Below are 86,582 nucleotides of genomic sequence, written 5' to 3'. Positions count from 1 at the left end.
AAGAGTTAAGTGTGATTCCAAAAGATAGCCCTTATCCGCTGCTTTTTAAAACCAGCTACCGAAGGTTTAGTGCAACAAAGAACAGGCCTCATATTCGGCTAACGCCTTACCCGTTGCCTGCACCAGCACGTTCACTTTTAATAGCCTTACCCAACATATTACAACACCTCCAACCTATGCGAAAAGTAATTTTAGATCTGGCTATAACCCTCGACGGATACATTGAAGGATCGAATGGTGAAGTCGATTGGTGTGTCATGGACGATGACATGAACTTCCAGGGCTTTCTGTCAGGTATAGACACTATCCTCTATGGCCGGGTAAGCTATGAGATGTGGGGCAACTTTGAGCCAGAACCCAACGCAAGCGAAACGGAGAGGGCCATCTGGACGGCTGTTCACTCTAAGAAGAAGATTGTTTTCACTAGCAAAGCGCAACAGGACGGAAATGTCACTTTTATTTCCTCAGGAATACCCGAAAAGATTGCCGAGATCAAAAAGCAGGACGGCAAAGACATCTGGCTGTATGGTGGCGCAAAACTTATAACAACTTTTATACAGCATGGGTTGATCGATATTTACCGGATTTCCGTGCACCCTACCGCTTTAGGGGCAGGCAAACCACTTTTTCAAGACTTGAAAGAAAGAATAAACCTTGATCTGATAGAGGTAAATAGGTTTAGATCCGGGGTGGTACAGCTTATCTACAGTCATGTAAGTTGAGTTTAGATTCGTCAGGTATAAGTAATAAGCTGCCATGATCACACATGGTACCTTATGCAGGCGTTAGTCAAAACCTATCCCTGTACAGTAATCCATATTTATTGTTATCTCCAATGAAGAGCCTCGGCATAATCCGGGGCCTTTTTTCGTTTTAGGCAATCTGTCTCATGCTCCTAATAGTTAAATTACTATATTTAATACCGTGCAGTTAGGTCGAGGGATCGCAAATGATCTTCTCAACCATACAGCAGGCAGATTTTAAAAGATCAGATCGAGAAAACAGGCTATGGTAATCACAATCAAAGATGAAACATTCACAGGCAAGGTTTTGAATGAACTAAGTCTGGAGTTTGGCAATGACAGGATGTCGGTTAAAGACATTATTATGGCACGGGTGATTTGGGAGGTAGAGGACTATAACACCAGATTTCCGGAGTTTTATCAGGGTCTGGTGGAGCCAACCGATGCTGAAAAAACGCTGAACGGGTACAAACTGAGGTCCAGAAAGCTGATTGATGCCGAGGAGCAAGCCTATGTGGCCTTAGATGCATTTCAGAAAAATGGCTTTTTTGTGTTGGTTGATGACGTGCAGGCTGAGTCGCTTGAGCAGGAAGTCATCCTTCGTAGCGACACCAAGATCAGCTTTTTGAAACTTACCCCTTTAGTAGGAGGCTGATTATGGGCATATTAGACAAACTGAAAGATACGCTGACCAAGGTGAACTCTATCGCGAACGGTTATAGCGAATACGATAAACTCATCGAAGATACCCTCAAGGAACATGAACAAACGAGGGACTACTCCTGGGGGATAAAGTTGAGTGACAACTCTGTCTATAAAGATAAGGTTGCCAAGTGGCCTGATAAGGAGAAGATGGATTTTGCCCTTTACTGTGCAAGCAAAATAAGCGACTATCACAATAACAGAAGCAGCTATTTCTCACAGGATGCGACGTATCAAAATAATATTGTAAGAGAAGCATACCTTGCACAGCTATTCAGAACAAAGCTTGCTTTAGGTGATGAGGATGTAGAGAAACTGGTTGGTGCCTTCGGGAAGAGCAAAAAATGGCATTGGGGAGTAGTTAATGCCTGGCCTATTGCTCCTTTGCTGACCCAGGTGGATCGGCAGTATAAGGGAAAAGAGGTTTCTGAAAGGATGGAAGCGTCATTGAATACCTTAAAGGATCAAATTCAGAAGATAGATGACAGCTTTTATGAGAAGCAGAAGCTAAAACTGACGGAAAGAATAGATACCCTTTTATTTAAATCGCAGGATTGCAAAAGCATCAAACCTACTTGCTTTCTTGGGCAGGATGGGTTCTCTGAATACGCCAATACAACCATCCAATCGCTGCTGGAGCAAGAGCGGCAGATCTGGTACCAGCTGCTTACCAAAGCGCAGAAAGCGACAGGATCTAAGCCATCAAACAAATACTTAGCCGATACCAAAGCCTTGTTCAAAGAACTGGGACCGGATAAGTTTAAGCGAATGGTAAACGACTGGTTTAGCTTCCTGACTCAGCTGAAAGAGAAGACGACCGAACATACCAGCAGTTATGGCGGCCGAACCTATACCTACACCAACTCGGAATACCTGAGTTCGGTTAACATCGAAGCCATCAAAGGCTTTATCTGGATGTGTGCACATTTTCATGATAATGCCACACTACAAAATCTGGCACAATTGGCCGAAAGGTGTTACAGAAAGATTCCAGGCAAAGGACCTGCCGCTGCCGCAGTAGGAAATGCCTGTCTGTTTACGCTGTATAAGTCAAAGGGGCTGGACGGGGTAGGCCACCTCTCCAGACTGAAGCTTCGAATTAAGCAAAGCAGCACCCAACAAGCCATCGGCAAATACATAGATGCTGCTGCGCTGGAGCAGGGAGTATCGACACACGAGATAGAAGACCTGGCAGTAGAGAACTTTGGCTTGGCGGAAGGTGCAAGAACCTACCAGTTTGACGACTATACCTGCACAGTACGAATAACTGGTGTTGGAAAATCAGAATTGAACTGGTTTAAGCCAGATGGCATGCCGCAAAAATCAGTGCCTGCTTTTGTGAAGGAGAGGCATAAAGTAAAGCTGAAAAAAGTAAAAGATACCCAAAAGCAAATCGACCAGACGACTTCTGCCCAGCGGGACAGGCTAGATCGCATGCTCCGTTCAGAAAGAAAGTGGCATTTTGGAAATTTCAGAAAGCTATACCTGGAGCACGGCTTGATGGCTTATCTGACTAAAAAGCTTATCTGGAATTTCACTTTTGATGATAGCGTCGTTTCGGCCATCTTCTTGAATGACCAGTGGATAACAAAGGAGAATGAAGTAATTATACCTAACGAGAATGTCCAGGTATCCATGTGGCACCCTGCTGTGCATACTGTGGAGGACATCAGGCAGTGGCGTGACTTTCTGATTGAGAACCGTTTGCAGCAGCCCCTGAAGCAGGCTTTTCGGGAGGTATACCTGCTCACCGAGGCAGAGGTGCGAACCAAGACTTACAGCTATCGGATGGCAGCGCATGTGCTCAAGCAGCACCAGTTTAACATGCTGGCCAAAACCCGTGGCTGGAAGTACTCCCTCATGGGGGCCTATGATGACGGGCGCTTTAATGAGGCAGCAGAGTTACAGCTACCGGAATATGGGCTGAAGGCAGAGTATTGGGTGAATGAACTGAATGCCGAGGATGCTTTCAATGATACTGGCATTTGGAACTTCATTACCACAGACCAGATACGGTTTACTGACACCGCTACGAATCAAACCAAAGACCTGATTGACATTCCATCGGTACCTTTCTCGGAAGTGCTCCGTGATGTCGATCTGTTTGTTGGGGTAGCGAGTGTCGGGAATGATCCTACCTGGAATGACTCAGGAGGCGTGCCAGCTTACCGTGACTACTGGACATCCTATTCATTCGGTGACCTCTCCGAAGTAGCCAAAAACCGCAAGGAAATACTGACCGGCTTGGTTCCTCGCCTGAAGATAAGCAAGGTGGCAACCATTCAGGACAAATTCCTGGTGGTGAAAGGGAAGCTGAGAACCTATAAAATACACATTGGCAGCACCAATATCCTGATGGAGCCGAATGACCAGTACCTGTGCATAGTGCCGGATAGGAGTCAGAAGATTGTGACAGAGAATGTGTTCCTGCCTTTTGAGGGAGATAATGGCTTATCTATTATTTTATCCAAGGCATTCCTTTTGGCAGAGGACGACAAGATTACCGACTCCACCATTACTTCACAAATCAGCCGGAAGTAGTATAGGTGTAACAGTTTTTGAAGGACAAGCTGCATGGACCTATTCGTTGTCATCTGGGACGATGGGTAGCGAGACATGGTTATGGGAAAGTTAGATACAAGATTAGCAAGTACCATTATCATACATGAAGATAATCCTCAAAGAGCAAACAGGCGGCACTGCCTGAAGCTAATCAATATTTATATTGTAGTTCTTTTGTTATGGAAGTCCCCGGAACAACCCAGAGCTTTGTGACACTCTCTGATTGCCCAATCTTATTTCATTGGAATTTTATATCTTAGACTTATCTTAAAGTATTGACTTTAGGAAATCAACCCGCAATACCATACTCAGCACATGGCACAGTTGGGGTAGCTAATATTCCTTTAATCATTTAGCAAAAAATCAATTACGTGATATAATCTATGAAGAGGCAAACACTGATTCTGATCAACATGATGTTGGTTCTTTTCCTTCTGAGTTCATGTGCAGACGATGATGAAAACGCACCTGCCAACCTGCTGGTATCAAAAACCTGGAAGAGAGGAGTAGTTGATAGGAATATGAATTCAAACCCTCCTGGAAGGATTTTTTACAACCCTTGGCCAGATTGCTCAAAAGATGATTTGATTACGTTTGACTCAAATGGCAAGTTAACGGTGGACCAAGGCAAAGTGAAATGTGAAAGTAAAGAGCCAGTCATCAGAACTATGTCATATACCTATGATAAGGATACCAAACAGTTTACCATTGATGGCGCCTTATTCACTGTCGCGGAAGAATCTAAAGATCAGTTTAAGTATTATTCACATTTGCCTTCGCATACAGGGTACGATTACATAGTATACCTGCTTCAATAGTACGACTAAATACGGGTGGCGCCCCAACAATTTTCCTGAATACTGGCAATTTGGGACAACCAACTGCTTTCACGGTACTGGATGTGCTCGGGCTGCTGGCTTAGCATACCTGCACAAAATCAAAGAAGCAACACCGGACACCAATCATTCCATGAACCCTTACCTCCAAATACTCCCCGAAGTGCAGCAGGCCCTGGCTCAAGGCAAAGCTGTCGTGGCCCTCGAGTCTACGATCATCGCCCACGGCATGCCTTACCCGCAAAATGTGCAGACGGCCCTGGAGGTTGAGGAGGTGGTTCGGGGAGCGGGTGCTATACCTGCTACCATTGCTATACTGGACGGCAAGTGCTGCATAGGTCTTACGAAGCAGCAGATCGAGCACCTGGGCCAGGCGAAGGATGTCTGGAAGGTGAGCCTGGTGGATATGCCTTACGTCATCAGTCAGAAAATTGATGGCGCTACAACGGTCGCTGCCACCATGCGCATTGCCGCTATGGCAGGTATACGGGTGTTCGTTACAGGCGGGATCGGGGGTGTGCATAGGGGAGCAGAGACCACCATGGATATCTCGGCAGACCTGACTGAAATGGGGCAGACCTCCGTAGCGGTGGTATCAGCGGGCGTGAAGTCGATCCTAGATATAGGGCTGACCCTGGAATATCTTGAGACGAAAGGGATACCAGTTGTTACTTTCGGCCAGGATGCCTTCCCCAGCTTTTATTCCCGTCAGAGTGGTTTTGCCTCTCCACTGCGACTGGACTCTGCCCGGGAAATTGCGGGCCTGCTACGCACCAAATGGGAGTTGGGGCTGGATGGAGCTGCACTGATAGCGAATCCCATACCTAAAAAGTTTGAAGTGCCTGCGCCCGAAATGGAATGGTATATCACCCAGGCCTTGCACTCCGCCGCACAGCAGCACATCAAGGGCAAGGCCGTTACTCCTTTTCTATTAAAGTATATCGCTGAGCATAGCCAGGGCGAAAGCCTCGAAGCCAATATCGCGCTGATCAGGCACAATTCCCGGTTGGGAGCAGAAATAGCGGTAGCTTATAGCGAGCCTGGAGTTTAGCTCTGACCGGCTATACCTATTTAGTAGGGGCAGTTTCGGGCTTTGCAAATCCACTGACGGGTACTTTCTTCTCCTGTGGCAAGGTATGGCCTGACCGTTGTTTGTACCATGTTTTGAGTCTGCTTACGACCGGCTTTTCAACATAGGCTGTAATCAGCCAGGCCGCTGTAAGTGTGATGGCTAGTGGTGGCACGATCACCAGCAGGCTATCGCCGAATAAGTGCTTCGTCTCATTGATGATCACATAACCTACAAACTGGTGGATCAGGTAGAGTGCATAGGAGATACTGCCCAGGAAAAGCAGCACCTTGTTCACCAGGAAGTCCATTTTGCCAATCAACCCCAGGTAAAATACCCCGAAGAAGGAAATAACCACGAGCGTATGCGGAAGTCCTTCCGGCAGGTATAACGCCACTATCACGGCGATGCAGAAGAGCAGGTGAGCAAGCACAATGTTTCGTTTTTCGGGCTGCTTCATAAGCAGGTAAAAGAGGATGCCCGCATAGAAGAACACGCCATGGTATAGGTTCAGGATGGCACCGACCGGACCAAAGCTAACGCCATACTTATGCACCAGGCTCAGCAGCACCCATACCGGACCCACCCACAAAATACGCTTCAGGTTATTGGTCATGAACAGGCCAAGCATCATCAGGTAGAACATCCATTCCGAAAACAGCGACCAGTATACACCGTCCACGTCTGGTACGCGGGCCAGCTTCTGGAACATGGTCAGGTTAACGAGCATGTCGGTGAAGGTAGTCTCTAAGCCGGGCAGGCCAAATGTCTGCACCACCACGAAAGTTGTGATCATGCTGAACCAGTAAGTCGGGTAAAGCCGGATGCCGCGGTTAAAGAGAAACTCGCTTCCGCTCTTGATCCTGTCGAAACTGAAGAAGATCACAAAGCCTGAGATCATAAAGAAGAGTTCCACCCCAAACAAACCGTAGTCGAAGTCGAAAGCAGGGGAGAAGCTGTGGCCGTAAAGGCTGCGGTAAACGGAAGTATAGTGGAAAAGGGCCACTGAGAGTGCGGCAATGCCCCTTAAAGCGTCTAAGAATAGAAGTCTGTTCATAACGATAATCAAATACGGCTCTGAAGGCCTAAGGACATTACCTGTTTCCTTCTGCACCGCTGCCTGGCTGATACGGCCTGGATTTATAATGTGTTATTGTAATGGATAAGTGCTATGCGTGCAGCCTTAACAAGTCCGGGTACGGCAGTCAGGCAGCATGTGTTCCGGACAAAGGCGGAAGCGCATAGAGGTTTTCCTGAATATACCCGGAAAGGAGTGATAAAGTTATGGTACGCGGAAGGAGTTTTTAGACAGGCAGAATTGACCGTATGTCGGAAGGATTTTGGTTTTGCGGCACCTTTTTGGTAGCTTGTCGGTTGTAACAAAAGCGCCCTGGTCTGCCAAATGGATGGCAGGTGCAGAAGGCCGCACACCTTATTAAATCATTGCATGAAAACCACCGTTAACGTACTGCTGGCTGCTGCCCTGATCGGTTTTAGCGCTTGCTCAGAAGACAATAAAAAAGCTGAAACAGCTACAACCCAGCCAACTACCGCGCCAGCTAACACGAACGCTGCAACAGCTACTCCAGCGGGCACTGTTGCCTTGAATCCTGCGCATGGCCAGCCTGGTCACCGCTGCGACATCGAAGTGGGCGCTCCACTTGATTTGCCGGCACAGCCTAAATTGACTGCACCGCAGCCTGCATTCCAGCCGCAAGTGTCTGGTTCTGTTGCTGCCGGTACCAACCCGCCGCACGGTCAGCCAGGTCACGATTGCGCTATACCTGTAGGAGCACCGCTTCCAAAATAGAAATCGCAACAGTTGTATTGAAAAATAAGGGGCTTATTATGAACGCTATACCTATTGGCGTTTAAAAAATATGACCTGATTGTTTGACAAGCATACTTCTCTGCTTATATTTGCACTCCAATCAGGGTAACGTGGCCGAGTGGCTAGGCTCAGCTCTGCAAAAGCTGCTACAGCGGTTCGAATCCGCTCGTTACCTCTTCTTGATCGCCCGGTCGGTATACCTGACCGGGCGATTTTTTTTTGTCCTCTCCCTTCTTGAGGAAGTTTGCTTTTTTGCAAAGCGGCGGCTGAAGGTATAGCAGTGTTGTTTCATAGCTTCGCCTGTGCGGCGGGCACTGTTTGCCCTGGCCGGGCGGGCCTTACTTTTTTCCTTGATGAAAAAAGTAAGCAAAAAAATCAAGACGATTTTGAACTCGCTGACCGCTCAAACAAAAAATCTTCGTTTGCGCACATGGCGCTGTGGTTTGTTTCATTGTGAGCGTGCGAGTTAGTCTTGCTATACCTGCCAGTGTTACGTGACAGATGCTACAAGGCTTATACCTGTAATGTGGCAGTAGCAGAAGCTCCCCTCCTTGGATAAGGAGGGGTAGGGGTGGTTGGACCCGGTATAGTAAAATGCAAGCTACAGCGCTATACCTGCTGTGTGACAGAAACAGCAAGAGTCCCCTTCGAAGGGGGCAGGGGGATGACAATCGTTCCCAATTCCCCTTTTGGGTGTAGTGCTTTTCATTCTTCTTTTTTGTCATCCCGTAGGGATCTTGGTGAAGAGGGCCCCTATCCCCGCAACTAGCAGCGGCTTATCACCCATACAACCAAGTTTCTTAACAGAATGGCAGTGATCTTGGAACAAGTTTTTGTGGAATGAAACGATCCTACTCTCAAGAGGGGCAGGGGAATCATATTCATTCCCGAAGCACTCAACTAAGCTTTCCAACCTGTCTGAACGCTTTCCTGTACCTAAGTAGCTAATTCCGAATAGCTTCCTTTCAAGCGTACTAAATTTTCAAAAGCGGCTATATCCTTTGTCAACGTATAACGTATTGCAAGCAGGCAATTCTACTATTGCTGTATCTCTCAACACCTACAACATAGCTGACAGGCAAAACAAGCTGCTTACCCATTCCCATGAAGATTACAGACTTGCGCATCATGCGCGGACCAAATTTCTGGTCTGTTGAGCATCCCAAAATTATCGTACTCAAGCTAGACCTGGAAGAACTGGCTGATACCCTTACCCAAGAAGTGCCCGGCTTCGCTAACCGACTCAATCGACTGCTCCCCGAAATGTATGCCCACCGGGCTGCTGCGGGCGTGGAAGGCGGTTTCTTTAAATCGGTGGAGGAAGGCACTACCTTCGCTCACGTCGTGCAGCACATCGCGCTGGAGCTACAAACTCAGGCCGGTATGGAGAGCGGCTACGGGCGCTGTTACATGGCCCACGAGCAGGGTACGCATTTCGTTATTTTCTCATACCAGGAAGAGCGCGCCGGTGAGTACGCGGCCCATGCTGCCTTGCGCATTACGGAAGCGCTCATTAAAGGAGAGAAGTATAAACTTGACGAAGACATCGACAGGCTGCACCAGATCCGGGAAGACGAGTATTTCGGACCGAGCACTTACTCAATTGTATCAGAGGCGCAGAGCCGTGGCATACCTTATATCCGCCTCAACCGTCACTCGCTCATACAGCTGGGGTATGGCGTAAACCAGAAGCGCATACAGGCCACCATGACCTGCGGCACTGCCTGCTTTGCCGTGGAGATAGCCGGTGACAAGAACGCCACCAAAGAACTGCTCGAGGAAGCGGGTATACCTGTTCCCAATGGCACTACTGTGTATGATCAGGAGGAGCTGAAGCGAGCCGTTGACAGGCTGGGGTACCCACTGGTGCTTAAGCCGCTGGACGGCAACCATGGCAAAGGCGCTACCATCAACATCACGAACTGGAAAGACGCGGTCAAAGGATTGGCAGCCGCTCAGAAATACTCGGAGGCCGTGCTGGTAGAGCGCTACATTCAGGGTTTTGACTTCCGCCTGCTGGTCATAAACAAAAAGTTTGTGGCAGCCGCTAAGCGCACTCCGGCTATGATAACCGGTGACGGCGTCTCCACGATCAAGCAGCTGGTCGACCTGGAGAACAAAGACCCGCGTAGGGGAGTAGGGCACGAAAAGGCCCTGACCCGCATAAAAATTGATCAGCACACCAAAAATATTTTAAAGGCTAAAGACCTTACTACTCAGTCTGTTCTGCCCGAAGGGGAGGTGCTATACCTGAAAAGTACGGCGAACATAAGTACTGGAGGCACTGCAACTGACGTTACTGACTTAGTAGATCCTTACAACATCCTGATGGCCGAGCGAATTGCCGGTCTGGTGGGGCTGGATATCTGCGGCATCGACGTGATGACAACTGACATTGCTATCCCGCTTAACGAAGCAGGAGGTGCTGTACTGGAGGTAAATGCAGCCCCTGGTTTCAGGATGCACATTTCGCCAACGTACGGTTTGCCACGTAACGTGGCCGAGCCAGTGATCGATATGCTGTTTCCGCATGGCAAGCCCGCCCGCATCCCGATTGTGGCTGTGACGGGTACCAACGGCAAGACTACCACCACACGCCTGATTGCGCATATGGTCAAGAGCAAGGGTTATCAGGTTGGGTATACCACTACTGAGGGGATCTACATACAGGACAAGCTGCTCGAGAAGGGCGATACGACAGGGGCTTACAGTGCACAGTTTGTGCTCAAGGACCCGACCGTGAACTTTGCAGTGCTGGAATGCGCCCGGGGAGGCTTACTGCGCTCAGGTATGGGATTCGATCAGTGCGATATTGGCATTGTGACGAACGTAAGCTCCGACCACCTGGGCCTGCGTGACATCCATACGCTGGAGGACCTTGCGAAGGTGAAGTCGGTGATCCCGAAGAGCGTGAGCAAAGATGGTTACGCCATTCTGAACGCGGATGATGACCTGGTGTATGCGATGGCGGAGGAGCTGAAATGTAAGGTAGCTTTCTTTAGTATGGACGAGAGCAATCCGCGCATACTCAAGCACATTGCCAAAGGGGGACTGGCGGCGGTTTTTGAAAACGGGTATATCTCGATCTTCAAAAACAGCTACAAGATCCGGATAGATCGAGTGGCTGACGTGCCACTGACTTTTGGAGGAAAAGCGAAATTTAACATAGAGAACATACTGGCTGCTGCGTTGGCTGGCTATGTATCGCACTTTGACATAGAAGACATTAAGCGTGCCCTGCGCACCTTCATACCTTCACCGGACAAAACGCCGGGCCGCATGAACCTGTTCCAGTTCCCGAACTTCGAGGTGCTCGTGGACTACGCGCACAACGTGGGCGGTCTGAAAGCCATCGGCGGCTTTATGGAAGATCTGGACGTGACGCGCAAGGTTGGTGTCATCGCTGGCGTTGGCGACCGCAGGACAGAAGATTTCTACGAGATAGGGCGAGTGGCAGGCGAGATCTTTGACGAGATCATCATTCGCCTCGACACCGACCTGCGCGGGAAGACGCCTGAGGAGATCACTTTACCGATGATGCAAGGTATAGAAGACGTGGCGCCACATAAGCAAGTGAAGGTGATTCCGGAAGAGATGCGTGCCATCGCCTATGCGCTGGAAAATGCCGAGCCAGAGTCCTTTGTAGCGATTTTCACGGAAGACGTCCACGAATCGGTGAAAATGGTGGAGAGCTTTAAAGTAATACAGCACCGCAGCAGTATGCTGGTGGAGTAAAAATTTTCTTGTTGATTAAATTCTAACGCCTGCGTTAGAGAATTTCATGTGAACGATGGACTAAAACCCTTTCCTCAGGATAGGGTTTTTTTTATGGATTTACATGTTGATTGTTAAATTGTTGATGACTGAATTGTTAGATTCTTGATGCGATTGTGCAGACGGGTCGCGACCTGTCCGCACGGAGGCTGTACTTTGAAACGAATGACTTAGCCGTCATACGCGCTACATCACTTTCTGGAAATTCGCTGTATCAAGTCCTAGGTGATAGTTTTCATGCATGAAACAAACCTACTCCCAAAACGGCGACGTTGTTTACAAAAAAAGCCCCGGCCTAAGGGCAGGGGCTTTCAGACTTTAGGGTTTAAGTGTTATTTCAGCACAAAGTTAGTTGATCCGATCAGGAAGCCGTCAGCATACAGCTCAATGGTATGCTGGCCTTTCTTATACTCTGCGTTCTTGTTGTAAACAAAGCTCACCTGCTGCTGCGTGTTATCAAACACTATGTCGCGCTTAGCGGTGTAGTACATGTCCTCACCGTCAATCTCAAACGAGCCTGAACCAGTAGAAAGATTATACAGGGCGGCGCCATCCGGCTCGATCAGACGCATGTAAATCGTCTTTGGTTCACGTGGTGCTACATCGTTCTTGCCCAGGTTAAACGTCACGCGGATCTTCTCCACGTTTCTCATTCTGAATTCATTGTTCTTGTCATCCAGCTCTTTGCCGCGCTTATTTACCGCAAAAACATTCATGCGCTGTGCTTCGAGTCTCGAGGCCACTTTTACCTTCTCTACCAGCGTTTCGTTGGTGGTCTTCATGGTGGTGAGGCTATCGCTCAGTCGGTTCTGCGTGGTTTTCAGCGATGTATTTTCTGTGAAGAGCACTTCATTATCCTGCTTAAGCGTAGCGATTTCCTGGTCTTTCTGTTTCAGTTGCTGCTCAAAAGCCTGCGCACGGTCGCGGAAGCGGCGCTGGTCAGCCAGGCTGTAGCTGCTCTTGCGGAAACCTCGCAGCTCATTCAGGTCGGAAGAAATAGACGCGATCTGTGCCTCCAGCGAATCGTTCTCGAGACCCATCGCCTGCAGTTCCTGGCTCTGGCGCTCAAAATCAGCCTTCAGGGCTTCGTAAACTTTTATCTGGTTCTCCAGTTCTTTATCTTTCACACGGATCACCTCGGCCTGCTCCTCGTTTTTCTCTTTTTTCTGATAATTCATGTAAAGCAGGATGCCGTTAATGCTGATCAGGATGACAAGGAGGCCACTAATCAGGAGTTTGCGGTTGCTTCTTTTTTCAGAAGGGTTCATGGGCTGATGTTCTTTTTGGGTGTCTTTTTTTTCCAGCGTACTCATATTTTAAGCTTTTGCTGCCTGGAATGGTGCGTATGCAAGTTTCAAATTTAAGACTTTTGAGCTATTATCATACAAGATGAAACAAGAATTTAATGCCGACTACTGGCAAAACCGCTACCAACTGGGCCAGACGGGTTGGGATGTTGGGGCTATAACGCCGCCACTCCGCGAATATTTCAATCAGATGCCTAACACAGGGCAACGCATACTGGTTCCGGGATGCGGCAACGCATACGAAGCGGAATATTTGTTCCGTAAAGGTTTTATACATACCTGTATAGTTGATGTTGCCGAGGCGCCACTACAGCACTTCTCCGAACGGGTGCCGGACTTCCCCAAGGATCAATTGCTGCTTCAGGACTTCTTTGAGCTCGGGGGCAAATATGATCTGATCGTAGAGCAAACCTTTTTCTGCGCCATCGACCCAAAGCTACGTACCGACTATGCCCGCCAATGCGCTAATTTACTTGTGCCTGGCGGGAAACTGGTCGGCCTCCTTTTCGACACTACCTTCGAGCACTCTGGTCCACCCTTCGGCGGCAGTCGCGAAGAGTACCGAACATACTTTGAGCCATATTTCGAGTTTCTCCACTTCGAAACAGCCTACAACTCCATTCCGCCAAGGCAGGGGAGGGAACTGTTTATTGAGTTGAGGAGGTTGGGAGTTTGAGAGTTAGAAGGGGATTTGTTTGATTTCGTTGGGACAGGTCGTGACCTGTCCGAATCGTGCACAGGTATAATTTGTCTGAATCTTTATATAGGGCCCCTACCCCAAGGATTTACAGGATTAATGGATTTTCAGGATTGATCTAGTAGAACAATTGATTTCGTAATGTTCAGGATTAATTTAACGTACAATCAACAGAGAGAATCCTGTGAATCCTTAAATGCTGTAAATCCTGATTCAGATAAACACCAACTCACTCAATCACTAATTCGCTCACTCACTCATTTCCTAATTCCCCTGCATCTGACTAAATTTGCAGACCGAAAGGTATAAACCAAGCAATTGACTATGTTCGAAATACCGAAATTAAAGCATACAGACTCTGGCAACTTCTTTTTGATGGCTGGCCCATGCGCTATTGAAGGCGAGGAAATGGCCCTGCAGATAGCCGAGCGACTTGTTACCATTACCGACAAGCTGGAGATTCCCTTGATCTTCAAAGGCTCTTACCGCAAAGCCAACCGATCCCGCCTGGACTCATTTACAGGTATAGGCGACGAGAAGGCGCTGCGCATCCTGCAGAAGGTAAGCCAGACTTTTGATATACCAACCGTAACGGATATTCACGAGAGCAATGAGGCGGCTATGGCTGCTGAGTATGTGGATGTGCTCCAGATTCCTGCTTTCCTGTGCCGTCAGACCGACCTGCTCGTGGCAGCCGCTAAAACAGGCAAGGTAGTAAACATCAAAAAAGGACAGTTTTTGTCAGGCGAGGCCATGCGCTTTGCAGTGGATAAGGTACGCGAGTCCGGTAACGACAAAGTGATCCTAACCGACCGCGGCAACAGCTTTGGCTACTCAGATATGGTGGTGGACTTCCGCAACCTGCCTGAAATGCAGACGAACGGTGTACCAGTGGTGATGGACGTGACGCACTCGCTGCAGCAGCCGAACCAAAGCTCCGGTGTGACGGGTGGCAAACCAGCCCTGATCGAGACGATTGCCAAAGCAGCTATTGCGGTGGGAGCCGATGGCCTGTTCATCGAAACGCACCCGCAGCCATCGATAGCGAAATCGGACGGAGCCAACATGCTGCCACTTGACCAGCTCGAAGGCTTGCTCCAGAAATTAGTGCGTATTCGCCAGGCTATTCGCTAAGCAGCCTTTTAACGTATCAAAGGAGAGCATTGACCGTGGTTGATGCTCTCCTTATTTCTTTCAGATTATACCTATGACCGTACCTGCCCATACCCCCGAGTGGGAAGTTTATTTCTGCGACATCAACGACCGCCCTGCCTGTGTGAGCGTCGATCTGGCTTTTGAAAACCTGGCTCCTATACCTGAACAGCACCGCGCTTTTGAACTTGTCGTGGCGCTGCAGCAGCCCGATGCCGATGGTTTTCCGGCTGACGAAGCTGAGTGGGAGCAGCTCGAGGCGATAGAGGAAGCACTGGTGGAGGCGTTTCAGAACTCCCTGCAAGCAGCCTTTGTAGGCAAACTGCTGCACGACGGCAAACGCAGCTTTTACTTCTACAGCGGACAGGAAGCATTGCCGGAGGTAATTGCTACCAACGTCATGCAGCAGTTTCCGAATTATACCTTTGCAGCGAATAACCTACTTGATAGCGACTGGGGCCTATACCTGGACTTCCTGTTTCCGGAGCCTGCTGATATGCAAAGCATCCGAAACAGCCGTATTCTGCGCATGATGGAAGAGCAGGGAGACGAGCATCATATTCCCCGTTCTGTATCACACTTCGTTAGTTTCGCGACTGAGGAAGACCGCACCGCCTTCAAAAGTGAATCAGAGGGAGCCGGCTATACCTTGGTGCAGGAGGGGGAGAACCAAAACGAGTCAGATGTCCCTTTTAGCATCATCATTGCGAAAGTGCAGGGTGTTACCGAGGAGGAGATCCATACCACTACCTTAGGACTGTGGCAGTTAGCTGAGGCGTTTAACGGGGTGTATGGCGGTTGGCAGGCGCAGGTGGTGAAAGAAAACGCTTAATACAGCAGCGTAAAATGCTCTTTCGGTTGGGATTTGCGGAAGAACACCAAACCAATATAAAACAGGTCAACCGTTTGGCATACCTGTGGGTGTAGCTTGATCGCCTGCCAGGCCCGCTTCATTTCCGCCGACCAATACAAGTCATCCACTACGAACACGCTGTGTTCATGCTGCTTGCTGAGGCAGGCTTCGAAATAACGCATGGTAGGCTCGTAGCGATGGTTTCCGTCGAAGAACGCAAAGTCCAACTGCTCTACTTTCTGCAATTGCTGTGGCAGTGTATCATCTAAATTTCCGATGACCTGCTGCACGTGCCGTAGTCCCAGCTTCTCAAAGTTCATTCTCGCTTCTGAAGCGATAGACGGACATCCTTCGAAGGTATAAAGCTTGGCCTGTTTATGTCCCATGGCCAGGTATGAGGTAGTGATGCCCAGGGAGGTGCCTAGGTCAAAGATGGTCTTAGGTTGGAAATGTGCTACCAACCGGAAAAGCAGTTGGGCATATTTGGCTGGTTTGGCTGAGGTACGGGCAATGTAGCTGATTTTGCGGTCTTTCTTCAGTCCGGCCTTGGGCCCCGCTCCAAAATCGGTGACAGGTATAGTCCGATCCTCAACTAGCAGCGAAGCACGCAAATCTTCAATCAGCGGATAGGCATAGTAGTCCCCATCGTGCAGGATCACATGGTGGTACAGATCAAATACGAAAGGGGAGTGGACTCCGTGCAGCTTAAAAGCCCTGAGGCGGTAAAGCAGGTAATTAGCCGCAAGGTGGAAGGGGAGCAAAACTTAATTGTTAAATTGTTGATGGTTAAATTGTTGTTTCACAATGTGAGCAATCTTTCAGTGATTACCACAGATTGTTAGAAACTACAAATTTAAAGGTATAAGCGAATTAACAATGAAACAATTATTTCAGGTATAGATAAGTCACTAAGTATGCTGGTATTGCTGAATCAACAATTAAATAGGTATAGCGAAATCAACAATTTAGCAAATCAAAAATCAATTCAACTTATAAGGCACAATGAGTGAAAACTCAGGTATAGTTACATGGAATTGCTTGCCGTCGACCATGCGCTCCATCAGGTAAGTACCGCGCATTTTGCCCATACCTGTCTTCAGGTTGCAGCCTGACACGTACTCATGCGACTCGCCGGGCTCCAGTACAGGTTGCTGTCCTACTACACCTTCGCCTTCCACTTCACGCATGGTGCCAGTGGCGTCGTGTATGTACCAGTGGCGGCGTAAAAGCTTGACTGTGAACTCACTGTTATTTTCTATACTGATCTTGTAAGCAAATACGAAGTGCTGCTGTACCGGACTGGAGTAATCGGGCAGGTAGTTGGTCGTAACCGTTACTTTTACTCCTTCTGTAGTTTTTGTATCCATGTTACAGAGTTTTTTGTATAATTAGAATCTGTTTCAGGTATAGCCTTCCGGGCTCCTGATACCTGTTACCAAGCAAACCCGATACCCCTACTGACTCTCATGAACGTAAAGATAGAAGAAAGCTGGCAAAATATCTTGCAAGAAGAATTTGAAAAACCCTATTTCAAAGACCTCGTGTCTTTTGTTAAAGACGAGTACACCTCTCAAAAAGTTTACCCGCCCGGTAACCAGATTTTCAATGCTTTCGAGCGATGTCCCTTCGATCAGGTAAAAGTAGTTATTTTAGGGCAGGACCCCTATCATGGTCCTAATCAGGCGAATGGATTGGCTTTTTCGGTGAAAGATGGTATTCGTATCCCGCCTTCGCTCGTCAACATCTTCAAAGAAATCAGAAGCGACCTCGGCAAGGACCTGCCAGCTACCGGTAATTTGGAGCGTTGGGCCGAGCAGGGCGTTTTATTACTAAACGCCACCCTCACAGTGCGTGCCGGCGATGCGGGATCTCACCAGAAAAAAGGCTGGGAAGAGTTCACTGATGCCGTCGTACGCAAAGTAAATAATCTGAAAGAAGGGGTGGTGTTTATGCTCTGGGGGGCCTATGCCCAGAAAAAGGGAGCTTTCATTGATGAACGCAAACACCTGGTACTCAAAGCAGCCCATCCGTCACCTTTCGCCGCTGACCGCGGTTTCTTCGGTACCCGCCACTTCAGCAAAGCCAACGAGTACCTGAAGCAACAGGGCAAAGAGCCGATTGATTGGTAGTTGTCTTTAATTCCCGGTGCGCTTCATTAAGACATCCAACCACACGTTGTCATCTCGACGATAGGAGAGATCTGGATGGACTCTAACGCTCATACACCAGATTTCTCCCTAGGGTCGAAATGCCATTAAAGTATAAATAAAATAGGGGCCTAAAGCCCCTATTTACTTGATCACGAACGTGTACGTCCTATATCTTCGAACTGCTGCATGAATGTTATTGCTTCCAATTCGTCGTTGTGAATTGTGCCGGATCAAACCAGCTCGGGTCTATTTTTTCAGGAAAGGAAATATTAAAATATTCTTCACGCAGAAACAGCTGGCCATTGTTTTTAAAGACGATCTCCGTCGCGACCATATTTCCCTCGATCTCCTGGTAGTTGTTCATCTCCACATCGCGTGCTACGCCTTTGCTGTTTGTTAATACGCGCACTACATACAGGTTCTCCTTGTCTACCCAAAACTGATTGCGGCTCTGGTTATTCGGATCAGAGGTGCCTACCACATAGGCAGAACGGCCCTGCCAGTCGGCTTCTGTAACCTGACTTAGATCGAAGTTCAGCTCCTGTGCCTTACTGCTAGTGGTGGCAGGATCGTAGAAGTAGACATCAAAGCTCAGCAGCACGAGCGGGTGTATGGAGTACTGCTTACTCACCATCTGTCCTTCTTTAAAGGTATAAACAGTGTCTTGGTTATAGACCACGCCGTTGCCAGTCTCAAAGCCATCGAAGCGGATGTGCAGATTTGCCGGATAACTGTAGATTTCCTGCCAGATTTCCTCACGGCTCACTTGGTCATCTTTGTAGAAAATGGCCCGCTGGTCGAAGGCAAAGTTCGGGTACCATTTGTTTTCCCAGTGGCGGTACATGGCTTCAATCACTTGCTGACCGGTTTGGGGCTTACTGGCGGTGATGTTCATCTTTTGAGTACAGGCTAGAGTGAGGAAGGGGAGGAGTAGGTAAAGGATGCGGGGGAGTTGGTTTTTTTTCACGGTTTTATTTATAGTTAGGTTATTAGGGATTCACTCTTTCAGGCGGTTCGCAGGATTTTCTCCATTTTTTTACCTTTCGCCAGTTCGTCTACCAGCTTGTCTAAATACCGCACTTGTCTGGTAACAGGATTTTCAATTTCTTCGATGCGATAGCCGCAAATGGTGCCTGTTATAAGCTGCGCATTCGGGTTTAAGTTAACGCGATTGAAAAATATTTCAAAGCTTACTTTCTCGTCAATAAGTTCTTGCAGTTCCTGGTCGCCAAAACCCGTTAGCCAGGTTATCACTTGATGCAGTTCCTCTTTCGTTCTGCCCTTCTTCTCTACTTTTGTGATGTAATGGGGATATACCGATGCAAATGTCAATTTTGCCATGCGCTCATCGTGCTCTGGTGTAGGCTTCATATCTCGTATTCTGATCGCTTGTTGTATATGTAGTCTCTGGTTTTTTATGCTGCTTGTTTTCTGCAGGTTATCAGCCAGAATTTCTGTGAAGGCTTGTTTTCCGTATACTTTGCGGGTTCTTCTACCTCCGTGGCCTCAAACAATCCAAATGGACCAAACTCCTGCTCTACTGAAGTCTGATCATAATAGAAAAGGTTGACACCATGCTTGGTTTCAAACCTGTCCCTACTCAATTTCTTGCCTTCCCCGTAAGTAGGGGTATTTTTGGATATAGCTACAAAAACCATATAGCCGTTTGGACTGAGCTGGCTATAACAATCACGGATCAGCTTCTCCCTTTCTTTTGCATCCAGCAGATGGATTAAAGCATAGCAGAAGATACCATCATAGAACTTCTGGTCGAACGGCATATCGCTGACAGAGCCGTGGTATACCTGCATGCTTTCTCCAAAATGGCTTTTGGCTATACCTATAGCAGTTTCTGATATTTCGATACCGGTTACGTTTAAACCATGGTCAATAAAAAGCTTCGCATTTCTACCATAGCCGAATCCTGGAATTAAGATGTCTTTTAAGCCGTGTTTCTGAAACAGTGCCAGGGTTGAAACAGCAGAATCAGCAGGCTCAAATCCCCACATAGTCTGTTTGTCCCGAAAACTCGATTCCCAGAATTCTGTCATATTAGTAGAGTAAATGGATATGCAGATGTTTAGTTATGGTTGTTGTAACGGACTTGGCCATAAGGCGGCGTAGCTGGCTTATGGGTGTGGTGTGCGCCCAGTATGGGCACCTGATACTAAAGGTATCATATTATTCCAGAGGGTGCAAGTCCCTTACAGGCGAGTTGGTGAAGCCTGTTAGCAAGCCGCAAGCTGGCTGGCCGTGAGGCGGCAGTGAAGAAAGCGGGACTGCAAAATCCGGTACTGACGGACAGAAACTGCATAAGAGGCAGGAAGTCGTGGGTAAACAAGCACCTCTTTGCAACGCCCCTGACCAACAAACGACTTTGTGTAGATGCAGCAGGAATCGGAGGAAGGAAGGTGCTCTTACCTGGGGAGGTCTCCCGGTGTCGTGAACATAGGGAGAAGTCAGCAGCGGTCGTAGTAGGTAGCGGCAACGAGCCGGGAAGAACCCGGAGGCCTCACAGGCTACTCAAGGACCAAACGTTAAGTTTTCCCAAATTCGGCAGGGAGGCTTTAGCCAGCCCTGCCTTAAGCGGGAGAAGAGATTATAAGTACTGTAGTACAAGCAGAGATGATAGAGAAGATACTCCACCGGGGCAACATGCTTAAAGCATACACACACGTTGTGGCCAACAAAGGTTCGGCGGGCGTGGACGGTATGCCCGTGGAGCAGCTGGCTGCGCACCTGAAACAAAACAGGGACGCCATCGCCACTGATATTTGCAACGGCAGGTACCTGCCTTCTCCTATCCTAGGAGTGGAAATACCCAAGGGCAACGGTAAGATTCGCCTGCTGGGCGTTCCCACCGTCACCGACCGGGTACTGCAACAAGCCGTGAATCAGGTGCTCACTCCGCTCTTTGAACTGGAGTTCAAAGAGCGCAGCTACGGCTTCCGCCCTAACCGCAGCGCCCACCAGGCCCTGCAGCAGGCGCACGGCTACATCCACGAAGGCTATCAGCACATCGTGGACATCGACCTTGCCAACTTCTTTGACGAGGTGGACCACTGCCTCTTGCTGCAACTGCTCTACCGGAAGGTAAAGTGCCCGCTGACCCTGCGCCTGATCCGCAAGTGGCTCCGGGCTCCCATTCTTATCAAAGGGAGACTGGTCAAGCGCCGGAAGGGCGTGCCGCAGGGAAGCCCGCTCTCGCCACTGCTCTCCAACATCACGCTCCACGAGCTGGACAAGGAGCTGGAGCGGCAACAGCTGCGCTACGTGCGCTATGCCGATGACTTCAGCGTCTACACCGAAAGTGAAGACACTGCCCGAAAGGTAGGCAACGCCGTGTTCCTGTTCCTGCGGGACAGGCTCAGGCTGCCTATCAACATGGAGAAGTCGGGTATCCGCAGGCCTGTGGATTTCCAAATGCTGGGCCACGGCTTTGTGCCCACCTACAGGAAAGGCGACAAGGGCCGCTACCAGCTGGTGGTGGCAAAGAAAGGGTGGGACAGGCTCAAGCAGAAGCTGAAGGCCATCACCCGCAAAACCACGCCTTGCTCTTTTGAGGAGCGTATCCGGGAACTGAAGGAGGCCCAAAGAGGCTGGGTCCACTACTTCCGCATGGCCAGTATCCAGGGCAAGCTCAAAGAAGTGGACAGCTGGATACGAAATCGGCTCCGGCACTGCATCTGGCACGACTGGAAAAAGCCCGAACGGAAAAGGAAGAACCTAATTCGGCTGGGTGTCCCGAAGGGTCAGGCTTATGCCTGGAGCAGAACCAGGAAAGGAGGCTGGGCGGTGGCTCAAAGCCCGATGCTGATCACAACGGTAACGGTGAAAAGGCTGGCTAAGAGAGGGTATGAATCATTGCTTGACTACTACAGGAAAGTAGCTCCACAACTTAACGAACCGCTGTATGCGAGACCCGCTTGTACAGTGGTGTGAGAGGCGCACCCCGTCAATTAATACTGGCGGGGCCGTCTACTCGATTAGGGAGCGTTTTGTTTTAGTTGTATCCTATCCAAGCTGCATATCCAATGAAAGTCACAACAGATGCTAGCATATAAATTATAGCTATTAAATAGAGACTATTTTTCTGTGTTTCCTTTAGAGAATTTAATCTGCTATAAATTTCATCGTATCCTGTTACCTTAAAATATCTGAGATAAAATAAAACAGCAAAAACTAGAATAGTCCCAACAATAATGTAGTATCGGTTTTCATAAAGTTGATTCTTAGCGAAAATCTGGCTGTTTTCCTGAATTATAAATAGTATCAAAGTTAAGTTACAGAGAACTATAAGAGTTAATAAGATTAAACCACTGATTCTATAATCATTTGGTTCTCTTCTCTTGTAAAAATTACAACAAGCAAGATAAAGAGTATCTAAAAATATCATTCTAGTTTATAATTTAATCGAAATACACCCTAACTACCTGCTATAAGGAGTACCTACTCCTACTAGCTGCACTATGTGTAGAGCTAGTCAGGCCTGAATGCAGAAGCTCCTTTATCACTATATCAAATATACAATATTTGCGTCCTCTCACTATACCCTAAAACAAAAAAACGCCAGCTCTGAGAAGAGCTGGCGGTTTCATTATTATAACTCTCTATACCTTACTCGATCGTCTTAAACAATCGGCTCCATCTGATTTTATTGAGGAAGCTGCCATATGGGTCGGTGGACATCCAGATCATCACAGCCTTGCCCACAATGTGGTCAGCGGGTACAAAGCCCCAGTAGCGGGAGTCGAGGGAGTTGTGGCGGTTATCGCCCATCATGAAGTAGTAATCCTGCTTGAAGGTATAGCTTGTGGCTTCAGCACCGTCCAAGTATAGCTTGCCGTCACGTACCTCAGCGTTTTCGTTACGCTCATAACCCAGAATCACCTTTTCATAAAAAGGAAGCGTTTCAGGTGTAATAGCTACGGTTACGCCTTCTTTCGGGATGTATAGCGGACCGAAGTTGTCTTTGTTCCATTCGTATTTGCTCGGCACATGCGGGAATACCTCTGCATCGCCTTTACCTGCTTCGTCCATCAGGAGCGTTGCTTCTTTGATGAAATCAAGCTGAGCAAGAGCTTTGGCTTTCTCAGGAGAGGTATCTACGATGTAGCCACCCTGCCACTGGATCACATCGGTAATGTCACGCTCCAGAAAGAACTTCTCTGCCAGGCGCTGCTCTGTAGAAAGGAAGTACTTATACTGCATTTTGTCCGGGTTCTCTGCCATCTGTCCGTTGATGTATACCTGCATGTCGCGGATCTCGATGGAGTCGCCGGCTATACCGATGCAACGCTTGATGTAATTGGTGCGCAGGTCAGCCGGGTGATGCTCTTCCGGAGGATAGTTGAATACCACTACGTCGTTTCGCTGTACCTCAGAAAAGCCTGGCAAGCGGTATGACTTCAACTGAATCGCATCGGAGTAGGAGGGGATGTTCGTTCCCCAAATGGTCTGGTGCGTCAGTGGCACCTGCAGTGGGGTGATCGGGGTGCGCGGACCGTAGTGCAGTTTGCTCACGAACAGGAAGTCTCCTACCAGCAGCGACTTCTCCATGGATGGTGTCGGGATGGTATAAGCCTCAAAAGTAGCCCAGCGGATTAAACTGGCCGCGATAACAGCAAATAAAATGGCATCGCCCCACTCACGCGCAAAGCTCTTTTTCTTTTTAGGCGCCTTGTTAGCGGGCTTCTTCTCCCAAAACTTAACTTTCATCTATAAAGCGTTTTGTTTCTACAGGTTGAGCATGTCCTTCATGCCGTACACACCCTGGCGGTCTTTGAGCCACTCGGCTGCCATCAAGGCGCCTTCGGCAAATCCGGCACGGCTATGGGCAATGTGGCCCAGTTCTATTTTGTCTACTTCCGATTCGTAGGTCACGATGTGGGTACCTACCACATCCGGCTCACGCTCCGAAATAATATTCAGCTTCGACTTATCCGAATCATCGTCAGCGGCCCAGCCTTGCAGGTCAGGGAAGCTGGACAGTATACCTTCGGCTGTGGTTATACCGGTGCCACTTGGCTTGTCGACCTTCTGGAGGTGGTGAATCTCGCGGATAGAGACGCTGTACTCCTTATAAACCTGCATTTTACTGGCAATATATTCGTTAAAATGGAAAAACAAATTAACGCCCACGCTATAATTCGAAGCATAGAAGAAAGCGCCTTTGTTTTCGTTGCACAGCTGCACGGCTTCGCTATACCTGTCCAGCCAGCCTGTAGAGCCTGAAACCACCGGTATACCTTGAGTGAGGCAGTAAGAAATATTGCCAAAGGCTGCTTCCGGATGGGTAAATTCAATGGCTACATCCGTGTTCTCAGCGGTATAGCTGCTTAGTGTTTCGGCGTTGGTATGGTCAATGGTGCCAGCTATCTGGTAACCTTTGGCAAGGGCCATCTGCTCAATGGTTTTCCCCATCTTGCCATAGCCTATCAATAGGATTCTCATTTAGTTCGGGTATATAAAGTAAGGGTAAGACCGGGCGTAACGCCGTTGGTGGCAGGTGTGCGGAAAACATCGGGCTGCACACGCAGGCTCAGGTTATCGCTCACGTCAAATTCGCGCAGGTGGCCATGCACGTAGGCTTCTGCTATTTGCATGCCATAGGCCAGCACCGATATGATGATGGTCAGGTCACGGTTGCGGCGGTAAAAATCGCGGCTCACACGCAGGTTTTGAGTCCCGTTTCGCACATCAGCACCATATATAGGGTCATCGTAGTAGGAGTCGTATACCTGAATAAATTGGTTACTACGCCCTGTGCGTATATTCAGTGCCGTCCGGAAGTCCTGGTACTTGTTGTTGTTGTCGATAATAAAGTAGCCCAGCACACCGCCAGTGGCATAAATGATGGGCACCTTCCACCAGGCACCGTTGTATACCTGACCTGCCCCGGGTATGACAGCCGAGAAAAGGGCGGCACGGCCAGGACGGCCCAGGTTTTTGAAGCCGCTCAGAAAAAACTGCTTTTGCTGCGTGGTGTCAGCTTCGGAAGTTAGCACCAAAACCGAGTCCGGTCCGGATGTGACAACTTGCGCCCTGGCCTGCGACGGCAGCAGCTGCGAAAAGAGTAATGCCACAAATAATGCTATACCAGGCGCTAACCTCATGCTGTTCTCTTAGTAGTTCAGAATCTCCAATATACGGTTCAGCTCGTCCACCGATACAAACGGGATCTTAATCTCACCTTTGCCATCGTTGTTGGCTTTCACCAGAATCTTGGTGCCAAATTGCGAAGAAAGCTTTTTCTCTACTCCCTTCAACTCTTCATCATACCTGTTGAAGACCAGTTTTTGTTGCGGATCAGGCTTTTTACTGGCATTCTGCACATTGCGTACCAATTCTTCCACCTTGCGCACCGACAGTTCCTCCGCCACTACCTTACGGAAAATCTCCAACTGCTTGTCGATCGTGTCGATGTTGATCAGCGCTCTGGCATGGCCCATGCTGATCACGTTGTCGCGGAGTGCGATCTGGATATCGGGTGGCAATTTAAGCAGGCGCAGGTAATTGGTCACGGTCGTGCGCTTCTTGCCCACGCGGTCGCCCAGTTCTTCCTGCTTCAGGCTGCACTCGGTAAGCAGGCGCTGGTAGGAGAGGGCAATCTCGATGGCGTTCAGGTTTTCGCGCTGAATGTTCTCGATCAGGGCCATCTCCAGCATCTGCTGGTCATCGGCTTTGCGGATGTAAGCCGGAATTTCGGTCAAGCCAGCCATTTTGGCGGCCTGGTAGCGGCGCTCACCCGATATCAGCTGGAAGCTGTTCTGGTCAAGCTGACGAACGGTGATAGGCTGAATAATGCCCTGTATCCGGATAGACTCAGCCAGTTCTTCCAGCGCCGTCTGGTCAAAATGCGTACGGGGCTGGTAAGGATTCGTCTGAATTTGATCAATAGCTATATCTGCGATGGTATTGACTTCGTTAACGGTGGTAGATTCGGCTGTTTTGCCAGTGTATTTGTTACCCTCCAGGAGAGAGCCAAGGCCTCTGCCAAGGCCTCCCTTGCGTGTTGGTACTGGTTTCTTGTTATCGGACATGTAATCGTAAGGTTATTTCGCCAGCGCAACGCTGTTCTTCTCTGCTATCTCACGGGCGAGGTTCAGGTAGCTCATGGCACCCTTGCTTTCTGCATCGTACAGAATGGCAGGTATACCATAACCCGGAGACTCGCTCAACTTCACATTTCTCGGGATGATCGTATCAAACACCATTTGCTGGAAGTGCGTTTTCACCTCTTCCACCACCTGGTTGCTCAGGCGCAGACGCACATCATACATCGTCAGCAGGATGCCCTCAATGGCCAGCTCCGTATTCAGGCGCGTCGTGATGATTTTGATCGTGTTGAGCAGTTTGCCCAAACCTTCCAGCGCAAAATACTCACACTGAACGGGTATCACCACCGAGTCGGCTGCCGTAAGCGAGTTTACCGTGATCAGGCCCAGTGAAGGCGAACAGTCGATAATGATGAAGTCGTACACCTCCTTGAGCGGAGCCAGTGCTTCGCGCATTCTCTCCTCCCTGTTCGGAATGTTGATCATCTCCACCTCAGCGCCCACCAGGTCGATGTGCGAAGGGATCAGATCCAGGGTCTCCAGGTTAGGCGATTTCAGGATGATGTCTTCTATATTCGCTTCCCCTACCATGCACTCGTAGATATTACTGCTGATGCTGGCCGGGTCGAAGCCGAGGCCCGATGTGGCGTTAGCCTGCGGGTCTGCGTCGACGAGTAATGTCTTAAATTCGAGGGCTGCCAGGCTCGCAGCCAGATTTATGGCTGTGGTGGTCTTGCCTACGCCACCTTTTTGGTTTGCAACCGCTATTATTTTTCCCATCTAAAAATTATAGGTTTATAGTCTGACCTATCTCCATCAATATTAGTTCCTTGCCGGCCATCTGCGCCACTTCCTTCACTTCCTCATGGTCTATTTTGATATAAGGGAAAGTGTCGTAATGCATGCCAATCACCTTGTCTACCTGCACAAAGTCAGCTGCTACCAGGGCATCGTGGATGTCCATAGTGAAGTTATCACCAATCGGTAACAGGGCGAAGTCTACATCATACTGCTCAGGTATGAGCTTCATGTCGTAGGTGAGGGCCGTATCGCCGGCAAAATAAAATGTCTGATTCTCTGTTTCCACCACAAATCCGGCTGCTACTCCCGCATAAGTGCCATCTGGCAGGGAGCTGGAATGCACGGCGTTCACCATTTTCACGGTGCCAAACGGCAGGGTCACCTTGCCGCCGGTGTTCATCGGGTGGGTCTTCTCTATACCTTTCTCCTCATACCAGCTCGCGATCTCAAAATTGGCTACAATGGTGGCACCGTTATTTTTTGCGATGCGCTCCGCGTCATGCACGTGGTCCTGATGACCGTGCGAGAGCAGTATGTAATCAGCTTTGATGCTGTCCACGTCAATGTCTTTGGCCAGTTCGTTTGGCGAGATGAACGGGTCGAGTAGAATGCGGTGCTCACCGATTTTGAAAAGAAAGCAGGACTGTCCGTAATACGTTATTTCCATAGTTTGCATTTTTTAATCTGTTAGCCCGAATTGGGTATAGAACTTTTACAAAGATACAGTTTTTTGCGCAGAACGTATGATGTTCCACGCTCGGCGGCGTATATTTTTATCCACGATTTTGGGGGTTATCCACATTCCGGAACAAGGTCCCTGCGAAGTGGCTATCCATAGGATATGTGCATTTTAGGGCTGTAAAAGCAAGCGGGTCCGGCAGCTTCATCAGCTGCCGGACCCGCTTGCTTCGGTGGTTCGTTTATATTACAACGCTCCGTGGAACTATTTATTTTGAACAGCCCCTGTTTTATACCTCATACCCGGGCAGGGTTCAGCCTTGCGGTTCGTTCGGATTGTTTCTTTTCCGCTCGACCCTGATCTCTTCCCGGCGCAGCTCCACGTGCTGTTTATCGTGCTCTTCGGTGCGCCGCTTGGTAACGTGTATCTCCTCTACCACCAGCAGGCGCTTCTCCACAACCAGCACTTCCTTCAGCACAGGTATGATCATCTTATCGCCCTCGTAGCGTACCGGCGGTGGGGGTGTGTCGACATACTGGTTTATTTCGACGCGTTCTATTTCCGCTTCCTCATGTATGATGGGCAGGTCCAGGTCCACATCCTCGCGGTGGACTTCCTTGGCAATGTGCACGTTGCCTGTCTCTCTGACTTCAGTGTCTACCCGCACCTGCTCTTCAATCACAGGTATCGTCTTGCTGTACTCAATGTCTACATCCAGGTTCTCCCGCTCGTCACGGCCATATTCGTCCTGAATGTCCCGCTCTTCCAGCGGGGTGGTGCGACTTTCGCGTAGCTTCTCGTCAAATTCTGATTTAAGTTTGTCTGATTTCTTGCTCATAGTTATGGGCTATTTGTGGTGAAGGGGATACGCTTCTATCGGTTCTAATGTCTCAGATTGTACGGGCAGGGCAGGGGATAGTTCATTGCTTTGCGGAGGTTGTTTAGCTCTGTCCTTTCTGTAAAACAGCAAGAGGCAGCCACATGATGACTGCCTCTTGCCTTATCTACAAAACCTTTCCCTATATATTACGAGGGTTGCCGGGCTTGTTACCCGGGTTGCGAAGGTCTTTGTCTTTGTCTAATTTGTCAATGTCCACATCAGTCTTGCGTACGGTACCTCTTACAGTTTCGTCACGCTGCTCTGTGTGCTTGTTGATCTTCACTTCTTCCACTACGCGGGCCTCTTTGTTCACTACAGGCACCTCAGCGCGTTCTGTAATGTTAATCTCTCCTTCCTTGAAGTTCTGGAAGTCGCGGTCTGTTGCAGGGCGGTTTACTTTGTTACGCTCTACATCAACATGTTCCTCACGCAAACGCAGATGTTCTTCTACCGGGCGCTCCACAATGCGGCTTCTCATGCGCACACCGCCACGTTCTACTTCACGTTTACCTACGTTCATACGCTCCTCCATAATCGGAATAGACTGGCTAGAGTCACCTGTTCGCCCGGTATTGGTCTGGGCTGTGCCCTGTGGTGGTCTGGCTGTACCGGCCTGAGGGTTATTCTGTGCCACATGCTCGTCTACATCCACTGCGCCACATGAGTCCAGTACTTCAGCGGCTTTCTCTGCCTGCTGGCGGGAATCGGCGTGTACCGTTACTACCCAACCTTTGCGGGCAGCCTGTGTATGTTTGTTTGCGTCGTCGTTCTGGCCAAACAAAGAGCCAAAGAAACCACTTACATTATCATTGTCTTTATCTCTGGTACTGCCTACTTGCCTCGCTGAAGCAGAGGCAGGATTCGCTATATCTACTTTATCGCGGCCGATATGATGCGTGCTCTCCAACTTCTGCACCGCAGCCTGTGCGTCTATACCTTCTTTAAAAATGCCTATTACCGTTTGTCGTTCCATAGTTATGTGTGTGTTAAGTTTCATATTAAGAGTGCTTATGCCTTCTTGAAGGCCCGGGGACTCGACTACCCGGTAAATGTTTTCTGTTAGTATGCTCAGTGGGAAATTTGTTCCCATTCTGTTCTTTAAAATCAAGGCCACAGTAGAACCTTGCGCCTGCCGGTCAATTAGCACTCTTCCTGCAAAATATTCCAAAAAGAGCTTCCAGGTTTTGAAGCACAAGGACGAGGATACTTTTTAATATAGTTAAATCTGAATTAACATTTCTCCTAGCCTGTTAAGCGAAAATTTCAAAATAATTTATATATAAATATTAATTTTCAAATAACCTGCTCTATGTTGGCCCTTTGTTTTTTTACGGCCTCAGTTGGGATTGGTTATTGGTTTTTCAAAATTACAGGAAGGCTAAATCCTATATTTAAACCTAGTGTTATTCAGATGCAAGCACAGAAAATGTGGATAGTATCAGGAAGGGCCACTATTGCGAAACGGTTTCGCGAGAAACAGGAGAGAGGAAGTTTGTAAAGGAAGCAGAGGTAAAATTTAGGATGGTCGGGTCTTATCTTACGGGCAGTCTTCGCTTCGCCTCCTCATCGGCCAGACTCATGAGGAGGGTATGTAATCTCTCCTGGAAATCCAGCAAGGTTTTCGGGCCACCTTCTTCCTGTTGTACTCGCTTTACTTCTTTGCCCGCTTCATAGAATGTGGTAATGGTGGAGGGCATGTCGCTCCAGTTGGTGAGGTACATGTCCTGCAGCGATGCATAGTTCAGCTTTGCTATGTCCTGGCGTATTCCGTCCAGTTGTTGGGGCGTGAGGGTGAAGGTCACTGTATCTGTAACGGGTACATGGCTATACCCGGTATAGCGTATGCTGCCATTCGCCAGAAAGGTGGCCTCATAGGAGGGGCAGGTGCCAAGGCAGGGTGTCTTCTGGAAATGCAGCAGTGGAGCATCCTGCGCCTGGGCACTACTTTTCTGCGCAGTACTGCAACTTGCCACCAGGATCAGTCCAAGTCCCAGACCTAATTTCAGCAGAAAGAGTAGTGTGTGCATGGCAGTTAGTTATCATTATTGCCCCTGAGGCAGTTTGCGAAACTTACCCTGTTCCAGTACATAGGCAGCTGGTTCGCAGTAAGGACAATCCACATAGTTGTGCGAAGAGTCCGGCGGGTTGACTATAAATATACGGCTGTCCGGGCTAAATTGTGCGCCTGTGCTGCTCTGTACCTTGTCAAGCACTTTCCCATCCTGCCGGTCCACCACATAGTGCTCCTGGCAGGTAGTGCCGCAGCCAACGGTTACCACGGTATACTGGCCGGCAAAGTTTATACCTTGTTTCAGGCCTTCCTGCAAGGCTGAGCGGTACTTCCGGGCTTCGGCATGGCTAGCTTCATCTAATGGAGCCAAGCGGCCCTGGTAAGTCTCCTGCACCCGAAACGCCTCGTCGCTCTGGTAAGCCTCCATACGCAGGCGGTAGCGCTGGTAAAGTTCCGGGTTCTCTTCTGATGTGATGGGCATGCGCACCGTGTCACGTTGCAGGTGCTCTTCCAGCTTAGGGTGTGTGCTGGCAATGGTCTTCTCTTCGTCTGTCTGTTGCTGACAGGCAGCTCCCAGTATGGCCACAAATGAAAGTGGCAGTAGGAGGTAGGGTAGTGTATTCTTTCGCATGTTTTTAATATAGGTATTGGGCTATACGCAAAGCAGCGAATATGGTCAACAAAAAAGCCCCGAACTGCTTCGGGGCTTCCTGTAAGGTATAGCACGTGAATGCTTATTTCTTGAGTTTCGGGTTGTTTTTGCGCTGCTGCTCTTTGTCGGCTGCGGCACGCATGGCCTCCTGCATACGCTCTGTGAAAGACGGACCGCCTGATTTCTTCTTCTCCTTGCGCTTGTCACGGTTCTCTTCCAGTTTCGCTCTGATCTTGCCTTCGTCCACGAACTTGCGGATAAGGGCCTGCTGACCGAATGTCACCATGTTTGATACGAAGTAGTAGAAAGAAAGGCCTGCCGGGAAGGAGTTCAGCACGAACATGAAGATGATCGGCATCAGGTAAGTATACATCTTCATCGGACCCTGCATTGTGTTCATCTGGTTGTTAGACCAGGTATAGAGGATCGTCGAGGCCGTCATGAGCAAGGTGAACATACTCACGTGGTCGCCATAGAAAGGTATAGTAAACGGCAGTCTGGCGAATACGTCATAGGTTGACAAGTCATCTGCCCAAAGGAAAGCCTCCTGACGCAACTCGATAGAATTCGGGAAGAAGTTGAACATCGCAAACAGGATCGGAATCTGCAAGAGCATCGGGATACAGCCGCTCAGCGGATTCACGCCCATTTCGCCATATAGCTTCATGGTTTCCATCTGCGTCTTCTGCATGTCGCCGTCGTTACGCTCCTTAATGGCATCGATCTCCGGCTTCAGCACCTTCATTTTCGCCATCGACAGGAAGGACTTGTAGGTCAGCGGGAACAGGATCAGCTTGATGTACAGTACCAGCAGGATGATGATGATGCCGTAGTTGCCGATGTAGTTTTCGAGGAAGTCAAAAGCCGGGATGATGATCCACTTGTTCACCCACGAGAAAATGCCCCAGCCCAGGTCAAGGTTCTTGTTGAACTCGTTGCCCATGTGCTTCAGGATCTTGTAGTCGTTTGGACCGAAGTAATAGGTAAACTCGCCTTTGCCGCTCAGCAGGTCAGCCGTCGGAATCAGGATCTGAGAGTTCAGGGTCTTTACTACAGAAGTATCAGCCGGGTTGGTCACCGCTTCCAGTTTAGCACCAGAGAAGGTGTTGGCAGCGATAATACCGGCCGTGAAGAAGTTCTGCTTGTTGGCCACCCACTTCATCGGCTCCGTGATCGTCTCTGTCTCCGTCCCTTCAGAGATAGACAGGTAGTCGAAGCTTTCGTCCGCTGTATAGTAATTGATGGTAGACTTGGCGCGGTTTTGCGTGATGTCTTTCTCAAGCTGCTTCAGGTTGTCGTTCCAGGTCATGGTCACGTTATCGCCGCTGATCTGGTTGTCAAGGCCTTTGAAATCCAGCTTGTAACCTACCTGAAAGCTATTGTCGAACAAGGTATAGATCTGATCAATGGTCTGGCCATTGCCCAGGTCAGCACGGTATGTGATGGTTTGAGCAGGAACTTCGCCAACGGTTACCGTCTGCGCTTCAGAAGGTGTGAAATACAGGTCTGACAGGCGGATGTTCTTGCCATCGTTTGTGGTGAACTGCACATCAGTCTGGCTGCTTTCGCGGTCGAACAGTACCAGGGTGTTGCCTCTGTAGTCTTTGTAATTCTTAAGGACCACTTCCTCTACCTGGCCACCTTTGCTGTTGAAGGTCACCACCATGTTTTGGTTCTCAAGGGTGGTGGTGCTGGCTTCACCGGTAGCGGCTGCACTGAAAGTGCCCAGCGCGGCGGCGCGGCGAACCTGTGCCAGCGAGTCGTCCTCGGCTACAGGAGCGGGTCCCGTCTGCACCTGCTCTACCTTGGCTGTCTGGTCAAATGCCGGAGTGTTGGCCTCTTCGTTCGTTCCCGAGAAGAAGAAGGAGTAAGCCAGCAGGAGCACGGCAATCAATCCAAAGCCAATAGCTTGATTTCTATCCATCTAATAAAAATAATAATGAGTGTTGGTTAATGCTTATTTAGATTTAGTGTAATTCATAGCCGCTTTCACAAACTTCACGAATAGCGGATGCGGATTCAGGACAGTACTCTTCAGTTCCGGGTGGTACTGTGCCGCCACAAACCACGGGTGGTTCTGCAGCTCGATCACTTCTACCAGGCCTGTGTCCGGGTTTATACCAGAGGCGACCATGCCGGCCTGCTCGTAATCAGCCAGGAACTTGTTGTTGAACTCGTAACGGTGACGGTGACGCTCCGAAATCTTGGACTTGCCATAAATAGAAAATGCTTTTGAGCCCTTCTTTAGTTCACAGGTATAGGCACCCAGTCGCATGGTGCCGCCCTTTTGTGTGATCTGCTTCTGGTCTTCCATCATGTCGATCACCGGGTATGGCGTGTTCGGATCCATCTCAGTAGAGGCGGCGCCCTCCAGTCCCAGCACGTTGCGGGCGAACTCCACGGCGGCACACTGCATACCCAGGCAGATGCCCAGGAACGGTATACCTGCTTCCCGCACAAAGCGGATCGCCTCCAGTTTACCTTTAAAGCCACGCTCCCCGAAGCCAGGGGCCACCAGCACACCGTCCATACCTTGCAGCAGGCCGGCTACGTTCTCATCGTTGATGTTCTCCGACTGGAACCACTTGATGCTCACTTTGCACTCGTTGGCGGCACCAGCATGAACGAATGATTCTACAATCGACTTGTAGGCATCCGGCAGCTCTACATACTTGCCTACCAGCCCTATTTTAACTTCAGCGGTAGGGTTTTTGAGTCGGCCCAGGAATTCTTTCCAGGTTTCGAGTTCCGGCTCACTTTTGTGTGGCAGCTTGAGTTTAGCGATCACGCGCTCGTCCAGCTTCTCCTTGCGCATCAGTAGCGGCACGTCGTATATCGTTTCCGCGTCGATTGACTCGATCACGGAGTTTTGCTTCACGTTACAGAACAAGGCAATCTTTTTGCGCAGGTCGGTAGGTATGTGGTGCTCTGAGCGGCAAACCAGGATGTCTGGCTGCACACCGGCCTCGGAGAGGTCACGCACCGAATGCTGTGTTGGTTTTGTCTTCAGTTCACCGGCTGCCTTCAAGTAGGGTACCAGCGTCAGGTGAATCACGCAGGTCTCGTTCACGCCCAATTCCCAGCGCAACTGACGCACGGCCTCAATAAACGGCAACGACTCAATATCACCCACGCAACCGCCGATCTCCGTGATCACGATGTCGTATTCACCGGACTCGCCTAAAAGGAGCATGCGGCGCTTGATCTCGTCTGTGATGTGGGGAATTACCTGTACTGTTTTGCCCAGATAGGCACCTTCACGCTCCTGCGTGATCACATTGTAGTAGATGCGGCCGGTGGTCACATTGTTTGCCTGCGAAGTAGGCACATTCAGGAAACGCTCGTAGTGGCCCAGGTCTAGGTCCGTCTCGGCGCCGTCTTCGGTCACGAAACATTCGCCATGCTCGTAGGGGTTGAGCGTGCCCGGGTCGATGTTGATATAAGGGTCGAATTTCTGGATTGTTACAGAGAAGCCCCTTGCCTGCAGCAACTTAGCAAGAGAAGCGGAGATGATACCTTTACCAAGAGAGGAGGTAACGCCTCCTGTAACAAAAATATATTTAGCAGCCATAAGTTAGGTTAAACTTTATGGGCTACAAAGGTACAAGATATATTTGATTTTGTGGCACGATGTCCCATTGTTCTGTCGATTGCATAGGATATCTTTCTTAACATTCAACAAATACTATAAATAAAAAGCCCCAGCCAAACTGGCCGGGGCTTTCTGTATCATACAAAAACAGGAAATTTAACTTTTCGGGTTCAGGATGTTGTCAATACGTACCAGTGCATCCTGCAAGTGGTACTTCGTCATGCTATCCTGCGTCTTCGGCAAAGAGGCTTTGATCTGGTTGCGCAGAGCAGTCAGCTCGCCGCGCACCATCGGACGGATATCCGACTGCGACATGTTCACCTGCGTGAAGCCCATGAAGGCACGTGCGCCGCTAGGAACTGAGCGCTGCTCTTCCTTCATCAGGTACTCCATACGATCCAGGTAGCCGCGCTGCAGGTTACGGCGGTACATATCCACCGTTTTGCCGCTGCCGATCTCAGACCACACGCCGTTGCGCAAGTCAGCCATCATCTCAGGCAAGGTATAGGTTTTGCTGCCCAATGCCGCCTGTGACTCCAGCAGGCGCTGCATACGGCCTGGCTCCAGTACATTGTTCAGGATGTTCACCTGCGCCGTACGGATGCGTTCCACAGCACCAGCTGATTCAATCTTACGCAGGATGTTCTGGTCCAGCATCCAGGTAGGAGTAGAGAAGCCCTGCTCGTTGATAAACTTCATGGCACGCTGCTGCTTCTCTTTCGGTACGGCAGCGTATACATCGCCCTTCTGGTCGTAGGTCTTGTAGTTCTCGTACACCCCGCCGACATTAGCCGTTACGTGGCCCATGTAGCGGTTCCACTGACCAAGCACCTGGGTATACATCTCCTGGAGGTCATCGTAGTTCTTGTTCTCCTCCTTCGTCCACTCCATCAGGTTTGGCATGATGCGCTTCAGGTTCAGGATGCCGTAGTGGCTGGCCAGCATGGCGTCATCGCCCAGGTCCTCGGTCTGTGAAGACGGGTCTACCGGATTACCTTGCTGACGGCCGAAGCGGTACATCGGGTCGTTTTCTTTCTCAAGAATCCATTTCGACAGCTTGGCTACGTTGTCATAACCGTTCATCTCCGGGAAGTAGGTATAGCCCCATCTTACCGCATGCTTGTCGTATACACCGATGCCTGGCATCAGGGCTACACCCTTGTCTTCCGGCTGCGCCACATAGTTGAAGCGGGCATAGTCCATGATAGAAGGGGCAGTACCCATTTCCTGCGTAAATTTCGCATCACGCAGCTTCTCCACCGGATAGGCGGCGCTGGAACCCATGTTGTGCGGAAGACCCAGGGTATGGCCTACCTCGTGGGCAGACACAAAACGGATCAGCTCACCCATCACTTCGTCCTTGAACTTCACGCTGCGGGCATCCGGGTTAATGGCGGCCGTCTGTACAAAATACCAGTTGCGTAGCAGGTTCATCACGTTGTGATACCAGCCGATGTGGCTTTCCAGGATCTCGCCTGAGCGCGGGTCGTGTACGTTCGGACCGTAGGCGTTCTGCGTTTCAGAAGAGAAGTAGCGGATTACAGAATAGCGCGCATCTTCGGTGCTGAACTCTGGATCTTCTTCCGGGGTAGGAGCGTCTTTTGCGATGATGGCATTCTTAAAACCAGCCGCCTCGAAGGCCTTGTTCCAGTCCTCCACACCTTGTTTCAGGTATGGGCGCCATTTCATTGGCGTGGCCGGGTCAATGTAATACACGATCGGCTTAACAGGCTCTACCAGTTCACCGCGGGCATAGGCCTCTTTGTCTTTCGGCTCCAGCTTCCAGCGCACAATGTAGCGGCGCTTGGCGGCACGCTGCTCGTCAGTACCGTAGTCGGTCTGCGACAGGGTAAAGTAACCTACACGCTCATCAAAACGACGGGCCGGCATCGGCACTTTCGGCAGCAGGAGCATGGAGTGGTTGAGTTCTACCGTGATCGTACCTGCATTGGAGTTGGCTGGCGGATCAGTCGCTTCGTAGGTCATCAATGAGCGGGCCTCTATGTTGAGCGGGAAGCTCTTGATACCCTCCACAAAAGAGCGCTTATCGTCCAGTTTCTTTACTTTGTGTGTTTCACGCTGGCGCTTGTTCAGACCGAGTGCCTGCACGTCTTTCGAGAAGAAGTCAGTTACCTCTACCACCGAAGCACCGTTGTTGAAGGCTTTGATGTCGAATGCCTGGATAACAGGAGCCAGGTTGGAGTTTTGCACGGAGTGGAAGATCTCCAGCGTGTCGCTGGCCACGTTCTGGTAAGAAATCAAGCGCAGCAAAATGCGGTTGCCTTTCTTCTCCCAGCGCAGCATCTGGCGGTTCAGTTCCTCACCACCATAACCCAGGTTGGTGGCGGTTTTGGCGATACGGCTCACCATCAGCATGTCGCGGTTCAGGAGCGTATCCGGAATTTCATAGAAGTACTTCTCGTCGATGCGGTGCACCTTGAAAAGGCCTTCGTCGGTCACGGCATTCGGGGTGATGACGCTGGCATAAGGTTTTACACCGTTATCGTCTTTTTTAACAGCCGGAGTAGCCTGCGTGGTGGTTACTTCCTGCTTGGCTTTTTTCTTGTTCTTCTTCTTTTCCTTGCTTTGGGCAAAGGCGGGAGGTGCTACAAGTGCACCAGCCAGAAGCAGTGTAGCCAGCCGGGCATAGCGTACATTTTTGCTCATAATGGGGTGAAAGATTAGGTTAGATTTGGATTAGTGTTTTACAATATACCTGTTTCAGATATTTGATAAAAGACTAGTCTGGAAAAGAATGGTTTAATCGCATCGCCCTGCTTATCTGAATTTGACAATTTGCATCAGAACAATGCTATAAAAGATAAACATATCACAGTAGAATGAGTAAAAAAATAAGATAGGCTATACCTCTTGTATACCTTGACCGGCTCTCTCACTATTAAGCATCTCGCAGCTTAAATTCGGCGTTCGTCGTCCTTGCTTTTGGTCTTTTTGTTAGCTCAATTTTATATAAACAGCATGCGAACATCACTTGTTATAGCTCTAGTATGTTGGCTCTTCTTTACTACCCATAGCCAGCATACGACCGCGCAGGGACATGCGACCAAACACGGTACCGTGAACCTGCAAACCTCTTGTGGGGATGAGGCGCAGCTGCATTTTGACACTGGTCTGGCACTCATGCACCACATGATGTATGAGCAGGCGGAACAGGAGTTTGCGGCTGCAGCTGAGGCCGCCCCGGATTGTGGCATGGCGCAGTGGGGCATCGCCATGAGCTATATTCACCCCCTTTGGGGTGAGCGACCCTCTGATGAGAACCTCCAAAAAGGGAAGGCAGCGTTGGATAAAGCCCTGCAGCAAGAGAACCTGAGCGCTAAAGAAAAAGCCTATATCAAGGCCGTATCCGGATTCTATGAAAACTGGGAAAATACCAGCTATACAGATCAACTGAAAGCTTTCGAGGATGGGTATAAACAGGTACATCAGGCGTATCCAGATGAGGTAGAGGCAGCCGCTTTTTATGCGCTGGGTCAGCTTGGCACAGCCCCGAAGACTGACAATACCTTTGCCAGACAGAAGGAAGCCGGTGCCTTGCTGGAGCAGCTGCATGACAGCAACCCAGACCATCCTGGGCTTTTCCATTACATCATCCATGCCTATGATAATCCCTTGCTGGCAAGCAAAGCCGTAAAAGTATCGCGGGAGTATGAGCGTATTGCTCCGGATGTACCGCACGCCCTGCACATGCCGAGTCACATTTTTATTCGCCTGGGGCAGTGGGCAGACGCCGTGGACTGGAACATACGTTCCGCTGATGCCGCGCTCCGGCAGTCTTCTGGCGCGGCCGTTTCCATGCACTATCCCCATGCGCTGGATTACATGGCTTATGGTTACCTGCAACAGGGGCGCGACAAAAAAGCACAAGAAGTAGTAAAGAAAATGCAGGCTGTTTCCGGCTATGCACCTGCGTTCGCGACGGCTTATGCTTTGGCGGCTATACCTGCACGCCATGCCCTGGAAAGGGGCAAGTGGGCAGAGGCTGCTGCTTTGCCTGTCCGGTCGCCTGAAAACTTCACTTGGTATAATTATCCCAGCGCTGAAGCGATCACCCACTTTGCCAGAGGTATAGGAGGTGCCCGGTCTGGAAATATCGCTGTGGCAGAAGAGGCCCTGGTAGCACTGGATAAACTGCGGACTCAGCTGAGCGGCTCAGGAGACACTTACTGGGCAGCACAAGCCGAAGCCCAACACCTGGCTGTGCGGGCATGGTTGGAGTTTAAAAAAGGAGATAAGAACAAGGCGTTGACCATGATGCGGGAAGCGGCTGACAAGGAGGATGCACTGGACAAACACCCGGTAACACCAGGCGCTGTTCTTCCCGCCAGAGAGCTGTTGGGTGACATGCTTTTGCTTAGTAAAAAGCCAGCAGAAGCCATGCAGGCCTATGAAGCCAGTCTGAAGGTATCGCCTAAACGATATAACAGTCTCTACGGAGCGGGCCTTGCTGCTGAAAAATCCAAAGACAAGCAAAAGGCCAAACGCTACTATTCAGAACTACTGGAAATCTCCCCCGAGGCCGATGGGGACCGTGAAAGCTGGGTGCTGGCCAAAAAATACGTTGCCAAGAAGTAAGGCACGCTAGAACTCCAGCGTCAGCTGGTAGCCCTCCATTTTGTCGTGCTGGTAGAGGAGGGAGGAAGCGGTTATACCTAACAGTCGCACCGGATAGGCCGGCAGTTGAGGCGTGCGCAACAGGTCGCGGGCGATCGTAAAGATGGCGTCCGCTGACTTGATCTCACCCAGAAAAGTCTTACTGCGGGTGGTCTGGTTGAAGTCGAAGTATTTGATCTTGACCGTGATGGTTTTGGCCGTGGTCTGCAGTCGCTCCATGTCATGCGCCACTTCTTTGGCCAGTCTTTCCAGCTCCGGCAGCATAACTTCCTCCTCGGTCAGGTCCACTTCAAAGGTGCGCTCAGAGCCGATGGACTTACGAATGCGGTGCGGCTGTACCTCCCGTTCGTCCTGTGCACGGGCAATGCGGTAGTAGTAGCGCCCCGTCTTGCCAAAGTGCCGGACCAGTTCCTCTTCGCTGCGCTCCCGCAAGTCGGCGCCGGTGAGGATGCCCATGCTCTGCAATTTGGCTGCCGTTACTTTCCCGATGCCATAGAATTTCTCGATCGCCAGTGCCGCCACGATGTCCTCCGCCTTGTCCGGCGTGATCAGTGTGAAGCCGTTTGGCTTGTTCATGTCCGAGGCGATCTTAGCCAGAAACTTATTGAAGGACACCCCGGCCGAGGCGGTTAGGCCTGTTTCCTCATGAATTTTTGCTCGGATTTCATTGGCGATGATCGTAGCGGAAGGCATGCCGATCTTGTTTTCAGTCACGTCTAGGTAGGCCTCGTCGAGTGAGAGCGGCTCCACCAGATCGGTATAGGAATAAAAGATCTCGCGTATCTGGCGCGATACGGCGCTGTATACCTCAAAGCGGGGCTTCACGAATATCAGCTGCGGGCAGCGCTGTGCCGCGATCTTGGAGGCAAGGGCAGAGTGCACGCCAAACTTTCTGGCCTCGTAACTAGCTGCCGCCACCACGCCCCGAGCCCGTGAACCACCCACCGCCACAGGCTTGCCGCGCAACTCGGGGTTGTCGCGTTGCTCCACGGAAGCGAAAAAGGCGTCCATGTCGATGTGGATGATCTTGCGGATAGGCATGGCTACAAAGATAAGAGTTTAGGAGTTGGGGAGTTTGAGAGTTGAGGAGTAAAAGTTTGAAGCGACGTCACATTTTGACTTCGTATACCTGTTAGGGGTATTGTTGAGCCTCGTGATGTTAATCCGTATTCATTTCAGTTTTGCTGGAGCATCAATCAATGATAGAGTGACCTACCCGAAACATGCCTGAAGTCAATCCAAGAGCATTTTTATACCTGCTGTATTTCCCTTTCATCTAAAGGACAATTCCATTGCGGCAATAAACACGTACAGGTATACAGGATGCATAAAACAGACATGACAACATGGACACTACTGGACTTTATTGGCAATACCCCTTTGGTGGAGTTAAGGAATATATCTCCAAACCCAAATGTAAAACTACTGGCCAAACTGGAGGGAAATAACCCCGGTGGGAGCGTGAAGGACCGTGCGGCCTATGGTATGATCAAGGGAGCGCTGGATAGGGGAGAACTGACAAAAGGAACCAAGCTGATCGAAGCCACCAGTGGCAATACAGGTATAGCACTGGCCATGATCGCGCAGTTGTTCGGCGTGGAGATTGAGTTGGTGATGCCCGCCAGCGCCACGCCCGAACGGGTAAAAACCATGGAGGCCTATGGCGCGAAAGTAACGCTGACCCCAGCCGAGGGCTCCATGGAAGCAGCCATAGACTATGTGCGCGACAAAGAGTCGAAAGGCGGCTACTTTGTGCTCAACCAGTTCGGCAACCCGGACAACTACGGCGCTCATTACCGCAGCACCGGCCCGGAGATTTGGCGCGACACCGAGGGGGCAGTCACGCATTTTGTGTCGGCTATGGGCACGACCGGCACTATCATGGGAGTATCCCGTTACCTGAAAGAGCAAAACCCGGCCGTGCAGATCGTGGGCACCCAGCCCGTAGAAGGCTCCCAGATTCCCGGTATCCGGCGCTGGCCACAGGCGTACCTGCCCAAAATATTCGAACGGGAGCGGGTCGACCGCATACTGGACGTATCGCAGCAGGAGGCAACTGCCATGACCCGCCGACTGGCCCGGGAAGAGGGCGTGTTTGCAGGTATGAGCAGCGGAGGCGCAGTGGCAGCGGCAACCCGGCTGATCTCCGAACTGGAGGAGGGCGTGGTCGTCTGTATTATCTGTGACCGGGGCGATCGCTACCTGTCCTCTGAGCTGTTCAGCTAAAACAATGTCCAGCTAAATCAGGTTAAAAGAATTGACTCTAAACCATCTAAATAGCATAAACTATGAAAGTATTATTTGTTTTGACCTCACACGACCAACTAGGTGACACCGGCAAAAAGACCGGTTTCTGGATTGAGGAGTTTGCCGCTCCTTATTACACACTGGCTGATGCCGGCGTGCAGGTTGATCTGGTTTCGCCGAAAGGCGGACAGCCGCCAATCGATCCGAAAAGCACGGAGCCTGATGCACAGACGGAGGCAACCAGGCGTTTTTACGAAGACGATGACCTGCAACATAAACTCTCCCGCACCAGGAAGCTTAGCGAAGTGCGTGCCGAGGACTACGATGCCGTGTTTTACCCGGGTGGGCACGGACCTCTGTGGGATCTGGCAAACGACCGCGAATCCATCCGTCTGATCGAGGAGTTTACGAAGCAGCAGAAACCAGTGGCGGCTGTGTGTCATGGTCCGGCCGTACTGGCCGAAGCCAAGGCGCCGAATGGCGAACCATTGGTAAAAGGCAAAAAAGTAGCTGGCTTCACCAATACCGAAGAGGAGGCCGTGCAGCTAACGAATATTGTGCCTTTCCTGGTGGAGGATAGGCTGAAAGAACTGGGCGGAGATTACTCCAAGGCAGACGATTGGCAGCCGTACGTAGTAACCGATGGGCTGCTGATCACGGGGCAGAATCCGGCTTCATCCGAACCAGCGGCAGAAACACTACTCAAGCTACTAAAAAAAGAGAAAGCGGCTTAATCGGGTAAGTATCCGTATACCTTACTATCAGTGTAGCGTGAAAATCCCACCCAATCCAGCTTTGGAAACGGTGGGATTTTTATGTTAAGCATAGCGGGAACATCAAGCTATCCGAAACAATCTGATAGGGGTTAGGGTAATTGATGTATATACATTATTTTGCGGTCGATCTAGATTTAACCTTATGCGAAAGATAAAGAAGTTACATAAAGCAGTATATGCGCCCATGGATGATCTGGTAACCTACCGGGCTATACCTACGCGCGAAGTGGAATACATCGATCCTTTCCTTTTCCTGAACCACCATGGACCGCAGGTATACAAGGCCGGCAACAGGGGGTTGCCTTTCGGTCCACACCCGCACCGTGGTTTCGAAACACTGACCTTTATACTCGATGGCGACATCATGCACCAGGATACGGGCGGTGGAAAGGATATCATTGAGGCTGGTGGCGTGCAGTGGATGACAGCCGGTAGCGGCCTGATCCATGCAGAGGTGTCATCGGATAAATTCAAGAAGGAGGGAGGGCCACTGGAGATCCTCCAGCTGTGGTTCAACCTGCCTGCCCAGCACAAAATGACTGCACCAAAGTACATTGGGCTGCAGAAAGACAAAATTCCGGTAGTAGAACTTGACAATGGCAAGGTGCGGGTAAACGTGATCTCAGGCAGCTGGGGGGAGGTGCAGGCGCCTATCCAGAATCTAAGCGACATACATATCGTGAGCATTGAGCTGCAGAAAGGCGGAGAGTTCGTCTGCAACATCCCTGCGGAGCGCAACATCTTCTTCTATGTAGTGCGCGGCACCGTGAAGGTAAACGGGCAGACGGCTGAGAAACTTACCTTGGTAGAATTTGATAATGAAGGCAAGGAAGTGAAAGTCGAGGCTACCGAAGATGCTTATATTCTCTTCGGTCATGCTCAGCCGTTCAACGAACCCGTCGTTTCACACGGACCATTTGTGATGAACACCGAAGAAGAGATTCACCAGGCCTTCCGCGACTACCAGATGGGTAAAATGGGAACCTGGGATTAGTGAGTTGGAGACCCGCGTATGCCGACACACGGGGATTAGGTAATCCGAAAGAGCCATTTGCTTAAGTTGACAGCATTGGGTCGCGACCTGTCCAATCGTGCACCAAATTTCCACCAGCCACGACTTATCAAAAAAAGCCCTCTTTCCCGAATGGGAAGAGGGCTTGTCAGGTATAAAATCAGCTAATTTCTTAGCATTCAAGCTTTATCTGCCGCGCTTTGGGCCACCACCTTTCGGGGCATCACCGCGCTTGCCACCACTTTTTGGAGCTGCGCTTCTGCCGGGTGCTGATTTTGGAGAGCCTTTAAAGCTACCACCCCGTGTGCTCTTGCCCGGGCTGCCAGCGCCGTCTCTGGAAGTGCCTGTTCTTTTAAAGCCATCTCTTGAAGCGTCTGCTCTTCTGGCACCATCACTTCCTTTTGATGAAGAAGATCCGGGTCTGCCACCTCTTGCCGGACCTTGTCCTGCACCTGTTCTGGCATTCGTGCCCGAAGCACCGTCTCTGGATGAAGAGGCACTACCAGTACCACTTCTTGCTCCGGACCGTTCACCTCGTGCCGGTCTGTCGTAGCTGCTTTCAGAAGTTTTTCGGCTGCTTGTCCCCTTGCCGCCGGGTACGAGGCTGGTCAGGCTGTTAACCTCCTGTGGCGTAAGTACACGCCAGTGACCGGATGGCAATTTGGCGAGCGAAAACTCACCGAAACGAACACGCTGTAGGTGCATCACCTTATAGCCAAGGCTCTCACACATGCGCTTCAGGTAGTGGTCAGTGCCCGGTTTCAGCGTAATGCGGAAGCGCGTTTGGGTTTCTTTTGATACTGAGTTGTTTAGCCGTTCTTCGCCCGGCACAGGCGCGCCGCCACCGCTTATTTTCTGCAGGAAATCAGCCGTGATCATCTTGTCCACAGTTACGATATACTCCTTCTCGTATCTGTTGTCGGCACGCTTCACGCCACGCACAAAGTCGCCGTCGTTGCTGAGGAAGATGATGCCCTCCGCTTCACGCTCCAGCATGGCGGTTGGCTCCAGTGTAGCCGGGAAATTGATGGCTCGCACCACATTGTCGCGCACCGCCATATCCGAGGTGGCCGACATGTTGGCTGGTTTGTTGAAGATCAGGTAAACGGGCTGTTCCTGTTTCACACGCAGCATCTCGTCGTCGATGCGCACCTTGTCTTTCGGCGTTACTTTCATGCCGGGGTCGGTCGGTATTTTCCCGTTCACCGTCACGCGGCCCTGCTCTATCAGCTCGTCTGCATCGCGACGGGAGCAAAAGCCCGAGTCGCTGATGAATTTATTCAGTCTTTTTGGTTCCATGTTGTTCGTGGCGTTCGTGTTGCTGTAAGTCAGCACCATATTTTACGCCAATCCTGTAATAAGAAGCAAAATTACGGGAAAATATAGCTTTACCTAAGCTTTGCCTCAACTGTAAGAATCAACACTATGCCGAACAGATAGGACTACTCGTTTTCAAGTGCATAAGATGATTGGCGCATAGAAAGGGCAAAGCCGATCACGCAGCCGACCAGCGCCGGTACGATCCAGCCCATACCCAGACTGTAAAGCGGCAGGTAACGCGCGAAGACATCGCTGATGCCTAATTCAAATCCTGCGGCGCCCAGTCCCTCTACCACACTCACGATACCTGTCAGCAGCACCGACCAGGTATAGATCGCATTGCGGTTGCGGAGCAGGGGGCCAAACAGAGTCAGGGTAATCAGGACGATTACGATCGGGTAGATCGCCACCAGTACAGGTATAGAGAAAGAGATGATCTGCGTCAGACCCACGTTTGAGATCAGTGCGCTCACCAGCGTGAGTCCCAGCACATACTGCTTGTACGATATAGAAGGGCGCAGCTTATTGAAATAGCTGGAGCAGGCCACGATCAGGCCGATGCTGGTAGTAAGGCAGGCAAAGGTAATGGCTACGCTCAGAATCAGGCTGCCAGAGAGTCCGAACTGCAGACTGGAGATCTGGCTGATGATCAGGCCGCCGTTTTCCAGATGTCCGATCGCCTGCACACTCGTTGCTCCGGAGTAAGCCAGTCCGACATACACCAGGCCAAGTCCGGCCGCCGCTATCAGGCCAGCTGTGGTGCAGACTTTGGCTATTTGCTTTGGGCTGTCTACTCCTTTGGAGCGTATAGCATTGATCACAATCAAACCGAATACAAAAGAACCAATGGTGTCCATGGTCAGGTAGCCTTCCTGGAAGCCCTTGAAGAAAGGGGCTGTTTCGTAGGCTGCCAACGGAGCTGTAATCTCACCTAGCGGTGAAAAAATATTCTGGAGCAGCAGGGCAGCCAGGATTAGCAACAGCACCGGCGTGAGAATTTTGCCGATGCGATCCACGACCTTACCCGGGTTCAGAGCCAGCAAGTAAGTGACAGTGAAGAATACCACAGAATAGAGCAGCATACCCCATCCCGTTGTTTTCAGTCCCTCTGGCAGGAAAGGTGCTATACCTATTTCATATGATACTGTGCCCGTTCGGGGTACGGCAAACAATGGTCCGATGGTCAGGTAGATGATAACCGGAAACAATAGTCCAAACAGGGGGTGTACCTTAGCCGAAATGGACTGCACGTCTTCATTTTTAGACATGCCGATCGCTATAACGCCCAGCAGCGGAAGCCCTACGCCTGTCATCAGAAAGCCGATAATAGCAGGTGTAAGTTCAGTGCCGGCGGCCTGACCCAATGATAAAGGAAAAATGAGATTGCCCGCGCCGAAGAAGATGGCGAATAGCATTAAGCCAATGAAAAATGTTTCTTTAAAAGAAAGTGTTCCTGCTTTCACAATATTTTACGTTCAGTGAGAGGATGTATTGAATCTAACTGCAAGTAAATATCCAACTCGCCAAAATCCTACATTTATCTTGTGTTTAGTCAGAAGAGTGGGCTTACTATAATTGTGATCATTAAAAATGACAGAGATCTGAATATTAGCTTATATTGCTAATGCTATATGTGATGGAGCGATATCATCTATATACAGACTTCCAATATACTTCTTACTCTTACATGAATAAACCTCTACTTCTGCTTTTATTTTGGTTCTTTTCGCTAAATCTGCAGGCCCAGATCCAATGGGGACATCAGGTCGGGTCAACGGGGATGAATGCCATTGAGAACCACATCGTTGATAAAGACGGCAACATCATTTCGGTGGGGCATTTTGAGGGAACCATCACCATCGGCAACCATACCCTTACCAGCTTAGAGAATACAGACATGTTTATGTACAAAGCAAACCCAGCGGGGCAGGTGCTTTGGGCGAAAACATTGGGTGGCCCGCAAAATGATGGCGCCATTGGCGTGGCGACAGATAAGAATGGTAACATCTATGTGGGCGGCGTATTTATAGAGGAACTGCTTATAGATGGCAAGGTCGTATTGAAGGGCTAAGGTGTATTTAACACTTTCATCGGCAAATTTGATACGAACGGAAAGCTACTATGGTCTAAGGGGGGCCTCTATGAAGCCATTTAAGTAGTATTGTGAGAATTGAATTAAACTGGTAATAAATTCTTAGCTAACCTGTTTGCTTGAAATTTATTCTGATGAAGAAGTGGTTGATTATGTGAGCTTTATTTTTTTCCTGAAACCAGTCGTTATACCTTAGTAGTTTTTGTTTGAAACCATTTTTGACCGTCCAACCTTATATAAGCAATTACCCGAAGCAACACCCGATTATGCTGGAATATTCCATGTTCGAAAGGCTTCCTTACCGGAGCCAGCGCGAAGCCCTGAAAAAGGAGGGCACCCTCATTGCACGCCGTCAGGTGAACGGGTATACGATCTTACTGTACACGTTGGGACACACATTTGTGGAGGTATGGACAGGCGCAGAAGCCGAGGTTGTGAGTACCTTTAAGCAAACAGCCAGTGCCATGGCAGTGCTGGAGCCTTATGCGGATGAAGTGGACATCCGGCAGCTGATCAGCACGCTTTCCTAGTAATACATTACTGACAATAAAAATGCAAAACCCCGTCTGTAGCAGGTATACCTACCGCAGACGGGGTTTTTATGTCAGCAAGGGCTGCTTACTTTTTAAGAGAATACTGTTGGAGCCATTCCTCTGCTGAATTCTTGTCATCAAATACCTTTGCCGTGAAAGCTTTCAGATTGTTGTAAAAGCTGGCGGCCGTTGATTCAGCAAAGGTTTCCGGAGTAGTGATCATGGCAAAATACTTCAGTCCGGCCCTGGCGGCACGAGGGCTCCATTCATTGAGTACCCAGCTGAGGGAGTGGTCCCATCCGCCAATGATCAGCCGCGTGTCATTCAGAACGCAGTTGTAACCAGCCTCGGCCAGTGCATCAGTGTAAGCTTGAGCACCGGTCTTGATATTCTCCTCTGTTAGATAACCCATCCAGTTTACATGTACCCATCTGTTCTTGGCATTTACCTCTATGGTAAGGTATACGCGGCCAAACGGGTTCTTCAATTCTTTCTTCATTGCTCAAGCTAAAATGTCCGACTTCAAATTTATTTTAAAGCGGACATATTTTCCAAACTTTAGGTCCTGCTGAGGCTATTCACATCCAAATACGCCGTCCCCAATAGGGGCGCCAGGAGGCAGGTTGAGCTGTTTGGTTGGTTTCACTTCCTCAGGCTTCTCCATACGGGCCAGCGCGAAATCCAGATGTGCTTTGTAGCCCGTGTCGCGTGTGCGTTTGGCCTGACTGGTGGCATGCTGCTTAATGTCGGTCAGTGCGCTGGCGGCAACGGCACGTGCCTGGTACGAGGCGTTCTCGTTCTGTGTCAGGGCTAGCAGGTGGCTCAGTACCACTTGTTCGTTTTGCAGTTGTACCTGGCCAGCCAGTCCGTTCTGGCGTCTGCTTTTCCAGGTTTGCCCGATCAGCTGATTGGTGACATCCTGCAGGCTGAGGGTGTTATGTCGTGCGCCAAACTCCACCAGGCGGGAGGCACGCTCCGGGTGCAGCAGGAAAGAAATAGAGAAGTCAGCAGAGGCCTGCGCTGCTGCCAGTGGATCAAAAGTGAGCCCGGTTCTTTTTGAGAAAAGCTCACGGTTATTACCCAGGCCCGGCGCACGGGGCGGGATCAGGGCGATGACGTTCTCTGGCAAGGTAAGCACTTCCGGCGAAATCGTCTGAAGCATGGCATCGAGGCCCTTTTGCTGCTCTCTTTTGTCAAGCACTTCGGTTACCAGCTGCTTATCGCCACGCATGGCATAGGTATAGCGCATGCCCCCGATCAGCTTTGCTGCCGCTTCGGTCTGGTAGCGGTGGAAATTGTAAATGGGTACCAGCACATCTTCCAGCGTACTCATGGCAGCACCTGGTTTAATGTTCTTTTCAGAGAAATTTTGCAGGGCCTTTCTGCGAACATCAAGCACACGCATCAGTTCATCCGCCGCATTGGTGCCATTGTCCCACAGGTGGGCAGTCGGGTGGGCGCCACCGGGAGCGCGGGCATCCGTGTCAGAGATGAAGGTAAGTCCACGGGCTCGGCCCTGTGCCAGCAGCTCATCCAGCGCTTTCTTTTCGTCGGTTTCCTTTAGGAAGTCCTGATAGCCAAAGGTCACGGCCAGTTTGTCCCACTCACCTATACTTGTACCATAGGCATTGCTGATGTTGATGTTGCCGGTTCTGTCCAGCTGTACCTGCGGGTGTGGGTAGTCCATCACGGAGGCATTGTTGTTGGCGTCGTAGTTGTGCATGATGCCCAGGGTATGGCCCAGTTCGTGCGCTGACAGTTGTCTGATACGGGCGAGTGCCATTTCCATCATCGCCTTGTTTTCGGGCTTGCCGGCCTCATAGGGTGCCAGCAGTCCTTCTGCGATCAGGTAGTCCTGCCGCACGCGTAAAGATCCCAGCGACACATGGCCTTTGATGATCTCACCGGTGCGCGGGTCCATCACAGAAGCGCCATAAGACCAGCCGCGGGTGCTGCGGTGTACCCACTGGATCATGTTGTAGCGCACATCCATCGGGTCAGCTGTATCAGGCAGTATCTCTACCCGGAAGGCATCTTTATAACCAGCCGCCTCAAAAGCCTGGTTCCACCAGCGGGCACCGTCCAGCAGGGCGGATCGGATCGGCTCCGGGGCTCCATTGTCCACATAATACACGATCGGCTTCACAGCTTCGGATACCTTGGCAGATGGGTTCTTCTTCTGCAGACGATGACGGGCAATGTAGCGCTTCTCGATTTTTTCGTTGACAGGTGTGGCGTAGTCGAAATAGGAGATACCGAAATAACCGGCTCGCGGATCAGCTTCACGTGGCGTGTAGTTATTGTCAGGTAGCTCGATGAAAGAGTGGTGCTGGCGCAAAGTAACTGCTTGTTCGTCGGGAGCGACGCTGCGCACAATAAAGCCGCCGTTGTCGCTGGTGAAAGTGAGCGTGGACTCAAACTCAGTATTCTTCGGAAAGTTTTTGGTGCGTGGCAGGTATAGCGCCGAGCGACTGGCGTCGAGGCGATAGGTGCCCTGATTGGATCGTTTTATGCTGCCGATCACATCGTGGGCATCGCGCAGCAGAAAGTCTGTCGCATCGACCAGCACCCGATTCCCGTCCGCAGCCTCGGCCTTGAATCCCCAGAGCACAGACTGGGCGAAAGACTCTTCCACAGCGCGGGCTTCATTTTGATTGTCCGTGATGGCTCTGTAGCGCAGGTTTGGCTGCACGAGCAGTACTTTCGGACCGATCTTTTTGAAGGACACAATGCGTTGGCCGCCCAACTGTCCACGATCGAGGCCAATGTCGTTGGAGCCGAGTCCGCCTGGCAGCGAGTTTACATACAGAAAATCCTGTCCGAACTTATCGATCTCGAGCCAGATCTTACCGTTGTTTTCGTCCCAGTAGAAGGTATAGAAACCGGAGAATTTTTTCATCCCCGCAGTTTTGGAACTGATGCTGGGGAGGTTCTGTGCCTGGGCGCTGCTAAAGGCCAGCAGCGGAAGCAGAAGAAGGAGCAGAAGCCCGTTTTTAAGAGTTAATTTCATGGTTTAAGGTATAGAATAAGAAAGGGTATGCAGGCTTAAGTTACGCATTTTGAAAATAGAATCCTGAAAATATAGCTTAAACTGAATTGAATGGGAGGCTGCTTTAAATCTGAAAACCTTAAGCGCTCAGGAGAGTACATATTCTCTGAGCGCTCTCAGAGCACGATTTAGAACAAACAAAACCTTGCACTATGAAAAAGATACTGATGGCTATTTCGGCCTTTGCGCTGCTGACAGCCTGCGGCAATGAGCAGAAATCGGAGTATGAACGCTACTATGACAGTGACTACCAGCCTGACACCACGGCAGTAGCTTCCCGTCCGCAACCGCCGCGCCCTGCTACCACACCACCTGCAGGAGGAGCCACCCAGGATGTACAGACCACACCTGCCGGAACCGAGACAGGTCCGGGAGCAACGGAGGGAGCTGCCCAGCAAAAAGAGGCACTGGCCGGACAGTACGCCAAAGGGGAGAAGCTGATCGCCGGTTCTGACTGCCTTGCCTGTCACAAAGTGGACCAGAAAGTAGTAGGCCCGTCATACCAGGAAGTGGCCGAGAAATACGAATTCAATGACAAAAACGTAACTTATTTATCGAGTAAAATCATTCAGGGCGGATCCGGAGCATGGGGACAGATCCCAATGCCGCCGCACCCGAACATAAGCGAAGCCGATGCCAAGGAGATGGCTCGTTACATCCTGTCACTTCGCCAATAGCATGATCCCGAAAGCTGTCCTCCGGTACCCACACAGGTATGGGGACAGCTTTTTTTATACCTCAACCACAGCAAGCCAACACACATGAGCAGAGCCAAAAATTACAGTGAACTGGAAGCGGAACTGGTGCTCGACGCCAAGGCCACGCTTGGAGAGGGGGCCATCTGGCATCCGGCTGAGAAGCGCCTTTACTGGGTGGATATAGAAGGTCGCGAACTGCACCTCTTTGACCCCACTACAGACGAAGACACCGTCTGGCCGGTAGGTGAGCGGGCTGGTACGGTGGTACCGATCGTAAATGGCGGCGCATTGGTTGCCCTGCAGAATGGCGTCCATTTTATCAACACTGAAACCGGCGAGCTGACACTGGTGGCCAATCCGTTAGAACAGGACGATATCCGGTTCAATGACGGAAAATGTGATCCGGCTGGCAGGTTTTGGGTAGGCACCATGGCACTGGACTCGCGTGAAGGGGCTGCGGTGCTTTACCGTATGGAACATGACGGGCAGATTGCACAGGTGCTGGACAATCTGAGCGTTTCAAACGGACTGGTCTGGACGGCAGACAAAAGTCGCATGTACTTCATTGACACGCCGACCCGTAAAGTACAGTCCTTCTCTTACGACCACGATACAGGCACTATTCAGAAAGAGCGGGATGTGATAGCTATACCGGAGCATGAAGGAAAGCCGGATGGGATGACCATTGATGATAGAGGAAGGCTTTGGATTGCGCTCTACGGCGGTGGCGGTGTGGGCTGCTGGGACCCGGAGACAGGGGAGTTACTCCTCAAAGTGAAAGTGCCTGCACCGCATACTACTTCCTGCGCTTTCGGTGGTGAGCGGCTGGATACACTCTACATCACCACCGCCCGCAATGGCCTGGATAATGATCAGCTGCACGAATTTCCGAAGAGCGGCGGTATATTTGCCCTGAAACCTGATGCCAAAGGGGTGCCTGCAAACTTTTTCCTGAGTCGCCTGTAAGGTTTAAGCCCCATTTCAGGCGCCATGAATCAGTCCCTGTGCGGTCGAAATTTTCTTTGGGCGAGGTGCCAAACTAAACTTACTATTAATTCTTAAATCTTAATTAAACTATGATTTCAGCTAAAGCTTATGCCGCATTCGATCCTACCAGTCCGCTCGGGCCCTTCAGTCTGGAGCGACGAGAGGTGGGGGAGCATGACGTGCTGATCGATATCAAATACTGTGGCGTGTGTCACTCAGACCTGCACCAGGTCCGCAACGAATGGGGCGGGGCCATGTACCCGCTGGTACCCGGTCACGAGATCGTGGGAGTGGTGAGTAAGGTAGGATCTGCCGTAAAGAAATTCAAGGAGGGCGACCTGGCCGGTGTCGGCTGTTTCGTCGACTCTTGCCGCGAGTGCCACAGCTGCAAGGAAGGCCTGGAGCAGTATTGCGAAGTACAGAATGTGGGCACCTACAACAGCTTTGAGCGAGACGGGAAGACGATTACCTATGGTGGCTACTCCAGCCAGATCGTGGTGGACGAGAATTATACTCTGAAGGTACCTGAAAACCTGGACCTGGCCCGTACTGCGCCTTTGCTTTGCGCCGGCATCACCACCTATTCGCCTATCATGCAGTGGAAGATCGGGGAGGGACACCGCGTAGGCATCGTAGGTCTAGGAGGTCTCGGGCACATGGCTGTGAAAATTGCCGCTGCCAAAGGTGCCGACGTGACGGTGCTGAGCACTTCGCCTAACAAAAAACAGGATGCCCTGGACTTAGGAGCACATAACTTTGCAGTCACCAAAGACGAGGCTACCCTCAAGCAGCTGCGTAATTCTTTTGATTTTATTATCGACACAGTATCGGCGCCGCACGACTACAACCTATACCTGTCGATGCTGAAACGTGACGGCACCATGATCCTGCTGGGAGCGCCGCCGGAGCCATCTACCGTGGCAGGCTTCAGCCTGATCGCCCGTCGCAAACGCCTGGCTGGCTCTATGATCGGCGGTATACCGGAGACACAGGAAATGCTGGACTTCTGCGCCGAGCACAACATCATGTCCGATATCGAGCTGATCAAGATGGAAGACATCAATGAGGCCTATGAACGCATGCTCCGCAGCGATGTGAAGTATCGTTTTGTGATCGATATGGCAAGTTTGTAAACCTAGCTTGGACATTTGTTTAATAGAGCCAAGGCTTAAGTGTATAGCGCGAGCGTCCTCGCTCGTGACTATTATGGTGAGGCCTCTGGCCGCTATTTATTATAAAACTGGGCCAGAGGCCCTATGATAGCAAGTCACGAGCGAGGACGCTCGCGTCATAAAAAAATCCCCTTCAACTTATAGAAGGGGATTTTTTTATGACTTTATGATTCCTTCAACTCCCGCTGTAAATTGGCTCTGGCTTTCTCCTCGAATGCCTCCTGGAAAGCTGGTGTTTTGTAGATGTGTGGTTGCGCCAAAAAATGCTGCAGCACCTTGCGTCTGCCCGGCTTGTAAATCAGGTCAGGATAGATACTGTACTCTTTACGCACTCCTTCGCTATACCTGTCGTAGCGCTCCTGGTCTGCACCCAGAATGGCAAGATCCAGGTCGAGTAGCAGGTTGGTCTGATTATCTACATGCGTCTGATGCGACTTAGTAGCGATGATCATTTCTTTCACCTGCAGTATATTCGCCTCAGGTATACCGAGCTGGTGCAGGCGCTGTGCGGCGATTACGGCACTCTGCTCTTCATTGTCAGAGCGGGTCGCCTTATACACGATATCGTGATAAAAAATGGCGAAACGCAGCAGGTCCTGTTGTGGCATCTCCTGCTTATATCTATCTGCCAGCTCCAGCATGTAGGCAATATGGTCCAGGTTGTGATAGTGCCTGTTCTTGCCTGCATACGCTTTTTCCAGTTCATCCCACAGCTGCCTGATTAAGTCCTCGTCAGAGCTATACTTGCGGCAGAGCGCATCGCATGCTGATTTCACCAGGTCTTTCATTCTTTTGATTTTTCAGGTCTGAAGCGCACGATGATCCGTACCCGCTGCTCTATTTTATGCCCATCCTGCGTCGCCGGTTGCCATTTCGGTCCCTGTGCTACGAGACGCATGGCTTCAGCGTCGCAGGGTTCGCAAAGGCTGCGGATTACCTCCAGATTTTCAAGAGAGCCGCTTGTCGTTACTGTTGCCCGTACCACCACACGACCTTTTGGCATGTATGAGGTATAGCGCAGGTTTTCCGTTAAATACTGTCGGTAGGCTTTATGGCCTGCAGCTGGTTTGGCAGCCACTACAGGTGCTGGGTTAGATGTGTGTTGACGGGTCACGACGACCTCACTCAAAGCTCGATTGTCAACCTGTAGATCCAACGTGATCGGATCAGTGCCTGCATATACTCCCTTTTCTCTGGTTTGATAACCGATGTAACGGAAGACCAGTGTCGCTTTATCATCCGGCAAGGTTAGTACAAAGTTTCCCTGTGCATCAGTCGCTACACCTTGTGTAGTCCCTTTCACGACCACTGATACACCCGGCAGGGGAGTACCATCCTGATCGATCACTTGGCCCTGCACCTGATTCGGGCCAAGTTGTTTGTTGCGCTGTACCTGCACGCCTGCTACTCGTCCTTTCAGTGACTTGGCCACGGAGGTGCTTTCCGGCATCATGGTGTTACGTTGCAGGGGTGGCGGTACCGTTACTTCGGCCAGTTGCTTTTCAGGTTGCGCAGTTACGATGCGATCAGGTATGGATTCTGTCAGATCAGCCACATCAATTTCAACTTCCACCTCTTCCAGGTCATCAACTGCGAAAGTTTCTTCCCGGGCAGGTGGGCTTTTACGTGTCCGAGGTGTACGAAGTGCTCTCGGTTGCTGAACAGCGGCTATCTGGTTAGCACGCACCGTGTCGGGCTTTGCATCCCCTATGGTTTCAGGTGTAGCAGGTACCTCGGTTTTTTCACCCAGATCCATGGCTTCCTGAATTGCCTTTTCCTGCTGGGCGGCTATACCTTGCTGTTCGTTCACCTGCTGGTAGTTGTAGTAGAACACCACAATGGTGGAGAGCAGCACCATGGCTACTGCAGCGGCTACTTTCCAGTCGGTCAGGTATAGCGGCACTGGCTTACGCTTCTGCCGGCGGCTTTTGGCAGTTATGCGGCGGTTGATGTCGCGCACATGGCTTTCAGTTTGGGCAGCATCCGACACCGCCAATCCCTCCAGCACATCCGAGCACAGGTCGCAGTCCAGCAAGTGGCGCTCCAACTGGTGGTGCAAGGCATCGGGCAAAGTGCCTTCCTGGTACTGCTCGAGCAGCTCCACGGAAGGGTGGTCACCCCCGTCCCAAAGTATATGTCGCTTATCTGGCTGCATGGTTTTTCTCCATGATGATTTTCAGGTTTCGCTTTCCGTTCTGGATGTAGCTTTTCACTTTATTCAGATCGCAACCTGTGAGGGTACTGATCTCTTTGTAACTCTTCTGCTGCAGGTAAAACAGCTCAACGCATTCCCGCTGCTGTGGAGGCAGCTCCTTCAGAGCCGCGTGCAAAGCCTGTTCCATTTTCTCCGACTCCTCCGCGTCAGAAGGATGCAGCGGCTCTGGGTTTTCCATAACAGGCGGGGCATTATCTGAGAGCGGCACGGTGCTTTTGTGCTTGTTGGCCCGCAGCTGCATCAGGCAAAAGTTGCGGGTCGTCACATGCAGCCAGCTTTTAAAATTGCTAACCTTGTGCTGCAGCAGTGCTTTTGAAACGTGCTCAAACAGCTGCATGGTGGCGTCTTTGCTTTCCTCCGGGTCCTGCAGGTATTTCTGGCAGACCAGGTATACCAGCTTGGAGTGGCGCTGAAATAATTCCCCTAGATGCTCCAGCTCACCTGTCTCCTTATACAAGCGCACCAGCTCCGCATCGTCGGGCGGCGGCTTGGCGTTGGTGAAGAGCTTGATGAAGAAAGGGAGCATGTGCTGGAATTGATTTTCTAAAGAAAAGAAAAATATTCTGAAAATTTTATGGAAAGCCTGTGGAGGTGGCATCATGTCGGAAACCAAAACATAATAGCCATGAAAAAGAACCTCTTCCTGCTTTTCGCCCTGCTGCTGTTCGGGCTGACTGCAACCGCTCAAAGCCGCACCATCACCGGCACCGTAACCGACGCCAATGCTGGAAATCCACTGCCAGGTGTAAGCATCCTGATCAAGGGAACCACCAAGGGAGCCTCCACCAACCAACATGGGAAGTATAGCCTGTCTATACCTAATGATAATGCTGTGCTCGTGTTTCGCTACATCGGCTACATGACACAGGAATTAAAAGTAGGCAAGCGGGAAGTGGTGGATGTGAAACTGCAGGTAGATACACATACATTACATGAAGTGGTTGTGGTGGAACAAAGCTTATCCCGGGCAATTGCAGGCAAGGTGGCTGGTGTTTTCTCAGGAAGAAACAGGGCTGAGAACATGTCTTATGCTGCTGCGCCAGTTTTCGATGCAGAGCCCTTCTCGCACAACACTGAAAACTACGATTTCATCAAAGAGAACTCCTTCCTGGATGCCCAGAAAAATCCGCTCTCTACTTTCTCCATCGACGTAGACAATGCCTCTTACAGCAATTTGCGCCGCTTCCTGAATCAGGGTCAACGTCCACCTGTGGACGCGGTTCGCATCGAAGAGATGGTCAACTACTTCAACTATGATTACCCGCAGCCAAGCGGAGATACCCCATTCTCGGTGACAACTGAATTGTCAGCTTGCCCCTGGAACAAAGACAACCAGCTCCTGCACATCGGTCTGCAGGGCAAGCGTGTCGCCACCGATCAGCTGCCACCTTCCAATCTGGTGTTCCTGATCGACGTGTCTGGTTCGATGTTTTCACCTGACAAACTGCCCCTCGTGAAAGCCGGTCTGAAGTTGCTGGTGGAAGAACTTCGTCCGCAGGATCAGGTATCGATAGTGGTCTATGCAGGGGCTGCCGGGTTGGTGCTGCCCTCTACTTCCGGAAAAGAGAAAAAGAAGATCATCACGGCTTTGGATCAGCTCGAAGCAGGCGGTTCTACGGCAGGTGGCGCAGGTATAAACCTGGCCTATAAAGTAGCAGAGGAAAACTTTGTGAAAGGCGGTAACAACCGCGTGATTCTGGCATCGGACGGTGACTTTAACGTGGGCGTGAGCAGCGACAGCGAACTACAACGCCTGATCGAGAAGAAACGCGAAACAGGCGTATTCCTGACTGTGCTGGGCTTTGGCACCGGCAACCTAAAAGACTCCCGCATGGAGCAATTAGCCAATAAAGGCAACGGCAACTACGCCTACATCGATAACATTAGGGAAGCGCAGAAGGTGTTTGTAAACGAGTTTGGCGGCACGCTTTTTACCATTGCCAAAGATGTGAAACTGCAGCTTGAGTTCAACCCCGCCAAAGTAAAAGCCTACCGCCTGATCGGTTATGAAAACCGCGCACTGGCCAACGAGGAGTTCAACGATGACAAGAAAGACGCCGGCGACATGGGTTCCGGCCATACTGTGACTGCCCTCTATGAGATTGTGCCCGTAGGGGCTTCGTCCGATACGCAGGCGGGACAAGTGGATGAACTGAAGTATCAGAAAACAACTGTCGATCCGAAAGCAAAACGTACTGACGAAATGCTCACAATGAAGCTGCGCTACAAAGAACCAGACGGTGAGACCAGCAGACTAATGACCACGACCGTGAGCAGTCAGGCTATACCTGTGACCCAAACCTCCGACAACTTCCGTTTCTCAGCCGCCGTGGCTGCCTGCGGCATGTTGCTCCGCGATTCAGAGTTTAAGGGCAATGCTTCGTTCCCCATGGTAATGGAATTGGCGAAGAATGCACGAGGCAAGGATGAAGAGGGCTATCGGATTGAGTTTATCAATCTGGTGAAGTCGATGGGGTTGTTAAGTGAGAGGTAACCTCCCCCCAGCCCCCTCCTAAAAACAGGAGGGGGGTTAAGAGAATTTATTTTTTGTTTTTTGCACTCGATCGCTTCTCGTGAGCGAGAGTTATTTGGTGGCCGTACGCTACTATGCTAATTAAAATAAACTAGCACACAGAGTCCAAAAGTTGCTCCCATTCAAAATATTTTAGTCGGTTTTGTTTGACTCCCCCTCCTGTTTTTAGGAGGGGGCTGGGGAGAGGTAATTTATTTCCGCACCACCCACGTTGTCATCGCCCGTTCCTGCTCTACCAGCACTGTCTTCAAAGGATCCAATCTTTCGGCTCCTAATTCCTGTTCTACTTCAATCACAAGCTCTTCATCCGCCAGAAACCAAACCGGACCGTGCGGCATCCGATAAAACCTGCCCTCCACCTGCTGCAACTTACTTCCCAACCCAATGGTAGTGCTGAAGCGGGTGAAGAGCATTCCGCCAGGTTTGAGTACCCGCCACAACTCCCGTAGGATGCTTTTGAAATGTTCCTCGCTTCGGGCAAAATGCAGCACGGCACTGCAGATCACTACGTCAAATCTTTTATCCTCAAAAGGCAGCGCATCCAGATCAGCTACTACAAAGTTGCGCGTAGGTAGGGTAGGAGCCAGTTCGGATGCCAGCTCTCGCGTTTTCCCGATCGCTTCTGCCGAAATATCAGCTCCGTATACCTCCACGCCGGCTTGCATCAGGTAAGCAATGTTTCGGCCAGTTCCGCAACCGGCGTCGAGCAGGTGCATACCTTTTTGGATACAGCCTTTGAGCAACTGGTCGAAGAGGTAGATGTCGATGTCGCCAAAGTGGGGACGGAGGGAGGAGAGTGGGATATGAAACATGCTGATTATTGTTGATACATTGGTGTGACAAAGGTCAGGAGGCTGAAATTAAGCATGATTTTTCTATCCTTTCTGCTCTTTTTTTAAGAATATTGAACAGGATTTTACGAACGAATGAACTATGAATAACGCCACAGCATCTGAATCTGTGAAACGCTCTAATCTCTCTGTGAGCGAGTTTATCCAGAAATACGCCAATCATCCGACTTACATTCCGCCAACCGGACCGGAGCTGAATGCCAAAAACTGGCAGAGTGAGGCGGCCCTGCGCATGTTCCTCAACAACCTCACCGACGAAGTGGCGGAGGATCCGAGCCGACTGGTAGTATACGGTGGCATCGGGCAGGCGGCTCGCACCGTGGCCGATGCTCAGAAGATCATCGAGGTATTGCTGAATCTGGAGGAAGACGAGAGTTTGCTGGTACAATCCGGTAAGCCAGTGGGTAAAGTAAGAACGCATGCCGAGGCGCCGCGTGTACTGATCGCCAACTCCAACCTGGTGCCGCATTGGGCCACCTGGGAGCATTTCAATGAATTGCGGGAGCGCGGCCTGATGATGTACGGCCAGATGACGGCCGGTAGCTGGATATACATCGGTACGCAGGGCATCCTGCAGGGTACTTACGAGACCTTTGCTGCCTGCGGCAGAATCCACTTCAACGACGACCTGCGCCACAAACTGCTCGTAACAGGCGGACTTGGCGGTATGGGCGGTGCGCAGCCCTTGGCAGCTACCATTGCAGGTGCTACTTTCCTGGGAGTGGATGTAGACCCGGAGCGTATCAAAAAACGCCTCGAAACCCGCTATATCGACAAAATGACTTACGACTACGAAGAGGCCAAGCGCTGGGCCCTCGAGGCGAAAGAAAAGGGCGAGGCGATCTCTATTGGTCTGGTAGGCGACATCGGCGATGTGCTGGAGAAACTGATCCAGGATAACATCACCCCGGAAATCCTCACCGACCAGACTTCTGCCCACGACCCGATCAACGGCTACGTGCCGAACGGTTTGACGCTGGAGGAAGCGAAGGAGCTGCGTGAGCGTGATCCAAAAGAATACAAAGCCCGCTCACTCAAGAGTATGGCCCGTCACGTAGGCTTTATGCTGGAGTTGCAGCGTCGCGGTAGCTGTACCTTCGACTATGGCAATAACCTGCGCGAGTTTGCACAGCAGGGCGGTGAGCCGAATGCCTTCAACATACCGGGCTTCGTGCCGGAGTACATGCGTCCGCTTTTCTGCGAAGGCAAAGGACCTTTCCGCTGGGCTGCCCTTTCAGGCGACCCGGAGGATATCCGCGTGACAGACGAGGCATTGAAAGAGCTCTTCCCGGAAAATACGCACATGATCAAGTGGCTCGACGAAGCCGAGGAGAAAGTGGCTTTCCAGGGACTGCCTTGCCGCATTTGTTGGCTGGGTATGGGCGAACGCGAAAAAGCCGGATTGATGTTCAACCAGCTGGTGCGCGACGGCAAAGTGAAAGCGCCAATCGTGATTGGTCGTGACCACCTCGACTGCGGTTCCGTAGCCTCTCCATACCGCGAAACCGAAGGTATGCTGGACGGGTCCGATGCCGTATCGGACTGGCCGCTGCTTAACCTGATGTCCAACACGGCCGGTGGTGCTACGTGGGTGTCGTTCCACCACGGTGGCGGCGTAGGTATAGGCTATTCGCAGCATGCCGGTATGGTGATTCTGGCTGACGGCACCGAGCGTGCCGACCGCTGCCTGAGCCGTGTGCTGCATAACGACCCCGCCATGGGCATCTTCCGTCACGCCGACGCCGGTTACGAAACCGCGCAGGCCAATGCCGAGAAGTTTGGTTTGAACTTGTAACACTATTCTTGCCCTCTCCTAATAACAGGGGAGGGCAATTTTTCTTATCATTTCCTATACCTGAGGAGCGAGCTTTATTGATCATTACTTTCGATTTCACTTTCTTCAAATTCGCTTTATCACGTTTGAAATGAAGGCTTGAGCAGGTATAACAGACAACAGTTTAAAACTATGAAACAGGATCATAATCATACCTTGATTGGCCCTTTTAAACAGGTAGTGACCATGGCCGGATTGCCAGAAGCGGGGCCAATTGCTGATGAGGCATTAGTGGTGCTTGAAGATGCAGGAGTACTGGTGTATGATGGGTACATTGTACTGGTAGAGCAATACGATAAGCTTTTGAAGATTGCGCAGGAGAAGGGCTATGCCTTACAGAAAATAACTGAGCCCATGGTGCTCTTGCCGGGGCTGGTCGACTCCCATACCCATATCTGCTTTGCCGGTTCTAGAGCAAACGACTACGCTATGCGGGTGGCCGGCAAATCATATTTGGAGATAGCCCGAAGCGGAGGCGGTATACTCGACAGCGTACGCAAAACCCGTGAAGCCACCGTAGTAGAGCTGGTCGACTTGCTCAGAAAGCGCTGTGACCGCCATCTGCATGAAGGAGTGACCACCTGCGAGGTGAAGAGCGGCTATGGCCTGACTACCGAAGAAGAGATCAAAATGCTGGAGGCGATTCAGTTGGTCAACAAGCACCATGCGTTGGAGCTTGTACCTACCTGTCTGGCAGCCCACATGCGTCCGCCGGAGCACACTGATTCGCGGCTATACCTGCAGGAAGTAGTGACCGAATTGCTACCCCAGATCAAAGAACAGGGCTTGGCGAACCGGGTCGATATTTTTATTGAGGACACTGCTTTCAACGAGGAGGATTCGATGGAGTACCTGCTGGCCGCAAAGGACATGGGCTTTGACATAACTGTGCATGCCGACCAGTTCAGTACGGGTGGAAGCCGAATTGCCGCCGAAGTAGGAGCCCTGAGCGCCGACCATCTTGAGGCAAGTGGAGACGAGGAGATCGCCCTGATGCAAGCTGCAGGCGTAGTGGCTACTGTGCTGCCGGGTGCATCGCTGGGTTTAGGCATGCACTACGCTCCGGCCCGTAAAATGCTCGACGGCGGTCTATGTGTGGCGATCGCCACTGATTGGAATCCGGGTTCTGCGCCGATGGGTGATTTGCTGTTGCAGGCTGCCTTGCTGGGAGCCGCTGAGAAACTGACTTGTGCCGAGACGCTGGCCGGCATCACGGTTCGGGCCGCAAAAGCACTTAACCTGCCTGATCGCGGAACAATTGAGAAAGGCAAGCAGGCTGATTTGATCGCTTTCCCAACCGATAATTACAGAGAAATCCTCTACCAGCAAGGTAAACTTAAGCCAAGCAAGGTATGGAAGCAGGGGAGGGAGGTATAAAAGGTAAGCGAAAATTCCTTCCTTTGAAAACACATCCCTGTCCCTGATAAAAAATTAACCATCAACAATTCAGCAATTAACAAATGTATAAACCTACAGAACCCGGCACCTGGAAAGGAAGAGTAGACGCTACAGATGGTGAAGAAGGCAAGCGCTGGCACCAGGGAATACAACTCCTCAACCTGAGTGGTGAAGTCGAGTCTGCTTCGTCAGATCAGGCAATCGCTTTTCTTGGTTTTCCCTGCGACGAAGGGGTGCGGCGTAACCAGGGAAGAGAAGGGGCTGTAGCGGGTCCGGCCGCTTTGCGGCAGGCCATGGCGTCATTTGCCTGGCATCTGGAGGATGACACTACCCTGTTTGATGCAGGTGATGTGTACTGCACCAACCAGAACCTGGAGGAAGCGCAGAAACAGCTGGGCAAAAAGGTGCACGCCCTGCTTGCCCATACCTATAAAACCATTGTGTTGGGCGGTGGGCACGAAACAGCCTATGGTCATTATCTGGGTATAAAGCAGTTGCTGCCTCAGGATAAGCAGCTTGGGATCATCAACTTCGACGCTCACTTTGACCTGCGCAGCTACGAAAAACAACCCAGCTCTGGCTCACCTTTTCTGCAGATAGCCGACGACCTGCTGGTCGATAACCGGGAGTTCAATTACCTGTGCCTCGGCATACAGCAGTATGGTAACACCCAAAAGCTCTTCAACACAGCCAAAGACTATGGTGCTGATTACGTGTTTGCGCCCGCTTTGCAGGTATACAACTATGAAGCCCTGCGAGAGAAATTGCAGCAGTTCATGGCGCTGGTGGATGTGCTCTACGTGAGCATCGATCTGGATGTGTTTGCCGCTGCCTACGCACCGGGTGTGAGTGCGCCAGCCGCGCTGGGTATTCACCCGGAAATCGTGCTGATACTGCTGCAAGAAATCATCAGTAGCGGCAAAATGCTGGCTTTGGATGTGGTGGAACTGAACCCGGCGCTGGACATCGATAACCGAACGGCAAAACTCGGCGCTTCGCTGCTATACCATGTGGTGCAGCAGTGGAGTCAGGTATAAGATGCTGTCACTTTATAAAGTAAACGAATGCGCCCCGCCACATAATCTGTAGCGGGGCGCATTCGTAAGAAAGTGAAGTATTACCGACCGATCTTGAATTTTGTCCAATAAGTCGTGTCAGGCGTGATCACTTCCACCTGGTAGGTATCCGGTCTTAGTTTGCCCAGATCGAAGCGCCAGGCAGTCTCTTTTTTGGCTACGCTCACAGGCTTCTTGTAGACTATTTTACCAGCTTTGTTTTTTACTTCCAGCCGTGCGTTTTCAGTCAGCACTTGGTTGAAGTCCAGCACAAATGTGCCTTTCTTAGTGGGGTTCAGAAATATGCCCGACAGTGTTTCCATGCGGGCGGTGGTGTCAGGTTTAGCAACTTTTAGTTGTTTCTGCTCTGCCGGCGGGAGCTGCGTTGAGCTCTCCTGCGCCATGGCGCTAAAACCAGCCAGTAGCACTGCACCGGCCAGCAAATACGTTTGTTTCATCTTCATAATTTATCTCCAGTACAGATTACGTATACGGCTGTATATGCATAATCTGAGCCAGATTTTATCAGGCTTGAGATATTTCTAAAAAAATCAGTGCAATTTTTTTAGAAGGCTACCCGGTAAGCAATGACGCGGTTGTCATAAAAGGTAGGAACGTAAAGCAGGCCCTGCTCTTCAGAATAGAAAATATCGGCGGTGTTGATCTTCTTGTTCTTGGTGTCAAGTATTTTCCAGTTCCGTCCGTTGATGTCGACATAGTAAATCTCTCCGTTCCAGTTCGATACCAGGGTGCCATCTGTGCCTACCCGGGTTATGCCATCAGCCGACGGAATCTTATCGGTCCAGTCTGTGAAGTCTTGCCGCTCGATATCCAGGAAGCGAACCTTGCCGGTGTTGTTGGAGGCTACGATCAGGCGGTTGTTGTCATAGAGCAAGCCATTGGGGCGTTCGCGCTTTGTGTCGAGCCACTGACTCACGCGGCCGTTGCGAAACAGGTAGATGGTGCCCCGCTGAGAATCGGACACATATACATTGCCGGCATTGTCAATCGTCACATCGTTGAGCATTTGGGCTTTGTCAGCTTTGTGGCGTGCAAGTACGGCACCAGTCTGCGTAGCGATGGCAATGATCTCGTCCATATCGGCCACATAGAGTATATTGTTGTGCAGCGCCAGGCCTTTGGGGTCGTTCAGGCCAGACACCCAGTACAGCTGATCTACATCGCCATTGGGGTTGAGGCGTGAAATGAAGCCATCGCCGTCTTTCCGGTCTTTGCTGACCTGGTTGATGTTGGAGACATAGAGGACATTGCGCTCACGGTCGAATACCACCGACTCCGGTGTGCGCAGGGTGTTGTCAGTGGCCCATGCTTCGGTCAGTGTCACAGGGGCTCTGGAGGAAAAGAGTCCGCCACTGCATCCTTGCAGGGTAAGTGCAGTCAGTATGAGAAGGCTTAGGAAAGATAATGGTCGCATAGTAAGGTCTGTTGTTTTACCTTACTACGCGTTAGCGCCCTGCCTGTTTTAATCTGTCTCGAGCCCGAGCTTCTGCATGGTGCGCAAACGGGACACCTTGCCGGTAGGCGTTTCAGAGAATGCTGGGCTGTAGTAAATGTCTTTCGGCATTTCAAACTTGCGTAAAATGCTTCGCATTTTATCCATTACCCGCTGCTCTTCCTCATCAGTGAGTTGTTTGCCTTCCAGCACCAGAATCACCTTTTCACCCAGCAGTTCGTCGGGCTGTGAGGCCACAAAGAAACGTGGCGCCTGTTCCAACTCCGCCAGTGCTTCTGACACGGCTACCTCCACCACTTCGGTCTGCACCTTCACACCACCTGTATTGATGGTATTATCAGCGCGACCAATCCAGCGGAAGCGGGTAGGGGTCAGAATCTCTACAATGTCATTGGTCACCAGCGTTTCGTTTTCAGTCAGATCGGCCGTTATGGTTAGGCAGCCCCGGTTGTCCTGACCTATGGTAACTCCCTCAAGGGTTTCGTAATAATCGGCAGCATCGGGTCCGTTGAGCAGGCGCAGGGCAATATGCGAGGCTGTTTCAGTCATGCCATACGTGTGGTATACCGGTACTTGCAGTTGCTGTAACTCACGCTGCAGCGAAAAATTTACCGGGGCACCTCCTACCAGGATAGCCTTCATTTTGTCCAGTCGCTCTGTCGCACCATGGTTTTCCTGCAGAATGGTCTGCAGCTGCATAGGCACAAAAGAGGCGAAATGGTACACTTCGTCAGCAGGAGCCAGCGTAAGCGGATTTCCGACAGGCTCTACGATGGTCATTTGCATATCTGTCAGCAGCCCGCGCACCAGCATCATCATGCCGGCAATGTACTCTGTGTTGAGGCACACGAGCATGTGTTCTTCGGCTTTCAGACCGAGTAACTTGACAGTGCGGCGTGCGCTGATCTCCATTTGCAGGCGGGAGAGTGTGATCAGCTTAGGAGTACCCGTTGAGCCGGAAGTATGAATCGGAAATTCCTGCACTCCATTGAGCCAGTCACGGCAAAACTCGAGGGTTTTAGCTTCGTAGCCGTTGAGCGGTACGCTGTTGCGAAAAGAGTAGGCCGCGATCTCGTCGTAATAGAACTTGTTACCGTTCAGGGTCAGGAACCTTTGCGTCATGGGGTGTCTCAGTGTTAGAAGCAAGGAAAACCTTAGGAATGCCTCGCCGCATGTTCAATCGTTTTGTTTTCAAAGCCTGGCAGGTATAGCCCAGGTGCTGCCCGGCTACCCTACTACTTACTGCTTTGGTATAGCCGCCCAAAATTACGATATTCAGGTATAAGACCTAACTAAGCCTGGGTATAATTTTGGTAAAGATGCCCTTTGTTCAGGCACCAGCCCTTTTGCAAGCAGGTTTGTAAAGATAAAGTGCTCCCACTCTCCTCAGAAAGGATAGCGGGAGCTCATCATAAATTGATTTCAGGCTGCCGGACGCCGATTCACTTAGAGTTGGCAGTTTGTGGAGGCGTCGGCAATAGACAGGTTTGTCTCAAAGTCAGTCTTAGAAGGCTTAATAAAGCACATCCCTTTCTGGTCGGCGAATCAGGTTGTCTACTGATAGACGGCCTGAGCCCAAAACCAGAAAGACTATGAGCAGGATCAGGACAATAAGAGATGACCAGAGTTCAGTGTTTTCGGAGTAAAAGCCCCGCTGTGGATTAATAAAGAACACAGCACCCAGCAGAATGGGAATCTGGAAGAGAATAGCGATGCGCGTGATCAGGCCCATGGCGATAAGCAGTCCGCCTACCAGGTGTGCGAAGGCCACATAGTGGGCCATCCCAAACGACACCCACTGAAACTGGCTGTTGCGCATAATGCTCTGCAGAGCTGCCGTATCCTGAATAAACATGACACCCTTCACGAATAAAAAGATACCCAGCGCCATGCGCACGAAGTCTACCCAAACCGGATGGTGTGCATCTGCCCAGTGCTCGATCCGGTGCATGTCTTGCGTTAAGTTCATGGCTGTAAAAATTTAGGTTTAAGAAATTGGTATACAATTATTTAAACGAATTATACAGCGAAACGGACAATCTAATAGGGGATATATCGTATGGGTGTGCCTTTCACAAGGAGATAGCTTGCCCCGGCATTTGCGACAATTCTGTTTCAGAAATTAGGAGGCGAGGAATTACAAGCTCAAAAAGCTATACCTGCCCTTATCCTACAAAGCCTTCAGCAGCGCCTGCTTATAGGCGGCAAACTCTGCCGCGTTTGCTTTGCTGTCGGTAAAGATCTCCAGTATACCTGCGCCGGCATCACGGGAAAAAAATGCTGGAAGTGCCAGCTCCAACTCTTCCAGGGAAGCGCAGGCGGTATAGCTCAAACCGAAATCCTGGGCGGTATTGCGGGCGTCGAGCTGTTGCCTTGTTTCGAAAAACTCTTCTAATTCCGGCTGTCTTCGCGGACCGTCGATCAGTCTGAATATGCCGCCAGCGTGGTTATTGATGATGACGACGCGTAGGTTGGCTGGCAGGTAGTTGTGCCAGAGACCGTTGCGGTCGTAGAAGAAAGCCATGTCGCCGGTGAGGAGCGTGGTGATGCGCTTGCTGCTGAGGGCACAGCCGACGGTGGTACTGGTGCTGCCGTCGATGCCACTCGTGCCGCGGTTGGCGTATACCTGCACTTCCTGCTCTGGCTGCAGGGCCAGTATGTTGGCATAGCGCACGGCCATGCTGTTGGCGAGGTGTAAGTTGCTCTGCTGCGGCAGGCTATTAAGCACGTGGCTGATGGCGGTCAGCTCACTGTAGGGCGCAGTTGCGGTAAAATCCTTCAGGAACTGAGCAGCCTGGCCCTCTATACCTGCCCATGATTTAATGTAGCCAGCGTCTTCGCGGGTGCTGCCGGCCATGCTGCGGAAAAAGCTGCCCGGTGTGCAGCGAATGATCTTGGTAAGCGACTGAAAAGTGTCGGCCACTTGTCCGGCCGGTTGTATGTGCCAGTGCGCCTTTGGTTTGTACTGGCGCAGGTATAGCTTCAGGCTTTTGGAGATAACCGACTTGCCGAAGGTAATCAGTAAGTCCGGTTGCAGTGCCTGCATTTTCTCCGGATCAGGACAAGCCAGTACTGCATCGTGATGGCGCACAACACCAACAAGTTGCTGCGTGTTGCTGATGATATCGCCTACTGCTACGGCACCCGTGGAGCTCATAAATGTCTGGAGCGCATGCAACAGCTTCGCATCCTGGTTCTCCTGGCCGGCTACGATCAGCACCCGCTTGAAATAGAGCAGTTCCTGCTCCAGTTTGAGGGCCTGCATCGGGTTGAGATCGAAGGCGTTGTGATCTTCCTCGATCACCTTCACCTGCTCGTTAAACACTATTTTTTCACCTTCCGCCGGGTAGAAGGGCTCCCGCAGCGGCACATTGATGTGCACCGGACCAGCGGGATAGGCCACCGCTTCGTTCAGCGCCTCTGACACCATGCGCTCCGTGTGCCATACCGCATCCGGGTGCTCCAGGGCTACCGGAAAATCGAAGCTGCGCTTGATGTGCTGGCCGTATACCTGCTGCTGGCGAATGGTCTGTCCGTCCAGCTGGTCGATCCACTCCGGCGGTCGGTCGGCGGTGAGAACTAGCAGCGGCACCTGCAGAAAGAAGGCTTCCGCTACAGCGGGCGCGTAGTTCAAAGCTGCAGTACCTGAAGTACAAATGAGTACCGTTGGTCTGCCTGTCGTCTGTGCCATACCGAGGGCGATAAAGGCCGCTGCCCGTTCATCACTCACGGTGCGCACCGTCAACTTCGGGTGGCGGGCAAAAGCGATCGTGAGCGGCGCACAGCGCGACCCCGGCGACAACACCACATTTTCCACCCCCTTGCGGGCACATATCTCGGCTATATTGACAACAGGCGCTTGGATCATTTTTGATTTAGTGAGTTAGTGAATGAGTGAGTCAGTCAGTGATTTGGGTAATGGTTAATTTATCTAATTTAGCCTGGGAGTAGCTACAGCTGAGCAGAATATAAACCGAGTTTTTAATTTTATTTAATCACTCCTTCACTCAATCGCTAACTCACTCATTCAAAATGCAGACGATGTTTAAAATTCAGCCAGAATCTTAAACATCGTCTGCATTTTGTGCTGTGTTTCATGCCATTCTTTTTCGGGGGAGGACTCTCCGGTGATGCCGGCTCCAGCGTATAGTACGGCTTCCTGCTGCAATAGCTGCATACAGCGGAGGTTCACGAACAGGTGCGTGCCGGCTTCGCTGTTCACGGGTCCTAAAAAGCCGCTGTAATAGCTGCGGTCATATCCTTCGTGATCCTGTATAAAACGCAAGGCTGGCTCTTTTGGCAGACCGCAAACGGCGGAGGTTGGGTGCAACAGGCGCAGCATATCGGTTCCGAGAGTGGGAAAGTCTACTTCCTTCAGATCCACCTTGAAATCGGTGCGCAGGTGCATCAGGTTACCAGCTATCACCGTGCGGGGGCCCACTTCGTTATATTCGCGCAGGCGCAGCTTTTTGAAACAGCTCAGAATGTAGCGTTCCACCATACCCTGCTCTTCAATTTCCTTTTGTCTCCAGATGGCGTTGGCCGTGGAGCCGTCTTCGCAGAGGGGCTGCGTACCGGCCAATGCCACCGTTTTGAACAGCTGATGCTGGTCCACGCTCACCAGTATCTCAGGAGAGGCGCCCAGCCAGGTGCCCACACCAGGTATAGCCACCAGCGACACAAAGGCATTGGGATAGGCCGAAGCCATTTTCTCAAAGGCCTTGTGCAGACTAAAAGCCTCAGGAAGGGGGGAAGAATTGCTTCTTGAGAGCACGACCTTCTCCATCGCCTCCGCCCGGATCACATCCACGGCCAGGCTCACGGCTGCTTTAAAGGTTTCTTCGTTGCGGTCGGAGTGACGGGGCGGACTGGCAGGTATAGGCCATTGCGCTGACTGCCCGTTTTCAGCCTGAGTCAGTGCTTCTTTAAATAAATTCACCTGCGCAGCGGGCGCATCAGGGGCCGTGCGGAGCTGCTTGGAGAGCGAGCTGTAACTGATGTCGGCTTTCAGGAATATGTGGCTATGCGCAACCTCTGTCACAAAGGGGCAGAACAGAAAGCCCGCCGGGCTAGGCTCCAGGTCAGGTATAGCAGAGGTAGTTTGCGTGCCAAAAGAGATGCAGGCCTGCACTTCGGTCTGCAAGGGGAGGCGCCAGACGGCAACGGCCTGCTGCTGTCGCAATGCAGCCGACAACACCTGTTCCAGGGTATAATGTTGCTTATTTTCCTCTCCCATACCAGCTGCCTGCTCCATCTTTTATTTCTTATCGATTATGGCTACGGTCATGCGGCTAAGGCATATCAGATCGCCAGCTTCGGAGGTGATTCTTATTTCCCATACCTGTGTGCTGCGGCCCTGGTGCAGGGCTTTGGCCTCGCCGTATACCCAACCTTCGCGCACGCTGCGGATGTGGTTGGCATTTATCTCCAGTCCCACACAGGCTTTCTGGCTAAGATCCACTGTAAGTGCTGCGCCAATACTGCCCAGCGTTTCGGCCAAAGCCACGGAAGCGCCGCCGTGCAGCAGACCCATCGGCTGGTGGGTGCGTTTGTCAACTGGCATCTTTGCGATCAGAACGCCATCCTTATAAGAGGTTAATTTGATGCCGAGGTGCTCCACCATCGTGTTTTTACTCCACTCTTGCAGCTTTTCTAACGTAGAATCCATTTTGTATAGGCTTTGAATGCTAACTTCGCATTCTCGTATCTGTAAAGAGGCAAAAGTAAGTCAATTTTGAGTATTAAGAAAATATACCTGATCCGCCACGGGCAGACCGATTTTAACCTGCAGGGCATTGTACAAGGCAGTGGCGTGGATGCGTCGCTCAACGAGCTGGGTCGCAGACAGGCAGCCGCATTTTTTGAAAAGTACCAGCACATTCCGTTCGACAAGGTATACACCTCCACGCTGCAGCGTGCCGTGCAGTCGGTGCAGGGCTTTATCGATAAAGGTATACCGCACGAGCGCCATGCCGGGCTGAACGAGATTAACTGGGGCACACGCGAAGGCACCCGCATCACCCCGGAGGAGGATGCCTACTACCACCGCATGCTGCAGACATGGACCGAAGGCGAGACCAGTCTGTGCATAGAAGGAGGGGAGAGCCCCGATCTGGTGGCCGCCCGGCAGAAGCCTGTGGTAGACCTGATCCTGAGCAGACCGGAAGAAGAAAATGTGCTGATCTGCATGCACGGCCGTGCTATGCGCATTTTGCTGAGTCAGCTGCTGCGTTATCCACTGCGCTGCATGGACCAGTTCGAGCACCAGAACCTGTGCCTCTACCAGCTCGACTTCACAGGTAGTATGTTCACTGTGAAGAAGTACTGTGACGTGGCCCATTTGCAGGATGTGCAGGTATAATTTCAGGTCCTGAACAAAATAGAGAGTATAGTTTGAATAAAATATTTTTAGGTCTAATTTTGGGACTTATTGATTAGACGAAATAGGCGAACAAACAAGACGATAAATTATGGCTGAAGTGATACGAATGCCTAAGATGAGCGACACGATGACGGAGGGGGTGATTGCATCTTGGCTTAAGAAAGTAGGTGACAAGGTAAGCGCCGGAGATATTCTGGCCGAAGTGGAAACCGACAAGGCGACCATGGAGCTGGAGTCCTACGAAGATGGCACCCTGTTGCACATTGGTCCGCAGAAGGGCGATTCTGTACCTGTTGATGCTGTAATAGCGATCATCGGCAAAGAGGGCGAAGATATCGCTGACCTGCTTAGCGGCGCCGGAAACGGTGAGAAGCCAGCAGCGAAGGATGAGCCTAAAGAAGAGCCGAAGGCCGAGAAGAAAGAAGAAAAGAAAGAGGCCGCCCCTGCCAAAGCCGAAGCACCAGCCGCTAAAACCTCCGTGGATACGTCCAACATCAAGGCCAATGTGATCCGCATGCCGAAGATGAGCGACACCATGACAGAAGGTGTGCTGGTATCGTGGCTGAAGAAAGTAGGCGACAAAGTGAGCGCAGGCGACGTACTGGCTGAAGTGGAAACCGACAAGGCAACCATGGAGCTGGAGTCTTACGAAGACGGTACGCTGCTTTACACAGGCGTAAACGAAGGTGACTCCGTGGCGATCGATGCGGTAATCGCGATCATTGGTGAGAAAGGTGCTGACTACCAGGCCCTGCTTGATGCAGAAGGTGGTACGGAAGAACGCTCACGCGAAGAAAACGCCAAGTCTGACGAAAACATAGAAGCTCGCACTGAAGAGACTACTGAAGATAAAGTACAAGATACGAAAGTACCTGCCGGTGAGACAGAACAAGTAGCCGCAGAAGGAAACGGCCGTATCAAGGCTTCTCCGCTTGCCAAGAAAGTAGCCAAAGAGAAAGGCTTTAACCTCAGCCAGATCAAAGGATCAGGCGAAGGTGGCCGTATCGTGCTACGCGACGTGGAGAACTTCAAGCCATCTGAAGCCGCTCCACAGAAAGAAGCCGCGAAGGCTCCTGCCGCTGCTCCAGCTGCACAGGCTATACCTGGTGCTCCGGCCGATTCATACGAAGAAGTGAACGTGTCGCAGATGCGCAAAGTGATTGCCCGTCGTCTGGCTGAAAGCAAGTTCTCTGCACCACACTTCTACCTGACCATGGAAATCGACATGGACAAGGCCATGGAGGCCCGTGTGTCGATCAACGAGGTGTCTCCGGTGAAAGTATCGTTCAACGACCTGGTGATCAAGGCGGCCGCTGCGGCGCTTCGTCAGCACCCTGCCGTGAACTCATCGTGGCTGGGCGACAAGATCCGTTACAACAAGCACATCAACATCGGTGTGGCTGTGGCTGTAGAAGAAGGCCTGCTGGTACCAGTGGTACGCAACGCCGACTACAAGTCGCTCTCAACCATCGCTGCTGAAGTGAAGGACCTGGGCGGTAAGGCGAAGAGCAAGAAGCTGCAGCCGTCAGACTGGGAAGGCAACACCTTCACAATCTCCAACCTGGGTATGTTCGGCATCGAAGAATTCACTGCCATCATTAACCCGCCGGATGCCTGCATCATGGCCGTGGGTGGCATTAAGCAGACTCCGGTTGTGCGCGACGGTCAGATCAAGATCGGCAACGTGATGAAAGTAACGCTTAGCTGTGACCACCGTGTAGTAGACGGCGCCGTTGGCTCTGCCTTCCTGCAGACCTTCAAGAACCTGCTCGAGAATCCGGTGAGAATACTGGTATAAGTAATTTTAAATAGACAAAGCAAAGGGCCTCTTCGGAAACGGAGAGGCCCTTTGTGATTATAGAGAAGCTATACCTGATTGGTTGCGCTATACCTCCTTCAGCTTTCTTATAACCCGGCACGGATTACCCGCCGCAAACACATCAGCGGGTATGTCTTTGGTCACCACACTGCCTGCCCCGATCACGCTGCGGTCTCCGATCGTCACGCCAGGGCATATCACAGCACTCCCGCCTATCCAGACGTCTTCGCCTATGGTAATGGGCTTAGCATATTCCAGGCCCGAGGCACGTTCCCGATGATCCATCGGGTGGGTGGCCGTGTATACCTGCACATTGGGACCGAACAGGGTGCGACTTCCAATGCGTACTTCTGCCACATCGAGCACCACACAGTTGAAATTGAAAAACACCCGTTCGCCCACGATCATGTTGTAGCCATAGTCGCAGTAGAAGGGAGGTTGCAGCCAAAGTCCCTCACCTGCATGCGGGATCAGCGCTTTCAGGATACGGCTGCGCTCTTCTACCTGGTCCTCACGACTGTCGTTGAGTTCTTTCAGGAGCAGCCGCGCCTGCAGGCGCTCGTCCGAAATCTGCTTGTCCAGCGGGTCGTACAATTCCCCCGCCAGCATTTTCTCTTTCTCGGTTTTCATAGGCGGGTATACGTGAGCGGACTGGTTTAGCTATACCGCTGCGGCTCTAAACCACTCAGTCAGGAGTTCGCGATCGATATCCTGCACACTTTTGATTTTAATGTGGCGCATGTCTTTGCCGGTTCCTTCCAGCAAGCAGTTTGGGTCGTTGAGTTTATCGAACTGGAAAAAGCCGAGTGTGACATAGGCTTTGGCTGTTTTAAGGTAAGCAAAGTCTTTGTCGGAGCGGAAAACAGGGCGGCTCCACTTGAACTCCTCTGTTACGCCAGATACAGTGTCGTGTACCAGCTGACGTAGAGCCTCAAGGGTTTCCTTGTGCTTTTCGGATGAGTTGATGTAGTCGTTTACTTGTGGGTGCATGTAGTGGCTTTTAAATTTGCTTAACTGACCCTAAATTATATATAAATTTCCTATTCTTACTATATGCTTTCCACAGTTGTCTGATGGAGATAATATGGGCGGAATAAGCGATGGGCACTACTACAGCAGGCAGCCAGATAAAAGGAAAGAGCAGTACGGCTACATTGGGTTGCTCAAAGGCAAACTGCTGAAACGGGGAGGGGGCAGAGAGCACACCATGGCTTACCGTGAAGATCAGCAGGCCGAGTGCGATTATATTCCATCCTATCAGCAGTTTGGCTCGCCACTTGTTCCGCACGAAGGCCAGATAGTATACCAGCGGGGCCGTGATACCGGATACAATATCCAGGTTCCTTCCCTGAAAGGTCATAAGTTCGGGTGTGAGTTGGTGCAGGAAGAGCCAGAACAGGACCAGTTCAACAGGTATGCGCATGACCTGCAGGAGCGTAAGGGTTTTCAGGTCGAAAGCATCGAGCCAGGCCCTTGCCTTAGGTGAACAAAAAGCGGCAATAAGACCCAGGAGTGGGGGCACCACGGCAACCAGAAAGCGGGGCGGCAAGGTGTCTGTCACCTTAAAGAAGCCAGCCCAAGCCAATGCAGCTGTCAGTGCCATCCAACCGAGCAGGACATAAAAGAGCCAGCGGGTATGGGAGGCTTTCGAAAAAAAGTAAGCGGCAGCAAGTACCGTGGGTACAAAGGTGCCATAGATGTAAAGCGGTAATGTTTCCATAATGCCATGCGTTTAATGAATTACAATTCAAAGTAAACGCACAGGCACACTAATCCACTTGTCATTTGGCAAGAAGTGCTGCAGGCCACCAAAATTCTACTTGTGCTGCCTGCTGATCTCCCGCCGGATGCGGCTAAGCGAGCTGTCGGTGATGCCCAGGTAAGAGGCGATGTGTTTGAGAGGGGCCTGCCTGAATATTTCGGGGTTCGTCTGCAGCAGCATGGCATAGCGTGTTTCGGCCGTCTCCGTAATCATGGATTGCATACGCAGTTTAAGGGAAGCGTATCCTTTTACTAAAATTCCTCTGCCAACTTCTCTGAACTCAGGTATGCTATGAAAGAGCTTGTTCAGTTCTTCAAAAGAAATGACCCAGCCGCTACAGGGGGCCAGGGCCTGAATACTCTCTTTGGCAGGCGTGCGCATAAAAAAGGAAGCCACATCAAACACAGGTTGCCCCGCACCATAGAAGGCGGTGGTTACTTCGTTGCCTTCTGTATCGAGCGAATAGGCACGCATAAATCCACTTTCGAGCAGCAAGTATTCCTGACTGATCTTACCTTCGTTCAGGAGGTGGTCGTGTTTGTCAATCAGCTTCTCATGAAAGTGCTGGGCAATGATATCCAGTTTCTCAGATTGGGGAACCCCTACCTGGAAAAAATGCCTTACAAATGCCTTTTCGTTTTCCATGTGATTGACAAGGGTTGTTTTACAGTTTTATATTCTGATAACGTGCTTAACTAAGGCTTGGATAAGAGTGCTCTAAGTTTTTATCATGCCTTATACCCTTGCATAACCAAGTTCCTCTATTTCTTCAGTTGTACTTACCAAGTGGGTCTTACCATTCGTTAACAGGTATAAAGTATCACAAATATCTAAGACATGCCTAAACATGTGATCGGTTATGATGAGCCCTTTGTTTTGCTTTTCCTCGACTAGGAAGTCCTTTACCTTATCAATCTGTATCGGATTCAGATGCGTAAAAGGCTCATCAAGCATAGCAAACTGAGAGGCTGATTTCACAACTGAATAGATTTCCACTAACCTACGCTCACCACCTGACAGATTACCGATAGAAGACTTATACTTTTTCATGAATTCCGGAAATCGATGCGCAAATGATGAATAGTCCATTTCAAAGTCACTGAATATCCTTTTCAGACTTATATGTGGCGGTATAAAGTTGAACTGGGGAAGGTAAAGAAGTAAGTCGGGGCGCTTGAAAGCTTCAAACTGAATCTTATTATCGAACCTGATGGACTTGTCACACCTTAGACTGCCGTATATGATTTTCATCAGGCAGGATTTACCTTGCCCGTTCCTGCCTAGCAGACCAGTTATTCCCCCTGTTTCGCACTTCACATAGACGTCGGAAAGTATCCTTCTGCCATCAAACTCCAATTGAATACTGTCTGCTTCCAGTTTGTGGGTCATCTGATTTTGTAGGCAAGAACGGTGAGAAATATAAACAGGAAAAGGTCGAATCCCAAGGTAGCTGCCCAGAGCATAGCCCTTGACACGCCCAGGTTCTGATAGTAATAGTAGTGGTTGCTCTTATAGCTGTTAACAAAGTAAAATACGAGACCCAGGGTGGCCACTTTAAACCAAAACAGCATGCCGAATATCATGAAATCGTAATCCCAGAGTAGCTTGATACTGCAAATGGTAATCACCATCGAAACCAGCACAAAGCTCCTGTAGAAAGTCCATATAAGTCTTACTGTTTTGTATGGTTTCATATTGGCTGAATGCCTGTTATCGTTTCGTGCATGATGTGGGTGAGGCGTAGCCGAAGCTTAGCTTATGTGCAGGGTTAGCGGACATATTTTTTTCTGTTTTCTTGGCTGAATATAATATCAATATCCCGCCACCCAAAGACTTTTCCAAAATGTGTAAATACCTTCCAACATGGTACATTTCGTAACACCCTCAAAGCTTCTTTTTCAAATTCTTTGCTAACGCTGTGCCGAACTTTTGCCTGCACTAACTTTCCATCACTGTCCGTTTCAAAATCTATGGACACATCCTCTCTCTTATTCGGTAATTCTTCCCAATTTATGTTAGAGTAAATGAAGTTTTCTAATGTATCCCTATTGTTATATGAGCAGTTTGGTGAGGCGTAATGTTTGGTCCTTACCAAGGCTCCATTTTCAAACGTGAATTTTATTTCATTTTCAAAGGCATTCCAGTATCTCTCCCCGCTTCCTACCCAATAAACTCCGTTAACCCAGTCAGCCTTCATTTTTCCGTCAACGAACTTCTTGCTGATGGTCTTCTCAACCAATGAGTTGATTTCCTTGCCATCCTTGCAGTTTTTAACTTTTGTTAAGTACAACTGCCCGCCTTCTATAGTCCATTCTGCCGTAAAATTCCTCCAGCAACCGCTATCCATCCAATCCTTATTAACACTCTGCAACTTCTCTTTAAGTTGGGTAAAAGACTCAAGCGGGGAATCAACTGTGCTGCTATACAGATAATATTTACTCCCTTGGTAATACAAAACGTCAGGGTCTTGGTCGGTTGCCCAAGCATCAACAAAAAAGAAGACCAATATTATGCTGAAGATGATTTTCATTAATTTATATGAACGTCTCGTGTATACCTTGTGCGAGGCTATCAGCCGAAGCATTGGGTATAAACCTTGTTGGCAGAAGGCATTTTTATTTTTAATTGATTAGTTTTCGTTAAACAATTTTACTAAGAAGTCCTGAATTTCCTCTACAGTCCATTTTTTTGAAGTACCGGAAAAGTTGTAGGCAAATCCATCTTTTGAGCCAAATAGAAATATTGTATTTACATTTTTTTCTTCGCTCACAGCTTGCCATAATATGTAACCATTGTTTGATTGGTCAGCTAACGTTTTTGTGGAAATTCCTTGCTTAGCCCAGTATTCAGAATCCCACTTCACAAAATCTGCTACAAATTCTTTGTCTGTTTGTTCTGCTTTGAAAAATGGGTATTTCTGCTTAGGGTTCTTTGTTACTGCAACTGTAGTTGAGTCACCGTTTTTAAAGAAATGTTGCCTGCTTGCTTGAAGATATTCTGTTTTAGTCCACTTACCTGGTATTACAATGTTGCCATTTGGGATTAAAGACAATGTGGTTTGGTTTTTATTCTCGTCATAGCTATCAGCTATAATCATACTTGTCTGTGCTGTCTTACAGGAATAAAGAGTGAGGAGCAAAAGGCTTATGAGAACACCTATTTTGATTCTGTTCATTTTACGTTTGTATTCTTAGTTATACTTACTGCCAACGGCTCGTACATGAGGTGAGCAAGGCGTAGCAGCAGCTTTACACATGTGCTTTGTTGGCGTTTCGTTGTTTTTATTTTTTCTGCTCGTCCCACATTTCCTTTATACTATCCCACCATTGAGTAGCATATTGCTTCAGTTGGTCAAGTGTCAAAGGTTCGCCATTATCGTTAAAGATTCGGTAATCTGTTGCTGTCAAAGTCAATTCACCACCAGCAATTTCTTTAGAACTGTTGCAATGAAGCACGTAAGTATCAGGTGGAGTATAGGTATAGCTTTGAACTTCAAGCCCCAGTTTATTCATAGTCTGTGGGTCGCTGGTTACTCTTTTTTCTGTTTCTCGGAGTGCAAGAGGCTTTGATTTGTTAGCTTCATCGTCTTTGAACAGAAAGTATTCACACAGTAAATTCCTACACCCTGACAGCTCAATTTTTATTTGGTATTCCAAAACGACAGGATTCCATAACTGCCCCCAAGGAATCACAAAATCCAAGGTCAAAGCTTCCCCGTCTTTGCTCACACTCTTTATCTCAAAATCGTGAAACATTGAAAACAGTTCTTCTATCTCTTGTTGTCTATTCATGATTCCAATGTACGCCAACTACTAGATATATGGAAGTCTATTACGTTTATCTGCACTATGTGTAGAGTTTCTAGCTCCCAGCCAAAACTGTTTCAGTCTGCCAAGAACCGGAGTTTAAGTTTTTTTGAGCTTGTATATCTTACTTATTCAATATAAGAAATCTTACTGAAAACAACTCATCTCCCAGCTGGATTATTTCTAACAAGGTCTGTCGCGGTGACTCCAACCTGAATTTGGATATAGACTAGACTTAATTATTTCTAATTGTGTATTTAATTGTACATTCCTACTGTGCGTTTAAAAGAAATAAGCATATTATGTAGCGAAATGACCTTGTAAAAGTATAGAATTAAGCGGATATAACCGGGTAATACGGGTATACCCGTTTATGTACGCCTAATATGCCTGATTTATTGGTAGTTAGTTTTAGTTGTGGTATCAGGCGCACTAAGTGTTCGATCAAAAAGGATGTAAATTGTATTTATCCGCAACCACTTTTAAGCAAAAAAACAAAAAGCCGCTCCATAACGGAGCGGCTTTGCTGGTGCTATACCTGCAGGCTATACCTTACGGAATCCATTTGATGTCCGAGAAATCTGGCTTGCGCTTCTCCAGGAAGGCGTTGCGGCCTTCTTTGGCTTCGTCGGTCATGTAGGCGAGGCGGGTGGCTTCACCGGCAAACACCTGCTGGCCCACCATGCCGTCGTCGGTCAGGTTGAAGGCGAACTTGAGCATCTTGATGGAGGTAGGGGACTTGGCTAGGATCTCCTGCGCCCACTCATAAGCAGTGTCTTCCAATTCGGCATGCGGAATCACGGCGTTCACCATGCCCATGTCGTATGCATCCTGAGCAGAATAGTTACGACCCAGGAAGAAGATCTCGCGGGCGCGTTTTTGACCCACCATCTTCGCCAGGTAAGCGGAGCCATAGCCACCGTCAAAGCTGGTCACGTCGGCATCGGTCTGTTTAAAGATCGCGTGCTCTTTGCTGGCCAGCGTGAGGTCGCATACCACGTGCAGTGAGTGTCCGCCACCCACAGCCCAACCCGGCACCACGGCAATCACCACCTTCGGCATGAAGCGTATCAGGCGCTGTACTTCCAAGATGTTCAGGCGCGGCATACCTGCCTCGTCTACATAACCCTGGTGACCACGGGCGTTCTGGTCGCCGCCGCTGCAGAAGGAGTATACCCCGTCCTTGGTAGAAGGCCCCTCGGCTGAGAACAGCACCACCCCAATCGAAGTATCTTCACGGGCATCCAAAAAAGCCTCAAACAGTTCACCCACCGTTTTCGGGCGGAAGGCGTTGCGCACGTTCGGACGGTTGAAGGCGATGCGGGCCACGCCATTGCATTTCTTATAGGTGATGTCTTCGTATTCTTTTACGGTCACCCAATTTGCTTTGCTCATATCGTAAGTATTTAGAAGCTGAGTATCTGATTGCAGAAGCAAAGATAGCAAAAGACGGCATGATTTGGCAGAAGCTTGCAGCCGGCAGGGGACAGGTATAGCCCCGGACTGCTGAGAACAGACAATTTGTCGGCTACTATACCTTTGGCGTTTTGTTTGCTGAAGTCCTGCCTGTATCGAATGCTTTTTAAGGTATAGCCGTATACCTTTCACATAAACCAAAACACAGCAATGGCAAAAATAAGATCAACTACTGTAGTAGGTATATACCACAACGGTGAAGTTTGCGTAGGTGCCGACGGACAGGCCACCATGGACAAGCACGTAGCCAAGAGCAATGTCAAAAAGATTCGTAAGCTGCTCGACGGCAAGATTGTGACAGGTTTTGCAGGCTCCACTGCCGATGCCTTCACGCTGCTTGAGCGTTTCGAAGAGAAGCTGAACGCCTACCAGAGCAACATGAAGCGTGCCGCCATCGAACTTGCCAAAGACTGGCGCAAAGACCAGTACCTGCGCAAACTCGAGGCGATGATGGTGGTAGCCAACAAAGAAGAGCTACTGATCATCTCCGGCACAGGCGACGTACTGGAGCCAGACAACCAGATCGCCGCCATCGGCTCGGGCAGTATGTTTGCGCACGCAGCGGCCCTGGCTTTGAAGAAGCATGCCCCGCATTTGTCAGCAGAAGAAATGGTGCGCGAAAGCCTTAACATCGCCGCCGACATCTGCATCTACACGAACCATAACCTGGTCATAGAGAAACCAACCAAGTAACCTTCTTGCACAACGTAAATGGTGCAGACCATCGAACAGGCCATCCGGCAGTTATATCCTATTTCAGATAGATCCTTTGAGCAGCTCACGGCCCTGATGCAGCGGCAGGAGCTGCCCAAAGGGCATATCCTTTTCCGGGAAGGGCAGGTGAGCCACAAAGTGTTCTTTATTGAACGGGGCATTGCCCGTGCCTTCTGCTACCGCAACGACCAGGAGGTGACCTTCTGGTTTGGCGCTGAAAGCGATCTGGTGTTTTCCTACTACAGCTACGTAGCCAACAAGCCCGGCTACGAAACCGTGGAGCTACTCGAAAATTCGGTGGTGCAGGCCATGGACCTGGCCCAATTGCAGGACCTATACCTGACCAACATCGAACTGGCAAACTGGGGCCGCAAACTAGCCGAGTACGAACTCATCAAAACAGAGGAGCGGTTCATGGTCTTTCAGTTCCAGTCAGCCACCGAGCGCTACAAAGCCCTGCTGCAGCAGAATCCCGCCCTGATCCAACGTGTGCCGCTCAACCAGATCGCCTCCTACTTGGGCGTCACGCAGGTTACCCTCAGCCGTATCCGGGCAGAGGTCAGGTGATTTTTTAACATTTGTTAAATTTCTTCCGGTCCGGAGTCCCGACCTTTGTAAAAAAAGAAAATGGGCTGGATCTATCTTATCATGGCGGGGATGTTTGAGATCGGGTTTACCACTTGTCTCAAGCTATCGAACAACTTCAGTGTTACGAAGTGGTCTTTTGGGTTTTTCCTGTGCATTTCCGCAAGCTTCTTTCTGCTCAACAAAGCCATTCAGACTATTCCGATGGGCACCGCCTACGCCGTCTGGACAGGTATAGGCGCAGTGGGCACGGTCATCGTCGGTATGCTGCTTTATAAAGAGTCTGCTGACATCTGGCGACTGTTCTTCATCTTCCTGCTTATCGGCTCCATTATCGGGCTGAAGCTGGTTTCGAAGTAAGCGGACAGGTATACTATATTAAAACCTATATTTGCGGGAGAAGATCTTTTTTTAACTCATATCGGGTTACAGGAGTATAAACACGAATTAGTACAAAGTATAAACACAAGGAAAATGGAAGTATCTAATTTTTTAAAAAAGCACTACAAGCACTTCAACGCAGCCTCGCTCATCGACGCAGCCGAAGGATATAAGACACACCTCAACAACGGCGGTAAAATGCTGGTGACGCTGGCTGGTGCCATGTCTACGGCTGAGCTGGGTATCATTCTGGCTGAGATGATCCGCCAGGATAAAATCCACGCGATCTCCTGTACAGGTGCCAATTTGGAAGAAGATATCTTCAACCTAGTGGCGCACGATTTTTATGAGCGTGTACCGCATTACCGCGAACTGTCTGCCGCTGATGAGGAAGAACTGCTGAGCCGTCACCTTAACCGCGTTACGGATACCTGTATACCTGAGGAAGAAGCCATGCGTCGCCTGGAGCACGTGGTTCTGAAGTATTGGGAAAAAGCGGACAAGGCGGGCGAAGCTTATTTCCCACACGAGTTTTTCTACCAGATACTGTTAAGTGGCGAACTGGAGCAGTACTACCAGATCGATCCAAAGAACAGCTGGATGCTGGAAGCAGCCAAGAAAAACCTGCCGATCATTTGCCCGGGCTGGGAAGACTCTACGCTGGGCAACATCTACGCAGGCCACGTGATCAGCGGCGACATCAAGAATGTGCATACCATGAAAACAGGTATACAGTACATGATCGAGCTGGCTGACTGGTATACCAACACAGCCAAAGAAGAGTCTACCATCGGTTTCTTCCAGATCGGTGGCGGTATAGCCGGTGACTTCCCGATCTGCGTGGTGCCGATGCTGCACCAGGATTTGCAGCGCGACGGTGTGCCATTGTGGGGCTACTTCGCTCAGATCTCTGACTCTACTACCAGCTACGGCTCTTACTCAGGCGCTGTGCCAAACGAGAAGATCACCTGGGGTAAGCTCGGCAAAGACACACCGAAGTATATGATAGAGTCTGATGCCACCATCGTGGCGCCACTTATCTTCGCACTGGTGCTGGATATGTAATTATTGAATAGAAGGAATGTCGTACTTGATATTCCCTGAAATAAAGAAGCCCGCTGCGTAAGTAGCGGGCTTCTTGTTTTAACTCTCTAACTTATCTCGCCAGTTTCTCTGCCCTAAATACATGATCCGCAGCCTGCAGGATCTTGCCCTTCAGCTTTGGGTTGTAGTTCGGGTGGGCTGCCAGGAATTCGCGAATGGTGGCGGCGGCAGTTGGAGTTTGGTAGCTGCTGAAGGTTGACTGCAGCCAGTTAGTCGGGAAGAAGATGTCGCCGGTCAGTTGAATTTCCTCCACCAGCTCCAGGCTCTCGCGCAGGTACTTCTCTGACGAGGCGGCACGCAGCGGGTGGTGCAGGTAGGAGAGGGCCGAGCCAACCCAGGCTTCCTTGTCGCGGTTGCTGCGGGACTTGAGCGAGGCAAAGAAGGCATCGCGTACCTGCTCGTCTCCTGATAGGGCCGGCATCAGGAACTGCAGGCGCTTCTGACGGTCCGGGTTTTTGATGCGGGACAGCTGCTGGCGCAGTATACCCTCCGAGTTGGCATAGTCACGTACAGCCAGCGAGAGCGCCAGGGAGGTATAGTCGTCTTCGTTAAGCGTAACGCCTGCCGGTGCTTTCTGCGCTTCCCATACCTGGTGCAGTCGGTCCTGTGCTTCTTTGGATAGGGCAATATTCTGGTAAGTCTTGAACAGAAGCTTTTTTGCATTGCCGGATTTATGTTTCTCCATCGCGTCCCACAGGTTCTTTTCAAAGGCAGGAGCAATCTCAGCTCTTCTGGCTGGCGTGGTGAACTTCCAGTAAGTGTCGCTCAGGTAGCCTGTCAGTAGCTTCAGGTTGAGTTCATCTGTTTCCACGCCTGACTCGAGCAGCGTAATGGGCAGGAGCAGGTCAGGTGTTACTGTTCTGCCATTGAGCATGTTTTCGTAAAGGTTGATGTACACAGAAGCCCGCATGACTGGATTGATCTGGTTAATGCCGGCCCGAAAGCGCAGGTCCACCGGAAATACACCATAACCCTGCCCGGAGGAGTTGAAGAGGACGGTGAGCGGTGCGCGTTTCCCGATCGCTTCGGTCAGTTCCACAGCGGCTTTGTCCATGTTCACGGTCAGCTCCTGCACACTGTCTGCATACACCAGTGCCAGCTCAAATAGCTGCGGCCATAGTCGGTCTGATCCATCTTCTGCTTTCTGGTTGATCCTAAACGAGCTGATCTTGCCGTCTGCCACTTGCATGTCGTAGTCGAATATGGGGCGGCCGGGCTCGTTCACCCATACCTGGTTCCAGGCCTGCAGATCAACCGTCGTGCGGGCGTCCAGTATTTCGATCAGCTGTGGCCAGGTGGCGTTGCTGTTGGCATATGTTTTCAGGTATACCTGAAGGCCTTCCTGAAAAGCCTGCTCGCCCATCAGTCGCTCCAGCTGCCGCATCATAATAGGCGCTTTGTGATAGATGATATGCCCATAGAGTGTGCTGGCATCCTGCAGGTTATCCAGATTCTGGCGAATCGGGTTGGCGCCTGCTGTGCGGTCCACGCTGTAAGCTGCCGGGAAGTGATCGATCAGGAACTTGAGGTCGTAATTGCTGTCCTTAACCGTCGTCTTGGAAATCTTATCAGCCATGAAGTTGGCAAACACCTCTTTCATCCACACGTCGTTGAACCAGCGCATCGTTACCAGGTCGCCAAACCACATGTGAGCTGTTTCGTGCGCGATCAGGTTAGAGCGTGACACCAGTTGATCTTTCGTAGCGCCTTCGTCCAGGAAGAGGGTAGAGGCTTTGTAGTCGATCGCTCCCACATGTTCCATGCCACCATACTGAAAGTCAGGTATAGCTACGAAATCGAACTTCTGAAATGGGTAAGGAATCCGGGTATAATCCTCCATAAAAGCCAGCGCATCGCGGTGAATGCTGAAGATCGGGCCGATGCTCTCGAGCTTGTCCTGGTCGGTTTCACGGTGGTAAAAGTGCATGGTGAGGCCCCGGTCATTGTTGCTCACCTTCCTGAAATCACCTGCCACAAAAGAGAAGAGATAAGTCGGGATGGTATCGGAAGGCAGGTAGGTATAGGTCTTGGTAGCACCGGTCAGCACCGAGTCCTGCAGCGGGGCGTTGGCCAGGGCTTTCCAGTCCTGCGGCAATGTAAGGGTGAGTTTGAAAACCGCCTTCAGGTCCGGCTGATCGAAGCAGGGGAAAACGGTGCGGGCGCGATCTGGCACCAGCAAGGTATAGAGGTAGTCTTCGTTGCGGTTGAGCGATAGGTTGCCGGCCGTAAAGTCGATCTGCACCTGGTTCTGCCCTACCTTCAGGTAGCGCGGCCCGATCACGATGTGTTCGTTCTCAAACACGATCGGTATTTGCTTTCCATTTACCCGCACAGCGTGCAGGTGATCCTGCTGCTCCTTAAAGTCGATCTGCAGGGCCTGCTCCCTGTTAAGCAGGTTGAAGGATATGGTTTCAGAGGCAGGTATAGGTGCGTCTTTTCCAGTTGGGAGCTGCAGTTTTATGTCGTATTGCACGTTGCGCAGCGTATGGTTGCGGTGCTCGGCTAACGTTCTGGATACACCAGTTTCAACAGGTAAGGTATAGGCGCTGCTGGCGGGGCCTTTGCTGCAACCGCCGAGTAAAGCCAGTGACAAAGCCAGGGCGGTAGCTTTGAGGGTATAGCTGGGTGTTGACATGGTTTGTGTTAAGGTGTTTGTAAAGATAATGGAATTTGGGTATTGCTTGAGGTTGTTGTGTTGTGTCTTGCATGGCGCGAGCGTCCTCGCTCGTGTTGGATATGGTGGGGCCTCTGGCTTAGGTATAGGTATAGATAACTGCAGCTATTGCAGGTATAGCAACCTGCTTTGTAGCTTCGCCTGTGCGGCGGGCAGCTTTTGCCCTAGCCGGGCGGGCCTTACTTTTTGTCTTGACACAAAAAGTAAGCAAAAAAGTCAAGACTCCCCAAACTCGCTGAACGCTCAAACAGTGGGTAGTCATTTGGGCGCACCTGGCGCTGCTACTTGTTTCATAGCTACCGTGCGAGTTAGTTTTTCAATGCGTGTCAGCGAAATGTGTGGTCTTTAAACTGAAACTACGGAGCTTATACCTTCGAACTGGCAGTTACTTTAGTCCCCCACGAAGGTTGTAGGGCCGTTAAGTTCTGCGAAAACTATCCCCTTGAGGGGATTATAGGGGTGTAATTTTGGTGCTAAATTGCCGTTTGCGGACTTATTTACGATGCATCTGCAGCCCCAACACCCCTCTGAGAGCTTCGCTTGCAAGTTTCGACTCGCATCTCACTTGTCCTCAAGGGGAGAATTTCCTAGAATTTAATGGCCCTACCCTTGGGGGTAGGGACCCTCGACAAAGAAGGGGGCTGAGGAGTGACAATCGTTCACAAGAATCCTGTCAATCCGTGGGGTAGGGGCCCTCTTTAATCCTAAAAATCCTGATTCAGACAAGCTATACCTGCATCGCCAATAAACCCTGTAGTGCGCTCTGCTGACTTCACCAGTTCACAAAGCACTGCTTCTAAAAAGCAAAAGCCGCGAAATTCGCGGCCTTTGCTCCAAACAAACAATCAATAACAAACATTAAATGCTTAAGCTGGGGTCATCGATTTCTCGCGGTCCCAGTGGCGGTGCTTTTTAATGGCCTCAATAAACTTATCGGCGAAATCACCGGCGTCGGCGTCGGAGCCGGCAGTAACTACGCCGCTGTGTGACATTACTTTACCTGAATCTTTCTCAGCGAAATTAACGCCAACCACAAAGGCCTTCTCAAGCATATTAATGCCGAAGCCAGAGGTAGCGATCGGTTTGCAGTGTTTGAAGGCCTCGGCCACAAAGTGCAGCGCATCACCCAGGCCCATCATTTTGCGCACGCTCTTTTCGCCGTCCGGAATGTATACTGCGTCGAACATAACGGAGTCGGCTGACACATGGTGCTTGTCCACTTCTATTTCCTGGCCGGTGCTGGAAACGCGTTTTCCGAGCAACTTGGAGATAATCTTCGGATGCGCTCCGGCTGCCTCCAGGGCCTCCTTTACCTGCATCACTTCGTTGTAGTCGAAGCCGTCTTCGATCAGGATTGCCACTCTCCTGGACTTGGCTGTCTCGATCTTGTTCTTCTCCATGCTGATGGCCGGAGACTCTTTCACAGACTTGCCTTTTTTGATCTTCTCAGAGGCATCGTCCTTCACAAAATTGCCTGTAGGCTCTGAGTCCTGGTCAACAGGCATTTCAATGCCTATGCCGGCCGCTACCAGGGCAGCAAACTGTGGGTCTACTTTGTAGAAGTTAGCTACCTGTCGTCTGCGAATCTCTTTGCGTTCTACCTTGCCCAGTTCGAAGTGCGCCGCCGATACGAGGTGCTCCTTCTCAGGT

At 50.6% G+C, this 86,582-nt stretch carries 79 protein-coding genes and 1 tRNA gene (1 of these 80 only partly in view); 32 read left to right on the top strand and 48 right to left on the bottom strand.

Going from position 1 to position 86,582, the window contains the following annotated elements:
• Window positions 1–176: 176 nt before the first annotated feature.
• The 5 genes from Q1A54_RS09085 to Q1A54_RS09065 all read left to right on the top strand — a co-directional run bounded on the left by Q1A54_RS09085 (window position 177) and on the right by Q1A54_RS09065 (window position 5,894).
• A complete protein-coding gene (locus Q1A54_RS09085) occupies window positions 177–722 on the top strand; it encodes a dihydrofolate reductase family protein (protein WP_299986903.1) in 546 nt (181 codons plus the stop codon).
• Window positions 723–1,008: 286 nt separating this feature from the next.
• Entirely contained in the window at window positions 1,009–1,398 is a 390-nt protein-coding gene (locus tag Q1A54_RS09080) for a hypothetical protein (RefSeq protein WP_299986901.1), read from the top strand.
• Window positions 1,399–1,400: 2 nt separating this feature from the next.
• Window positions 1,401–3,986 carry a DUF4132 domain-containing protein gene (locus Q1A54_RS09075; RefSeq protein WP_299986899.1) on the top strand — a complete coding sequence of 862 codons (2,586 nt, stop codon included), beginning with the start codon at window positions 1,401–1,403 and terminating at the stop codon, window positions 3,984–3,986.
• Between the two features lie 404 nt (window positions 3,987–4,390).
• Window positions 4,391–4,825, top strand: coding sequence for a hypothetical protein (locus Q1A54_RS09070; protein ID WP_299986897.1), 435 nt, complete (start codon window positions 4,391–4,393; stop codon window positions 4,823–4,825).
• Window positions 4,826–4,976: 151 nt separating this feature from the next.
• A complete protein-coding gene (locus tag Q1A54_RS09065) occupies window positions 4,977–5,894 on the top strand; it encodes a pseudouridine-5'-phosphate glycosidase (RefSeq protein WP_299986895.1) in 918 nt (305 codons plus the stop codon).
• A gap of 16 nt (window positions 5,895–5,910) precedes the next feature.
• Here the strand turns inward: Q1A54_RS09065 and Q1A54_RS09060 are convergent, their stop codons facing one another.
• Window positions 5,911–6,969, bottom strand: coding sequence for an acyltransferase (locus Q1A54_RS09060; RefSeq protein WP_299986893.1), 1,059 nt, complete (start codon window positions 6,967–6,969; stop codon window positions 5,911–5,913).
• Between the two features lie 390 nt (window positions 6,970–7,359).
• On the opposite strand from Q1A54_RS09060, the gene Q1A54_RS09055 reads away from it, so the two are divergent.
• From Q1A54_RS09055 to cphA, 3 genes are all read left to right on the top strand, one after another.
• On the top strand, window positions 7,360–7,722 hold the full coding sequence (locus Q1A54_RS09055; protein WP_196119517.1) for a hypothetical protein: 363 nt from the start codon (window positions 7,360–7,362) through the stop codon (window positions 7,720–7,722).
• 125 nt (window positions 7,723–7,847) lie between these two features.
• Window positions 7,848–7,918: transfer RNA gene (locus Q1A54_RS09050), tRNA-Cys, on the top strand.
• Between the two features lie 929 nt (window positions 7,919–8,847).
• A complete protein-coding gene (gene cphA, locus Q1A54_RS09045) occupies window positions 8,848–11,478 on the top strand; it encodes a cyanophycin synthetase (RefSeq protein ID WP_299986891.1) in 2,631 nt (876 codons plus the stop codon).
• A gap of 371 nt (window positions 11,479–11,849) precedes the next feature.
• On the opposite strand, the gene Q1A54_RS09040 is transcribed toward cphA, so the two are convergent.
• The gene (locus Q1A54_RS09040) at window positions 11,850–12,830 is read right to left on the bottom strand and encodes a hypothetical protein (protein ID WP_196119513.1); all 981 of its coding nucleotides are present in this window, start codon (window positions 12,828–12,830) and stop codon (window positions 11,850–11,852) included.
• A gap of 76 nt (window positions 12,831–12,906) precedes the next feature.
• Here Q1A54_RS09040 and Q1A54_RS09035 point away from each other — a divergent pair, with 76 nt between their 5' ends.
• The 3 genes from Q1A54_RS09035 (at window position 12,907) to Q1A54_RS09025 (ending at window position 15,505) form a co-directional block, all read left to right on the top strand.
• Window positions 12,907–13,500, top strand: a complete 594-nt coding sequence (locus Q1A54_RS09035; RefSeq protein ID WP_299986888.1) for a methyltransferase domain-containing protein — start codon at window positions 12,907–12,909, stop codon at window positions 13,498–13,500.
• Between the two features lie 345 nt (window positions 13,501–13,845).
• Window positions 13,846–14,655, top strand: a complete 810-nt coding sequence (kdsA, locus tag Q1A54_RS09030) for a 3-deoxy-8-phosphooctulonate synthase (RefSeq protein ID WP_299986886.1) — start codon at window positions 13,846–13,848, stop codon at window positions 14,653–14,655.
• Window positions 14,656–14,728: 73 nt separating this feature from the next.
• Window positions 14,729–15,505 (top strand): DUF695 domain-containing protein, encoded by a 777-nt coding sequence (locus tag Q1A54_RS09025; RefSeq protein WP_299986884.1) that lies wholly within the window; start codon window positions 14,729–14,731, stop codon window positions 15,503–15,505.
• Here the strand turns inward: Q1A54_RS09025 and Q1A54_RS09020 are convergent.
• Complete coding sequence (locus Q1A54_RS09020; protein WP_299986882.1) at window positions 15,502–16,287, bottom strand: class I SAM-dependent methyltransferase; 786 nt, start codon at window positions 16,285–16,287, stop codon at window positions 15,502–15,504. The genes Q1A54_RS09025 and Q1A54_RS09020 overlap by 4 nt on opposite strands.
• Before the next feature lie 219 nt (window positions 16,288–16,506).
• Window positions 16,507–16,893 carry a Co2+/Mg2+ efflux protein ApaG gene (gene apaG, locus Q1A54_RS09015; protein ID WP_007654728.1) on the bottom strand — a complete coding sequence of 129 codons (387 nt, stop codon included), beginning with the start codon at window positions 16,891–16,893 and terminating at the stop codon, window positions 16,507–16,509.
• 99 nt (window positions 16,894–16,992) lie between these two features.
• Here apaG and ung point away from each other — a divergent pair, with 99 nt between their 5' ends.
• Complete coding sequence (ung, locus tag Q1A54_RS09010; RefSeq protein WP_299986879.1) at window positions 16,993–17,655, top strand: uracil-DNA glycosylase; 663 nt, start codon at window positions 16,993–16,995, stop codon at window positions 17,653–17,655.
• 214 nt (window positions 17,656–17,869) lie between these two features.
• Here the strand turns inward: ung and Q1A54_RS09005 are convergent, their stop codons facing one another.
• From Q1A54_RS09005 to Q1A54_RS08995, 3 genes are read right to left on the bottom strand one after another with little or no spacing between them, the layout of a single operon-like run.
• Window positions 17,870–18,643, bottom strand: a complete 774-nt coding sequence (locus tag Q1A54_RS09005; protein ID WP_299986877.1) for an outer membrane lipoprotein-sorting protein — start codon at window positions 18,641–18,643, stop codon at window positions 17,870–17,872.
• Window positions 18,644–18,681: 38 nt separating this feature from the next.
• Window positions 18,682–19,047 (bottom strand): DUF2200 domain-containing protein, encoded by a 366-nt coding sequence (locus tag Q1A54_RS09000; protein WP_299986875.1) that lies wholly within the window; start codon window positions 19,045–19,047, stop codon window positions 18,682–18,684.
• A gap of 44 nt (window positions 19,048–19,091) precedes the next feature.
• A complete protein-coding gene (locus Q1A54_RS08995; protein ID WP_299986873.1) occupies window positions 19,092–19,727 on the bottom strand; it encodes a class I SAM-dependent methyltransferase in 636 nt (211 codons plus the stop codon).
• Between the two features lie 604 nt (window positions 19,728–20,331).
• Here Q1A54_RS08995 and ltrA point away from each other — a divergent pair.
• Window positions 20,332–21,618, top strand: coding sequence for a group II intron reverse transcriptase/maturase (ltrA, locus tag Q1A54_RS08990; protein ID WP_007656026.1), 1,287 nt, complete (start codon window positions 20,332–20,334; stop codon window positions 21,616–21,618).
• 675 nt (window positions 21,619–22,293) lie between these two features.
• Here ltrA and lepB read toward each other — a convergent pair.
• The 13 genes from lepB to Q1A54_RS08925 all read right to left on the bottom strand — a co-directional run bounded on the left by lepB (window position 22,294) and on the right by Q1A54_RS08925 (window position 37,015).
• Window positions 22,294–23,394: a signal peptidase I gene (lepB, locus tag Q1A54_RS08985; protein ID WP_299986871.1), complete on the bottom strand. Its 1,101-nt coding sequence runs from the start codon at window positions 23,392–23,394 to the stop codon at window positions 22,294–22,296.
• Window positions 23,395–23,412: 18 nt separating this feature from the next.
• Entirely contained in the window at window positions 23,413–24,129 is a 717-nt protein-coding gene (gene dapB / locus Q1A54_RS08980; protein ID WP_299986869.1) for a 4-hydroxy-tetrahydrodipicolinate reductase, read from the bottom strand.
• A complete protein-coding gene (locus Q1A54_RS08975; RefSeq protein WP_299986867.1) occupies window positions 24,126–24,791 on the bottom strand; it encodes a DUF5683 domain-containing protein in 666 nt (221 codons plus the stop codon). Before Q1A54_RS08975 ends, dapB begins: the two co-directional genes overlap by 4 nt.
• Before the next feature lie 9 nt (window positions 24,792–24,800).
• Entirely contained in the window at window positions 24,801–25,718 is a 918-nt protein-coding gene (locus Q1A54_RS08970; RefSeq protein WP_196119490.1) for a ParB/RepB/Spo0J family partition protein, read from the bottom strand.
• A gap of 12 nt (window positions 25,719–25,730) precedes the next feature.
• Window positions 25,731–26,513, bottom strand: coding sequence for an AAA family ATPase (locus Q1A54_RS08965; RefSeq protein ID WP_007654714.1), 783 nt, complete (start codon window positions 26,511–26,513; stop codon window positions 25,731–25,733).
• A 7-nt stretch (window positions 26,514–26,520) separates the two neighbouring features.
• The gene (locus Q1A54_RS08960; RefSeq protein ID WP_299986865.1) at window positions 26,521–27,201 is read right to left on the bottom strand and encodes a metal-dependent hydrolase; all 681 of its coding nucleotides are present in this window, start codon (window positions 27,199–27,201) and stop codon (window positions 26,521–26,523) included.
• 325 nt (window positions 27,202–27,526) lie between these two features.
• Complete coding sequence (locus Q1A54_RS08955; RefSeq protein WP_196119486.1) at window positions 27,527–28,051, bottom strand: YsnF/AvaK domain-containing protein; 525 nt, start codon at window positions 28,049–28,051, stop codon at window positions 27,527–27,529.
• Between the two features lie 181 nt (window positions 28,052–28,232).
• Window positions 28,233–29,066 (bottom strand): YsnF/AvaK domain-containing protein, encoded by an 834-nt coding sequence (locus Q1A54_RS08950; RefSeq protein WP_299986863.1) that lies wholly within the window; start codon window positions 29,064–29,066, stop codon window positions 28,233–28,235.
• 559 nt (window positions 29,067–29,625) lie between these two features.
• Complete coding sequence (locus tag Q1A54_RS08945) at window positions 29,626–30,120, bottom strand: DUF6438 domain-containing protein (RefSeq protein ID WP_299986861.1); 495 nt, start codon at window positions 30,118–30,120, stop codon at window positions 29,626–29,628.
• A 15-nt stretch (window positions 30,121–30,135) separates the two neighbouring features.
• Window positions 30,136–30,735: a hypothetical protein gene (locus Q1A54_RS08940; RefSeq protein WP_299986859.1), complete on the bottom strand. Its 600-nt coding sequence runs from the start codon at window positions 30,733–30,735 to the stop codon at window positions 30,136–30,138.
• A gap of 103 nt (window positions 30,736–30,838) precedes the next feature.
• Window positions 30,839–32,680, bottom strand: coding sequence for a membrane protein insertase YidC (yidC, locus tag Q1A54_RS08935; protein ID WP_299986857.1), 1,842 nt, complete (start codon window positions 32,678–32,680; stop codon window positions 30,839–30,841).
• A 33-nt stretch (window positions 32,681–32,713) separates the two neighbouring features.
• On the bottom strand, window positions 32,714–34,327 hold the full coding sequence (locus tag Q1A54_RS08930; RefSeq protein WP_299986856.1) for a CTP synthase: 1,614 nt from the start codon (window positions 34,325–34,327) through the stop codon (window positions 32,714–32,716).
• 177 nt (window positions 34,328–34,504) lie between these two features.
• Complete coding sequence (locus Q1A54_RS08925) at window positions 34,505–37,015, bottom strand: zinc-dependent metalloprotease (RefSeq protein ID WP_196119474.1); 2,511 nt, start codon at window positions 37,013–37,015, stop codon at window positions 34,505–34,507.
• A 312-nt stretch (window positions 37,016–37,327) separates the two neighbouring features.
• Here Q1A54_RS08925 and Q1A54_RS08920 point away from each other — a divergent pair, with 312 nt between their 5' ends.
• Window positions 37,328–38,944, top strand: coding sequence for a hypothetical protein (locus Q1A54_RS08920; protein WP_299986853.1), 1,617 nt, complete (start codon window positions 37,328–37,330; stop codon window positions 38,942–38,944).
• A 6-nt stretch (window positions 38,945–38,950) separates the two neighbouring features.
• On the opposite strand, the gene dinB is transcribed toward Q1A54_RS08920, so the two are convergent.
• Window positions 38,951–40,024 (bottom strand): DNA polymerase IV, encoded by a 1,074-nt coding sequence (dinB, locus tag Q1A54_RS08915; protein WP_299986851.1) that lies wholly within the window; start codon window positions 40,022–40,024, stop codon window positions 38,951–38,953.
• A gap of 297 nt (window positions 40,025–40,321) precedes the next feature.
• Between dinB and cysM the strand changes: the two genes are divergently transcribed.
• From cysM to Q1A54_RS08900, 3 genes are all read left to right on the top strand, one after another.
• On the top strand, window positions 40,322–41,209 hold the full coding sequence (gene cysM / locus Q1A54_RS08910) for a cysteine synthase CysM (protein ID WP_299986849.1): 888 nt from the start codon (window positions 40,322–40,324) through the stop codon (window positions 41,207–41,209).
• 62 nt (window positions 41,210–41,271) lie between these two features.
• A complete protein-coding gene (locus tag Q1A54_RS08905) occupies window positions 41,272–41,964 on the top strand; it encodes a type 1 glutamine amidotransferase domain-containing protein (RefSeq protein WP_299986847.1) in 693 nt (230 codons plus the stop codon).
• A gap of 184 nt (window positions 41,965–42,148) precedes the next feature.
• Window positions 42,149–43,000: a pirin family protein gene (locus Q1A54_RS08900; RefSeq protein ID WP_299986845.1), complete on the top strand. Its 852-nt coding sequence runs from the start codon at window positions 42,149–42,151 to the stop codon at window positions 42,998–43,000.
• A 204-nt stretch (window positions 43,001–43,204) separates the two neighbouring features.
• Here the strand turns inward: Q1A54_RS08900 and Q1A54_RS08895 are convergent, their stop codons facing one another.
• Window positions 43,205–44,317 carry a S4 domain-containing protein gene (locus tag Q1A54_RS08895; protein WP_299986843.1) on the bottom strand — a complete coding sequence of 371 codons (1,113 nt, stop codon included), beginning with the start codon at window positions 44,315–44,317 and terminating at the stop codon, window positions 43,205–43,207.
• Window positions 44,318–44,460: 143 nt separating this feature from the next.
• Window positions 44,461–45,801 (bottom strand): branched-chain amino acid transport system II carrier protein, encoded by a 1,341-nt coding sequence (gene brnQ / locus Q1A54_RS08890; protein WP_299986841.1) that lies wholly within the window; start codon window positions 45,799–45,801, stop codon window positions 44,461–44,463.
• Between the two features lie 224 nt (window positions 45,802–46,025).
• On the opposite strand from brnQ, the gene Q1A54_RS08885 reads away from it, so the two are divergent.
• Entirely contained in the window at window positions 46,026–46,409 is a 384-nt protein-coding gene (locus Q1A54_RS08885) for an SBBP repeat-containing protein (protein ID WP_299986839.1), read from the top strand.
• Window positions 46,410–46,696: 287 nt separating this feature from the next.
• Window positions 46,697–46,960 (top strand): hypothetical protein, encoded by a 264-nt coding sequence (locus Q1A54_RS08880; protein WP_196119449.1) that lies wholly within the window; start codon window positions 46,697–46,699, stop codon window positions 46,958–46,960.
• Between the two features lie 88 nt (window positions 46,961–47,048).
• Here the strand turns inward: Q1A54_RS08880 and Q1A54_RS08875 are convergent, their stop codons facing one another.
• Complete coding sequence (locus Q1A54_RS08875; protein WP_299986836.1) at window positions 47,049–47,462, bottom strand: STAS/SEC14 domain-containing protein; 414 nt, start codon at window positions 47,460–47,462, stop codon at window positions 47,049–47,051.
• A 75-nt stretch (window positions 47,463–47,537) separates the two neighbouring features.
• Window positions 47,538–49,973: a zinc-dependent metalloprotease gene (locus tag Q1A54_RS08870; protein WP_299986834.1), complete on the bottom strand. Its 2,436-nt coding sequence runs from the start codon at window positions 49,971–49,973 to the stop codon at window positions 47,538–47,540.
• 191 nt (window positions 49,974–50,164) lie between these two features.
• On the opposite strand from Q1A54_RS08870, the gene Q1A54_RS08865 reads away from it, so the two are divergent.
• From Q1A54_RS08865 to Q1A54_RS08855, 3 genes are all read left to right on the top strand, one after another.
• On the top strand, window positions 50,165–50,689 hold the full coding sequence (locus Q1A54_RS08865) for a c-type cytochrome (protein ID WP_007660623.1): 525 nt from the start codon (window positions 50,165–50,167) through the stop codon (window positions 50,687–50,689).
• Window positions 50,690–50,773: 84 nt separating this feature from the next.
• Window positions 50,774–51,676, top strand: coding sequence for an SMP-30/gluconolactonase/LRE family protein (locus tag Q1A54_RS08860; RefSeq protein ID WP_196119443.1), 903 nt, complete (start codon window positions 50,774–50,776; stop codon window positions 51,674–51,676).
• Window positions 51,677–51,786: 110 nt separating this feature from the next.
• Window positions 51,787–52,830, top strand: coding sequence for an NAD(P)-dependent alcohol dehydrogenase (locus tag Q1A54_RS08855; RefSeq protein ID WP_299986828.1), 1,044 nt, complete (start codon window positions 51,787–51,789; stop codon window positions 52,828–52,830).
• Between the two features lie 203 nt (window positions 52,831–53,033).
• On the opposite strand, the gene Q1A54_RS08850 is transcribed toward Q1A54_RS08855, so the two are convergent.
• Genes Q1A54_RS08850 through Q1A54_RS08840 form a run of 3 tightly spaced genes read right to left on the bottom strand, consistent with a single transcriptional unit; the run spans window position 53,034 to window position 55,610 of the window.
• A complete protein-coding gene (locus Q1A54_RS08850) occupies window positions 53,034–53,657 on the bottom strand; it encodes a hypothetical protein (protein WP_299986826.1) in 624 nt (207 codons plus the stop codon).
• Window positions 53,654–55,024, bottom strand: coding sequence for a carboxypeptidase-like regulatory domain-containing protein (locus Q1A54_RS08845; protein WP_299986824.1), 1,371 nt, complete (start codon window positions 55,022–55,024; stop codon window positions 53,654–53,656). Before Q1A54_RS08845 ends, Q1A54_RS08850 begins: the two co-directional genes overlap by 4 nt.
• Window positions 55,011–55,610 (bottom strand): sigma-70 family RNA polymerase sigma factor, encoded by a 600-nt coding sequence (locus tag Q1A54_RS08840; protein ID WP_299986822.1) that lies wholly within the window; start codon window positions 55,608–55,610, stop codon window positions 55,011–55,013. The genes Q1A54_RS08845 and Q1A54_RS08840 overlap by 14 nt, the downstream gene beginning before the upstream one ends.
• A 99-nt stretch (window positions 55,611–55,709) precedes the next feature.
• On the opposite strand from Q1A54_RS08840, the gene Q1A54_RS08835 reads away from it, so the two are divergent.
• On the top strand, window positions 55,710–57,578 hold the full coding sequence (locus tag Q1A54_RS08835) for a von Willebrand factor type A domain-containing protein (protein ID WP_299986820.1): 1,869 nt from the start codon (window positions 55,710–55,712) through the stop codon (window positions 57,576–57,578).
• Window positions 57,579–57,808: 230 nt separating this feature from the next.
• On the opposite strand, the gene Q1A54_RS08830 is transcribed toward Q1A54_RS08835, so the two are convergent.
• Window positions 57,809–58,429 (bottom strand): class I SAM-dependent methyltransferase, encoded by a 621-nt coding sequence (locus Q1A54_RS08830; RefSeq protein ID WP_299986818.1) that lies wholly within the window; start codon window positions 58,427–58,429, stop codon window positions 57,809–57,811.
• A 121-nt stretch (window positions 58,430–58,550) separates the two neighbouring features.
• On the opposite strand from Q1A54_RS08830, the gene hutU reads away from it, so the two are divergent.
• The 3 genes from hutU (at window position 58,551) to hutG (ending at window position 62,737) form a co-directional block, all read left to right on the top strand.
• Window positions 58,551–60,263, top strand: coding sequence for a urocanate hydratase (gene hutU, locus Q1A54_RS08825; protein ID WP_299986816.1), 1,713 nt, complete (start codon window positions 58,551–58,553; stop codon window positions 60,261–60,263).
• A gap of 171 nt (window positions 60,264–60,434) precedes the next feature.
• A complete protein-coding gene (gene hutI / locus Q1A54_RS08820; protein ID WP_299986814.1) occupies window positions 60,435–61,679 on the top strand; it encodes an imidazolonepropionase in 1,245 nt (414 codons plus the stop codon).
• A gap of 83 nt (window positions 61,680–61,762) precedes the next feature.
• Window positions 61,763–62,737, top strand: a complete 975-nt coding sequence (hutG, locus tag Q1A54_RS08815) for a formimidoylglutamase (RefSeq protein WP_299986812.1) — start codon at window positions 61,763–61,765, stop codon at window positions 62,735–62,737.
• Window positions 62,738–62,817: 80 nt separating this feature from the next.
• On the opposite strand, the gene Q1A54_RS08810 is transcribed toward hutG, so the two are convergent.
• The 7 genes from Q1A54_RS08810 to Q1A54_RS08780 all read right to left on the bottom strand — a co-directional run bounded on the left by Q1A54_RS08810 (window position 62,818) and on the right by Q1A54_RS08780 (window position 69,897).
• Entirely contained in the window at window positions 62,818–63,213 is a 396-nt protein-coding gene (locus tag Q1A54_RS08810) for a hypothetical protein (RefSeq protein ID WP_230392220.1), read from the bottom strand.
• Window positions 63,214–63,320: 107 nt separating this feature from the next.
• The gene (locus Q1A54_RS08805; protein ID WP_299986810.1) at window positions 63,321–64,190 is read right to left on the bottom strand and encodes a gluconolaconase; all 870 of its coding nucleotides are present in this window, start codon (window positions 64,188–64,190) and stop codon (window positions 63,321–63,323) included.
• 48 nt (window positions 64,191–64,238) lie between these two features.
• Window positions 64,239–65,351, bottom strand: a complete 1,113-nt coding sequence (locus tag Q1A54_RS08800; RefSeq protein ID WP_299986808.1) for an AMP-binding protein — start codon at window positions 65,349–65,351, stop codon at window positions 64,239–64,241.
• Window positions 65,352–65,742: 391 nt separating this feature from the next.
• Entirely contained in the window at window positions 65,743–66,198 is a 456-nt protein-coding gene (locus Q1A54_RS08795) for a DoxX family protein (protein ID WP_076423021.1), read from the bottom strand.
• Window positions 66,199–66,399: 201 nt separating this feature from the next.
• Window positions 66,400–68,097, bottom strand: coding sequence for a 2-succinyl-5-enolpyruvyl-6-hydroxy-3-cyclohexene-1-carboxylic-acid synthase (gene menD / locus Q1A54_RS08790; RefSeq protein WP_299986806.1), 1,698 nt, complete (start codon window positions 68,095–68,097; stop codon window positions 66,400–66,402).
• A gap of 177 nt (window positions 68,098–68,274) precedes the next feature.
• Entirely contained in the window at window positions 68,275–69,483 is a 1,209-nt protein-coding gene (locus tag Q1A54_RS08785; protein WP_299986804.1) for an isochorismate synthase, read from the bottom strand.
• Between the two features lie 3 nt (window positions 69,484–69,486).
• Window positions 69,487–69,897 carry a hotdog fold thioesterase gene (locus Q1A54_RS08780; protein ID WP_299986802.1) on the bottom strand — a complete coding sequence of 137 codons (411 nt, stop codon included), beginning with the start codon at window positions 69,895–69,897 and terminating at the stop codon, window positions 69,487–69,489.
• Between the two features lie 66 nt (window positions 69,898–69,963).
• On the opposite strand from Q1A54_RS08780, the gene Q1A54_RS08775 reads away from it, so the two are divergent.
• Both Q1A54_RS08775 and Q1A54_RS08770 read left to right on the top strand, forming a co-directional pair.
• Window positions 69,964–70,590: a histidine phosphatase family protein gene (locus Q1A54_RS08775; protein ID WP_299986800.1), complete on the top strand. Its 627-nt coding sequence runs from the start codon at window positions 69,964–69,966 to the stop codon at window positions 70,588–70,590.
• 109 nt (window positions 70,591–70,699) lie between these two features.
• Window positions 70,700–72,409, top strand: a complete 1,710-nt coding sequence (locus Q1A54_RS08770; protein WP_299986798.1) for a pyruvate dehydrogenase complex dihydrolipoamide acetyltransferase — start codon at window positions 70,700–70,702, stop codon at window positions 72,407–72,409.
• Window positions 72,410–72,496: 87 nt separating this feature from the next.
• On the opposite strand, the gene Q1A54_RS08765 is transcribed toward Q1A54_RS08770, so the two are convergent.
• The 10 genes from Q1A54_RS08765 to Q1A54_RS08720 form a co-directional block, all read right to left on the bottom strand.
• The gene (locus Q1A54_RS08765; RefSeq protein ID WP_299986796.1) at window positions 72,497–73,060 is read right to left on the bottom strand and encodes a sugar O-acetyltransferase; all 564 of its coding nucleotides are present in this window, start codon (window positions 73,058–73,060) and stop codon (window positions 72,497–72,499) included.
• Between the two features lie 30 nt (window positions 73,061–73,090).
• Window positions 73,091–73,420 (bottom strand): DUF1801 domain-containing protein, encoded by a 330-nt coding sequence (locus Q1A54_RS08760; protein ID WP_299986794.1) that lies wholly within the window; start codon window positions 73,418–73,420, stop codon window positions 73,091–73,093.
• Window positions 73,421–73,430: 10 nt separating this feature from the next.
• Window positions 73,431–74,150, bottom strand: coding sequence for a hypothetical protein (locus Q1A54_RS08755; RefSeq protein ID WP_196119405.1), 720 nt, complete (start codon window positions 74,148–74,150; stop codon window positions 73,431–73,433).
• A 96-nt stretch (window positions 74,151–74,246) separates the two neighbouring features.
• Window positions 74,247–74,837: a Crp/Fnr family transcriptional regulator gene (locus tag Q1A54_RS08750; RefSeq protein WP_230392219.1), complete on the bottom strand. Its 591-nt coding sequence runs from the start codon at window positions 74,835–74,837 to the stop codon at window positions 74,247–74,249.
• Window positions 74,838–74,927: 90 nt separating this feature from the next.
• Entirely contained in the window at window positions 74,928–75,581 is a 654-nt protein-coding gene (locus Q1A54_RS08745; RefSeq protein WP_196119403.1) for an ABC transporter ATP-binding protein, read from the bottom strand.
• Complete coding sequence (locus tag Q1A54_RS08740; protein WP_299986790.1) at window positions 75,578–75,886, bottom strand: hypothetical protein; 309 nt, start codon at window positions 75,884–75,886, stop codon at window positions 75,578–75,580. Before Q1A54_RS08740 ends, Q1A54_RS08745 begins: the two co-directional genes overlap by 4 nt.
• Before the next feature lie 74 nt (window positions 75,887–75,960).
• A complete protein-coding gene (locus Q1A54_RS08735; RefSeq protein ID WP_196119400.1) occupies window positions 75,961–76,722 on the bottom strand; it encodes a hypothetical protein in 762 nt (253 codons plus the stop codon).
• Between the two features lie 99 nt (window positions 76,723–76,821).
• Window positions 76,822–77,367 (bottom strand): hypothetical protein, encoded by a 546-nt coding sequence (locus tag Q1A54_RS08730; RefSeq protein ID WP_196119398.1) that lies wholly within the window; start codon window positions 77,365–77,367, stop codon window positions 76,822–76,824.
• 106 nt (window positions 77,368–77,473) lie between these two features.
• Complete coding sequence (locus tag Q1A54_RS08725) at window positions 77,474–77,983, bottom strand: hypothetical protein (protein ID WP_196121130.1); 510 nt, start codon at window positions 77,981–77,983, stop codon at window positions 77,474–77,476.
• A gap of 567 nt (window positions 77,984–78,550) precedes the next feature.
• Window positions 78,551–79,393 (bottom strand): 1,4-dihydroxy-2-naphthoyl-CoA synthase, encoded by an 843-nt coding sequence (locus Q1A54_RS08720; RefSeq protein ID WP_076423014.1) that lies wholly within the window; start codon window positions 79,391–79,393, stop codon window positions 78,551–78,553.
• Between the two features lie 231 nt (window positions 79,394–79,624).
• On the opposite strand from Q1A54_RS08720, the gene hslV reads away from it, so the two are divergent.
• From hslV to Q1A54_RS08700, 4 genes are all read left to right on the top strand, one after another.
• Entirely contained in the window at window positions 79,625–80,167 is a 543-nt protein-coding gene (hslV, locus tag Q1A54_RS08715; protein ID WP_076423012.1) for an ATP-dependent protease subunit HslV, read from the top strand.
• 18 nt (window positions 80,168–80,185) lie between these two features.
• Window positions 80,186–80,755, top strand: a complete 570-nt coding sequence (locus Q1A54_RS08710) for a Crp/Fnr family transcriptional regulator (protein ID WP_299986784.1) — start codon at window positions 80,186–80,188, stop codon at window positions 80,753–80,755.
• A gap of 60 nt (window positions 80,756–80,815) precedes the next feature.
• Window positions 80,816–81,133 carry a multidrug efflux SMR transporter gene (locus Q1A54_RS08705; protein WP_299986782.1) on the top strand — a complete coding sequence of 106 codons (318 nt, stop codon included), beginning with the start codon at window positions 80,816–80,818 and terminating at the stop codon, window positions 81,131–81,133.
• Window positions 81,134–81,247: 114 nt separating this feature from the next.
• Entirely contained in the window at window positions 81,248–82,219 is a 972-nt protein-coding gene (locus tag Q1A54_RS08700) for a deoxyhypusine synthase family protein (RefSeq protein ID WP_196121126.1), read from the top strand.
• Window positions 82,220–82,310: 91 nt separating this feature from the next.
• On the opposite strand, the gene Q1A54_RS08695 is transcribed toward Q1A54_RS08700, so the two are convergent.
• Together Q1A54_RS08695 and Q1A54_RS08690 are read right to left on the bottom strand one after the other, a co-directional pair.
• Entirely contained in the window at window positions 82,311–84,893 is a 2,583-nt protein-coding gene (locus tag Q1A54_RS08695) for a M1 family aminopeptidase (protein ID WP_299986778.1), read from the bottom strand.
• 905 nt (window positions 84,894–85,798) lie between these two features.
• A protein-coding gene (locus tag Q1A54_RS08690) for a catalase (protein WP_299986776.1) crosses the window boundary here: on the bottom strand, window positions 85,799–86,582 show its final stretch. Its footprint extends 1,412 nt past the window's final position; the window shows 784 of its 2,196 coding nt (coding positions 1,413–2,196); the start codon falls outside the window, past its right edge — the gene reads right to left on this strand; the stop codon is at window positions 85,799–85,801.

Source organism: uncultured Pontibacter sp., assembly GCF_947502515.1.
Lineage (GTDB): Bacteria > Bacteroidota > Bacteroidia > Cytophagales > Hymenobacteraceae > Pontibacter.
This window is presented reverse-complemented; position numbering and strand designations above follow the sequence as displayed.

Coding starts and splice junctions, on each gene's coding strand:
- Q1A54_RS09085 (WP_299986903.1), top strand. CDS start 177: ATGCGAAAAGTAATTTTAGATCTGGCTATAACCCTCGACGGATACATT.
- Q1A54_RS09080 (WP_299986901.1), top strand. CDS start 1,009: ATGGTAATCACAATCAAAGATGAAACATTCACAGGCAAGGTTTTGAAT.
- Q1A54_RS09075 (WP_299986899.1), top strand. CDS start 1,401: ATGGGCATATTAGACAAACTGAAAGATACGCTGACCAAGGTGAACTCT.
- Q1A54_RS09070 (WP_299986897.1), top strand. CDS start 4,391: ATGAAGAGGCAAACACTGATTCTGATCAACATGATGTTGGTTCTTTTC.
- Q1A54_RS09065 (WP_299986895.1), top strand. CDS start 4,977: ATGAACCCTTACCTCCAAATACTCCCCGAAGTGCAGCAGGCCCTGGCT.
- Q1A54_RS09060 (WP_299986893.1), bottom strand. CDS start 6,969: ATGAACAGACTTCTATTCTTAGACGCTTTAAGGGGCATTGCCGCACTC.
- Q1A54_RS09055 (WP_196119517.1), top strand. CDS start 7,360: ATGAAAACCACCGTTAACGTACTGCTGGCTGCTGCCCTGATCGGTTTT.
- cphA (WP_299986891.1), top strand. CDS start 8,848: ATGAAGATTACAGACTTGCGCATCATGCGCGGACCAAATTTCTGGTCT.
- Q1A54_RS09040 (WP_196119513.1), bottom strand. CDS start 12,830: ATGAGTACGCTGGAAAAAAAAGACACCCAAAAAGAACATCAGCCCATG.
- Q1A54_RS09035 (WP_299986888.1), top strand. CDS start 12,907: ATGAAACAAGAATTTAATGCCGACTACTGGCAAAACCGCTACCAACTG.
- kdsA (WP_299986886.1), top strand. CDS start 13,846: ATGTTCGAAATACCGAAATTAAAGCATACAGACTCTGGCAACTTCTTT.
- Q1A54_RS09025 (WP_299986884.1), top strand. CDS start 14,729: ATGACCGTACCTGCCCATACCCCCGAGTGGGAAGTTTATTTCTGCGAC.
- apaG (WP_007654728.1), bottom strand. CDS start 16,893: ATGGATACAAAAACTACAGAAGGAGTAAAAGTAACGGTTACGACCAAC.
- ung (WP_299986879.1), top strand. CDS start 16,993: ATGAACGTAAAGATAGAAGAAAGCTGGCAAAATATCTTGCAAGAAGAA.
- Q1A54_RS09000 (WP_299986875.1), bottom strand. CDS start 19,047: ATGAAGCCTACACCAGAGCACGATGAGCGCATGGCAAAATTGACATTT.
- Q1A54_RS08995 (WP_299986873.1), bottom strand. CDS start 19,727: ATGACAGAATTCTGGGAATCGAGTTTTCGGGACAAACAGACTATGTGG.
- ltrA (WP_007656026.1), top strand. CDS start 20,332: ATGCTTAAAGCATACACACACGTTGTGGCCAACAAAGGTTCGGCGGGC.
- lepB (WP_299986871.1), bottom strand. CDS start 23,394: ATGAAAGTTAAGTTTTGGGAGAAGAAGCCCGCTAACAAGGCGCCTAAA.
- dapB (WP_299986869.1), bottom strand. CDS start 24,129: ATGAGAATCCTATTGATAGGCTATGGCAAGATGGGGAAAACCATTGAG.
- Q1A54_RS08975 (WP_299986867.1), bottom strand. CDS start 24,791: ATGAGGTTAGCGCCTGGTATAGCATTATTTGTGGCATTACTCTTTTCG.
- Q1A54_RS08970 (WP_196119490.1), bottom strand. CDS start 25,718: ATGTCCGATAACAAGAAACCAGTACCAACACGCAAGGGAGGCCTTGGC.
- Q1A54_RS08965 (WP_007654714.1), bottom strand. CDS start 26,513: ATGGGAAAAATAATAGCGGTTGCAAACCAAAAAGGTGGCGTAGGCAAG.
- Q1A54_RS08960 (WP_299986865.1), bottom strand. CDS start 27,201: ATGGAAATAACGTATTACGGACAGTCCTGCTTTCTTTTCAAAATCGGT.
- Q1A54_RS08955 (WP_196119486.1), bottom strand. CDS start 28,051: ATGAGCAAGAAATCAGACAAACTTAAATCAGAATTTGACGAGAAGCTA.
- Q1A54_RS08950 (WP_299986863.1), bottom strand. CDS start 29,066: ATGGAACGACAAACGGTAATAGGCATTTTTAAAGAAGGTATAGACGCA.
- Q1A54_RS08945 (WP_299986861.1), bottom strand. CDS start 30,120: ATGCACACACTACTCTTTCTGCTGAAATTAGGTCTGGGACTTGGACTG.
- Q1A54_RS08940 (WP_299986859.1), bottom strand. CDS start 30,735: ATGCGAAAGAATACACTACCCTACCTCCTACTGCCACTTTCATTTGTG.
- yidC (WP_299986857.1), bottom strand. CDS start 32,680: ATGGATAGAAATCAAGCTATTGGCTTTGGATTGATTGCCGTGCTCCTG.
- Q1A54_RS08930 (WP_299986856.1), bottom strand. CDS start 34,327: ATGGCTGCTAAATATATTTTTGTTACAGGAGGCGTTACCTCCTCTCTT.
- Q1A54_RS08925 (WP_196119474.1), bottom strand. CDS start 37,015: ATGAGCAAAAATGTACGCTATGCCCGGCTGGCTACACTGCTTCTGGCT.
- Q1A54_RS08920 (WP_299986853.1), top strand. CDS start 37,328: ATGCGAACATCACTTGTTATAGCTCTAGTATGTTGGCTCTTCTTTACT.
- dinB (WP_299986851.1), bottom strand. CDS start 40,024: ATGCCTATCCGCAAGATCATCCACATCGACATGGACGCCTTTTTCGCT.
- cysM (WP_299986849.1), top strand. CDS start 40,322: ATGACAACATGGACACTACTGGACTTTATTGGCAATACCCCTTTGGTG.
- Q1A54_RS08905 (WP_299986847.1), top strand. CDS start 41,272: ATGAAAGTATTATTTGTTTTGACCTCACACGACCAACTAGGTGACACC.
- Q1A54_RS08900 (WP_299986845.1), top strand. CDS start 42,149: ATGCGAAAGATAAAGAAGTTACATAAAGCAGTATATGCGCCCATGGAT.
- Q1A54_RS08895 (WP_299986843.1), bottom strand. CDS start 44,317: ATGGAACCAAAAAGACTGAATAAATTCATCAGCGACTCGGGCTTTTGC.
- Q1A54_RS08885 (WP_299986839.1), top strand. CDS start 46,026: ATGAATAAACCTCTACTTCTGCTTTTATTTTGGTTCTTTTCGCTAAAT.
- Q1A54_RS08880 (WP_196119449.1), top strand. CDS start 46,697: ATGCTGGAATATTCCATGTTCGAAAGGCTTCCTTACCGGAGCCAGCGC.
- Q1A54_RS08875 (WP_299986836.1), bottom strand. CDS start 47,462: ATGAAGAAAGAATTGAAGAACCCGTTTGGCCGCGTATACCTTACCATA.
- Q1A54_RS08870 (WP_299986834.1), bottom strand. CDS start 49,973: ATGAAATTAACTCTTAAAAACGGGCTTCTGCTCCTTCTTCTGCTTCCG.
- Q1A54_RS08865 (WP_007660623.1), top strand. CDS start 50,165: ATGAAAAAGATACTGATGGCTATTTCGGCCTTTGCGCTGCTGACAGCC.
- Q1A54_RS08860 (WP_196119443.1), top strand. CDS start 50,774: ATGAGCAGAGCCAAAAATTACAGTGAACTGGAAGCGGAACTGGTGCTC.
- Q1A54_RS08855 (WP_299986828.1), top strand. CDS start 51,787: ATGATTTCAGCTAAAGCTTATGCCGCATTCGATCCTACCAGTCCGCTC.
- Q1A54_RS08850 (WP_299986826.1), bottom strand. CDS start 53,657: ATGAAAGACCTGGTGAAATCAGCATGCGATGCGCTCTGCCGCAAGTAT.
- Q1A54_RS08845 (WP_299986824.1), bottom strand. CDS start 55,024: ATGCAGCCAGATAAGCGACATATACTTTGGGACGGGGGTGACCACCCT.
- Q1A54_RS08840 (WP_299986822.1), bottom strand. CDS start 55,610: ATGCTCCCTTTCTTCATCAAGCTCTTCACCAACGCCAAGCCGCCGCCC.
- Q1A54_RS08835 (WP_299986820.1), top strand. CDS start 55,710: ATGAAAAAGAACCTCTTCCTGCTTTTCGCCCTGCTGCTGTTCGGGCTG.
- Q1A54_RS08830 (WP_299986818.1), bottom strand. CDS start 58,429: ATGTTTCATATCCCACTCTCCTCCCTCCGTCCCCACTTTGGCGACATC.
- hutU (WP_299986816.1), top strand. CDS start 58,551: ATGAATAACGCCACAGCATCTGAATCTGTGAAACGCTCTAATCTCTCT.
- hutI (WP_299986814.1), top strand. CDS start 60,435: ATGAAACAGGATCATAATCATACCTTGATTGGCCCTTTTAAACAGGTA.
- hutG (WP_299986812.1), top strand. CDS start 61,763: ATGTATAAACCTACAGAACCCGGCACCTGGAAAGGAAGAGTAGACGCT.
- Q1A54_RS08810 (WP_230392220.1), bottom strand. CDS start 63,213: ATGAAACAAACGTATTTGCTGGCCGGTGCAGTGCTACTGGCTGGTTTT.
- Q1A54_RS08805 (WP_299986810.1), bottom strand. CDS start 64,190: ATGCGACCATTATCTTTCCTAAGCCTTCTCATACTGACTGCACTTACC.
- Q1A54_RS08800 (WP_299986808.1), bottom strand. CDS start 65,351: ATGACGCAAAGGTTCCTGACCCTGAACGGTAACAAGTTCTATTACGAC.
- Q1A54_RS08795 (WP_076423021.1), bottom strand. CDS start 66,198: ATGAACTTAACGCAAGACATGCACCGGATCGAGCACTGGGCAGATGCA.
- menD (WP_299986806.1), bottom strand. CDS start 68,097: ATGATCCAAGCGCCTGTTGTCAATATAGCCGAGATATGTGCCCGCAAG.
- Q1A54_RS08785 (WP_299986804.1), bottom strand. CDS start 69,483: ATGGAGCAGGCAGCTGGTATGGGAGAGGAAAATAAGCAACATTATACC.
- Q1A54_RS08780 (WP_299986802.1), bottom strand. CDS start 69,897: ATGGATTCTACGTTAGAAAAGCTGCAAGAGTGGAGTAAAAACACGATG.
- Q1A54_RS08770 (WP_299986798.1), top strand. CDS start 70,700: ATGGCTGAAGTGATACGAATGCCTAAGATGAGCGACACGATGACGGAG.
- Q1A54_RS08765 (WP_299986796.1), bottom strand. CDS start 73,060: ATGAAAACCGAGAAAGAGAAAATGCTGGCGGGGGAATTGTACGACCCG.
- Q1A54_RS08760 (WP_299986794.1), bottom strand. CDS start 73,420: ATGCACCCACAAGTAAACGACTACATCAACTCATCCGAAAAGCACAAG.
- Q1A54_RS08755 (WP_196119405.1), bottom strand. CDS start 74,150: ATGGAAACATTACCGCTTTACATCTATGGCACCTTTGTACCCACGGTA.
- Q1A54_RS08750 (WP_230392219.1), bottom strand. CDS start 74,837: ATGGAAAACGAAAAGGCATTTGTAAGGCATTTTTTCCAGGTAGGGGTT.
- Q1A54_RS08745 (WP_196119403.1), bottom strand. CDS start 75,581: ATGACCCACAAACTGGAAGCAGACAGTATTCAATTGGAGTTTGATGGC.
- Q1A54_RS08740 (WP_299986790.1), bottom strand. CDS start 75,886: ATGAAACCATACAAAACAGTAAGACTTATATGGACTTTCTACAGGAGC.
- Q1A54_RS08735 (WP_196119400.1), bottom strand. CDS start 76,722: ATGAAAATCATCTTCAGCATAATATTGGTCTTCTTTTTTGTTGATGCT.
- Q1A54_RS08730 (WP_196119398.1), bottom strand. CDS start 77,367: ATGAACAGAATCAAAATAGGTGTTCTCATAAGCCTTTTGCTCCTCACT.
- Q1A54_RS08725 (WP_196121130.1), bottom strand. CDS start 77,983: ATGAATAGACAACAAGAGATAGAAGAACTGTTTTCAATGTTTCACGAT.
- Q1A54_RS08720 (WP_076423014.1), bottom strand. CDS start 79,393: ATGAGCAAAGCAAATTGGGTGACCGTAAAAGAATACGAAGACATCACC.
- hslV (WP_076423012.1), top strand. CDS start 79,625: ATGGCAAAAATAAGATCAACTACTGTAGTAGGTATATACCACAACGGT.
- Q1A54_RS08710 (WP_299986784.1), top strand. CDS start 80,186: ATGGTGCAGACCATCGAACAGGCCATCCGGCAGTTATATCCTATTTCA.
- Q1A54_RS08705 (WP_299986782.1), top strand. CDS start 80,816: ATGGGCTGGATCTATCTTATCATGGCGGGGATGTTTGAGATCGGGTTT.
- Q1A54_RS08700 (WP_196121126.1), top strand. CDS start 81,248: ATGGAAGTATCTAATTTTTTAAAAAAGCACTACAAGCACTTCAACGCA.
- Q1A54_RS08695 (WP_299986778.1), bottom strand. CDS start 84,893: ATGTCAACACCCAGCTATACCCTCAAAGCTACCGCCCTGGCTTTGTCA.